Here is a 114755-nt window from a genome sequence, read left to right on the forward strand (position 1 = left end):
TGAACGAGCCTTGTCGTTGATCGAGTAAGGCTCCGAGCGCAGCGAGGCGCCGCATCGAGATCGCTTGCGGCAGGGGTCTCGATGCGCGGCCTCGCATGCTCGGTCGCTTACTCGACCAGCGGAGGGGTGACCGCGCCTTGGCTGAACGAGCCTTGTCGTTGATCGAGTAAGGCTCCGAGCGCAGCGAGGCGCCGCATCGAGATCGCTTGCGGCAGGGGTCTCGATGCGCGGCCTCGCAGGCTCGGTCGCTTACTCGACCAGCGGAGGGGGTGACCGCGCCTTGGCTGAACGAGCCTTGTCGTTGATCGAGTGAGGCTCCGAGCTTGCGAGGCGCCGCATCGAGATCGCTTGTGCGGCAGTGGTCTCGATGCGCGGCCTCGCAGGCTCGGTCGCTTACTCGACCAGCGGTAGGCCCGGTTGATCGGGTGGGCAGTGTTGGCTCGCCACCCCCACGCGCGACCGCGCCCCGGTCGGTGTCGGACCGACCGGGGCGCGGACGTTGGCGCTCAGGTGTTCGCGGTGTGCGGACCGAACTCGGCCGCGACCTCGGTCACCAGGGTGCAGGGGAAGCCCGCGCGGCGTGAGTGTTCCCGCACGGTGGCTTCGTCGCCGGCCTGATGGATGCAGTAGATCTTGTCGCCGGCGGCGTAGCTGGTGACCCACCGGTAGGGGACGCCGAGCGATTCCGCCGCCGCGTTCGAGGTGGTGGCGATCTCGGCCAGCGCGACACCGTCGAGCTTGTTGGCGCCGGGGAATTCGCGTTCGATGACAAAGGTTTTCATGATGTTCTCCTTGTTGGTGTGGGAGTGCTTGCGCTCAATGAGTGTCGCTCCCGGGCCGGTGCGGTCACATCGGGAAAACCTCCCCATGTTCGGTGTCTTGTGCGGTCACCGATGCCGTCCTATCGTCGAGCGGTGGCTCTCATCGAGCGTGACGACGAGTTGGCAACGCTCGTGGCACGGGCCGACCGAGCGCGTGCCGGCGAGGGCAGCGTCGTGATGGTGACCGGCGAGGCCGGTGCCGGCAAGACCGTGTTCGTCGAGGAGTTCGTGCGCCGCTGCCCCGACATGCGGGTCCTGTGGGGTGCGTGCGACCCGTTGTCGACCCCTCGCCCACTGGGGCCACTGTTCGACGTCGTCGATGCCCTGTCGCCGGACGCCCGGAGCGCGCTGCTTCGCGCCGAGTACGCCTACGACATCTTCGACGCGGTGACGGTCGATCTGGCCACCACGCCGACACTGTTGGTCGTCGACGACGTGCACTGGGCCGACCAGGGCACCACCGACTTTCTGCGACATCTTCTGCGACGGATCCAGGGCAGCACGACGCTGGTGGTGATCGCCGCCCGCCGGGACGAGTCCGCCGGACCGGCCGATCCGGTCCAACTCCTCCTCGGCGACGTCGCTCGCTCGACATCGGCCACATCGATTGCGGTGCAACCTCTCTCGATCGAAGCAGTGGCACAGATGGTCGGTGACCGGCCACTCGATCCGGTGTCGCTGCACAAGCTCAGCGGGGGCAACGCATTCTTCGTCACCGAGTTGCTCGACCACGAGGGTGACGACCTGCCGGGAACCGTGCGTGACGCGATCCTGGCCCGCACCGTCGGACTCGACGCGGCGTGCTGGGACGTACTGAACCTGTTGGCCTGCTCGCCCGGTGCGGTGCCCGCGCGGGTGATGGCGGCGCTCGACGCCGACGTCGATGCGCTGGGTCGGCTGGGCCGGGCGCATCTGGTACGCAGGACGTCCCGCGGCATCGCGTTCTGGCATGACCTGTGCCGCTTGGCCATTGCCGAGGTGATACCGCCCGGTGCCGAAGCGGATCTGCATGGCCGGCTCATCCGTGCCTCCGATGCCGTCGGCGAGGTCGATCACGCCACGATCGTCCATCACGCCCAGGGTGCCGGTGACCGCGACCGGGTGCGCGTGGCCGCCGCGGCGGCGGGACGCACAGCCGCCCGATCGGGCGCGCACCGGCAGAGCGCCGACTTCTTCCTGACGGCGCTCGCGGCGCACACCGGCGACAGTGCGGACGATGTGGAGTTACTCGAGCAACTGGCGGCCGAGTTCTATCTCATCGATCGGCTGGATGACGCGATCGATGCGTGCGAGCGGGCATTGGGGCTGCGGCGGACCGCCGGCGACGTGCCGGGCATGAGCGCCGACCACAATGCACTGTCGATCTACGAGTGGTACAACGCCAACCGGCCTGGTGCCGACCACCACGTCGCCGAGTCGATCCAGGTGTTCGACCCCGCCGGGCCGGGCGCCGCGCCATTGGGTCATGGGTATGCGATGCGGGCCTTTCTGGCAATGCAATCGGCGGCCGTCGCCGAGGCCAGGGAGTATCTCGAGTTGGCCCGACGGGTGTCCGACACGATCGACGATCCGGGGCTCCGGGCCCGGATCGACATCGTGCAGGGACTCTGCGACGTCGTGGTCGGTGACGCCGACGGTCGTCGTCGGGTCATGGACGTACTCGCCCACGCGCCAGAGCATCTCGATGAGATCCATTCCAGCGGCTACAGCAACCTCGCCTACTTCGACGTCGAGCACCGACGGCTGGACGCGGCAGCCGATCTGTTGACGACGAGCATCGAGATGACCGTCAACAGCGATCTCCCGGTCTGTCACGTCTGGCAGCTGGCGTCACGGGGGCGACTCGAATTCCTCGGTGGCCGTTGGGATGAGGCGCTTGCGGACAGTGCCGCGGTGCTCGACGGGCCGTCGGCACCGCTGGCGCGTCCGTGGCCACTGCTGGTGCGTGGACTCGTCGCCGTGCGATCGGGCCGCGATCCCGGTGCAGCACTGGAGGATGCGTGGGAGTTGAGTGTCCGGTTCGGGGAACCCTTACGTGTTCTCCCGGCGGCCGCCGCACTGGTTGAGCGGATGTGGTTGACCGGGTCGCCGGACGATCGGGTCGCCGAGTTTCGCCGTCTGGCGGCCCGATCCGGCGACGGGTTGCAGTGGGCGCGAGGTGATCTCGCGGTTTGGCTGAAGCGGGTCGGGGCCGGCGTGGACGTGGCCGACGTAGCGCCGCCGTGCGCTGCCTACCTGGCCGGCGACATCGGGGCGTCGGCGCGGATGCTCGACCAGTTGGGGTTGGCGTTCGACGCCGCGGTGGCGTTCACGGAGACGAATGACCCGACGAACGCGAGCAAGGGACTGATGACCCTCGATCGGCTCGGTGCGCGCGCGACCGCCGACAAGATCCGACGCGATCTCCGGCTGGGCGGAATGACCGCGGTCCCGTCTCGCCGGCGGTCCGCCACCGTGTCCAACCCGGCAGGTCTCACCAAACGACAGGTCGAGGTGCTGGTGCTGATGGCGGAGGGTCTGACCAACGCCGAGTTGGCCGATCGACTCTTTCTCTCCGAGAAGACCGTCGACCACCACGTGTCGGCGATCCTCACGCGCCTGGAAGTGTCGAACCGGCGCGACGCCGTGCGCCGAGGTCGTGAGTTCGGCGTCGTCGACCAGCGGGAGTGACCCGGGTCGGACGCGGCGTCACCGCCGACAGCGGGCACCGCGGCCGATGGTCGACTACGATCCACGAGTTATGCAGGCAGTACCCGACGACCCCGGACGACTGCAGGCGATGATCTTCGTGCACGAATTCGAGGCCATCGCCGACACACTGGTGGCCGAACTCGACGACCGGACAATCGACCCACCGCGCCGGCGCCAGCTCATCGCCGAACTGCACGAGGTACGCCGGCAGGTCGCCGATCTGCAGCGCACCTACCGGCTGGCCCCGAGCCGGCCATCCAGCGTGTAGCGGGGCCCTGGCAGGTCGGGTATCCGGGCGTCGCAAACCGGGCTGATCACCCGCGTCCGCTCCCTATGGTCGACCCATGAGTTCATCGCAGATCCGCACCGTGGTTTCCGGCATGTCGTTCACCGAATGCCCTCGGTGGCACGAGGACCGGCTGTGGTTTGTCGACTTCTACACCCACACCGTGAACTCGGTGAACGAGGATGGCTCCGACCTGCGCACCGAGCTCGAGGTGCCGGCGCAGCCGTCGGGACTCGGGTGGCTACCGGACGGACGTCTGCTGGTCGTCTCGATGAAGGACCGGACGATCCTGCGTGTCGAATCCGACGGCACGGTCGAGGTGCACGCCGACGTCAGCGAGCACGTCACGGGCCACCCGAACGACATGGTCGTCGACGGGCACGGCCGTGCGTGGCTCGGGAACTTCGGGTTCGATCTCATGGCCGGCGCCGACCTCGACACCGCCGACCTGCTGCGGATCGACCCCGACGGGACGGTCACGCCGGTGGCGACCGGGCTGTACTTCCCCAACGGCAGCGTGGTGACACCCGACGGCGACACCCTGTTGGTCGACGAGACCCTGGGCAACCGGATCAGTGCGTTCTCCATCGCCGCGGACGGCTCGCTGAGTGGCCGGCGGGATTGGGCGACGTTCGCGCAACCCCCGGCCACAAGAGCGCTCGGCGACGTGTTGGCCGGGGCCGTGGTCGGACCCGACGGGTGTGGCCTCGACGCCGATGGGTGCCTGTGGGTGGCCGACGCCCTGGGCAATCGGGTGATCCGCGTCCGCGAGGGCGGTGAGATCGTCGACGAGATCGCCGTCGGCACAGGCGCTTTCGCATGCATGCTCGGGGGCGCGGCCGGCACCACGTTGTTCATCTGTCGCGCACCGGATTTCGACGAGCATGCCCGATCGGCCGCACGCGAGGCGACGATCGGGGCCGTCGAGGTCGGGGTGGGTCACGCGGCCTACCGTGATGGAATGCCGCTCTCGACGAGCGCTGTGAGCGCGTCGGTGACCGACCCCCAGCCGTCGAAGAACCCCAACTCCTCATGGTGGTGCCGCGCGGTCGGGTCGGCGTGGCGCACGGTGACCCGATACTCGGTTCCGTCGGGATGATCAGCGAGCACGATCTCGGCTGTCATCGCAACGGGATGTGGTGAGGCCGGGCGCCACCTGCTGTCGACCGCGTTGGTGAACACCAGTCGTCGAGCCGGCTCGACGACGAGGAAGACCGAGTCGGTATGGGGCACAAAGGTTGTGCCGTCGTCGCTCATCTGCGTGACGAATGCGCCGCCCGGGCGGACATCAAGCAGGGTGACACGCGCGATCGTCGGTGCGGGCAGCCACCACTTCTCGAGCGACCGCGGCTCGGTCCATGCACGCCAGATGCGTTCGCGCGGAGCGTGAATCGTTCGTTGCAGGGTGAGGTCGAGCTGGGGGTCGACGGCCGTGGTCATGACTGCTCCTCGGTGCTGGTGACGAACTGTTCGAGACGGTCGGTGCGGGCTTCCCAGATGAGGCGTTCGCCGGCGAGCCAGTCGTCGACGACCGTCAGTCGGTCGCGGATGAGCGTGCAGGTGCGGACCCGGCCCGACTTGTCGGTCCGGATCAGCCCGCTCGATTCCAGGGTGCGGACGTGCTTCATGAACGACGGCAAGGTGATCGAGAACGGTTGGGCGAGTTCGCCGACACTGGCCGGCCCTCGTCCCAGACGCCGGATCACGGCGCGGCGGGTCGGGTCTGCGAGTGCGACGAACACCTCGTCCAATACATCTTGGTTAGCCACAAGGCTAAGTGTTGCAGACCGGAATGGTTAGCGCAAGAGCTAAGTGTCTGGGATGAGGTCCCCCAGCGCTTCCGCACAACGAATTTCTCTGTTAGATCAAGGAATAACTCATACCGGGCTGGAATCCATCCGGTCGGAGGCGTATCCTGAGGTGCGCGCATCAGTCACAGCAAGCCGTGGGCGGCGGAACGATCGCACGCACGGCGTCTGAAAGCAGGCAGATCGAACAGGGAGTCACCATGCCTGAAGCAAGCGCGTCCGTAGTCATCCCCCACCCTGCATCGACCGTATGGGAATACTGCACTGTCGCTGAGAATCTCGCCGCCTTTTCGCCGGGAACGGCGGCGCTGAGATCACTCAGCGATGGCCCGATCGCCGTCGGCAGCATGTGGCAGGGCACAACGAAGATTCTCGGTCGAACGATGGAATGGACCGGGGAGTTCACTCGCGTCGATGTCAACAAGGGCACCGAACTTCGTTCCACGAAAGCACCTTTCGGATTCACCACCTCAACCGAGTTCGAGGAGACCTCCGACGGAACGAAGTACACGTACCACATCGTCGCCGACAGCGGCATGGGCGGAGTCTTCGGCAAGTTGGCCGATGCCGTCGTCGCCCGCATGTACCAGAAGTCGCTCCAAGCCGGCGTCGAGAGCCTGCCCGAACTGATCGACGCCTGGCTGGCCGAGAGGTAGCGCGTCTACTGCGTGAACACCCAGGGCGCCAGGACAACCAGCCAGCCATCGGGGTCTTCGAAGAGCACCGCGTGGTGATCGGTCCAGTACGGATTCGCGGCCGGAACGGGATGGTGTCCGCGCTCGACGAGTCGCCGCGTCGCCGTCTCGACCGCGGCGGGACTGCGGAGGTACAGCACCAATTGGTTTTCCGGACTCGGTTCCGGGATGTGATCGCCGTGCTCGAGGAGCTCCATGTGCACGGGCGCGCCCGGTAAACCGAACACGACGCCGTCGTAGCCGGAGTGATCACGCCACTCGGCGAGCACCGGCAGCCCCAGGTCGTCGCGATAAAAGGCGAGAACCTCGTCGAGATTGGCGGTCGGCCGTGCAAAGCGCACGGCGCCGACGTCGAGGTGCGGAGGCCAGCCGTCCATGCAGCGATGGTGACACCTTCGCACGAGGAAGCTCAACCCGCAGCGAATATGGATGCCGTGTCAGCACGCGTCCGTGTCGACTATTTCTTCGGCCGATCGCTGGCACTGCATCTGTATTCGGCGTCGAGCCGCCGGAGGACGTTTCCGGTCCGGGAGACGGGCCCAGGAGGCCGGGACGTCCCGGGAGACCGGCCGACGCGCTCAACCTGCACCGATGATGCCCGAACTTCCACTACTGTGACCATTCGTGGACGATGCCGGGCACTCCCCCTCCGGCGGCTCGGCCCGCAAGGGGCCCGGGGCGGCGGCGCTCACGCCGGTTCGGATGGTGGCCTTGGTGTTTGCGGTGGGCATCGCCGTCGGCACCGGCCTGCTGATGCTGCCGGAGGCGGCGCAGCCCGGGGTGCACACGAGCGCGCTCGACGCCCTGTTCACCGCGACGTCGGCGATGTGCCTGACGGGGCTCGCCGTCGTCGACACGCAGACACACTGGTCGACCTTCGGCGACGTGGTGATCATCGGTCTCATCCAGATCGGCGGCCTCGGCATCATGACGGTCGCGTCGGTCGCGGGCCTGATCCTGGCCAACCGGATCGGATTGCGTGCGCGGCTCAACGCGGCCGCCGAGGTGCGTGCCTCAGGTCTCGGTGACGTACAGCGTGTCGTGGTGACCGTGGTGCAGATGAGCTTCGCCATCGAATTCGTGGTCGCGGTGTTCTTGACCGCACGGTTCGCTCTCGGCTACCACGAACCGCTGGGACGGGCGATATGGCTCGGCGTCTTCCATTCGATCTCGGCGTTCAACAACGCCGGTTTCGCCCTGTTCAGCAACAACATGGTCGCGTTCGCGGACGATGGCTGGATCTGCGTGCCGCTGATGGTCGCGGTGATCCTGGGTACGTTGGGTTTTCCGGTTCTGGTCGAGGTGGGTCGTCGGATCCGCCGGCAAACCCGACGATGGAGTATTCACGCGCGGATCACACTCGTGATGACCGCGATTCTTCTGGTCGCCGGACCGCTCCTGGTCCTGATCCTGGAGTGGCGACGCACCCTGAGCGGCTTCGACATACCCGGCAAGATCCTTGTCGCATCCTTCCAGGGGGTCATGCCACGCACCGCGGGGTTCAACAGCGTCGACTACGCGCAGATGGACCACGCCACCTGGCTGGTCACCGATGTCCTGATGTTCATCGGCGGCGGAAGCGGCGGTACCGCCGGCGGCATCAAGGTCACCACCTTCGTCCTGTTGCTGTTCGCGATCGTGGCGGAGGCCCGCGGCGACCGCACGGTCACGGTGTTCGATCGGCGGGTCGACGAACGCGTCGTGAGGCAGGCGCTGGCCGTCGCACTGATGGGCGTCGCGCTGGTGGTGGTGCCGACCGTCCTGCTGCTGGCCGGCACCGACTTCGATCTCGACTCGGTGCTGTTCGAAGTGACCTCCGCATTCGCCACCGTCGGACTCTCGACGGGGATCACCGCGTTTCTTCCCGGCTGGTCACAATGGATCCTGATCGTGCTGATGTACCTGGGTCGCATCGGATCGATCACCCTGGTCAGTTCACTCGCGGCGCGTCAGCGTGACCGCCGGTTCTCACTCCCCGAGGAAAGGCCGTTCATTGGCTAGGAGACCGTCGTCGGATGTCGTTGTCGTCCTCGGACTGGGCCGGTTCGGGGAATCCCTTGCGCTGGAACTGATGGCACAGGGAACGGAGGTGCTCGGCATCGATTCCGATGAATCCGTCATCCAGCGGGTCTCGCATCTCATCACGCACGCGGTCGCCGCGGACACCACCGACGAGGATGTGTTGCGTCAGCTGTCGGTCCCCGAATTCGACCGGGCAGTGGTGGGCATCGGCTCCGATCTGGAGGCGAGCCTGCTCACCGCGTCGGCGTTGATCAATCTGTCGGTGCCACATGTGTGGGCGAAGGCGGTCACGAATGCCCACGCACGTATCTTGCGCCAGATCGGGGTGGAGCACATCGTCCGGCCCGAACACGACATGGGCAAGCGTGTCGCGCACCTGGTGCGTGGACGGATGATGGACTACATCGAGTTCGACGACGACTACGCCATGGTCAAGTCGGACGTGCCCACCTCGATCGTCGGGAAGCGATTGGCGGACACGCCGATCCGTGAGAGATACGGGGTGACGGTGGTCGCCTACAAGACGGTGGGCGGCACCTTCACCTACGCCACCGAGGAGACGGTCTTGTCTGCCGACGACACCATCATTGTGTCGGGTGAGGTGCGCAATGCGGAGCGGTTCTGCAATCGGCAGTGAGTAAGTAGCGGTGCAGCCGACGCCAATGCCCCGACGGCGCGGTGTCGCGATAAATTCGACCCGTGCAATTGCACGAGTTCGCTCAGATCGCGGCGATCCTGTCCATCGCGGCGGTCGCCGGTCTGATCGCGACCAAGCTCCGGCAACCGATGATCGTCGCGTTCATCGGCGTCGGCATCCTCGTCGGGCCGACCGGCACCGGGTGGGTCGTCACGAACGACGCGATCGAGTTGCTTGCCCGGCTCGGCATCGCCATCCTGCTGTTCCTCGTCGGTCTGCGGCTCGACATGAATCTCATCCGCACCACGGGGCCGGTCGCTCTCATCACCGGTATGGGCCAGGTGGTGACGACCGCCGCCCTCGGGTTCCTGCTCGCGATCTGGTTCGGTGCCGGCGCGGTCGCCGGCCTCTACATCGCTCTCGCCGTGACCTTCTCGTCGACGATCATCATCGTCAAGTTGCTGTCGGACACCCGCGAGATCGAACAGCTCCACGGCCGGATCGCGGTCGGTCTGTTGATCGTGCAGGACCTGGTCGTGGTCGTCGTGATGATCGCGATCAACGCTTTCGGCCATCCGACAGGCGCGTCGATGGCGGTCGCCGTCACCCTGGTGTTCGTCAAAGGGGCCGCGCTGCTGGTGGGTCTCGGGGGTCTGATGCGGTTCGTCCTGCCGTGGCTGCTGCATCACGTCGCGCGGTCGCAAGAACTGCTCGTGCTGTTCGCCGTGGCCTATGCGATCGCGACCGCCGCGGTGACCGAAAGCCTCGGGTTCAGTTCCGAGGTCGGCGCGTTCCTCGCCGGGATATCACTGGCGGCGACCCCCTACCGCGATGCACTTGGTGCGCGCCTGGTGAGCCTGCGCGACTTCCTGCTGTTGTTCTTCTTCCTCGACCTCGGCGCCGGACTGGACTTCGCGGACGCCTCCGGCCACATCGCCGAGATCGTCGTCTTCTCGCTGTTCGTCCTGATCGCCAAACCGCTGATCATCATGCTCTTGATGACCGTGCAACGCTATCCCCCGCAGGTCTCCTTCATGACCGGCCTGCCACTCGGTCAGATCTCCGAGTTCTCCCTGATCCTCGCGGCCGTGGGGGTTGGGCTCGGCGACATCTCCAGCACCACCTCGAGTCTCATCACGATGGTTGCCCTCATCACCATCGGCGGGTCGGCATATCTCATTCCCTTCTCCCGCCGGCTCTACGTGCGTCTCGAACGGTTCCTGGGCTTCCTCGATCGCACGCCCTCCCGGGCCAAGGCACTGACTGAATCCGAACGCGATGTCGACGCGATCCTCTACGGGCTGGGCCGCTTCGGCCGGCACATCGCCGACCAGTGCAGCTCCGGTGGCCGTCGGATCCTCGCCGTCGACTTCGATCCACACCGCCTGGCGTCCAACAATCGACCCGGGATCAACGCGGTCTACGGCAGCGCGACCGACCTGCACTTCTTGGAGTCATTGCCGCTCGACCACGCCGCATTCGTGATCAGCACGATTCCCGCGGTGGACGCCAATCTGACCCTCCTCCATGCGCTGAAGCACCACGGGTATGAGGGGCACATGGTGGTGACCGCGCATCACCCCCTCGATGCGGAGCGCCTGCGGGCCGCCGGTGCAGACACCGTCCTCGAGCCGTTCTCGCTGGCGGCGGAGGCCACCGTGGAGGTGCTCGACCGACTCATCGGCGATGATCACGACCATGGCCGCGACAACGGGCAGCATCGCTAACGAGGTCCCGTCGCTCAGCGAGCCAAGTGGCGTAGCCGTTTTCGCGCGGACGTCGACTCCGACAGCGGCACCAGGTGAGCGGCGCGACCCAGCCCCGTCGGCGGCATGTTGCCGTAGATCGCCTCGTACTCCCCTGCGCGGACAAGGAATGTCTCATGCCAGACACCGCTGCGCGTACTCTTGCCGACCCGCTTCCAGTACTCGCGCCAGGCGGCGGAGTGCGGATCGTCGGGGTCCTTGGCGAACGCCTCGAGATGGTCGAACGAGCGCCAGTACTGGACGTTGGTGATGCCGAAGTTCTGGTAGCCGAGCATGCCCTTCTCGGGGTGCTCCGTCAGATACTTCAGCATGTACGGCATTCCGCGCTTGCCGCCGAGATCGACGAAGCCGCGCAGCGCACGCCAAGGGGTGTTGAGGCGCGCACCGATGATGAAGACGACGAAGTCGCCCTCGATCTCCGCGGTCCAGCGGCCTGGATTCACCCGCGCCATGGGGCAAATATACTCCTCCAACCCAGTTCAGGTGCCCCCTTGGCCGTGCGGCCTCACGTCAGGTGCCGGGCGAAGAACCGGGCCGCCTCCTCGCCTGCGAACTGCGGGACGCCGGTGTGCCCGCCCATGTTGGCCTGCAGAGTCTTCTCGTTCGAGCCGAAGGCATCGAACAGGTTCAGGGCGGCCTGCCGGTCATTGCCTTCGTCGTCCCACTGCAGCAGGACGTGGAGCGGAATGGTCACCCGTCGGGCCTCCTCGAACGTGGCGGCCGGCACGAAACTTCCCGCGAAGAGTCCCGCGGCCGAGATTCTCGGCTCGACCACGGCCAGCCGCACGCCGATGGCGATGAATCCTCCCGAGTATCCGACGGGCCCGCCGATCTCGGGCAGCGTCAGGAGGGCGTCGAGGGTGGACCGCCATTCCGGCACCACCTGATCCACCAGGGGAAGGATGAGCCGGTCGACGATCTCGTCCACCGGCTCGCCGGCCGCCATCGCCCGGCGCAGGTCTGCCCGCGCCGCCTCGGCGGAGGCGGACGGCGGCCGGTCACCGCTGCCCGGAAGTTCGATCGTGGCCGCGGCAAAGCCATACTGCGCCAGAGTGATTCGGGCGCGGGCCGCCAATCGTGGGTACATGCCGCGCAGTCCGCCCGGGTGGCCGAGGAGGATGAGTGGCGCCGGTGCGGAACCTTCGCGGGTCCACAGGATTCCAGGGATCTCGTCGTGGGTGAACTCGCGTTCGACGAGGTCGTCGTCGAGGCGTCGTCGGGAGGTGAAATGCATGGTCGTTTCTTTCGGAGTGCTCGTGGACGGCGCTCCCGGACGACCTACCGTCCGACCGTGACCCCGGAGGGGAGCACCCTTGTCGCAACGTTCACGGGTACCACCTCCTCGTTCTCTCGCACGGTCCTCGGAACGTAGCAGGTTTCACTCCCGGGCGGAATGGGTCGGCCCCGGTGGCTGCCGCCGCACAGACTGATCTCGAAGTTCGGGATCATTGATGATCAACCGCCAGAACGAGTTCGGTAGCTCGTCGCCCCGCCGCAGCACGATCGCCAGCCCGGTCGCCATGGCGATCCCGAGCAGTCCCAACCACAGCCCGATGAGGGCGATCACCACCAGCGCCACCGTCCGCAACAGCGGCCAGGGATCGAGGAACACCAGCGCCGGCGCGAAGAAGAAGCCGGCTCCGACGTACCAGGCGGACCCGGCCTTGTCGCATCGCATGACCGCGAGCAGCCACGCGGGAGCCGGCTGGGGGTTGTTCGTCGGTCCGGTCATCGCGGCGCTCCTGTTCGGTTGATGTCCTCATTCCATCGCAGCCGGGGTCATTCGAGCGATTACCTCACAGGTCATCGCACCGTCCCGAATCGTCGGATCGGGCCATTGGTCGGAGCCGTCCGAGTATCGTCGACGGCGTTCCGCGACACGAATAGGTGGGCCAAGATGCCGACACCCGACAGATCCCACGCACTGGACAACATCGTCGTCGTGCTGTTCGAGAACCGCTCCCTCGACAACGTGCTCGGGCACCTCTACGGCCCCGGGGACGGTAAGGACTTCGACGGAGTCATCGGCAAGAACCTCAGCAATCCGATACCCGGGTGGGCGGCGGATGGCGCTGAGCGGCAGGTGGTTCCGTATACCGTCGCCACCGACATGGACTCTCCGAATCCGGACTCCGGCGAGGAGTACTACCACACCAACACGCAGCTCTTCAACATCCTCGACGAGCACAACCGGTACAAGATCGGCGATTCCGTGACCGCGCCCTGGAATGCGCCGCCCCCCGGTGCCACACCGACGATGGACGGGTTCGTCACCGATTACATCTCCACCTTCACCGGCGAGATCGGTCGGCAGCCGACCTACGACGAGTACGCGCACATCATGACCGGCTACACACCCGAACAACTTCCGGTCCTCAACGGGATCGCCCGCGATTTCGCGGTCTTCGACCACTGGTTCTGCGAGGTGCCGTCGCAGACCTTCATGAATCGGTCATTCTGGACCGCGGCGACATCCTCGGGGCTCGTGGTCAACAGCCCGACGACGAAGTGGTTCACCGACAACGACGCGGAGACACTCTTCGAACGCCTCGAAGCCCACGGCAAGACGTGGAAAGTGTATGTGCGCGAACCGATGCCACTGTCGTTCACCGGTGTCATCCACTTTCCCCGTCTGAAGGACCGACTTTCGACCCATTTCGTGCCGTTCGCCGAGTTCGAGAGCGATGCGGCGGCCGGCACGCTGCCCAACTTCTCGCTCATCGAACCGAACATGATTGCCGGCCATGGTGATTACCATCCGGCGATGGGCCGCTCGTTTGGCGACGCGGTGACCATCGACGTCGACAGCCCGTCCTCGATGCTGGCCGGTGAGGCCTTTCTGGAGCAGGTGTTCACCGCCTACCGATCGGCGACCTCCGACACCGGCCCCAACGTGTGGAACACACCGTTGCTGATCGGCTGGGACGAGCCGGGAGGCACCTACGACCACGTGCCGCCGGGACCGGTTCCTCCACCGGATCCCTCCGCTCCACCCGGAGAGTGCGGCTTCACCTTCACTCGCTCCGGGTATCGGGTACCGGCGATCATGGTGTCGCCGTGGGTCGAATCGGGTGCGGTGCACAACGAGGAGTACCGGCACACCTCGCTGATCGCGACCCTACGCAAGGTGTGGGGACTCGGCGAGGCATTCACCGGGCGAGACGCGTCGGCGCGCGCGTTCGACCATGTCTTCAGCCGCGACACCCCTCGTGACCCGGATGCGTGGGCGCAGGTGCGGGCCCGTCCGGTGCCGGAGTGGACGATGGATCCGGAGGTGGTCGGCCGGGCGTTGAGCACCCTCGGCAAGGCGGTCGGCCCCGGTCTGCTCGCCCGGGCCAGGGAGATGGGCGTGAATCTTCCCGCCGAACTTCACGATCCGGATGCGGAGCTGACTCCCGACCTCATCGTCCGGTTTCTGCGCGACGTGTCGGGTCACTTCTTTCCGCTGCTGGGCGGGGACGCGCAGGATCGCCCGTGAGCGCGCCGATCTCTTCCAGCCCCCGGCGCACGGTCTCCTCGACGTCGGCCGCGATCTGCCGATGCCGCTGTGCGGCGATGTCGTCGCCCAACAGCTCGGCGAGGTCGGCGAGGACGTAGTCCATCGGGCCGAAGGATACACTGGCGGCGTCGAGACCCATCACGGTGCCCGACCAATCCAGCAGCGACGCATAGAGTTCGGCCGCCTCCTCGACCATGCCGAGCCGGACCAGTGCGCGGGCATGGAAGCCCTGGATGGACGTCCAGTAGTAGTCGCGACTGACCGGCAGGTCGGTGGCCGCGAGCGCGCGGGCCTCGTCGATGCGGCCCGCGTCGACGAGAGCCAGTACATAGGTCCAGGCGACCGCCTGCGGTGAACGCTCGAACATCGGCGTCAGATCGTCGAGGACGTGGCCGATCGAACCGCGGTGCCAGCCGGTACAGAGTTGCTCGATCGCCATGAAATCCTCGCCGGCCGGTATGCCGGCGGCGATGAGATCCCGACTCAACGCCCGGTACTTCTGCTCGGCCGAATCCAGATCGCCACGCAAGATATCGGTCACCGCGGAGAACGCCGAGAACACCACGATGAGCTCACCGACCCGTCCACTGGTGGCGCTCTGCAGCGCCAGCGTCATCTCGGCGACCGCGCCCGGCAGGTCGATCTGCGACATGCGCAGCATGAACAGGTAGAACCGGGCGGCAGCCGTGTACTCCAGGCTGCCCGACGCCTGCGCTGCGGCGAGGAAGTCGTTGGCGAGCCCGGCATATTCGGGTCGGCTGTCCGGTCCGAGAGCGGTGAACGCGCGGGCATTGAGTGCCGCGCACCGCAACTCGAAATCGTCTATCCCGGAGGCGATCTCGACGGCTTCACGCGCGAGGTCGATGGCGAGCTGGTCGTCACTCCCCTCGTACTCCATCACCGCGGTGGTCAACAGCCTCGCCCGCTGAGCACCCGATGCGTTCGGCAGTGCCGATTGCAGGGCCGACACCACCACCTCGTCGAGCACACCCTTGGCGCGCGTGCTCCAGATGAACGGTGTGCGCCAACAGGTCAGCGCCGAAACCACCAGCGCCGAATCGCCGATGGACTCGGCCAGGTGCAGAGCCTGTTCCCGTCGTTCCCGGGCCACGACGGTCTCGCCGCGGTGCGCCAACGCGGTGACGAGCTCGCACAGAGCGCCCACCAGTGCCACCCGCGCCGCCCGATCGGCCGACGGACGGTCGTGTCCCGCGAGCAGATGCAGATCCACCGCGTGCTGCCACAGCGGCGCCGAGTCGGCGGCCAGGTCGCCGTCGATCCGCTGCCCGGCCGCCTGCACCACGATGTCGAGTGCTTGCTCGGCGGTCGACGCGGAGGCCCCCAGCGCGGCGTGAATTGCGAGTTCGGCCGGCACTGGCGCGGTCAGTGTGCGGAGATATTCCATTGTGCGCCAATGCAATCGTCGGCGCCGCAATTCAGGGATGGCGTCGTAGACCGCGTCGCGCATCAACACGTGAGTGAAGCGGACGCGATCCATGTCGATGCCGAGCAGACCCGCCACCACCGCCGTGTCGATGGCATCGAGCACGACATCCTCGGCATCGACGTCGGGCCAGAGCGCGAGCAGCGTGTCCACGTCGGCACTGCGGCCGCACACCGAGAGCAACCGCAACGTGGACACGGTGTCGGGTGGCAGTCGTTCCACCCGTTGCAGCAGCACCTCGCGGACGCCGCTGGGCACGGTCGTCGACGCGTCACGCCTGCCTCGCGAGGCCACGAGCTTGGCGAGTTCGCGCACGAAGAGCGGATTGCCATCGGTACGAGATCGCAACAGGGACAGGGTCTCGTCGTCGACCGGCGTCAGTCCGGCGGCGGTCGCCACGGCACGGATCTCGTCGTCGGTGAGGCCGGCGAGGGCGATGTGGTCGGCGGTGACGGAGATGAGCGATGCGCCGGTGGCCATCAACTCGGTGTCGGCTTCGGACGGGCGGTAGGTTGCCACGATCAGCACGGGCTCTTCGGCCAGCCAGGTCACCGTCTGACGCAGCACCTGCAGAGTGGCACTGTCGGCCCGATGGGCGTCGTCGAGAACGAGGACGGTGCCCGTGTCGACGGGTCCGGACTTGCCGAGGGCGCCGATCTGGCGGGCGATGAGGAACGGGTCGTCGAGCTCGTTGTCGCCGCCGAGTTCGCCGACGACCTCACGCCAGGCCCAGGCCGTCGGCGCGCCTTCGACCTCGGGACAGTGTCCGATCGCGGTCGCCCATCCCGCGGCCCGTTGCCGCGCGGCGAACCGTTGTGCCAGTGTCGATTTCCCGCCCCCGGCCTCGGCGGTGACCCAGACGATCCGCAGACCCGTGCGGCGCACCGACTCGGCGTGTGCCGCGAGTTTCTCCACCTCGGCATCGCGCGCCACGACGTCGGGGATCGACCGGTCGACGGATGAGGTGATTATTCTCGGCCCGGTGTCGGTCGACGTGACGACGGCGCCGATCCCCGCCGACGACGACCCGCGTAGCGCCGGATCCTGCTGCAGGATTGCGGCTTCCAACTCACGAACCGGAGGCGAGGGATCGACGCCGAGTTCGTCGGCGAGATACTCGCGCAGCGTGCGGAGGGTCTCGAGGGCATCCGCCTGCCGGCCGAGTCGGTACTGGGCGAGCGCGGTCAGTCGGAAGAGTTCCTCGCGGGTCGGATTGCTGTCGCAGACGGAGGCCAGCGCGGCAACCACCTCGGCCGGCCGGCCGAGTGCCAGCGCGTCGTCGGCCTGCTGTTCGATCGCGATCAGCCGCAGCTCGTCGAGATGAGTGACCGCGGCGCGTGCCCATTCGTCGGTGGCGTGCGGCCCGAACGGCGTGCCCTGCCAGAGTGTGAGAGCGCGGGTCAGCTGATCGTGGCGTGCGTCTGCGGTACTTCCCTCGGCACGGCCGACGAGGTCGGCGAACCGCCAGAGATCCACCGCCGGGCGCGGCAATCTCAGGGCGTACCCGGGCGGCTCGCTCACCAGGATCCGTGCGGGTGCCCGGGGCGCCCGATGCGGTTCGAGTATCCGCCGCAGATTGGAGATGTGCACCTGGAGCCCGCCCAATGCCTTCGGCGGAGGCTCACCGTTCCACAGATCCTCGATCAGGCGGTCCGTCGACACCACGTGGCCGTCGGCGGCGACGAGGCGAGCCAGCACGGCACGCTCTCGACGGGACTTCACGTCGGCCGGATGTCCCTCGACGTCGACGCGCACGGTCCCGAACATCATCACCGAGACGGGGGTTTCGCTGGCCTCCGCGCGTGCCGACATCACGTTCTCGTTCCTCGCGGCTGCTCGACTGTTGAGGTGAGATTAGCGCCGAATTGCCCGATTGGGGCGGTATCTGTCACTCACGCCCCGCCGGGCCGGCGATCTCGGGACCGCGGTCGAGGGCCGTCAGCAGTTCCGTCGCAACACCTTTCGTTGTGGGCGCCGGCTGTTCGTCGTCCATGGCCCACCACCCTTCCGCGGTGTTTCGCTGATGAGGTCACGGTAGGCGCCGACCGCGGTCGGCGACACGTTTTGCGCCGTTGTCGGCCGACGCTTCCCCACCGCCCGTACTATCTGCGTATGCACGCAGATACCAGTCCCTCGAGTCTGTTGCCGGAGGATCAGGTGCGCCTGGTCGTCGAGGTGTTCCGGATGCTCGCCGAACCCACGCGAGTCCAGGTCCTGTGGGCACTGAGCTCCGACGAGTTGTCGGTCAACGAGCTCGCCGAACGGGTGGGTAAGCCGGCGCCGTCGGTGTCACAGCATCTGGCGAAGCTGCGCATGGCGCGCCTCGTCCGTCCTCGTCGCGCCGGCACCACGATCTTCTACAGCCTGGAGAACGAACACGTCCGGCAGCTCGTCGTCGACGCCGTGTTCAACGCCGAACACGCGGGACCGGGCGTGCCGTCGCACCACCACGGTGACCCGCAGGTGGCGGCTCTGGACACCGACGCGCGCCGTCGACAGGCCGGTGGTTCGCACCCGGATGCGTAGCAAACGACGGTGCAGGGCAACGACTATTGCGACGGGTCGGGCATCTGGCCGAGTGCGGCGAGTCGCGGCAGACCGAGTTCGGCGTGGGCGGCGAGCCGCGACGACGCCGATCCGATCGCGGGACTGTCACGGAGGGCCGGGTCGATGCGGGCCGGATTGAGCGCGCACAAATTGGCCCACGACGCGATGTCGGGTTCCGCACCGAAGGCGCGGGTCGCGGCGATCCCCCGAACCTGCATCTGGATCCAGTCGACGGTGTTGTCGGACAGCCGGTTCGGCGGACACAGCCGGTTGCGTTCACGGTCGTCATCGCGGGTCGCCTCGACGTAGCCGACGAGAGCGGCGTTGAAACAGGGAAAGCCGGCGCGACTCGTCTGGATGCGGATCCGGTCGTCGCCCCAGATCGGCACGACCGGCGGATACCGCAACCCCGACGCCGCGCAATGCACGACCAACGAGTCCGACCCAAGCCGGAGCGCGCCGTCGTCGAGCACGATCTCGTGGCGTGTCACCTGCCGAACATGTCCGAGACGAACGACGTGCTCGATCGTCCGCAGCAGGTCGAGCTCCCATTCGCCGAGGGTGGGCGTCTTGGCCATCGTCGGTGCGACGGTCGGGTCGATACGCATCAGCACACCGGCGGACTCGAGGCGCAGGAACAGGTCGTCGGGGCTCTCGGCATCGGCGGCCGCCGACATGATGTCGGTGGACAGCCCGATCGCGACCATCGGATCGGGCTGGACCACAGCGCGATTCAGCATCCACGGATCGCGCGGGCGGATCCAGGTGATGCGGTCGGGAGCCACCCCGTTGGCCAGCAGCCAGACGATGGCGTCGGTCGCGGTCTTGCCCGATCCGACGATGACGAACGTCCGCGGCACGTCGCCCGGGTCGGCGAGTTCGTTCACCGGGATGACCCGCACGTCGTCGGCGACACCGAACGGCGGTGGGGTCGTCGCCGGAATGGTCGGCGACAGATACGTCGCATCCACCACCCGCTTTCGGACGTCGATGCGCACGGTCTCGCCCGAAACCCGCGAGGTCACCAGATGGTCGTCGCCGTCCCGGCGGTACTCGCCGGCGCCGAGGAACGTGACCCGTCCCGATCCGATGAACCGGCGTCGCAGGATGTCGTCGAAGTACTGCTCGATCTCGGGCTGACGAGCGCGCTCCGACAGTCCCGCCTCGGGTCCGGTCTGCTGTATCGCGCCGGTCCCGAGAACCGTCGACGCGACACCGTAGAACTGCGACGCCTGATGAAGCTGGACGAACGGATACGCGTCGAGCCAATGGCCACCCGCCGAGTGGTTGCGGTCGACGAGGGTCACGTGCACGTCGGCATGGTCGATCAAGGCGTCGGTGAAGGCCATCCCCATCGCACCCGCGCCGACCACCAGGTAGTCGGTGTGCAACGAGCCGCTGGCCATGGTGCCGGTCTCCAGTCGTGAGCGACGACGGTGACTGTCGATTCTATCGGGGTGCGCGCCGGGTACTCCAGCGTCGATTCCGACCGGCCCGGGGCTGTGCGCCGGGATAGACTCGCCGCGACGGGAGGTGACAGTAGTGTCGGTTGCGGCGAGCATCGATCGGTTTCAGCGTCGATACCCCGCCAGCGGCTATCCGCTGGCCGTCGCCTACAAGTTCTTCGACGACCAGGGTGGTTATCTCGCCGCGCTCGTCGCGTACTACGGATTCATCTCGCTGTTCCCGCTGCTGCTGGTGTTCACCTCGGTGCTCGGTTTCTTGCTGCACGACAACCCGGAGCTCCAGGAGCGCATCGTGGATTCGGCGCTCTCGCAGATTCCCGTGATCGGTGCGCAACTCGGTGAGTCGGGTCAGCTGACCGGTAGTGCGGCCGCCGTCACCATCGGTGTCGTGAGTGCCGTCTACGGTGGGCTCGGAGTCTCCGTGGCGATCCAGAACGCGATGAACATCGCGTGGACCGTGCCGCGTAACGAGCGGCCCAACCCGATTCATGTGCGCGTCAAGGGTGCCGTGCTGCTCTCCACGGTGGGTCTCGCGATCATCGGTCTGACCGTCGTCAACGGCGTCTCGGCCGCTTACACGTTCGGCGCCGACGGCAGGTTCCTGGCCATCGCGGCGTCGATCCTGCTCAACGTCGGTGTCCTGCTCGTCGCGTTCCGCTACGGCACCGCCCGCTCGGTGAGCACCCGCGACGTCCTTCCGGGAGTCGTCGTCGCGGCGGTGGGATGGCAGGCGCTGCAGACCTTCGGCAGTGTCTATGTCCAGCGTGTCATCGCCCGTGCCGGCGCCGCCTACGGTGTGTTCGCGGTGGTGCTCGGGTTGCTCGCCTTCCTCTACATCGCCGCCGTGATGATCGTGATCTGCGTCGAGGGCAACGTGGTGCGGGTGGACAAGCTCTATCCCCGGTCGCTGCTGACCCCGTTCACCGACAACGTCATCCTCACCCCCGGCGATGAGGCGGCGTACTCGGCGCAGGCGCAGGCTCAGCGCCACAAGGGATTCCAGGGCATCGAGGTGACGTTCGACAATCCGGCCGAGCATCGGGACGACGGACCGCCCGAGCCGCGATCCGACGACGGCCCGTGACTCCTCGACCAGGGGTTTGCCGGTGCGCCATGGCCTGAACGACCTGATCCGCGACGACACGTGGGCGTACGCCGAGGAAACGAGGCGATTCACCGCGGCGCGGGGTGCACGGAGCGGCCCGGTGAGCTTCGCCGACCTCGAAATCGCCCGCGCGCAACGGAACGCCCAGCCGGTGGCACCTGATCCTGCAGCCCGCGTCCTCGTCGCGCGCGCCGATGGACGTGAGGTGCCCGTCCGCGTCCTCGCGCCGGGATCCGGCTCGGCTCGGGGGATCTACCTCGACATCCACGGTGGCGGCTTCTATATGGACTCCGCGGTACGCTCTGACGCCCGCAACCGCCGGCTTGCCGACTCGCTCGGTGTGGTCGTCGTCAGCGTCGACTACCGGCTCGCACCCGAGAACCCGTGGCCTGCCGCGCCGGACGACTGCGCGACCGCCGCGTTGTGGCTGCTCGACGACGGCGAATCGTGTTTCGGGACGTCGCGGCTCATCGTCGGTGGACAATCCGCCGGCGCCACCCTCGCGACGACGACCCTCCTGCGGCTCCGTGACCGCGGTCTGGCTGGCGGATTCCTCGGCGCAGCACTGCAATTCGGGACCTATGACCTGAGTGCCACCACCCCGGCCGGGCGCCTCATCGGCGATGAGTACTTCCTCACCGCGTACGTCGGTCACGTTTCCGACCGGACGGTTCCCGACATCTCCCCCGTGTTCGGCGATCTGCGCGCTCTGCCGCCGACGCTCCTGGTGGTCGGCAGCGAGGACATCCTCCTCGACGACAACCTGGCCATGGCGGACCGCCTGGCGGCGGCCGGGAACGATGTCGACCTCCGGATCTATCCGGAAGCGCCCCACGGGTTCACCGGTCATCCGACCGCGATGGCCGGTGCCGCGCTGCGCGACATCGAGGAGTGGGCGGCGACACTCTTGGCGTAGTGCCTCAGGCGGCGACGAGATCGTCGATCTGGTTGATGGCGCCGCTGGCCCCTTCGACGATCCCCATCTCGAGGACCTTCTGCAGATCCTCCGCCGACTCGTAGCTGCTGAGGAACGTCGCGACCGTTCGACCGCCTTCCTCGGCGAAGGAGTAGTCGTTACGCGAGACCGGCAGGTTCTCGACCGGGTTGAACTCGGCGTCGGCGAAACCGTCGTGGAAGCTGAACCCCTGCGGTTCGTCGATGGAGTCGATGATCCAGTAACCGGCGAACTTCTCGCCCTCCGGGCTCGTCATGAAGTAGGTGACGCGCCCACCGGGGGTGAAGTCGTGGTCGACGACCGTGGCCGGGTACGTGGGCGGGCCCCAGATCTTCTCGAGCTGCCGCGGGTCGGCGTAGATCTGCCAGATGCGCTCCACGGGGGCGGCGAACTCGGCGGTGATGGTCAGCGTGCGTGCGTCGATGTCGTGGGTGACGTTGGTAACCGGCATGATTCAGTCCTCCTGTGATGGTTCGGCGGTGATGAGTTCGTCGATACGCGCGATACGACCCCGCCAGACCTGTTCGAGGTCCGACAGCATGTCCGACACCGCGCGTACCGCGGTCACCTCACCGCTGGCGAGTTGTTCGCGGCCGTTGCGCCGCTTCGTGATCAGGCCCGCGCGCTCGAGCACCGCGACGTGCTTCTGCACGGCCGCGAAGCTCATGTCGTAGTTCGCCGCCAGGCCGGAGACCGAGTGCTCCCCGGCCAGCACCCGGCGCATGATGTCGCGTCGGGTCCGGTCGGACAGGGCGTGGAACAAGGCGTCCGCCCTGTCCTCGTCTGCCTCGGTCACCCCTCAAACATACAACCAAGTGGTTGTATGTTGTCAAGGGGTCTCGCCCGATCCCTACGATGAGGTCACGTCACGACGATTGGAGACAGGCACCCATGGGTGAACACAGGATTCGGCTCGACATCGACGACGACGGCGTCGCCACCGTGACGCTGGACCGGGGTGAGAAGCACAACGCCTTGGACCGGGCCATGTTCGATGCCATCGTCGAGACCACCGAGACACTGGCCGGCGATCGTCGAGTCCGGGCGGTGGTGTTGCACGGTGCGGGCAAGAGCTTCTGTTCGGGGCTGGATGTGTCGAGCCTCGGCCAGGACGGCAGCGCGGGATCGTTGGTCGATCGCGAGGAGGGTCAGCGAGCGAACCTGGCGCAGCGCGTATCGGTGGACTGGGCCTCCGTCGCGGCGCCGGTCATCGCCGCGATCACCGGCAACTGTTTCGGTGGTGGCCTCCAGATCGCGCTCGGTGCCGACATCCGCTACGCGACACCCGATGCCCGGCTGTCGATCATGGAGGTCAAGTGGGGCCTGGTGCCCGACATGGGGATCACCCAAACGCTGCCCAAGCTGGTCGCCGCCGACGTGGCCAAGGAACTGACCTTCACCGGGCGCGTCCTGTCTGGCACCGAAGCCCACGAGCTCGGCCTGGTCACTCGCGTCGTCGAGGATCCGCTGGCCGCCGCACTCGATCTCGCGCACGAGATCGCGGGCAAATCGCCGCACGCGGTGCGTGCCGCCAAGCAGCTCTATGACGCAACATGGACCGGCACCGACCCGGCAGGTGCGCTGCTCCTGGAGAGCGAACTTCAGGTCGGGCTGCTCGGCTCGCCCAATCAGCTGGAGGCGGTCCACGCCGGGTTCGCCAAGCGTGCACCGAGGTTCACCGATGTCTGACGGTGAGGCCGAGGTCAGGGTGGGGCTGATCGGATATGGGTTCGTGGGCAAGGTTTTCCACGCACCGATGATTGTCGCCACACCGGGGATGGAACTCGTCGCGGTCGCCTCGAGTCGCGCCGCAGACGTCCACTCCGACCATCCGCACGTCGACGTCGTCGACGCGGAGGCCCTGCTCGCCCGCGACGACGTGGACCTCGTGGTGATCGCGTCACCGAACGACACCCACCGTCGGCTGGCCGAAGCCGCACTGGCGGCGGGCCATCACGTCGTCGTCGACAAGCCGTTCGCTCTGTCGCTCGACGACGCACGCGCCGTCGTGGCGGCCGCCGGCCGGCACGATCGCATCGTGTCGGTGTTCCAGAATCGTCGCTGGGACAGTGACTATCTCGGCGTCAAGCAGGTCATCGACGACGGTCTGATCGGTGAGGTCGCGCATTTCGAATCGCACATGGACAGGTTCCGTCCGACACCCCGGGACCGGTGGCGGGAGAACCCGGGTCCTGGTGCGGGGCTGTGGTTCGACCTGGGTCCGCACATGGTCGACCAGGCCCTGCAACTGTTCGGTCTGCCCGACACCGTCACCGCCGATTTCGGGTACCTGCGTCCGGGATCGCAGACCGAGGACTGGGCGCACGTCATCCTCGACTACCCGCACCGCCGGGTGATCCTGCACGGCAGCCTGCTGGTGGCGGGTGCGGCCACCCGCTTCGTGGTCCACGGCACGCAGGGCTCAGTCGTGAAGCGGGCCAGCGATTTACAGGAATCGCGTCTCAAGGAGGGAGTCGCACCCGGGACCGCCGGGTGGGGTGACGATCCGGACGACATGGTGCTCTACGATTCCTCCGGAGCGTCGCGCCCGGTTCCGACGCCGGTCGGCGACCAGCTGACCTATTACCGACTCATACAGCGAGCCATAGCTTTTGGCGAACCGAACCCGGTGCCGCCGTATCAGGCGCTGGGCGTGATGGCCGTGATCGACGCGGCGCTGGCATCGGCGGACACCGGTCGGCGCACATCGCTTCCCCTCTCCCCCGACGAGATCAGTCTGTGGCCGTAGGCGCCTACCGCGGTGAACGGCCCATCGGGTAGAACTCAGGATTCGGCCTGAGGGCGGACAGATGCGCCAGCCTGTTGGACGCGGCGAACAGTGCGGTGATCGACCCGATGTCCCAGATCTCGTCGTCGGTCAACCCCGCGGCACGAGCGGCGTCGATGTGCCCCTGGCCGAACAGTTCGGGCTCGCGGGTGAGCGCGAGCGCGAGGTCCACGATCGAACGGCGACGGTCATCGAGTTCGGCCTGCCACGGGTTGGTGGCGACGCGGTCCGCGAGTTCCGGATCCTTGGCCCGCACACGGAGAATCGCGCCGTGTGCCACCACGCAATAGCCGCAGTGATTGGCGCCGGAGGTGGCCACCACCACCAGCTCCCGCTCGGCCTTGCTCAGCCCGTCTTCGCGCTCCATCAGCGCGTCGTGATAGTCGAGGAATGCGCGTAGTTCGGCCGGCCGGCGGCCGAGCGCTCGGAAGATGTTGGGGACGAACCCGGATTTCTCCGCGATCGGCGCGATCCGCTCGCGAAGATCTTCGGGCAACTCCTCGAGCTCGACGACTCCGAACCGACTGTCCACCATCACGTTCTCCTCACCGCTGCAATTTGTCTCCGGCAACCATCAAAGCCGGTCGCCGATCCGCGCACCACCCCGCCCCGTGCTCCGCAGGCGCCGTTGGGCATCGGGTAGCCACGCACCACTTGTGACGTGCGCGAAGGCGCAGAAACAGGTAGTCGACTACGCGCGGCAGACATCGTTGTGCGCCATACGGTTATCCCCACCGGCACGAACGATTGAGGCACGTGATGTCGAAGAACATTGTGTACTGCTCGGACGGGACATGGAACGGCCCGTCGACGCGGACGAATGTGTCGCGGTTGTACGACTCGCTCGTGGATGATCACGACTCGCAGCGGGCGCTCTACGACCCGGGCGTCGGCAGTAGCGGCGGACTGCTCGGCAAGATGCTCGGTGGTGCGTTCGGCGACGGACTGGTCGAGAACGTCCGCGAGGGATACGCACGGATCGCGGCCTGCTACGAACCCGGCGATCGCATCTTCCTGTTCGGCTTCAGTCGCGGTGCCTACACGGCGCGCAGCCTCGGCGGAATGATCGCCTACTGCGGGCTCCCGGCGCACGGTTCCACCGACCAGCTGGTGGCAACCGCCTACGCCGCGTACCGCGGGAGAGTCAACGGCGTGAGATGGGCGGCACGCCCGGCCGAGCTGATCGACGCCCACGTCGAGATGATCGGTGTGTGGGACACGGTGGGCACCTTGGGAGTTCCCGGCGCGCTGTTCGGCCATCAGGACGCCGAGAAGTACGGTTTCCTCGACACCGCATTGCATCGCGATGTGCGCGCGGGCTATCACGCACTGTCCATCGACGAGAAACGCCGGCAGTTCACGCCGACGCTGTGGGATGCGCCCGCGCCGGGCCAGGTCATCGAGCAGGTCTGGTTCGCGGGTGTGCACTGTGATGTCGGCGGTGGCGGACGGGCGCGGAAGACCAGCCTGTCGGAGATCACGCTGGGGTGGATGATGACCAAAGCCCGCGATCACGGTGTCCAGCTGACCCCGAACGCGGCCTACCCCCACTTGCTCATGCCGCCGCTGTCCGCGGGTGTTCCGATGCGCACGTCCTGGCGACCGTACTGGGGGTGGCCGGTTGAGCGCACGATTCCCGCGCACGCCACGATCGCCAACTCGGTCGCCGCCCGGGTGACCGAAAACCGGCACTATCGTCCCAAACGTCTGATCGATCCGATCACCCGCAGATTGGCGACGACTTTTCCGTTGGCCGCGGTCGTCGACATGGCGTGAGGGATCCGCGATGACCACTTTCGATGACGGGCTCGGCCTGCCGTATCGCGCACAGCAGACCCACACATCGGCGAAACCCTTTCTGCCGATGAGAGTTCAAGCAGTGCTCGGGGCGCTCACCGTGTTGTCGACCGCGGTGTTCGGCCTCCTCACGGCCTTTGAGATCGGGCACTGGACGGCCGCACAGATCACGTTGGTCGGCACCGCATTGGCGGCGTTCTGGGCGTTCGTCACCGCGGTGCTGGCTCACGTGCTGCCGAAGACTCCCCAACAGCCGGTGGCGGTCGCCGGCACCTTCACCGCGTTCGTGACGGCGACGTTGTCGCTCGGGGCCGGGTTCGGTTGGTGGCACGTGACCGAGGCGCAGAATGCGGCGCTCAACGGCATTGTCACGGCGCTCGTGGCGGTCGGCAGTGCATTGTTCGCGAGGACGGTCGTGGTGGCCCTACCGGATCGTCGTCACATCCCCGGAGGTTGATCGACATGTCCACCCTCATCGCTTCCCGCTCGGCGGTAGCTGCCTCGCCGCGGCTCCGGCATGCCGGTGCTGCGGTACTCGCCATCGCGGGGGCCGTCGTCATCGGCATGACCGCGGCGTCGGCGTCCACGAGCAGTGACCCGTCGGCACCGGTGCGCCCGACGCCTCAATCGTCGTCGTCGAGCGTCGTCAACTTCCCGGTGCCGCGCCTGGTGACCACCGGGCTGCAGACACCGGCGCCACCGGACCGCATCCAGACTGACCAGATGCGCGTGTTTCGGCCGTTGCCGTGATCACGCGGGTCCGGGGTTGACCGGCCGTGGGCGTCAGTACGCCGAGTTGACGTTGTCCATCGACCCGTAGGTGTGGGCCGCGTAGTTGCAGGCGGCGACGATGTTGGCGACCGGGTCGTAGACGTCGAACTTGGTGCCGGCGACGTGGTAGGCAGCGAACGTCGGGTCGATCACCTGGAGCAGGCCCTTCGACGGGATGCCGGCGGCGGCGTTCGAGTCGTAGAGGTTGATGGCCTGCGGGTTGCCCGTCGACTCGCGCATGATGTTGCGGTAGATGCCGTCGTAGCTGCCGGGGATGTTGTTCGCCTTCATGATGTCCAGCGACTCCCGGATCCAGCCGTCCAGATTGTTGGCGTACACCGGCTTCGGCGGGGTGGGGATCTGGAATGCCGCGACGTTGATCTTCGGCGCGGGAGTGATGGCCGCGACAGACGGCTTCGCGGCCGCATGCGTGACGGTCTGTTCGGCATGGGCCGGCTCGGACAGGAACAGCGACCCCGTGGTGAGCGCTGCGGCCATCAGGGCTCCAGCGCTTACGGCCAACTTGGCGTGCGGGTGGGACAGGCCGCCGATACGGCGGAGGGACTTCGATGAGCGGGGCATGAACTATTTCCTGAACTGGTCACGGCCGGGTTCGGCCGACAGCGTTCACCGCCCGAGATGCCGGAGCATGTTTCGGTTGCTGGTGTTCAACGCTGGATGGACTTATGACGTGGGGCGCATCGCCCCGGCGCATGACGCAATCGGCTGAGCCGGCCTACCGGTCCCGCGAATCTCGCGCAGACGGCCTCGGCTTACAACGCCGCGATGGCCGCTGCGAGATCGTGGATTGCGCATGCGGTAGATTTCCGCATGGCTGTTCAACTTTCTCGTGCTGCGCAGACCCCGTCGTGGGTGTCTGCCTCGTGGCAGGTAACAGATTGATATACATGCCTGAGAATCTGCTGAGAGAATGGTGTCTGTGGCGGCTCTCGGAGCGGTGATGGATTAGGCCGCAGCATCGAGAAACCGACGATGTCCTGCGCAGACACCCTCAGACCGTCTGCGTGACCCGAATCACAGAAGCCGATCGGCGTCCGTAGCGATTTCGTTGCCTTATCTTGGCCGATTAGATGCATTCCGGCGCCGACTTCCCGCTGTTACCGGACCTATCCTGCAGCGAAAGGGCGGCGTGCGCCGCCGGATGGGTGGATGCCGGTGAAACGAGGGACCGGTCGCCGTATCGCCGCACTGGCCGCGGCCGCCCTCACCGTGCTCGTGGGCGGGGCGTGCGGGCGCACCGAGCCCACGCCGGTTGCCACGTCCTCCCCTGCCTCGGCCGACCGCATACCCGCCGCCTTCGACGTGACGTTCCGCTGGGTCAAGGGCGACACCTTCGATGTGACCGGCCCGGACGGCACCTTCGTCCGCGCGTTCGTCGAGTCTTTCGAACTGGCCAATGCCGCCGGATCCGTGAACTGGGGTTACCGCGGCTTCGTCGATGCGGCGCCGTCGAACATCGCGCAGATGATCGGCGTGTACCCACCCCCGGAGTCGACCGCGAATCCCGGGGTCGGCACCGCGTTCTTCACCGGCCTGCGCCGCGTCGACGATGGCCCGATGACACGAATTGTGCTGTGCCGCTATGGGTATCGGTCGATTCGGAACAGCACGGGCACCTGGGACTCGGTCACCGACGCTCCGCGGCCGGTGGAGATCGACTTCCGACGGGGCACGCGGACGCCGACCACCGACGGCCACGGCACCTCACGGACGCCGACGGGAGACGTGTTCGGCGACTGGTATGTGACCCGCTACGACTTCAGTGCGGTCTATCCGACGCCCACCGACGACGAGCGGGCGTGCGCGTCGTCGGTCCCCGCCGAGGTGCCCGACCGGGAGCCGGTCCGCAGCAAGTCGCCGTGGCCGGCGATGACACCGTCCCCCGGCTGGTCGACGTCGGCGCCGGTGTGAGCAGGCCGGACGTCGACGACCAGGGCCGGCGGAGTCAGTCGGACAGCCCCGCGTCCTTGCTGCCGTAGGATTCCCGCAGCCGCGGCTTGAGGACCTTGCCGCTGGCGTTGCGCGGGAGCTCGTCGACGACGACCAGGTCCTTCGGGTGCTTGAACCGGGCCAGGTTGTCGTTGAGGTAGGGCTCCATCTCGATGAGGGTCAGCTCGCCGACACCCTCGGCGAGGACCACGACGGCGACCGGTACCTCGCCCCACTTCTCATGGGCACGGCCGATGATCGCGGCCTCGATGATCTTGGGATGGCTGAACAGGACGTTCTCCACCTCGGCGCAATAGATGTTCTCGCCGCCGGAGATGATCATGTCCTTGGCGCGGTCGACGACATAGAGGAAGCCCTCCTCGTCCTCGCGGACCAGGTCGCCGGAATGGAACCAGCCGCCGCGGAACGCCTCGGCGGTGCCCTCGGGGTTCTGCCAGTAGCCCTTCATCATGTTGGGCCCGCGGTAGACGATCTCGCCGACCTCGCCGCGCTTGACGTCGTTCATCAACGGGTCGACGATGCGGGCGGTCACGCACGGCACGACCTTGCCGATCGATCCCTTCTTCCGCAGCGCATCCGTGCCCTCGAGGATGCACGTCACCGGCGACATCTCGGTCTGGCCGAACGCCGTCATGTTGAGTGCGTCGGGGAAGTTCTCGTTCATGGCGTTCAGGACGGTGTCCGACGCCGGCGCGGCACCCCAGCTGATGGTGCGGAGTTTCAGGTTGCGGGGCTTGGCCTTTTGCGCCGCGCACACCGCCTGCCATTGGGCGGGCACCATGAACACCGACGTCGTGCCCTCACGTTCGAGGGTGTCGAGCATGTCCTCGGGATCGAAGGCGCCGAGCGGATGAATCACCGCCGCGGTGCCCCGGTAGAACACCGGGGCGAACCCTCCTATCCCGGCGATGTGGAAGATGGGCGGGACCACCGAGGCGACGTCGTCGTCGGAGTGGCCCTGCGTCACACTGATCGTCGTGACCGCCTGCGCCTGGATGTTGGTGTGGGTCAGCATGGCGCCCTTGGGTTTTCCGGTGGTGCCCGAGGTGTACATGATCAGCGCGACGGTGTCCTCGGGGACGTCGATCTCCGGCAGGTCGGAGGAGTCCTCGGCGAGGAGTTCCTCGTAATCGAGATGGGTGTCGTTGTCGCTGCCGCCGACGATGATCAGGGTGTCGATCGCGCCCGTCGCCGCGCTGACGGCATCCCCGAGCGGCGCGAGCAGCGTCTCGGTGACGAAGACCTTTGCGCCGCTGTCGGTGACGAGGAACGCGAGTTCGGCCGGACTGAGGCGGATGTTGACCGGCACCGCGATGGCGCCGATCAGATTGGCGCCGAGCACCGCCTCCACGTACTCGGTCCGGTTGAGCAATGCCATCATGACGCGATCACCGAACGTGACCCCGCGGCGCGACAACGCGGCGGCGAACGCCCGTGACCGCTCATCGAGATCCCGCCACGTCGTCACCTGACCGAGGTACTTCAGCGCGGTGGCGTCCGGTGTCATGAACGCATGCCGACGTATCTGGTTGTTCCAATGGTTGCGGCGCGATCGCATCGGCTCGGTCGTCAGCTCGTTGCTCTGTTCGGCGGCAGTGGTCATCTGGTCTGCGGTCCTTCCGTCACGCGCGTGAATGCCCCTCAAGGGTCTCCCTCGCCCCCACACTAGAGGTCGACGAGTGGTCTGGGTCACGGTTTCGCATACGAGGTGACACGGTTGTCAACTGTCTTTTCCTATCCTCCGGGTCGCGGCGCGCAGTACGGTCGTCGTGAGACCGTGCAACCGGATCTGGAAGGCGGCAAACGTGAATGGCGCGCAATCGCTGATCGAGAGTCTGGTCTCGGCCGGTGTCGATGTCTGCTTCATGAACCCGGGCACCTCGGAAATGCATTTCGTCCATGCGTTGGACGCGGTGCCGACGATGCGCGGAGTCCTCGGCCTGTTCGAGGGTGTGGTCACCGGCGCCGCCGACGGCTATGCCCGAATCTCGGGTAAGCCGGCGGCGGTGCTGCTGCACCTGGGACCGGGGCTGGGCAATGGACTGGCCAACCTGCACAACGCCCGCCGAGCACACACCCCGATGCTGTGCATCGTCGGCGCGCACGCCACCGGGCACGTCCGCTACGACGCGCCGCTGCAATCCGACATCGAGGCGGTGGCCCGCAGCGTTTCCGGCTGGGTGCACACCAGCGGCACCTCGCGGGAGGTCGCCGCCGACGCGATGCGTGCCCTGGCGGCAACCGAATTCGACGGTGGGCAGATCGCCACGCTGGTCCTGCCGGCCGATGTGTCGTGGGACGAGGGCGGCGTGCTCGCATCCCGGAAGCCGGTTCGTGGACCGGCCCCGGTGGCGGCCGACGTCGTCGACGCGGCCGCCGCCGCCGCGCATGCCGGAGCGGCGACGTTGCTGTTCCTCGGCGGTCCCGCCCTCGGTGAGCGGGGGCTGGTGGCGGCCAGTCGCATCGCCAACGCCACCGGTGTGCGCCTGCTCATCGAGACCTTCCCGGCGCGCCTGGAGGCCGGCGCGGGTCTCCCCGCGATCGACGGCCTCGCCTACTTGGCCGAGGCCGCGCAACAACAACTCGCCGGCAGCCAGACCCTCATCCTCGCGGGCGCGAAGTCGCCGGTGTCGTTCTTCGCCTATCCGGACAAGGCCAGCGACCTGGTACCCGACGACTGCACCGTCCTGCCGCTGGCCGGACCCGGCGACGATGTCGTCGGCGCTCTCGAGCAGCTTGCCGCACGCGTGGCCGCCGACGTGGACGCGACGCTCTCGCAGCCGCGGGAAGCGCTACCGATCCCGTCAGAACCGTTGGACGTCAACAACTTCGCCGCCGCGGTCGCCGCAACCCTACCGGCGAACGCGATCATCGCCGACGAAGCCAACACCTCCGGATTCGCGCTACCGAAGGCACTGGCCACCGCACCCCGCCACAGCCGCCTGACGCTGACCGGCGGTGCCATCGGACAGGGACTCCCGACCGCCGTGGGAGCGGCCATCGCCGCACCGGACCGGCCGGTGCTCTGTCTCGAGGCCGACGGCAGCGCCATGTACACCATTCAGTCGCTCTGGACCCAGATGCGCGAAAACCTCGACGTCACAACGGTTGTGCTCAACAACTCGGCCTACGCGATCCTGCGGCTGGAACTCATGCGTACCGGCGCGGGCGCCGCGCAGGAGCGGTCGGGCCCGATGCTCTCCCTGACCGACCCGGATCTGGACTTCGTCGCGCTGGCGACCGGCATGGGTGTGCCGGCCAGTCGGGTGACCACCGCCGACGGGTTGGCCGAGGCCCTGCGCGCGGCGTACGCGGAGCCGGGCCCCCACCTCATCGAAGCGGTGATCCCGCCGATCGTGTAGGTCGGCGGTGGTCAGGAGTCGCCACGACGGGTCAGGGTGTTACGCCGGCGACGTCAACTCTGCCGGTTCCCCCGAATCATCGTCCCGTGCTCTGCGGCGTCCTCGCGGGCAGTGCGTGGACTCCACCGACCCGCGCATGTGTAGTGGCTGGTGTCGGGCGTGGGTGCTCTCGGGTGACGGACGTGCCCAGTGCGGGAGTCGGGTGGTCATCGGGTGCCGCTGATGCCTCCGTCCACGGGCAGGATCGCGCCCGTCAGGTAGGCGCCGGCGCGTGAGGACAAGAAGATCGCGGTCCCGGCGATGTCCTCGAAGCTGCCCACCCGTCCGAGCGGCACACCGCCCTCGACCTGCGCTCGCAGGTCGGGGTCGTCGAGCAGGAACGCGGTCATCTTCGACGGAAACGGTCCTGGCGCAATGGCATTGACCGTGATGTTCTCTGCCGCCAGGGTGCCGGCGAGCTTGCGGGTGAGCATGTGGACCGCGGCTTTCGAGGCGCCGTAGGAGAAGTTCTCGGTGTGTGACACCACCAGGCCGTCGATGGAACCGATGTTGATCACCCGCGCCGGTCCGGCCGCCTCGGCAGCGGCCCGCAATCGGGGAAGCAGCGCCTGGGTCATCTCGAACACCGAGGTCACGTTGAGATTCAGGATCTTGTCGAACCCCGAGCGCGGGAACTCGTCGACCGGTGCACCCCAGGTGGCGCCGGCGTTGTTCACCAGGACGTCGACGCGGTCGAACGTCTCGGCCACGTGACCGGCCAGCGCGGCGATACCCTCGGGAGTCGCCAGATCCGTTGCGAACGCGGAGACCTCGCCGAACTCCGAAAGTTCGGCGTGGGCGGCCCGACAGGCCTCGGCCTTGCGGGAGGAGATGATCACCCGCGCACCGGCCTGCAGGAAGCCGCGCGCGATCATCATCCCGACGCCCCGGGTGCCGCCCGTGACCACCACGCACTTTCCGGTCACGTCGAACAGCGACCCGCTCACGGCGTGAACACCAGACGTCCGACCGTGGTGCCATCGCCGAGCCGGCCGAGTCCGTCGGCGACGTCGGCGAACCTGAGGCGCTCCCCGATCAGCAGCTTGAGCAATCCGGCATCGGCCATCCGGGTCAACTCGGCGTGGCACTCGTCGACGACTGCAGGGTTCTTCTTCTGATAGAGGCCCCAATGCAGGCCGACGATCGAGTAGTTCTTGATCAGGGCGTGGTTGAGGGCCGGCTGCGGAATCGTGCCGCCGGCGAAGCCGATCACGACGATTCGTCCCTCGAAGGCAATACATTTGGTGGACCCGGCGTAGGCGTCGCCCCCGACGGGGTCGAAGACGATGTCGGCGCCGTGTCCGCCCGTCACCTCCTTCACCGTCGCGACGAAATCCTCGCTTCGCCGATCGACGACGACGTCGGCGCCGAGTTCCGCCGCATACCTCGCCTTCTCCGGCCCGCCGACCACGCCGATCACGGTGGCGCCGGCCGACTTGCCCAGTTGCACCGCGGCACTGCCCACACCTCCGGCCGCGGCGTGCACGAGCAGGAAGTCACCCGGCGCGATGGACGTGCGGCGGTGCAGGGCGAACCACGCCGTCTGATAACCGATGGTCAGGGCCGCGGCCTCGGCGTCGTCGAGGGCCGCCGGGGCCGGAAAGACGTTGGCCTGGTCCATCACCGCGTACTCGGCGAATGAGCCACCGGGAAGCACCGGCGTGCCGACCACCCGATCGCCGACGTTCGCGCGGGTCACCCCGCTGCCGATCGCCACGACGTCCCCGCACAACTCGACTCCGGGGGTGAACGGCAACGGCGGTTTGATCTGATACTCGCCCCGGCACAGCAGCACGTCCGGGAAATTGGCGGGCGCGGCCAGGACCCTGACCAGGACCTGCCCATCGCCTGCCGTCGGATCAGGGACCTCCTCGAGACGCAGGACGTCGCGCGCTTCTCCGAGTTCGTGTACACGCCAAGCCTTCATCTGGTCGATCACTCCAATTCTCTTGTTGCCGGGCACTTTCGGAGTCACGGCGGTGCCGTACGCACCGTGGTCCTGCCGGACCACCGTGATCCAGGTCTCAGCAATGTATAGTTGAACTTGCCGTCAACTTCAATAGTGTGGCTCGCCAGAGTTACGACCCGAGGAGAATGCATGGATACGACCACCCTCCCCGTTCGTCCGACATCCGCCGCCGACCTTGCGGAATTGGTCGGCACGGAGTTGGGCCCCACGGACTGGTATGAGGTCGGCCAAGAGCGGGTGAACACCTTCGCTGACGCCACCGACGACCACCAATGGATTCACATCGACACCGCGAAGGCGGCCGCAAGTCCCTTCGGCGGCACGATCGCGCACGGGTTGTTGAGCCTCTCGCTCGGCCCCCACCTGTCGGGGCAGCTGCTGGCATTCGACGGCTTCGCGCACGGACTCAATTACGGCTACAACAAGGTTCGGTTCCCGGCACCCGTGCCGGTCGGTTCGCGCGTCCGGATGCGGGTGACGGTGCTCGCCGCCGACGAGTTGCCGGGCGCCATCCAGATCACGACGCAGCAGGTGCTCGAACGTGAGGGTTCCGACAAGCCGGTCATGGTCGCCGAATCGATCGCCCGCGTGGTCGCCGCGGGCTGAGGTCGACCGTCGGACGCACGGAAATCCGCGACGTTCGACGTCGGCCGAGGGAGTGATCCGCCTACGCGCGCTGAGTGCGCGGTTAGGCGAGGCACCCGGTCGGGACCACCGAATCACGACGCCATGTCAAGGATTGCCGCACCCGCGCGGCCCCACGCAGCAGGTGCTCGAACGTGAGGGTTCTGACAAGCCGGTCATGGTCGCCGAGTCGATCGCCCGCGTGGTTGCCGCGGGCTGAGGTCGACCGTCGGACGCACGGAAATCCGCGGCGTTCGACGTCGGCCGAGGGAGTGGTCCGCCTACGCGCGCTCACAGCGCGATCACGCGACAGTTATTGACGCGTGAACGCGCTGGGTGGGCGGTTAGGCGAGGAACCCGGTCGGGACCACCGAATCACGACGCCATGTCAATGATTGCCGCACCCGCGCGGCCTCACGGGTCGGGTGATCACGCTCGGGTCACGACGCTATGTCAACGACTGCCGCACCCGCGCGGCCTCACGGGTGAGGTGATCACGCTCGGGCACGGTGGTCGCCGCACGTGCCGCGTCCGCGTACAGAGTGGCCGCACGTTCGCTGTCGCCGGCGCGCTCGTGCAGGTATGCGGCGACGGCGGCATGCCGTGGCACATCCGGATCCACGTCGGCGAGCGCCGCCAGACCGGCCGCCGGGCCATCGGCCTCACCGACGGCCACGGCCCGGTTGAGACGGACGACCGGACTGTCGGTGAGGGCGAGGAGTTCGTCATACCACTCCACGATCTGCAGCCAGTCGGTCTCCGCGGTGGTGGGTGCGTCGGCGTGCAGGGCGGCGATCGCCGCCTGCGCCTGATATTCGCCGAGCCGATCGCGGGCCAGCGCGGCCTGCAGGATCTCGATTCCCTCGGCGATCATCGCGGTGTCCCACCGGCCTCGTTCCTGCTCGGCCAGCGGTACCAGCCGTCCACCCGGGCCGGTCCGGGATGCCCGTCGCGCATGGTGCAGCAGCATCAATGCCAGCAGGCCGGCGACCTCGGGCTCGTCGGTGACCGCCGCGAGCTGGCGGCCCAGCCGGATGGCCTCCGCAGCGAGGTCGACATCCCCGGTGTAGCCCTCGTTGAAGACGAGATACAGGACTCGCAGCACCGTCGCCAGATCGCCCGGCCGGTCGAGCGGGAGCCCGGCGAGCTTGCGCTTGGCGCGACTGATCCGCTGTGCCATCGTCGCCTCGGGCACGAGATACGCCGATGCGATCTGCCGGGTCGTCAGACCGCCCACCGCGCGCAGCGTCAACGCCGCCGCCGAGCTCGACGACAGCACCGGATGTGCGCACAGAAAGTACAGCTGCAGCGTGTCGTCGACCGCGGGGGCCGGTCCGGGCGGAGGCTCGGTGTCGGCGGCGAGCTCACGCCCGCGACGGGCCGAGCTAGCCCGCGTGATGTCGATGAATCGATGCCACGCCACGGTGACCAGCCAGGCCTTCGGATCGTTCGGCGCGTCGTCGGGCCAGGTCTGCAACGCCCGGATCAGGGCCTCCTGGACGGCGTCCTCCGCCGACGCGAAGTCGGCGCCGCGGTGGACCAGGACACCGATCACCGACGGCACCAACTCGCGCAGCAGTGCGTCGTTCACTCGCTCTCGCGGGGATGCTCCGACATGAACGGCCGGAGCTCGAGCCACTCGTGGATGGGCTTCCCGCCCGGTCCGGGTGCGGCCGAGAGCTCGCCGGCAAGTTCCAGCGCGCGGTCATGGGTGTCCACGTCGATGACCATCCAGCCGGCGATCAGGTCCTTGGTCTCGGCGAACGGACCGTCGGTCACCGGGGGCCGGCCCTCACCGTCGTAGCGCACGAAGGTGCCCTCCGGGGCCAGTGCCTGGGCGTCGACGAATTCGCCCGACTGCTCCAGTTTCGCCGCGAAGTCGCGCATGTACTGGATGTGGGCGTCGATCTCGTCGGGTGTCCACCGATCCATCGGTTGCATGTCGATGACCGGTGTCGGGCCACCGCGGTAGTGCTTGAGCAGCAGATACTTCATGGCGATCTCCTTTGTCGTCGTGCGGCTCGTTCGGCCGCATCTACCCCTGGGACGGTGCCGACACCCCATTCTCGACATCGGTCACGACATTTCTTCGACAATCCGATTCTGGCCGGACGTGACGTGATCCACACATCACAGACCCCATCTGTGCGCGCTCGGTGACATCAACCGCGATACTGGTAGGGCGAACAGCACGGACCACAAGTCACGTGCCCGACCATGGAGGCAAAAGAGGAACATGACCGCGGAAAAGCCGACCATCATTTACACGCTGACCGACGAGGCGCCGATGCTGGCGACGTACGCCTTCCTTCCGGTGATACGAACGTTCGCCGATGCGGCCGACATCAACGTCGAGACCAGCGACATCTCGGTTGCCGCGCGCGTCCTCGCCGAATTCCCGGACTACCTGACCGACGAGCAGAAGGTTCCCGACAATCTCGGCGAACTGGGCCGTCTCACGCAACTGCCCGACACCAACATCATCAAGCTCCCGAACATCAGTGCGTCGGTGCCGCAGCTGCAGGCGACCATCAAGGAACTCCAGGGCAAGGGCTACGCCATCCCGGACTTCCCCGGCAACCCCAAGACCGACGAAGAGCGCGAAATCCGCGAGCGCTACACCAAGTGTCTCGGTAGTGCGGTCAATCCTGTTCTGCGCGAAGGAAACTCGGACCGCCGTGCGCCCAAGGCGGTGAAGGAATACGCGAAGAAGCATCCGCACAGCATGGGCAAATGGTCGATGGCCTCGCGCACCCACGTGGCACATATGACCGGTGGCGATTTCTACCACGGCGAGAAGTCGATGACCGTCGAGGGTGACCGCGAGATCAAGATGGAGCTGATCCCCCGCGACGGCGGCGAGACCGTCGTCCTCAAGCCGAAGGTGAAGCTGACCGACGGCGACGTCATCGACAGCATGTTCATGAGCAAGAAGGCGCTCGTAGACTTCTACGAGAAGCAGATCGAGGACGCCTACGAGACCGGCGTCATGTTCTCGCTGCACGTGAAGGCCACCATGATGCGGGTCTCGCACCCGATCGTCTTCGGTCACGCGGTCAAGGTCTTCTACAAGGATGCCTTCGCCAAGCACGGCGCACTGTTCGACGAACTCGGCGTGAACGTCAACAACGGGCTGTCGGATCTGTACAGCAAGATCGAGTCGCTGCCGAGCGCCCAGCGCGAAGAGATCGTCGACGACCTGCACAAATGCCACGAGCACCGACCCGAGCTCGCGATGGTCGACTCGGCGCGCGGCATCTCGAACTTCCACTCCCCCAGCGACGTCATCGTCGACGCGTCGATGCCGGCGATGATCCGTGCCGGCGGCAAGATGTACGGCGCGGACGGCCGCCTGAAGGACACCAAGGCGGTGAACCCGGAGTCGACGTTCGCCCGCATCTATCAGGAGATGATCAACTTCTGTAAGACCAACGGTGCGTTCGATCCGACGACCATGGGCACCGTGCCCAACGTCGGTCTGATGGCACAGAAGGCAGAGGAGTACGGCTCGCACGACAAGACCTTCGAGATCGCGCAGGCCGGCACCGCCAACATCACCGACCTCAAGACCGGCGAGGTGCTACTCACCCAGGAGGTGGACGAGGGCGACATCTGGCGTCTGTGCATCGTCAAGGACGCCCCGATCCAGGACTGGGTCAAGCTCGCCGTGACCCGCGCGCGGGACTCCGGGATGCCCGTGGTGTTCTGGCTCGACCCCTACCGTCCGCACGAGAACGAGCTGATCGCCAAGGTGCACAAGTACCTGCCCGATCACGACACCGAGGGCCTCGACATCCAGATCATGTCGCAGGTGCGTGCCATCCGGTACACCATGGAACGGCTGATCCGCGGCATGGACACCATCTCCGCGACCGGCAACATCCTGCGCGACTACCTCACCGACCTGTTCCCGATCCTGGAACTGGGCACCAGCGCGAAGATGCTGTCGATCGTGCCGCTGATGGCCGGTGGCGGGCTCTACGAGACCGGCGCGGGCGGCTCGGCACCCAAGCACGTCAAGCAGCTCGTCGAGGAGAACCACCTCCGTTGGGACTCGCTCGGCGAGTTCCTGGCGCTCGCGGTGAGCCTCGAGGAGCTCGGCAAGAAGTTCGACGACAAGCGCGCCACGATCCTGGCCAAGGCACTCGACGCGGCCACGGGCAAGCTGTTGGAGAACGACAAGGGTCCGTCGCGCAGCACCGGTGAGCTCGACAACCGCGGCAGCCAGTTCTATCTGGCCCTGTACTGGGCGCAGGAGCTGTCCGAGCAGACCGAGGATCCCGAGCTCGCCGAGCGTTTCAAGCCGCTGGCCGAGACGCTCGCCGCCAACGAGGACACCATCGTCGAGGAGCTCAACGCGGCTCAGGGCACCGAGGTCGACCTGGGTGGCTACTACTTCCCGGACCCGGAGAAGACCGCCGACGTGATGCGCCCGAGCAAGACGTTCAACGAGGCGCTGGAGTCCGCGCGCGCCTGAGCCGGCCTGTCGCTCAGCCGCGCGGCGCCCGTCGCGCGCCTGAGCGATCCCGTCGCTCCCTGAGCTTGTCGAAGGGAACGCCCGGGTTCCTACCCGATTCCCACGCTGCAAAGTGGGAAGTTGGGAGGAACCCGGGCGTTTCCCCTTCGACAAGCTCAGGGTGCGGGTGGGACGCTCAGGGAGCGGGTGGGACGCTCAGGGCGGGTCAGCGAGCGGCGACGGCCTCGGGCGTCGGCTCGGGAGCGGCGGCCAGCTCGGCGAAGGTGTCGGCAACCCAGTCGGCGACGAAGCTGCTGACGTAGCCGAAGTTGTCGAGACCGATGTGCTCGGTCGCCCCTTCGTCGGCGGTGAACACCCGCAGTTCCCGCTTGGGACTGTTGACCGCCTGGTCGTAGGAGCGCTGCGCGAGTTCCACCGGGATCTGCCGGTCGCCGGCCCCGTGGGCGACGAGGAACGGCACGGTGATCTGCTCGACGACACCGTCGAGGTTCACGTTGTCGGCCATGTCGAGGAAGGTGTCGAGATCGGTCTCGCCCCAGACCCACAGGACGTGCTCCCAGTAATGCGGCACGGGGCGCTCGCCCTCACGTTCGACGCGACGACGCTGAACCTTGCCCCAGTCGTGGTTGGCGCCCCACGCCACGCACAGTGCGAGCCGCTTTTCGAAGGCCGCGGCGCGGGGTGCGTAGTAGCCGCCGAGTGACCAGCCGACGATGCCGACGCGGCTCGAGTCGATGGCCGGGTCGTTCTCCAGGAAGTCGACGCAGGCGGCCGCCCATTCCTCCGTGTTGATCTGCGCGGTCAGCCCCTGTTTGCGCAACGCCTCGCCGGATCCGGGTGTGTCGACCATGAGGGTGGCGATGCCGCGTGCGGCCAGCTCACGGCTGTGCTCGGACACGTACATGTGCTCTTTGGTGCTGTCGAGGCCGTTCCACTGGATCATCGCCGGCACCGGAGCGCCGTCGGTGGTGATCGGCTTGGTGAAGTAGGCCGGAAGAGTGGTGTCGCGGAACGGGACCTCGACGCGCCGGGTCAGCGGATCGGCCAGCTCGAAGGAGCGTTCCATCAGCTTCAGGCAGCGGTCATAGGTCGCGTCGCGTTCGGGCGTGCCCGCCTTCTGCATACGTTCGGCGGTGATCAGGTAGTTGGCGGCACGGGCATAGGTCTGGCCTGCCGTCCGCAGGTGTCCCTTGGTCACGTTCTCCTCGGCCTGCTCCTCGAGTTGGTCGACGAGCGCGGTCCAGGTGCGCAGGAAATCCTCGGTGCCGACGTCCTCGTTGGTGGAGGCGACGTCGCGCAGCGGGCGGCAGGCGCGGTCGATCTCGTCGATACGGCCGCCGCTGTTCAGCGCGCCGGCGATCGCGAAGTTCCATACGTATTTGTTGCCTTGGAAATATTCGAACATGGTTCCTCCAGAATGGAATTGGTCGGTTTCTCACGCTTCATGGCTCGCGCCTCGGGGAGCGGAAGGGGCGGAAGGTGGCTGCGAGCGGATGCTCAGCGGATCGCGATCGGATTGATCGGGGATCCGACGGCGCCCGTGATGGGTAGCGGCGGTGCGACGAGCATGAACTCGTATCGACCGTCGGCAGCGCAGGCGGAGGCGAGCGCGTCGAGGTGCCACATCTCGCCGATGTAGAGCCCGATGTGCGGGATCGCCACCTGATGCAGTGGCTGGAAGGCGACGTCGAACTCGTTCGGCCGTACCTCGAATCCCCAGGTGTCGGTGGCGATTCCGGCGATCTCCCGGTCGTGGAGCCAGTCGGCCGTGGTGAACGACAGGCCCGGCGCGGGCCCGCCGGCGTAGTCGCCCCACCCGTCGCGCAGTGCACGGGTGAGTTGTCCGGTCCGCACGCACACGAAGTCGGCGCGTCCGACGGCCGACGACACACCCTGCTCGGAGATCGTCTGGTCCAGGTGGTCGGCCGTGATCGCGAAGCCGTCGGGCAGTTCGCCGTGGTCGCCGATCACCCGGCCCACGTCGAGCAGCACACCGCGCCCCACCATCCGGTCGGCGGCGGTCTCGATGCCGGTCACCTGGTCCCCCGCCGCGGTGACGACCTGTCCGGAGCGTCGACCGTTCCAGGCCCGCCCGTGATCGAAGATGTGCCCCAGACCGTCCCACTGCGTCGAGCACTGCAGTGGCATCGCGATCACGTCGTCGGCGCCGCCGAGTCCGTGCGGGAACCCCTGGATCCCGGCTTCGGCGTCGACGCCGGTGTCGAGCATGGTGTGCACCGGATTGGTGCGTCGCCGCCAGCCCTTCTGCGGTCCGTCCATGTCGAACGGCAGTGACAGGCTGAGGGTTTCGCCGGTGCGCACGAGACCGGCCGCGCGGATGCGATCACCGGGGGTCAGGTGATTGAGCGTGCCGTGGACGTCGTCGTCGCCCCATCGGCCCCAGTTGGAGCAGCGTGCGACGGCAGCGGCGATGGCTCCTTCGGGGTCGGTGCGATCGAGGGCGGTCGGCGACGAAGCGCTGGTGTCAGTGCTCATGGCTGCTCCCGGGGGTGCTGGACGCCAGGTCGCGGGAGCGGTGCTCGTCGCGGCGGCGTTGCTGATCGGTCATGCGCGGCGCGGGCATCGGTTCCGGAGCCGGCCAGGGTGCGCCGATCGTGTTGCGCAGGGTTCCGATGCCCTCGACCGTCAGCTCCACGACATCGCCTTCGGTCAGCGGAGCCGGATCGAGAGTGCCTCGGCGGCCCCATAATTCGGCGAGGCAGCCGCCGTTGCCGGCCGTCCCGGAGCCGAGGACGTCGCCCGGCTTGACGACGCTGTTGCGGGATGCGAAGGCGATCATGGCGGCGAAGGACCAGCCCATGTTGGTGGTGACGTCGTGCCCGATCTCCTCCCCGTTGACGCGGACCGTGCAGGTCAGGTCGAGGAAGCCGTCGGGGTCGACACGGTCGGCGAACTCGTCGGCGGTCACGATGACCGGACCGAGCGAATTGTTGAAGTCCTTTCCCTTCGCCGGGCCGAGCCCGATCTGCATCTCGCGGCCCTGGAGGTCACGCGCCGACCAGTCGTTGAGAATGGTGTAGCCGAAGATGAGGTCACCGGCGTCAGCGACGGGAACATCCGTGCCCGTTCCGCCGACCACGACGGCGACCTCGAGCTCGAAGTCGAGCTTCTCCGAGCCACCGGGAGCCCGGACCACGGTGTCGGGGCCGGTGATGGTGTGCGGATTGGTGAAGTAGAAATGCGGTGCGTCGCACCATGCTTCGGGCACACCGGACTGTTGCTGGATGGACGCCCGGACACCTTCGACATGCTCGGCGAAGGTGACGAAGTCGCGGATCGTGGGCGGTTGCAGCGGCGCGATCACCTCGACGTCGTCGAGCGATCGGGTCTTGCCGGACTCGACGGCCCGACCCCCTTCGACAAGCGCCGCCTCGAGCCCGGTCGAGATGACATCGAGCATGGTGCGATCGGGTTCGAGGAGATGCGCGCCGCGCTCGGTGATCACCGCGGCTCGCGGCTGACCGTCGGCCATGATGGTGGCGAACTTCATCGGGCGAACCTTTCTGGGTGGCAGATGGATTCCGGCATCGAGATCAGACCGGCGGGGCCACGAACAGGCCCTTGTCCGGATCGTTGAACGACCGCGATGCCACGAACTCGTTCATCGCGTTGGCCGTGCCCCACTGGTCGGTGACGTCCGGGTTGGAGAAGTCGTACAGGTGCGGATGCCACGTGTCCTCGTCGAGCACTTCGAGCTCGGTGGTGTACTCCATGGTGTTGCCGTTCGGGTCCAGGAAGTACGAGAAGGTGTTGTTGCCGGCCATGTGTCGGCCCGGGCCCCAGATCTTTTCGGCACCCACCCGCAGCAGGCGCCCGGTGCCACGCATGTATTCGTCCAACCCGCGCAACTCGAACGACGCGTGATGCAGCGCGGTGTGCGGCCCCCGCGCGATCGCCAGCGAATGATGTGCGGTGTTGGTGCGCATGAACCACATCATCCGACCCATCCTCGGGTGCATGAGAATGTCGGACACGCGGAACCCGAAGTGGCGCTCGTAGAACGCCACGGTCTTCTCCGGCTCGGGGCTGTTGATGACGACGTGGGACAACTTGACCGGAATCGACTCGCCCTCTTCGATCTTGCGATGTTCGCGCACGTCGACGTCGGCAGAGACCTCGAACGTGCGTCCCTCGCCGTCGAAGAACCGGAAGCCGTACCCGGCGCCGGGTGTCTGCCGAGTCCCGGGTTCGTCGATCAGGGTCACCCCGGAGCGGCCCAGGCGGAGAGCGAGATCGTCGACGGCCTGGCGGTCGGCGGCGCCGAAGGAGATCAGGTCGAGTCGTTTGTCGGTCGACCGGCGGACGCGCACCACGTACTTCTCCGGTGAACCCTCGGCGGCGAGATAGGTCACGTCGCCGTCGGAACCGACGTCGGTGAGTCCCCAGTTGCTGGTGTAGAAGTCGATCTGCTTCTGGTAATCGGGCACCGCGATCGCGACGTGGCGCAGATGGGTGAATGCGTAGTCGGACTGCTGGTCGGCCGCGGCGTCATGAACGGTGTCGGTGGTCATCGGTGGCTCCAAAATGGTTGTGGTGGAAGGGTGATCAGGCGGGAGTGGTGAGCATGGTCGCGATCCGGCCCATCAGGCCGGGCACGTCGCCCTGTTCGTGGTCGAGCATCCAGCGACCGAGCTGAACCGACGCGTCGACCACTGCCTTGGCCCGTGCGAACCGTCGTTCGGCGAACTCGGTCCACATGGCGTCGTCGATGGTGGTGTGGCGGCGCAGGACATCGGCGAGGACCGACGCATCCTCGAGTGCCTGTGCGGCGCCCTGGGCCAGCGTGGGCGGGCAGCTGTGGGCGGCATCGCCGATGAGGACGACCCGGCCACGATGCCACGGACCGTCGATGACATGGGTTTCGAAGCGCGTGTAGTTGATGCGCGACGCGTCGGTGAGGCCGGCGCGGATCTCATCCCACGGGCCGTGGTACTCCGCGGCCAGGGTCCGCATCGTCTCGAGCGCCTCCTCCGGGGTCAGTCCGCCACGGTCCTGCGAGTCCTCGACGAGGTAGGCATAGAGGGTGTCCTCGCCGGTCGGGCAGTAGCCCGCGATGTAGCAGACGCCACCGTAGGTCAGGTCGGTGCGGGTCACCGACACCGGGCGAGGTGCGAACACTCGCCAGATGCCCATACCCGTCGGCTGCGGTTCGACGTGGATGCCGATCTCTCGTCGCGTCCACGAGCGCAGCCCGTCGGCACCGACGACGAGGTCGTAACGGCCGGTGGTCTCGTCGGCAAATGTGGCGGTCACGCCGTCGGTGTCCTGGGTGAGAGCGGTGACAGTGGTGCCGAAGCGTGCTTTGACGCCGGCATCGGCCGCCCGGTCGACCAGGATCCGGGCCAGCGTGGGCCGGTACATGCCCATGGTCGCGGGAAGGTCGTCGCCGCCGGTGCGGGCATCGGGCAGTTCGGCGACCAGTGCCCCGTCGGGGGTGCGAATCCCCAAGGTGTCGAACGAGTATCCGTGCTGTGCGACCTCGTCCCAGACGCCGAGTTCGCGCAGGACACGCAGGGCATTGCCCTGCAGGGTGATCCCGGATCCCAGTGCCGAGACATCGGGCTTGATGTCGACGAGGTCGACCTCGGCTCCCTGCTCGGCGAGCAGAATCGCGGTCGCGGTGCCGGCGACTCCCGCGCCGATGACGAGTGCGTTCAGTGATGGCATCGTGGTGACTCCTAAGCTGTGGTCCCAACCACAATGCGGCCGCCATCACTATTTGGGAAGCGCTGGTTGTGGATAGTCGGTATAGCTACGATCGATAATGTGGCTTCCTCGACGACCGCGCGACAGTTGCGCAACCTCGACCTCAACCTGCTGGTCGCGCTCGATGCCCTGCTGGACGAACGCAACGTGTCGAGGGCAGCCGAGCGTCTGGGCGTGGCGCAGCCGAGCGCCAGCGCGGCGCTGGCTCGCCTGCGACGGCATTTCAATGATCCGTTGCTGCGGCGCAACGGCAATCGCTACGAGCTGACGCCGCTGGCGGCCAATCTGCGGACGCTCACCGCCACCGCGATCGAGACCGTGCGGCGGGTGTTCGATGCGGCGCCGACGTTTGATCCCGCGACGGCCGACCGCATCTTCACCATCGTCGTGAGCGACTACGGCGCGCTGCGGGTCGGCGAGCCGCTCGCGCGAGCGCTGCATGACCGAGCTCCGGGGGTGCAGCTGCGTCTCGAGCAGAACACGCCGTATCTCGTCGATCACGCCGAGGACACCCTGCGGGCCGTCGACGGCGTCGTGATCCCGTACGGCTTCATCTCCGGGGCGTCGCCCATCGATTTTCCGACCGATGACTGGGTATGCGTCTGCTCCGCCGACAATCCCGACATCGGCGACGAGATCACTCTCGCCGACCTTCAACGCTCCCCCTGGGTGGTGACCTTTCACGGCCCGACGGCGTTCACCCCGGCGCTGCGTCAGCTGCAGACGCTCGGTGTCGAGCCGCAGATCGAGGTCGTCGTCGAGTCGTTCCTGGCGGTGCCGTTCATCGTCAGTGGAACCCGGCGGGTGGCGCTACTACAACGCTCATTGGCCGAGCGGGTGCAGGGTGTCGCCGATCTCCGGGTCATGCCCTGTCCGGGTGATGTCGCACCGCTGCGGGACGCGTTCTGGTGGCATTCGGTTCACGCCGCGGACCCCGGACACACGTGGCTGCGCGAGGTGATCGGCGAGGTGGCCGCCGGGTCGCTGTAACCCGGGATCGGGTTCGGATCAGGTTCGCCGGGCGTATAGCCCGCGCCTATGTCGCCTATCGGTGATTCGGCGGTTCCGCTTCCGCTCCTTCGATGGTCACCCTTGGTGACGATTCCCGAGGAGGTGTGTCGATGACGGGTGTGACCGGCAAGAGAGTTGTGGTGACCGGCGCCGGAGGCGGTATCGGTGCGGCCATCGTGCACCGGCTCGTCGGCGCGGGCGCCCGGGTCGTCGGACTCGATCGTGTCGGCGCCGATCGGGTCCGCGCGTTCGACGTGACCGCCGCCGGCCAGTGGGCGGCGCTCGCCGATGAGCTTTCCGAGGGCGGACTCGACGGGTTGGTGAACTGCGCCGGGATCACCCGGCGTGCGCGGATCGACACGGTGACGGGCGACGACATGGCCGAGGCGTACGCGGTCAACGTCATCGGACCCACCCTCGCGATTCAGGCGCTGTCGCCCTTGATGCCGCCGGGCGGGTCGATCGTCAACATCGGCTCGATCGCCGCGCTCACCGCCCACTACCCCGTCGCCTACACCACCAGCAAATGGGCGTTGCGTGGACTGACCCACACGGCGGCGCTCGCATTGGGCGACAGAGGAATTCGAGTCAACATCGTTCATCCGGGATTCATCGACACGCCGATGACGGCGTCCGCGCCGTCGGTGTTCCGGGACGCGTCGATCGCCGAAACCGCTCTCGGCCGGGCGGGTACGCCCGACGAGGTCGCCGGGACCGTGGAATACCTGCTCGGCGACGCGTCCACCTACACCACCGGGGCGGAGATCACGGTCGACGGCGGTGCGACATCGCATGGTGGTGTTAAGTCGATCTCAGAGGCGTTGTCGGGCGTGGGGGTGCCGCGGTGACGGGTCGTTTGGCGGGCAAGGTCGCCGTCATCACCGGGACCGCGAGCGGGCAGGGACGCACGGCCGCAGTTCGGTTCGCCGGCGAGGGCGCAACCGTCTACGGCTGCGACATCGATCCCGTTCGCAACGCCGAGACGGTCGAACTGGTCGCCGCGGCCGGTGGCACCATGATCGGTGCCGATCCAGTCGACCTCACCGACGAAGATGCTGTCGGCCAATGGATTTCCGACGTCGCCACGGATGCCGGGCGGATCGACGTCCTGTATGCCAACGCAGGTCTGACCACCTTCGCGCCGGTCGACGAGATCACCTACGACGACTGGCATTTCGTCATGTCCCATGAGGTCGACCTGGTGTTCCTGCCGATCAAGCATGCGTGGAAACACCTCGCCGCCAACGATTCCGCGTCGATCATCCTGGTCGGCTCCACCGCGGGTGTCACCGGATCGGTCACCAACACCCGCCTCGCCCATACGGCGACCAAGGGTGCGGTGATCGCGATGACCAAGCAGTTGGCGGCCGAGGGCGCGGCGCACGGAATCCGCGCCAACTGCATCAGTCCCGGCATGATCCGCACCCCACAAACGGAGGCGACGCTGCTCGACGACAACCATCCGATGCGCCGTATCGCAGAGGCCATCCCGCTCGGCCGTGTCGGCACACCCGACGACGTGGTCAACTACGCAGTGTTTCTGGCGTCGGATGAATCGGGTTATGTCACCGGCACCAACCTCATGATCGACGGTGGCTGGTCGGCCGTCCTCCCCCACTGACGGGCGGGCTACCGCGTGAACGGCAGCACCAGCCGCGAGGGGTGTGCGGCGTCGCGATAGACCTTGTGGGTCACCGCCCGTCCCACCGGCAGGTGGAAGGCATCGGGCGGCAGCAGTGAATTGTGTTCGTCCACCAGTGGTTCGTCGTTGGACAGCTCCACCACCAGGCGGTGGCCGGGCAGGAACGTCGCGGCGAACGGGTAGACGCGGAGCACGTATTCCTCGATGGCCCCGGGCTGCACCGGCACCGCCCGCGTGTGTGGGTGATACGGGTTGCCCTCGGTGGTCCGGTCGTCGAGCTCGCGATGCGACGCCTTGAGGTAAGCGGTCGTGATCAGCTGCCGGTTGCCGCCCGGTGCCTGATCCCAGAGGCGGAGGATGAGATTGGTGTCGGGCTGGTCGATCTCGACGAACAGGTGTGCGGCGCCGGTGCCGATGATCTCGGTGGGCTCCTCGAAGGGCGCGGTGCTCCAGTTGAGCATCTCCACGGTGTCGGTGACGGTCAGCGGAGCCTGGTAGAAGCCCTCCGGCGCAGCATATTCCGCGCTCATCGGTTCGGGTTCCGGCGAGAGCTTGCCCCGCGGGCGCAAATACAGCGATCGGTAGCCGACCGGCTTGGGCGGCCACTGCTCCCCGGTGACGAGTTCCCTCGATCCCTCGACGAACACGGTGACCGGCTCCTCGTCCATCACGCCGTTGTCGATGCCCTTGATCCAGTAGTCGTACCAACGGAACATCTTGTCGTACTCTTCGACCCACGGGCGCGACTGCATGGGCGGGTAGGCACCGATGTCGAGCTTCTTGGGACCTTTGAGCTCGTTGAAGACCTCGATGGTGCCGTCGATGGTCCAGCCGCGGCCCTGGTCGATCTGCAGCCATACCGGGATATCGATGTTGGGCGCCAACGTGATCGGGTTGCGCTCCTCGTACCACGGGCCGTCGACCTCATTCGTGATGATGTCGAACCATGCCTCGTGATGGGTCGGGTAATGCAAGGTGTGCACCAGATTGGGCCATGCCGCGACGTCCGGGTCGGCGAGGCGTTTGGCCACCCGATCGGCGATCTCTTCGTCGGAGTAGGTCTCCAGCATCCGGGATTTGATCCGGTCGGTGAACGCCCAACCCGAATCTCCCCCGCGTCCCTCACGGGCGGCGCGCGGCATGAACCACATGATGCCGCCGTGATAGGTGGTCTCGTAGAAGTCGTAGTGACCGCCGCTGATGAAGATCGCCTTGAGGTGTGGTGGGCGTTCGGCGGCCGCGAGCAGCTGCATCGAACCGAAGTAGGAGATGCCGATCATGCCGACATTGCCATCGCACCAGGGCTGTTCGGCGACCCACTCGATGAGGTCGTAGGCATCCTGGCCCAGCGACACCCCACCGGCGTTGTAGTTGCCGATGTGATCGCCCTCGGAGCCGCCGGAGCCGCGGAGGTCGCCGATGACGTGGACGTAGCCTTCGGACACCACGCGTGCGATGTCGCCGGCCTCGATGCACCCGTCCCACATCGGGCTGGGTCGCCGTTGGGGTGGCATCGTCAAGGAAAGGGCTTGGAGCTCTTTGCCGTAGGGGCTGAGTGCGACGAGCGCGGGATGCGGGATGTCGTCGGTGCCGGCGTACGCGTCGGCCACGAGTGCGACGCCGTCGCGCATCGGGATGCGCAGATCCTTGCGGACGGTGATCTTCTCCCCGCCGCCCTCGAGTGTTCTGGTGTCGGTCATGGTGTGGGTCCTGTTCTGTGGCTTGAGGATTGGTGGGGTCTCGATGCGCCTCCGGCTCGCTGCGCTCGCTCGTGGCTTACTCGACCAGCGAGAGGAGCGGTGGGGTCTCGATGCGGTCGTCGCAAGCTCCTCCCTTACTCGACCAGCGAAGAGGTGGCTACCTCCACCGCGACAATGGAGCCGAGCGCCCCTCCGCTGGTCGAGTAAGCCCGGCGACGAAGGAGCCGAGCGCCCCTCCGCTGGTTGAGTAAGCCCGGCGACGAAGGAGCCGAGCGCATCGAAACCCCCGCAACCGATCATCGGGAATCGTGCTCGAACTGCTCGCGATACCCGTGCATCGAGGTGAAGAACGGCGACGGCTCGAGCGTGGGATCGCCTTCGTAGTCGAGCTTCTCGGCCACCGGGGCAAACGGCGAGTAGACCGACTCGGTCTCGGTCAGCCCGTGGCACAGACAGTGCTGGGCGGCCTCGTCGACGCGGGATTCGACCTCCAGACTCTGCTCGAGTGCCTCGCGCGCTTCCGTCGCATCGAGTTCGACACCGTAGGGTCTGCCGTCGATCCGGCGATACGGATGCCCGAGATACAGGTGACGCGGGCACACCTCGTCGAGGAGATACCGGGCGCTGGCTCGGTAGGCCACCGGATCCACGTAGCCGGGGAATCCGTTGGCCGCGCCGTGGACCTGTACCGCGTCTCCCACGAACACGTCGTCCTGGCCGTCGATGATGTAGGCGACGGATCCGGCGGTGTGGCCGGGGATCGACCGCACCGACACCGTGACGTCACCTCCGAGCGAGAGGGTCTCTCCGCCGGTGACGAGTATCGTCGGCTCCATCTCGCCCGAGATCACCGTGTCGGTGACGGCGATCTGCTTCGCCTCACCTTCCGGGTCGTGGAGATAACGGCCACGGGCACCGAGGTATTCGTCGACGTGAGCGCGCCGCGAACGCAGGAATGGCGCGTCGGCGGCCCCGATCACCACCTGCGCCCGGCGGCCGGTCATCTCCCACAGGGCGTACGCACCACCCATGTGGTCGATGTGACCGTGGGTCAACAGGATCCAGCGAACGTCGGCGATGTCACGGCCGAGTTCCGCCAGCGCCGGCTTCATCCCCTCGGCGGGCGACGACGCGATTCCGGTGTCGACGATCGCCGGCTCCGGCGCGCCGATGAAGAAGCTGTAGAGACCGAACCGGCCCCATGGCGAGACAAGCGGGGTCACCGCCACTTCGGAACTCATGCCTGTGTCTCCTTTCGGTCGAGGAAGGCGGCGGTCTCCTCGTAGACCCGGTGATATTCCGGAATCCACGAGAAGTGCTGTACGAAGCCGTGTCCGGCGCCGTCGTAGCGGCTGACCGCGGTGTCGACCCCGGCCGCCCTGAGCCTCTCGCCGTAGAGTTCGCCCTCGTCGCGTAGCGGGTCGTATTGGCCCGTGACGATCAGTGCCGGCGGCAGTCCGGTCAGATCTGACCGCTTGATCGGCGAGACCAGCGGGTCCGCCGGGTCGGCGCCGCTGTCGATGTAGAAGGCGTTGAACGGCTTCAGCCCCGCCGTCTCCAGTCCGTAGCCCTCGGCGTTGTCCCGCAACGACTCATAGCGGTCGACGTCGGAATCGAGGTCGAGGGACGGATAGAACATCACCTGGTGTGTGATGGCCCGGAAGCCCGCGTCGTGTGCCATGGCGGCGACTGCGGCGACAAACGTGCCGCCGGAGCTGTCGCCGGCGATCGCGAGCGTGATGCCGTCCCAGGCGAGGCGCTCGGGGTTCTCGGCCGCCCACCGCACCACCGCATAGCAGTCCTGTAGGCCGGCGGGGAACGCCGCTTCGGGTGCGCGGCGGTAGCCCACGGAGATGACCTTGCAGCCGGTCACCTTCGCCAGCGACCGCGCGACGTGATCATGAGTGTCGAGGCTGCCGAGGAAGAACGCACCGCCGTGGAAATAGACGACCAGCCCGTACGAGTCGGCCTCGGCCGGGGTGTGGATCCGTACCGGCACGTCGCCGGTCGACGTGCGTGCGACGGTGTCCTCGACGTCGAACAGCGCCAACCGCTCCTCGAGCGGGGGCACGTCGGCCTCCTCAGCGGCACGCATCGCCGTCGGATTCAGTGGTCCCTCGGGGGGTCCCGGGAGTGAGGCCAGGACCTTCGCGATCTCGGGGTGCAGCGGCATCGCTCAGGCCTCTATCGGTGCCGTGTGCGCCGGCTTCTGGCCGGGGAACACGTCATTGAGTTCGTCCTCGCTCCATCCGGAACGCGAGATCCGTTGCAGCTCATCGGTGATCGGCTTGCGCACGGCCTGATACTGCGCGAGCGCCGCGGGCACGGAATCGGCGTCGCGCAACGCGTCGGCGAGCTCGCCGGCATCGAGGATCGCGGAGTTCGCGCCCTGGCCCTGATGGTGAAGCATCGAATGGGCCGCATCACCCAGCAGCGCAACACAATCCGAGTGCCAATTGTCCACCGGATCGATGTCGTACACGGCGCGGATATTCACCGTGTCCATGTCGAGGTTGCGGGTGATGGTCACGAGACGTTCGTCGAATCCGGCGACGGTGTCGACCATTTCCTCCTTGGATACCACCGGCGACCAGGTCGGATCCGGGCACAACGCGGTGATGTCGAAGGACACGCCGTTGCGGTGGCGCAGCGGCAGCAGGTAGAGCTTGGTGCCCTTGCCGATGTACATCCGCAGGTTGTCGTCGACGACCATGCCCTCTGCACCGTCGGTCGAGATGACCGCGCGGTAGGCCCGCTCACCGGAGAATCGCGGCTCTTTGGCGCTGAAGAGCTGCGTGCGGACAACCGATTTGATGCCGTCGGCGCCGATCACCAGGTCGGCGGTGGCGGTTTCGCCGTTGGCGAAGGCGAGTTCGGCGTGGTCGCCCTTGTCGACGATCGTCTCGAGCTTGTGGCCGAGTTCGACCATGCCGTCGGGCAGGACGCCGATCAGCGCGTCGATGAAGTCGCCACGATGGATCAGGTAGGTGTTGGTGAGTCCGTTGTGCTCGGGCCAGGTGTCCTTGGCGATTGGTTCTCCAGTGGCGGTGAGGATTTCAAAGTAGTCGCTCGGCGAGCTGACCGCGGCGATCGCGTCGAAGGTCCCCCACTGACGGAATCGGTCCATGCTGCTCGGGCGCAACCCGATGCCGGCACCGACCTCGCGAATCTGCCCGGCCTGTTCGTAGACGGTGACGTTCGCGCCGAGCACGCTCAACGCCTTTGCCGCGGACGCGCCGCCATAGCCGCCGCCGATGATGGCGACGGTCAGGTCCTTCAGTTCGTTGGGCTGCATGGGTTTCTGCTTTCTGGAGGGGGTGGGGTTTTGGGGCGGGTGGCTCGATGCGGCGCCTCGCTTCGCTCGGTGCCTTACTCCTTGGATCGAGTAAGTAACCTGGGCCGCCGCAGGCGGCCAGCGTGGGCTGGGAAGAGTCGCAGCCCTTTTCGCTGATCGAGTAAGCCCGCGAGCTTGCGAGCGAGCGCATCGAGATCAACGGTGAACGAGATCTCGATGCGGCGCCTCACAAGCTCGGGGCCTTACTCGATCAGCGGGGTGTGGCGACTCTTCGGATCAGGGAGGAGCTTGCGACGACCGCATCGAGATCTCGTCAGTTCTGGATGGACAGGAACTCGGCCGGGCTCTCGACGAAGAGCTTGGTGATGGTCGCGTCGTCGACGCCGGCGTCACGGAGATCGGGGATGAGGTCTTCGAAGAGGTAATTGACGGTGTGGCCCTTCACCCCTGGCCACCCGAGGGGGCTGCAGTTGGCATCGATGCCGGCCAGAACCTGGTCGAGGTAACCGGCCTCGATGAAGCCGAGGAAATGAGCGAGCCGTTCTTTGCGGGGCCGGGCCCAGAACGGTGGATCCGGCAGTTCGGTCTCGTAGCCGAACGTGTCGAAGCCGACCCGCCCGCCCTGCGACGCGATCCACCGGTCGCGGGTCTGCGACGCGTTGACGCCGTCGTCGGCATGCCCGAAGAGCACCCGATCCAGCGGCAGCCCCTCCTCCGTGAAGATGGCGATGGCGTTCTCCGCGTCGATCGCGAGGTGGGTCAGGATCGGTACGCCGGTTTGCCTGGCTGCGCGCGCCGCGGCACGGTAGATCTTCTTGTCGAGGTCGGTCATCCGGCCCCCGCGGCTGACACCCACCTTGATGACACCGGCCCTACTACCGGTGTCACCGATGCCGACGGTGATCTCGTGCACGAAGTGCTCGGTCAGGTATTCGACAGTGGCCGCAGCGAAGAACGGCAGGGCGGTGTCCCCGCCGACGAACCCGGTGCAGGCGACGATGTGCACCCCGGTCTTGGCCGACAACGACTTGTAGTAGTCGACGTCGCGCCCGTTGCAGATACCGGTCACGTCGACAAACGTGCCGCCGCCGTACTCGTGGAACTTGCGCAACTTGGGCACGGTCTCGGAGTACCGCTGCTCGGGGGTCTTCCACCACTGGGTGTCCAGTTCGGATCCGGGCATGCCGTACCCGATGTGCTCGTGGATGGCCACGATCCCCAGCATCTCGGCCGGGACGGGGCCCAAAACGGTGTTCACTCTCGACACAACATTCACCTTCTGACGTCGAAACATATTGATGGTCTTGGAGAATCCGGTGCTCAGCACACCGTGAGCAGCGCGCGTGGGTTGTCGACGAGGATGCGGTGCACGTCAGCGTCCCCGACACCGGCGAGGGTCAGCATGTCGACGAAGTCCGTCAGGATGTAACTGAACGGCAGATCGCGCTCGGATAGGCCCTTGGCCACACCGATGGCATTGCTGGACAGCAGAATACGGTCTCCGTACCCTGCCTCGACCAACTCGGCCACCAGCGCCGCCCGGTCGGCGTCGGTGAGGTGGTCATCGTCGTCGAATCCGATGTGGTCGATGCCGACGAAGGCACCTCGAGCCGCAACGGCGGTCGGTGCCCCGGCGGCCGCCGCGTCGGTGCGGTCGAGTCCACCGACCACGACGCGTTCGGCGGGCAGTGACTCCTTGAGGACCACCTCGAGGTCTCCGACGGCATCGGTTCCGAAGCGAATCGACACCGGCACACCGGTATTGGCGGCTGCGCGGGCCGCGCCCCGGAACAGGCTCTCCTCGGTGGCGGTCATGCCCTCACGAGCTGCCGCGGTGGTCACGAGGCCGGCCGCGCCACGACGCTCGACCCGCGGCACCACCATGCCCTCGGTGATCTCCTTGGTGAACAGGTCGGCAAACTTCTCCGCCGGCCACGGCGTGGGCGGATTCGTCTGCGGCGTCAGGAAATAGCCGCCAAGCATCGCTTCGGGGCCGAGCCCGGTGGAGGCGACGATGTGCACGCCGGTCGTGCGGGACAGCGCCTCGAGCAGGGTGACGTCGCGGCCGTGGAACATGCCGGTGGAGTCGACGATCGTCTTGCCGCCGTGGTCGGCGAAGTCGGACAGCTTGGCGGCCAAGACGTTGAAGATCTCCGAGCGGTCGATGGTGATGTCGAAGGCGTACTGCGCTCCGGGCAACACCGACAGCAGCGCCTCGTGCACCAGGACGACTCCGAGGTCGTCGGCGGGAACGGGACCGAGGACCGTGAACACGGTGTTCTCAGTGGTGGCGGCACCCGTCATGGGCACTTCCTTTCGTGGGTCCATCTTCGGTATGCGGGCTCCGGGGCCCGGGGTATGCGGTTGGTGACCGGCATGGACACGGCCGCTGGGGTGTGCTCTCTGTCACGACCCGACACGTGAACAGTGTCATATCAGTTGACAGGCTGTCAAGTGACATAACTGAACATCCGCCCCCGCGCAGGTCGGCGTTGTGCGACATGGTCGCCCGTCACCGGCATGCCATACCAAATGAACAGTCACTTGACAGCCCGACTAGCGAGTGGCAATCTCGCTGCATCGCCATCGGTTGTGATGGCGTTCACAGCCCATTTGCCGCTGCACCGGCGGCTGATCACCTTCACCCGGAGGACACCGTGACCGAGACCGTCAGTACCTCGACCACCGATGTCGGCGTCGCCGAACTCGACCTTTTCGGCGACGACATACTCGTCGACCCCTACCCCACCTACACGATGCTGCGCGAGCTGAACGGGGCCGTGTACCTGCCCGTCAACGATGTCTACGTGCTCACCCGCTACGACATCATCCGCGGTGCGCTCGGCGATCCGGGTACGTTCTCGTCGCGGTCCATCGGGTTCAACCCGATGGTCAACGAGGCACTGCAGGGGACGTCGCTGGCATCGGATCCGCCCGTCCACACGCCGTTGCGCGCCGCGCTCACGGAGAACCTCTCGCCGCGTGCCCTGCGCACCATGAAGGACGGTATCGAGGCCAAGGCCGATGCACTCATCGCCGATCTCGTCGAGCAGGGTTCGTTCGAGGCGATCGACGCCGTGGCACGCGCCTTCCCGCTCGCCGTGGTGGCTGATCTCATCGGGTTCACCGGTGAGGCGCGCGCCAACATGCTGCGGTGGGGTCAGGCCGCCATGGAGGTCATCGGGCCGATGAACCAGCGCACGCAGGAGAGCTTCCCGATCGCCGGCGAACTCTACGCCTGGTGCTCGCAGGTGCGTGCCGAGGACCTCACACCCGGATCGGTGGGTCACGGCATCTTCGAGGCGCAGGCGCGTGGCGCGATCCCGCCGGACACTGCCGGTCACATCATTCACCAGTACCTGGGTGCCGGTGTGGACACGACGATCGCGTCGATCGGCAACATCATCGCCCTGTTCGGTCGTCATCCCGACCAGCTCGCGCTGGTCCGCGAGAACCCCGCACTGGTGCCGGCGGCGTTCGCCGAGGTCCTCCGGTTCTGGCCGCCGGTGCACGCCTGGGGTCGGTACGTCACGAAGGACACCGAGATCGACGGTGTCCTGCTCCCCGAAGGCGCGCAGGCCGCGATCCTGTTCGGCGCCGGTAACCACGACCCGCGGCATTTCGACGACCCGGACGCCTTCCTGATCGAACGAAATCCCGTCGACCACCTCAGCTTCGGCTACGGACCGCACGGCTGTGCCGGTCAGGGTCTTGCCCGGCTGGAGGCGCACGCGATCATCGGCGCCCTGGCCCGCCGCGTGAAGCGCATCGACATCGGCGACGCACATCGCAAGCCCGCCAACGTCACCCGCAGTTTCGACTCCCTCTCCGTTCAGGTGGTACCCGCATGAAGATCATCCTCGACCGTCCTCGATGCGAAGGTCACGGACTCTGCGAAGAGGCCGCGCCGGACCTGATGCACCTCGACGATGACGGTGACCTCGTCATCGATCGGGACGAACTGACCGACGACGACATCGCCGAGGCGACCGCCGCCGTCCGGGTGTGCCCGGTCGCCGCACTCCGCCTCGAACAAGCCGTCACGGCGTCGTGAGCGCCGCCACCATGAAGCGAATCGTGATCGTGGGCAACGGGATTGCGGGGCTGACCGCAGCGGACTCGCTGCGCGCCGGCGGCTTCGACGGCGACCTCACGCTGATCGGTGGCGAGCGGCATCAGGCCTACAGCCGCCCCGCGTTGTCGAAGGCTCTTCTGCGCGACCACGACGACGACACCTCCCACGAGTTGGCGCCGGCCGCGCACGGCGCCACCGAGCTTCTGGGCGTCGGTGTCAGCAGTCTTGACACCGAACGTCGGACGGTCGGCCTGACGAACGGAGGTGAAGTCCCCTACGACGGTCTGGTGATCACCACCGGATGCCGCGCACGCCGACTCGGTCCGGCCGACAGTGGTGAGGTCACGCTACGAACCCTCGACGATGCCCTGTTGTTGCGCAGTCGGATTGCCGGTCGCCCGACGGTGATCGTGGTCGGGGGCGGTCCGCTGGGCATGGAGATCGCGTCGGGGTGTGTGGCCGGCGGCTGTGAGGTCACGCTGGTGTCGAACGGCGCCCCGCTGCGGACGCAGCTCGGCGACCACCTGTCACGTGTGTTCTGCGAGGCCGCGGTGCGCCAGGGACTGAAGATCGTGACGGGCAGCGTGTCCACGGTCTGGCGCGGCGAGGACGGCTCGACCGTCGTCGGGCTTCGCGACGGGTCCCGGTTCACCGCCGAACTTGTCGTGACGGCCGCCGGCGATGTGCCCAACGTCGAATGGCTGCGGCCGAGCGGTCTCGTCCGCGGAGATGTGATCGAGGTCGACGAACGATGCCGGGTGCGGCCGGGTATCGTCGCGGCCGGTGACGTGGCGGCCGTGCCGACAACGACCGGAGTGCGTCGGATTCCGCTGTGGAACAGTGCTATTGATCAGGCCAAGGTCGCCGCGTCCGCCCTACTGGATGGCGACGATGCGCCAGTGCTCAATCACCGCCCGTACTTCTGGACCGAGCAGTTCGGCCTGTCGCTCAAGGCGATTGGAGATCTGCCGCTCGCCGGCGAGCCGGCGCTCGTGGATGGTGATCCCAGCACAGATTCACTTCTGCTGCGCTGGGACGGGACTGACGGTTCGGGTGCCGCGGCAGCCGTCAACTATCGGATCCCGATCCCTCGCCTGCGCAAATTGTGCATGCAGCCAGCGTGATTGGTGTGCGGTGTTCCAACCGAGCGGCCCTTCGACACGCTCGGCTCCTCCGTCGCCGGGCTGCTCAGGGAGCGGGGGTAGCGCCGGGCTGCTCAGGGGGCGGGGGTAGCGCCGGGCTGCTCAGGCGGCGGGGGTAGCGCCCTGCGACACGCTCGGCTCCTCCGTCGCCGGGCTGCTCAGGGGACGGGGGTAGCGCCGGGCTGCTCAGGGGCGGGGGTAGCGCCGGGCTGCTCAGGGGGCCGGTGTGGTCACACCGGCAGGCGGCTCCCGCTGGATCGTCGGAGGTCGGAGAACGCCTGGATCGACGTCGACATCGCCGTGGCGGTCGGTCGTGCGTCGGCCCGGGACTCCGACTTCGACACCATGATCACATTGTCGATGTACGGCTGGATCGTGCTGGTGTTCTGCACGGTCGCCACGATGATCAGCTGGAAGCCGAACTTGCGGAACGCGGCGAGCGCCTGCTGCGCGAACTGCGGATCCGATTTGCTGAAAGCCTCGTCGAGCATCAGCTGGGCGAAGATCGGCCGGTTGTCGGTGCCGTGCGGGCTCGCGAGGTTGAAGCTCAGCGCGCCGGCGAGGCAGAACGCCATGAGTTTCTCCTGCTCGCCGCCCGAGTTGTCGCCGGCGTTGCTGTAGGTGCGGATGATCTCACCGGACTCGGCGTCGTGCTCCTCGCAGTAGAAGTCGAACCGGTTGCGCACATCGAGCGCGTCGCGGGTCCACTGACGGTCCTCCGGGGTGTTGCCCGCCAACCGTTCTCGCAGCAGCAGGATGTCCGAGTACTGCTCCAGAATGGCCTGTTCGTCGCCGAAGCTCACCGCGGTGGTGCGCTGCGAGATCAACCGTGCCTTCTCGGTCAGTTCGGTGACCGCGGAGAGCGTCTTACGACCCGGTTGCAGCCGCAGCCGGGTACCGCTGTTGAACGCCACCGACCCCAGACCGGTGTTGACTCGTTCGATCTGTTCGACGATGCGCCGCTCCTCGGCGTCGGCGGCCATGTGCAGGCTCAGGATCGCCCCCGGCGCCTGCTCGGTGATCAGCCGACGCATCCGCTCGTAGGCGGCCGGGAGTTCGCGTTCGTCGATGCGGCGGCACAGCGCCACGTAATCGTGGATGCGCTCGTCGAAGTCGTCGCTGTCGTTCGGTATGGCGTCGGGGAACTCCTCGTCGTAAGTGTCGAGGATGCGGGCGATCTCATCCCGGGAGCGGCGCGCGTCGGCGCGCATCCGGTCACGGTCCTTGGCGACCGCCTTCACCAGCTCCTGCCGATACGACTCCGGGGACAGTACGTCCAGAACGGCCGCGGACTCCTCCCGGAAGCCGTCGAGCGTGGTCTCTGCCTGCGGCGCAACGTCTTCGGACTTGAGTCGATCCAACAGGTCGAGCAGCTGGGTCCGGCGTTGATCGTGCGTCGCGATCTTGTCACGCACCAGCGCGGCCTGCGAGATGGCGCTGCGGACCTGCTCCCAGATGTCCTCGGCCTTGCGTTGCAGCGCCTCGATGTCGGGGTGCTCGGCCATCAGCAACTCGTGCTGCTCGGTGAGGGCGTCGACCCGGTCGTCGGCGGCGTCGGTGTCGATCTGGCTCCACTGGGTGAACTGCTCGCACACCCGTCGAAAAGCGTCACGGCGGTGCTGCTTGTCCGTACGATCGGCGTCCAGTGCGGCGCTGGCCGCGCGTGCCGCGTCGTAGGCGCGCTGTTCGTGCTCGAGTTCGTCCTGCAGCGCGGCGACCTTGGCCTCCCCGTTGCCGACGAACACGTACTGCGACGGGCGCAGCGTCTGCCGGTCGTCCTTGACGGCGAGTTTCGCCGAATCCTTGCGCAGCCCTTGGTCGGTCACCGCCTTGTAATGGTCGGCAAAGTCGGTCGGCGAATCGACGCACACGTAATTGCCCAGTCGCGAGATCACCGTCAGCGCCTCGGCTGTGCACGGATGATCGGGGTCGACGGCTCGCAGCTTGGCGCCCAGTGTCCCCTCCTCCGGCGCGGGTGTGGGCCGGGTCTCGGCGTGGTGCAGCGCAATCCGCCCGCGCATGTCGTGGCTGTTGACGTAGCGCAGTGCTGCCCGGAAGTGCTTGTCGGGCACCAGCAGTCGCAGACCCACACCGCGCAGGACCTTCTCGGTGGCCAGCCGCCACCGCTCCTCGTCGGGGTGCAGTTCGACCAGTTCGGCCACATAGCGCAACTCGGACTCGTCGATCTGCAAGCCGCCCGCGAGAACGCGCCGCATCTCGTGCTCGGTGCGCGGCAGCGCCGAACCGGCCTGTTGGACACGCTGAAGTTCGTCGCGCGCGGCATCGCGCTGGGTGCGCGCCGCGACCTCCCGGGCCAACGCCTCGGCGAAATGCCCCTTGCCTGCATCGAGTTGGCCGTCGATGCGGGTCGCCTCCTCCATGAGGGACTCTCGCAGCGACCAGAAGTCCTCGGCGTCGTCGGGTGCCGAGAAGCCCAGGGCGGAGATCTTGTCCTCGTAGCTGTCCCGGCGTGCCGACACCTCCGTGCTGACCTTCTGCGCGGCGGCGAGTTGCTCCTGCAGCGGCGCGAGGTCGGTGGTGGATGTGGCGATCCGCGACAACAGATGGCTGTGGTCCGAACGCAGCTGATCGTGTTGCGCGGTCAGCGCGGCGAGGTCGCCGTCGAGGCGGGCGATCTGATCGTCGAGATCGGCGACCTCCGGTTCGGCGTTGCGGCGCCGCAGATTGCTGACATAGGCGCGCACCGTGTCGGTGTCGATGGTGTCGAGGACCGTGAACGTCGCGGACTCGGTCGCGTAGCGTTCCTGCAGGGTCTCGATGTTCCCGAGGATGGTGCGTTTGCGGCGCGACACGTCGAGCAGCTCACGCGCCTCCACCAGCGGGTCGATCTGTTCGAGAGCATCGGAGATCCCGACGATGCTCGTCGGTTCGTCGAGCATGAACTCGCGGACGAACTGCCCCAGTCCGCCGACACTCTTGAGCGATTTCGCCTTGCCGAGAAGTTGTTGCGCCGCTTCGGATCCGCGGATACCGATCAGCGAGTACAAGGTGGCGAGATACTTTCCTTCGCCGGGTCCCCCGCGCCAGCCCTGCTCCCGGAGGGCCGACGTGTTGTAGCTGCTGCGTGCCCACTCGTTGCAGACGTCGACGATGTCGGCGTCGCCGTCGTGGATGAAGTACGAACTGTGGGCGTCGGTCATCTTGCCCGCCGCCAGCCATTTCAGGACCAGACCGGTGATCGAGGTGCCCGACGACGACGTGTAGGTGACCGCGATCGCCGCCCACGCCGGTCCGGTGCCGCGCAGATACATGATCTCGCGGGCGGCACCCGTGCCCTCGCGACGCTCGCCCCAGGCGCCGCGCACATACTTGCCGACGGTGCGTTTGCCGCTCGAGGACCCGGCCGCGGTGGCGTCACCCGACGCGTTGAAGTTGCGGCGGTGATCGGGCAGGAAGGCCAGTGAAATCGCGTCCAGCAGTGACGATTTACCGCTACCGGACGAGCCGGTGATCAATGCGCCGCCGTCGCTGAACGGTATCGAGTGATAGCCGTCGAAGACGCCCCAGTTGATCAGCTGCAGCCGAGACAGTCGGTACTGGTCGACGGGTGCGCTCACCAGTCGTCTCCTTCGTCGTCGAAGTCGTCGTCGGGAGCAGCGGTGGTGGGTGCGACGGTGTCGCCGGTCGCGTCCTCGTCACCGGCCCCGATGAACTGGTCGAACTGTCGCTGCAGATCGGTGATCACCGACGCGGTCATCACCGCCGAGATGACCGGACTGACCGTGAACGTGTCGGGGTCGTCGCGGTGTTTGCGCAGCAGCTCGAGTTCGTCGAGTTTGTCGATGGCGCGTTCGATGCGCTTGTCGAAGGCCGCCATGTCGCGGTCGATGGTGTTGGTGACGCCGGCGAACAGTTCGTGGATGTCCTCCCGGGTGATGAGTACCGGTTCGTCGCGTGACGCGCGCACGTACTTGGCCAGGTGCAGCGCGAGGATGGCGTCGTAGGTGTTGACCGTCTCGCGCTTGAGAAGTCTTCTGCCCCAACGTGAGTCGTAGCCGCACTGTTCGGCGAACGCGACCTGCATCTCGTCGACGATCCGCAACCGCAGGTCCAGTTCGGAGAGCCGGATGCGCAGCACGTCCTGATATTGCGCCACCCACGCCCAGAGCTGTGGGTGGCGGTCGCCGCTGATGTAGCGCCGCGTCAGCAGGTTCTGCAGCGCCCAGCAGGCGCGGTCGGGCATCTCGCTGACGTCGCCGTCGAACCGGGGTGCGCCGGGGCCGGTGTCGGCGGCGGTCAGCGGGACCGCGGGCAGATCGTCGTAGCCGGCGAACTCGTCGGGGACGCGTGGATCGCCCGATCCGTCCGATGTCTCGATGTCAGTGGTCATAGGGCGTCGACCTCCGCAGTCGGGATGGGTTCGGTGAACATCAGTGCGGGAACCTCGATGACGTGGTCCTCCCCTTCGAGCGAGCGGAATCGGACCGGCGTCGGGCCGGGCGGTGTCGGACCGGCGGTGGGAGGCTGCTTGAGCGCCCACGACCACAGGACGATAACGTGGGCGAGATACGGTTCGTCGAGCCGGTCGATCGCTTCCGACAGCGGGATCGGCCCCGATTCCATCGCCGCGTTCACGGTCTCGGTGAGTTCGACGGTGTCGACCTGGCCGGCCAGCGACGCGAACGACATCGGATCGGCACCGGCGCCGGCGGGCAGTGCCAGGGCCGGCGGCGCCGGATCCCGGATCTCGAAGCCGACTCTCCCGATCGAGGTGAGCGTGGGTGTGGCCAAAGGCAATTCGTACCCCAGACGGCGATCGGTGAGAGAGGTCCGGAGCAGTTCGTTGGCGGTGGTCAGGGCGTCGTTGAGTTGCCGGGCGATGCCGCGGCTCTGTTCCAGAGTGCCCGACGCGACGAACCGCCGGATGCGGCGGGCGCACCGCTGCCGGGTGCGCCCGACCTCCCCCATCTGCTCGGTGACCAGCCCGAAGAAGTTGTCCATCACCGATCGCAGTCCGTGGTCGATGCCGGGCAGTTGCTCGGTGACGGTGGCGATGTCGGCGACGAGCTTCGCGCGCTGGATCGGATCCTGGATCATCCGGCTGAACGCGTGATACGACGCGCTCTGCGACGACTCGAGCAGCGCCTCGTAGTCGTCGAACATCTGCCGTTGCCGGTCGCGGTAGGCAAGGTCGGAGTCGTTCGGGTCGTCGATCAATGCGGTGGTGATGCGGTCGAGCATCGACCCGTACTGTCCGATGTCGGTGATCACCTGCTCCATCTGATACGCGATGCTGCGGGCCTCGTCCTCGGCGGTGCGCAGATCCGGTTCCGGCCGCACCCCGGCGTCCAGGTCGGCGAGCTCGGCGTCGAGCTCGGAGATCTGATGCTCGATCTCCTCGCGGATGTGATCGGGGTCGGCGGCGACCTGACCGGCGACGCGGCGTAGACCGGCGGCGATCTGATTGATCGAGCCGCCGGTGGCGACGGTGTCCTCGCGACGGAGACGGCGCATGTAGTCCAGGACCGACCTGGTTTCGGCGGTCAGGTGGCAGACGTTGGGGGCACCCGGGCCGGACGCATCGGTGACGCGGTGCAGCCAGCCCTGCTTGGCCCACAGTTTGACCAAATCGAGTCCCGAGGGCTGGTCGGCGACGCCGAGCTCTGCCATGTCGCGGTCGAGCCGGATGGCGAGGTCGGTCTCCGACAGGCGGACACCGTAGTCGAGGTGGCGTTCCATCAACGTCACGTACAGCGCCGAGTTCGTCGCCGCGAACAGCCGCACGGCCGCCGACTTGTGGATCGACTGGTTGGCTTCGAGTTCTGCGGCGAGGGTCGGCGGCTCGGCCGTCTTGGTCGCCTGCGGACCGTTTCGGTGTGCTGCGGGCAGCGTCGGTTGCTGTGCGCTTTCCATCGCCGCCTCACGGTGTCGGGTTGCTTGTTGAAGGACCGGGGTAGTCTCCCATGCCCGTCGGACAGCAGTGCGGTCACGTCGGCGCTCCCCCAACGCATCGCTGCGACGCACCCATGGCCGCGAGGAATGTACGGCCAATTACGTGCATATCTTCCCGGAGGTTGGCAGTATCCCGCGGCCGGAGGTTGACACCTGCAGCTCGCTGGGCCAATAATGGCCGTACAAATTCGAAATGATCCGTACATATAGCGGGTCGTCGCCACCAAGACGATGGGAATCCGATGAGCACCTTGAACGACGAAGAGGCCTTCCTGGTCAAGACGGTCCGGGAGTTCATCGATCGTGATGTCAAGCCGACCGTGCAAGAGGTCGAGCACGCCAACGAGTACCCCGAGAAGTGGATCGAGCAGATGAAGCAGATCGGCATCTACGGACTCGCGGTCCCCGAGCAGTACGGCGGCATGCCCGTCTCGATGCCCTGCTACGCACAGGTCACGCAGGAACTTGCCCGCGGCTGGATGAGCCTGGCCGGCGCCATGGGCGGACACACCGTCGTCGCCAAACTCCTCGTACTGTTCGGCACCGAGGAACAGAAGCAGAGGTATCTGCCCAAGCTCGCCACCGGCGAGATGCGCGCGACCATGGCCCTGACCGAGCCCGGCGGTGGCTCCGATCTGCAGAACATGGGTACCGTCGCCAAGGAAGACGGCGAGGACCTGGTGATCAGCGGCTCCAAGACCTGGATCTCCAACGCCCGGCGGTCGGGGCTGATCGCGCTTCTCTGCAAGACCGATCCGAAAGCCGAACCGCGGCACAAGGGCATCTCCATCGTGTTGTGCGAACACGGTCCGGGCCTCACGGTGTCGCGCGATCTGCCGAAGCTCGGCTACAAGGGCGTCGAAACCTGCGAGTTGTCGTTCGACGGGTACCGCGTACCCAAGTCGGCCATCCTCGGCACCGAACCCGGCAAGGGGTTCGGGCAGATGATGAAGGGCCTCGAGACCGGCCGCATCCAGGTCGCGTGTCGTGCACTCGGTGTCGCGACAGCGGCGCTCGAGGACTCGCTGAAGTACGCCCAGGAACGCGAATCGTTCGGCCAGCCGATCTGGAAGCACCAGTCCATCGGCAACTACCTGGCCGACATGGCCACCAAGCTGACCGCCGCCCGCCAGCTGACCTGGCACGCCGCCGAGCAGTACGACAAGGGCGAGCGATGTGACATGGAGGCGGGTATGGCCAAGCTCTACGCCTCCGAGGTCGCGATGGACATCGCACTGAACGCGGTGCGCATCCACGGCGGATACGGCTACTCCACCGAGTTCGACGTCGAACGATACTTCCGCGACGCCCCGCTGATGATCGTCGGCGAGGGCACCAACGAGATCCAGCGCAACGTCATCGCGGCACAGCTCGTCAAGCGCGGCGGAATCTGAACGCAAACCCGTACAACAGGTTTGGAGGCTTCGTGCTCCCGTTGAGCGGAGTGACCGTGCTGTCACTCGAACATGCCGTCGCCGCGCCGTTCGCCACCCGCCAGCTCGCCGACCTCGGTGCCCGCGTGATCAAGGTGGAACGCCCCGGTTCGGGGGATTTCGCCCGCGCCTACGACGAATCGGTCAACGGTCTGGCGAGCTACTTCGTATGGCTGAACAGGTCGAAGGAGTCGATCGCGCTCGATGTCAAAAGCGAAGACGGGAAACGGATTCTGCACGAGTTGGCCGACAGCGCCGACGTGATCGTACAGAACCTCGGACCCGGCGCGGCAGCACGTCTGGGCCTCGGCGCCGAGGAGATCCGCGCGAAGGACCCGCACAAGATCGTGCTGTCCATCACGGGTTGGGGTTCCACCGGCCCGTGGGCCGACCGCAAAGCGTATGACCTTCTCGTGCAATGCGAATCAGGCCTGGTATCGCTGACCGGGACGCCGGACGAGGTCGCCAAGGCGGGGGTGTCGGTCGCCGACATCGCCGCCGGCATGTACGGCTTCTCCGGTGTTTTGGCCGCGCTGTATCAGCGTCAGGTCACCGGCGAGGGAGCCACCCTGGAGGTGTCGCTGTTCGAGGCGCTCGCCGAATGGATGGGCCAGCCAATGCATTTCACCGCCGGCGCGGGACGGCAGCCGGGACGTTTCGGGGCGCAGCATGCCACCATCGCCCCGTACGGTCCGTTCACCGCCTCCGACGATCACGTCGTACTGCTCGCCATCCAGAACGAGCCCGAGTGGCAACGGCTGTGCGACATCGTCTTTGACGATCCGGATCTCGCCGTCGATCCGCGGTTCACGTCCAACACCCTGCGGGTGGAGAACCGTGGGGCGCTCAACGAACGCGTCTCGGCTCACGTCGGGCGGCTGAGCACCGGGGAACTCACCGAGCGCCTCACCCGTGCCCGTATCGCCTTCGCCGGCGTCAACACGGTCAGCGAGTTTCTCGAGCATCCCGTGCTGGCCGAACGCGACCGCTGGCGCACCGTCGACACCGAACGCGGGATGATCCGTGCACTGCTGCCGCCGATCCAACTCGGTGCCGAGCCTCGTATGGATGCAGTGCCCGCGCTCGGTGCGCACAGCGCGACCATCGCCGCCGAACTCGGGCTTGACGACGGCGCGATCGAAAAGCTGATGACCGCCGGAGTGTTGCAGGGCGTGCCCGAGCAGGCCGACGTGCCCGCGAAGTAGGCTCTGCCGCAAGCAAATCCCCGGCGTCGACAACGGAGTCGACGCCGGGGATTCGTGGTGTCGGCGCTCGTCTACTCGCCCGCGGGGCCGTAGCGCGCTACCCGATCAGATCCTCGTACCGGAACTCGGTGGCGATCGGGGTGCTTGCCCCGTGCGCGACGTCTTCGCGCTGCTTGAGCTCGACGCGACGGATCTTGCCGGAGATCGTCTTGGGCAGTTCGAAGAACTCGATCCGACGCACCTTGAGATAAGGCGCGAGGTGATCGCGGGAGTATTCGAGGATCGCACGGGCGGTGTCCGCGTCGGGTTCCCAGCCGTCGGCGAGCGCGATGTAGGCCTTGGGGACCGCGAGGCGGGTGTCGTCGGGCTGCGGCACGACCGCGGCCTCGACCACCGCCGGATGCTCGATGAGCACGCTCTCCAGCTCGAACGGCGACACCTTGTAGTCCGACGACTTGAACACGTCGTCGGTGCGTCCGATGTAGGTGATGTAGCCGTGCGCATCGCGCTGGGCGACGTCGCCGGTGTGATAGTGACCGCCGGCCATGACCTGCTCGTTGCGTTCCGGGTCGCCGAGGTAGCCGGTCATCAGGTTCACCGGGTGTCCGCTCAGATCGAGGCAGATCTCGCCTTCATCGGATTCGAGGCCGGTGACCGGGTCGACCAGCACCACCGGGACCCCGGGCATCGGGCGGCCCATCGATCCGGCCTTGACCGGTTGCCCCGGGGTGTTCCCGATCTGCAGCGTCGTCTCGGTCTGTCCGAACCCGTCGCGGATGGTCAGGCCCCACGCCTCTTCCACCTGCCGGATCACGTCGGGGTTCAGCGGTTCGCCGGCGCCGAGCAGCTCGCGCAGCCCTGCCGGCTTCGTGCCCAGGTCGGCCTGAATGAGCATGCGCCACACCGTCGGAGGAGCGCAGAACGTGTTGACCCCCGCGCGTCGCAGCTGGTCCATCAACGCCGCGGCGTCGAATCGTGAGTAGTTGTAGACGAAGATCGTCGCCTCGGCGATCCACGGCGCGAAGAAACAACTCCACGCGTGCTTCGCCCAGCCGGGCGAGCTGATCGCCAGGTGTACATCGCCGGGCTGCAGGCCGATCCACGCCATCGTGGTGAAATGCCCTACCGCATAACTGGTTTGGGAGTGCTCGACGAGCTTCGGGCGACTGGTGGTGCCGGAGGTGAAGTAGATGAGCATGGGGTCGTCGACGTCGGTCTCGGTCGGGAACGGCCCCGCAGATTCGACATCCGCCGCGGCCGAGTACGAATGCCATCCCTCGGCGTTGCCGCCGACGACGATGCGCAGATAATCGCCGTCCAACGTCTCGAACTTGCTCGTGTCACCGACGTTGGTGATCACGCACCTCGCCGCGCCGCGGTCGATACGGTCACGGAGGTCCTCGGGACCCAATGCGCCGGTGGTCGGCATGACGATCGCGCCGAGCTTGAGCACCGCGAGCATCGCCTCCCACAGCTCCACCTGGTTGCCGAGCATCAGGATGACCCGGTCGCCCTTGCCGATGCCCAACTCCTGCAGCCAGGTCGCGACCCGATCGGAGCGCGTCGCCATCTCGTCGAAGGTGACCCGCAGTTCGCTGCCGTCCTGTTCGGTGATCCACAGCGCGATGCCGTCGTTGCCGCGGGCGAATGAATCGAACCAGTCGATGGCCCAGTTGAAGCGGCCGGAGAGCTCGGGCCAGCGGAACTCACGAACGGCTTTGTCGTAGTCGCCGATCAGGGCGATCATCTGGTCACGACTGCTGCGGTAGAGATCGGTGTTGGTGCTCATCTGGATATGATGCGCGTCACAGAGTCGAGAGAACACCCCCTGAAGAGGGGGCCGAAATGCTCTGGCCGATCGGCGCGCGTCCACTAGCCTGGAACCCGTTCTGGCCAAAGGAGGCAACGGTGAGTGACTACGAAGTCAAGATGATCGTCCTGTCGACGGACAACCTGGACGAGTCCATCGCGTTCTACAGCGAGACCCTGGGGCTGCCGCTGAAATTCCGCGACGGCGCCCATTTCGCGGCGCTCGACGGTGGCGCGGTCACCCTCGCACTCGCCACCAAGGTCGACCACCCCATTCACGGACAGATCGTCGTCGGGATCAAGACCGCCGACGTCGACGCCGCAGCCAAGGCGATCGAGGAGAGCGGCGGCGGCATCGTCGCGGCGCCCTACGACGATGCCCACGAACGGCGTGCGGTCGTCTACGACAACAAGGGCAACGGCCTGGTGTTCTACAGCCCGCTCAAGAAGTGAGAACTGCAGCGCCGCATGCCTTCTGCTGAGGGAACCCTGGACTGGCGGCCGCTGCTCGACGCTCTGCACCTGGTTGCCGCGCCGGTCGCCGACGCGGCACGGTCGGGTGGCCTGCCGAGTGCGCGAGTCGCGCCGATCGACGCGACCCTCGCCGACACCGAGGCGTTCTGTGCCGCCTACGATGTCGCGCTCGCGGCGTCGGCGAACTGCATCGTCGTGCAAGCCCGCCGCGGAGAGACGACGACGCTCGCCGCCGTGATGGTGCTGGCCACCGATCGCGCCGACATCAACAAGACGGTGCGCAAGCACCTCGGCGCGCGAAAGATCAGCTTCGCGGCGCACGAGGACACCGAAGCGGCCACCGGCATGGAATCCGGCGGAATCACCCCGGTCGGACTGCCCGACGACTGGCCGATCATCGTCGATCAGCGCGTGGTCGACGCCGGACCGGTGGTCATCGGCGGGGGTGTGCGGAGTTCGAAGATCCTGGTGCCGGGGGCAGAACTCGCGGCGCTGCCGGGCGCGGCGACCCTCGCACTGACGCTGGGCTGATCAGTCGGGTCAGGTCAGTCCCCTTTCGACAGGCTCAGGGGGCGGGTCGCAGCGCCCACGCCGGCACCCAGTGGGTCACTTTCTCCTGCCGGTCCTTCGCGGTGATCGTGTAGGTGACCTTGCCGTACCAGGCGCCCCATTCGTCACGTCCCCATTCGGTGAGAACACCGAGATGAATGGATCGGATCTGCAGTCCGTCGGGTTGGTACTCGCCGTTGTAGTGGGGCGCGTTCGGGTAGAGGGCATTCAGGTCGATGAGCACGGCCTTGTGCCCGACCCGCACGAACGCCGGTCGGCGTGGCTGACCGCTGTCGCCGCCAATCCACTTCATGCCCACCCTGAAAGTCTCGCACACACGTTCGAATCCGGGCCAGCCCGCGATGCCCGGCGATGAGTTCGTGCGGTGCGAGGAGTCAGTCACGGCATGAGTACCCGCACGATCACCGCGACCGAATTCGTCACCCTGGACGGTGTCATCCAGGGTCTCGGGCGACCCGACGAGGACACCCGCGGCGGCTTCACCCAGGGTGGGTGGGGACCGCCCTACAACGACGACGTGATGGGCCGCGAACTCGGCAAAGGCATGGCGCGCGAGGGCGACCTGTTGCTCGGTCGCCGGACGTGGGACGACTTCGCCGTGCAATGGGGACAGGCGACCGACGACAACCCGTTCAGCGCGCTCATGAACGCCGCCACCAAGTACGTCGTCTCGCGCACGCTGACCGACGCCGCCGCCTGGCAGAACTCGGTGCTCCTCCGGGGCGACGCCGCCGAGACGGTCGCCGGACTGAAGGCCACCCCGGGACCCGACCTGTCGATCCTCGGCAGCGCGGCGATGGTGCGCGCGTTGCACGCGGCCGAACTCATCGATCGCTACACCCTCCTGATCCATCCGCTCACCCTCGGCGCCGGCGCCCGCCTGTTCGACGGACCGGCACCGAGGGTCGACTTCGAGCTGATCGAGACGGTCACCACGACCAAGGGTGTGATCATCGCCCACTACGGGCGGTGCTGAGGCTTCGACTCGCGCCGGGGTCGCTCCGCTCCCTCGGCGCGGCTCAGCCGGCGCACGGCCGTGACCTCCTGGTGACCCACGGTGTCGACTGGGTCGCGATCCGGGGCGGGGCACCGCGCGCCGCCGCTGCGCGCTCCTACCGTCGAACTCATCGCTTTACGGCAAGGAGGTTGACCGATGGCTACACAGAAGGATCCGCTCTGGCTGTTCGGCGACCAGCTGGGACCGCATGTCTGGTCGAACGCCCATCACGAGGACCGCGACATCGTCCTGGTCGAGTCGCGTGCAGCGTTCACCCGCCGCGCCGGTCATCGCCAGAAGGCACACCTCCTGCTGTCCGGTATGCGGCATCTCGCCGACGAACTCGGCGACCGCGCGCAGTATCGGAAGGCGGCCGGTTACCGAGATGCGCTCCGCGACCTCGGACGTCCGGTGGTTGTCCACGAACCGACGTCGTGGGCGGCCTCTCGGTTCGTACACCGGCTCGCCGACGAGGGCTTGGTGTCCGAGGTCTTGGAGAATCCGTCGTTCGCGTTGCCCCGCAAAGACTTCGAGGAATGGGCGGGTGACCGCGAACGCTTTCGGCTGGAGGACTTCTATCGCGCTCAACGTCGGCGCTTCGATGTGTTGATGGACGGCGACGCACCTGCGGGTGGGCAGTGGAACCACGACCACGACAACCGGGAACCACCGCCCAAGCGTTCGACGCTCGGCATCGACGACCCCTGGTGGCCCACCGAGGACGACATCGACGCGCAGGTGCGCGCCGACCTCGACGCGATGGACGTCGACTTCTCCGGCGCGGACGGGCCGCGACTGTTCGCCGTCACCCACGAGGAGGCGCAGTCCGCGCTGTCCACATTCATCGACCACCGGCTCGCCACCTTCGGCCGGTGGGAGGACGCGATGCTCGGCAAGGACTGGACCATGGCGCACTCGCTGTTGTCGGTGCCGCTCAACCTGTCCCTCCTCGACCCGCTCGACGCCGTCCGGGCCGCCGAGTGCGCAGCCCGCGACGGATCGGTCAGCATGGCGTCGGCCGAAGGTTTCATCCGGCAGATCCTGGGCTGGCGCGAGTTCGTCTGGCACCTCTATTGGCATTTCGGGCCGGACTACCTGAGCCACAACGAGTTCGACGCCCACACACCACTCCCCGACTGGTTCGCCAACCTCGACGCAGACGCGGTGACCGCGCACTGTCTGTCCGACGCCTTGGCCGGTGTCCGCGATCACGGCTGGATACATCACATTCCGCGTCTGATGGTCCTGGGAAGCCATGCGCTGCAACAGGGTTACGATCCGACAGCGCTCACCGAATGGTTCCGGGCAAACTTCGTCGACGGATACGACTGGGTGATGCCGGTCAACGTCATCGGCATGAGCCAGCACGCGGACGGCGGACTGATGGCCACCAAACCGTACACGTCGGGCGGCGCCTACATCACCAAGATGTCGGACTACTGCCGCGACTGCGCTTACGATCCGCGCACGCGGCTCGGTGAGAACGCCTGCCCGTTCACCGCCGGATATTGGACGTTCACGCATCGAAACAGCAAGAAACTGCGCGCCAACCAGCGCACGGCGCGATCGGTGGCCTCGATGACGCGCCTCGACGATATCGACGCGGTGGTGGAGCAGGAAGCCCACCGAACCCGGTTCTGACGGCGACTCGCCATTAGACTGGCCCCCATGGTGATGGCAGATCGGCCGGAGGTGCGAACCGCTTCGGCGCCGCTGACCGCGTTGACCGTCTTCGGCTTGGGCGAGAGCCTGCTGAACGGGCTTGCCCGCGTGCCGTTTCGGCGTCCGTGGCAGGGACCGGGCGGTTTGCTCGACAATCTGGGACAGTCGGTCACCCGGCAGGTGATTCGCTCGTTCATGGGCTTCTCGCTGAGCCTGCCGATCGAAGAATTCCGGTCCATGGAGAAGATCCTCGACGACATCTGCAAGATGGTCATGCCGCCGTTCGTCGGTTTCGTCGACGGCGTCGAGATCACCAGCGACACCATCGGCGGCGTGCCCGGTCTGTGGTGCCGCGCCAAGGCGAGTTCGGATGCCTACGTCGACGACGAAGAGGACAAGCAGAGCATTCGCGCGACCATGCTCTACCTGCACGGCGGCGGCTACATCGGAACCTCACCGATCATGTACTCCGCGTTCGCCGCAACGCTGGTCCGCGCCACCGGATATGAGGTCTTCATCGCGGACTACCGCATGGCACCCGAGTTTCCTTTTCCCGCAGGTGTTCTCGATGCCGCAGACGTCTACCGCGGTCTGCTCGAACGTGGCGTCGCATCGCAGCACATCGTGGTGGCCGGCGATTCGGGCGGCGGCGGGCTCGCGACCTCACTGATCTCCTACCTGCACGCCAACGACATGCCGTCGCCGGCGGCCGTCGCACTGTTCTCCCCGGAGGTCGATCTCGATCTCGACCGGCCGTCGGTCACCGAGAACGCCGAGACCGACATCCTGCCGTGGAGCATCCCGGTCACGCCGTACCTGCAGGGCGTGCAGCCCAATGACCAACGCGTGTCGGCGGTCTACGCCGATCCGAACCCGGAGTGGTTCCCGCCGACATTCGTCTGCTGGGGCTCCGCCGAGATCTTCCGCGACGGAATCCGCGAGTTCGCGCTGCGCCTGGAGAAGTCCGGAGTGCGCACGTACGCCATGGAAGAACACGGCATGTTCCACGTGTTCCCTATCCTCATGCCCTGGGCCGAGTCGTCGAAACGGGTGTTCCGGGAACTCCACGCATTGGCCACCGAGCACGTGACCCCGGACATGGACGCCGAGCAGACGCACTGAGGTCAGCCGACTGTTGGCTTGGTGCTCACCGTCCCGTCAGCCGTCATTCACCCGCGCCCCCGACGATGCCAGGGAGTCCATTGGACCGGACACTTCGACGCGGACGAGGGGAAGACGGGTGCGGAATCTTCGGGGGCGGTATGTGGTGGCCGCGGCGGCGGTATGCGCAACGGCGTTGGCAAGCGCATGCGGCAGTGATGACGACACGAGTTCGTCGTCGTTGCCGACCTTGGAACCTGTTGCCAGCGGCGATATCTCGACGCACGGTGGTGCTACCCGCGCCGGTGACGACCGCAGTTCGCTGATCGCCGACTCGATCCGCAACAGCGGCGCGAAGAACGTGATCCTGCTGATCGGTGACGGCATGGGTGACTCGGAGATCACCGTCGCGCGCGACTACGCCCAGGGTGCGGGCGGCGCGTTCCCCGGACTCGACGCACTGCCGCTGACCGGGCAGTACACGCACTACTCGATCGACAAGGACGGCCAGCCGACCTACGTCACCGACTCCGCCGCAAGTGGTTCCGCGTGGGCGACCGGCACCAAGACCTACAACGGCGCCATCTCGGTGGACATCCACGGGAAGGACCAGACCACCCTGCTGCAACTCGCGAAGGAGGCGGGCAAGGCCACCGGCGACGTGACGACCGCCGAAATCCAGGACGCCACACCGGCCGTGCAGGCGGCGCATGTGACCGGCCGCAAATGCTACGGACCGGACGAGACCACCAAGACCTGTCCCACCAATGCTCTCGAGAACGGCGGCGAAGGCTCGATTACCGAACAGTTCCTCACCACCCGACCGGACCTGGTGTTGGGCGGTGGAGCTGAGACGTTCTCCGAGCTCGCGAAAGCCGGTGAATACCAGGGCAAGACACTCGAGGTCCAGGCCAAGGAACGCGGATTCCAGATCGCCCGGACTGCGGACGAGCTATCGGCGGTGACCGTCGCCAACCAGGACACGCCGCTGATCGGGGTGTTCGCCGACGGCAACATGCCGGTCCGCTGGACCGGGCCGGTCGCCACCAAGGGGGGTTACCTCGAACCCGCCGCCACCTGCACCGACAACCCGGACCGGACCGCGTCGATACCCCGCCTGTCCGCCATGACGAGCAAATCCATCGATCTGCTCAAGGACAACGACAAGGGCTTTTTCCTCCAGGTGGAGGGGGCGTCGATCGACAAGCAGGACCATGCCGCCAACCCGTGCGGGCAGATCGGCGAGACCGTCGACCTCGACGAGGCGACCAAGGTCGCCCTCGACTTCGCTGAGGAGAACAAGGACACGCTCGTCATCGTCACCGCCGACCACGCGCACAGCAGCCAGATCGTCGAGACCATGACCACCGCCGACGTGCAGGAAGCGGCCGACGACGCGAAACTGCCGTTCCCCGTGGTGAAGAACTCGATCTATCCGGGTCTGACCCGGGTGCTGCGCACCAAGGACGGCCAGGAGCTGACGGTGTCCTACGGCACGTCGGACAACCTCGACGCGATGGACGAGGGCCACACGGGCGCGCAACTGCGGATCGCGGCCTACGGTCCGGGCGCGGCCAATGTCGTCGGGCTGACCGACCAGACGGATCTGTTCTTCACGATCTCGCGGGCGTTGGGGCTCACCGAGTCGTGACCTCTGCCGCGGCCGTTCCGACGCGGTAGACCTGCCGCCCCAGCACGATGAGGACGGCAGCCGGCACCAAGATCCAGACGAGGTTCGGCAGCACGGCGACCATCAGAAACCCGCCGATGTTGCCGTCGTCGAGAGACTGCTTGGTCATCGCCAGTCCGCTTGCCGCTTCGACGAGGAAGTAGATCACCGTCTTCCAGAACGTGGCGACTGTGACGATCAGACCGACGACGACCGCGGACCATCGTTCGCGGTGGAACAGCACCCAGATCAGGACGATCACCTCCACCAGGTTCGCCCAGCTCTGGGCGCTGCCAAAGGCGTCGAAACCGGCGTAGCGATGGTCGAAGGAGGAGTAGAAGACGTGGCCCGGCCACAGAAATGCCATCGATCCGCCCTTGTGCGAGATCGACCCGAGCAGGACGTAACAGGCGTCGTAGGTCTGGATGGCGGCAGTGATGACGAACCAGACGATCACCCATCGGGGTAGCTGCAGATCGCGGGGGTCGACCGCGACCGGAGTGTGGGTCTGTGCGCTCATACGCCGAGAGTAGATCCGACGCTGTTGATGTCAGCGCTGTTCGTCGAAAACCTTCTGCGCCACCGTCATGGCCGACATGCCGGCCGGTGCGCCGACATAGCCGACAGCGTGGATGATGGTCTCGGTGATCTCGTCGATGCTCGCGCCGTTGTTGAGTGCGCCGCGGACGTGTCCGGCGAGTTCGCCGTGGGCGCGCAGCGCGGTCAACAGTGCGACGGTCAGCAGACTGCGGGTCTTGCGGTCGAGGCCGGGACGACACCACACGCCTCCCCAGACGAGTTCGGTCACCGCTTCTTGAATGCGGGCCGACTCCGTACCGGCGGTGCGGTCCAGTGCTGCGTCGACGTACTCGTCGCCCATCGTCGATCGGCGGATACTCATCCCGGTGTCGTAACGGTCGCTGGTGTCCATCAGCACTCCTCGGTGGTCGTCGGCCGGTTCCCGGTAGGGTCGCGGGATGCGGTACGGCATCTGCATTCTCCCCGATCAATCCTGGCGCCGGTCACGGCCGCTGTGGCAACGCGCCGAGGAGATGGGTTTCCAGCACGCGTGGACCTTCGATCACCTCGTCTGGGGTGGCCTGCCAGACTCGCAGTGGTTCTCCTGCATCCCGACGCTCACGGCCGCCGCCGGTGTCACGACGACCATCCAGCTCGGCGCCTTCGTCATCTCACCCAATTTCCGTCATCCGGCATCGCTCGCCCGGGAGATCCAGACCCTGGTCGACATCAGCGGGGATCGTCTGCTCGTCGGTCTGGGTGTGGGTGGCAGCCCGGACGACGGCATCCTCGGTCAGCCGGTACTGACCGTGCGGGAGCGGGTCGACCGCTTCCAGGAGTTCACCCGGTTGCTCGACCGGACGCTCTCCGACGATCACGTGGACTTCGACGGGGACTACTACCGAACCCGGAACATGCGCCTGGTGGGCGGGTCGGTGCGATCCCGGGTTCCGCTTCTCGTCGCTGGAAACGGCCCTCGCTCAGTGCGATTCGCTGCACGCACCGGCGATGGATGGGTCACCACCGGGGTGCCGTCGTCGCCGACCGTCGATGAGTGGTTCGGTGGCATCGCGCGCAACGTCGCGATCGTGGACGACGTGTGTGCCGCCGAAGGGCGACGCGTCGATCGGTATCTCAACATCGATGCCGGGCCACGTAACTCGCTGGAAAGCGTGGAACTGTTCGATGATCTCGTGGGACGGGCCGAGGAACTCGGGTTCACCGATGTGATCACGCACTGGCCGCGGGACAGCGAACCATATCGGGCATCGCTCAACGTTCTCGAGGCCGTGGTGGAGCGGCGGCTGAACTAGTCAATTTGTCACGTTCGGGTGGCAGAATCGTGCACGGTCTGCGCAAGAAAGCCACCTCATCCTGAACGTGTTGACGTCATCCGCCTGGCGCTGTTGCCTGGCTCACACGTAGCCGAGCGAGAGGAACAGCGATGACACTCACCACCGGAATCACCGACCCGGCCCTGCATCTCGACGAGCCCATGCGTCACACCGCGGGCGAAGCACTGGTCGACGGCCTTCTCGACCACGGTGTGGACACCGTATTCGGCATCCCCGGTGTGCAGACGTACGAACTGTTCGAGGCGCTCGGTCGCGCATCCGACCGGATCGAACTGATCGGTGCCCGGCATGAGCAGGCGTGTGCCTACATGGCACTCGGGTATGCACAATCGACCGGCCTGCTCGGCGTGTGCACCGTCGTTCCGGGACCCGGGGTGCTCAACGCGTCGTCGGGATTGCTGACCGCCCGCGGGACCAGCACCCCGCTGCTGTGTCTCACCAGTGAAATCCCCACCGAGTACATGGGCAAGGACTTCGGCCATCTCCACGAGATGCCGGACCAGCTCGCCACGCTGGCAACCTTCGTCAAGTCCGCGACCAACGTCATTGCTCCCGCCGATGCGAAACCTGCTCTGGCACAGGCTATCCACGATGCATTCGCGGGGCGACCGGGCCCGGTTGCGGTGGCGACGCCGTGGGATGTGCTCACCCAGGACTCGCCGGTGACCCCGGTCGTGCCGATTCCGGTCCGACGGCCCGACGTGGACTTCGCGGCCGTCGACGACGCTTTGGAACTGATTCGCGCAGCGCGCAATCCGATGATCCTCGTAGGTGGTGGCGCCCGGCATGCCGCCACCGAGATCCGCACGCTGGCCGCTGCGATGCAGGCGCCGGTCATCGCCAACCGCAGCGGCAAGGGCATCGTCGGCGAGGACTCCCCCTTCGGCTTCAACAGCGCCGACGGCTACGAGATGTGGGGCCACACCGACCTCGTCATCACCGTCGGCACCCGCGCCGAACTCCTCTGGTTCCGCTGGCCCGCCAACCGCGCCCACGTTCCGTCGGTGAGTATCGACATCGACCCGAGCGCACATTCGCGACTGTCGTCGACGGTGTCGATCACCGCCGACAGCCGCGACGCGGTGGGCGTGCTGGTGTCGCGACTGTCCGCCGAGCCGATCGAGAGTGTCAGCCGGACAGAGGAATTCGAGCGGATCAAAGCGGCCAAGCGTCGGGAAATGGATGCCTGGCTCCAACCGCACCGCGACCATCTCGCCGCGATCCGCCGGGCTCTGCCACGCGACGGGTTCTTCGTCGACGAGGTGTCGCAGGTCGGCTTTTCGTCGTACTTCTCCTTCCCGGTCGACGCACCGCGGCAGTTCATCACCTGCGGCCACCAGGGCAACCTCGGGTACGGCTTCCCCACTGCGCTGGGTGTCAAAGCGGCGCATCGGGATTCGGCAGTCGTCTCGGTCACCGGTGACGGCGGATTCCAGTTCGGCATCCAGGAGTTGGCAACTGCCGTGCAGCACCGACTCGGTGTTGTCGTCGTGGTGTTCGACAACTCGGCCTACGGCAATGTCAAGGCGGACCAGACCCGCATTTACGACAACGCCGTCGGATCAACGCTGCACAACCCCGATTTCGTTGCGCTTGCGCGCGCGTACGGGGCGCATGGCGAGACGGTGACGACGTCGGATGGGCTCGAACGCGCGGTCCGCGACGGGATCGCCCGTGATCTGCCGACCGTGGTCGTCGTGCCCATGCCGCTGAGCACCGAGGTGTCGCCGTGGCGGTACCTGACCCCGGGTGCCGGCCGCTGACCTGGACGTCGGTACGCAGTCTTGCCAGATCACCGTCGACCGAGTGTGATCTGTGTACACAATGTCGGTGATCTGCTGGCCACACTGCCTAGAGAGGTGATCCGACGATGGACACGGTGAAGTTGGACGCCATCGACTTCGCGCTGCTCGAATCCCTGCACCGGGATCCGCAGATCGGCGTGCTCGAGACCTCCCGTCGGATTCGAGTGGCCCGGGCGACCGTTCAGGCACGACTCAAGAAGCTGGAATCGGCGGGCGTCATCGTCGGCTACCACCCGCATATCGATTTGGCCGCAGCGGGTTTCGATGTGCAATGCTTTGTGCAGCTCGAGACCGCGCAGGGTGAGCTGAAGCGCGTGGCCGAAGCGCTGGCCGCGATTCCCGGTGTGCTGGAGGCCTTTGCGACCACCGGGGCCAGCGACGTGCTGTGCCGGGTGGCGGCCGCATCTCATCAGGATCTACAAGCGACCCTGGTGGAGATCGGTCGAAATCCGTTGATCACCAGATCGATCAGCATCGTGGTGCTGTCTGAGATCGTGAAGTTCCGCGCCATGCCGTTGCTGCGGACGCTGGACACCGACGATCGGGCGGTGAGGTCGCCGGAGTATCGGTGAGAAGGTCGAGTAGACGACCGAACTTGCCTCGCTGCGCTCGGTGCCGGATCGACAGAGTCGCCCCCGCCACTGATCGAGTAAGCGAGCGAGCTTGCGAGCCCGCGCATCGAGATCGCGTGCGCGGTGGTCTCGATGCGGCGCCTCGCTGCGCTCGGAGCCTTACTCGACCGGCGAATCGAGACCACTTCCGTTGGACGGCAGGTGATCTCGATACGGCGCCGGTTTGAGTGAGCGAGGAACGAGCGCATCGAAGGGCGCAAGCTCGGTTACTCAACCAGCGGCTGGCCCCGGCACCGGGCAATCCCCCCGCTGGTCGAGTAAGTAAGCCCGGCGACGCAGGAGCCGAGCGCATCGAGACCAACTGAGCTATACAAACTGTGCAGCCGTACTCCGTTCGCGGATGCCGTTCACACACATTCTGTTCGAAATCCTGGTCAAGTGTTGTCCAGGTCACGTTCATGCCGCAGGATGATCGTGTTCACACCAGTTCGCCGCGGGTAATCACCTGCCGCTCATCACGATTGGGAAATCACACATGAAGCAACTGCTGAACCGTTTCGAGTCGAAGACCCCCGAGGTGGTATTCGAGTGGCACGACAGCGAAACCTCCGCCCGCGGCTGGACGGTGATCAACTCCCTGCGCGGCGGCGCGGCCGGCGGAGGCACCCGGATGCGTTCGGGTCTGGATCGGCGGGAAGTCGAATCCCTGGCCAAGACAATGGAAGTCAAGTTCACTGTGGCCGGCCCGGCGATCGGTGGCGCCAAGTCAGGGATCGATTTCGACCCGGCCGACCCACGCAAAGACGAGGTGCTGAGCCGATGGTTCAAGGCGGTCACCCCGCTCCTCAAGACCTACTACGGCACCGGCGGCGACCTGAACGTCGACCAGGCCTCCGAGGTGCTGCCGATGACCGCCGATCACGGCGTCGACCATCCGATGATGGGGGTTGTCAACGGGCACTACACCTCCGGAGACAGCGACAACGCCCAGCGCGTCGACCAGCTGCGTCACGGCGTCGTCAAGACTGTCGACGACCCGCGGTTCGCGCCGGCCGGTACCACGCGCTACAGCGTCTCCGATCTGATCACCGGATGGGGTGTGGCCGAGTCGGTTCAGCACTACTACCGGGTGTACGGCGGCGACGTCGCGGGCAAGCGGGTCATCGTGCAGGGCTGGGGCAACGTCGGCGCTGCGGCCGCCTACTACCTGGCTGCGGCCGGCGCGCGCATCGTCGGCATCCTCGACCGTGACGGCGGACTCCTGTCCACCGACGGCCTGACCGCCGACGAGGTCACCGATCTGTTCCTGAACAAGGACGGCAACCAGTTGTCCACGCCGGCCAAGCAACCGTTCGACGCCGTCAACGAGCAGATCTGGTCGATCGGCGCGGAGGTCTTCCTTCCCTGTGCCGCTTCCCGATTGGTGACCCGGGCTCAGGTCGACGCGATGATCGCCGGTGGGCTGGAAGTCGTCGGCAGTGGCGCCAATGTGCCCTTCGCCGATCCAGAGATCTTCTACGGTCCGATCTACGAGCATGCCGACCAGCACGTCGCGGTCATCCCCGACTTCATCGCCAACTGCGGCATGGCACGGGCTTTCGCGATCCTGATGGACGACGACGTCGAGATCACCGACGAGGCCATCTTCGGTGACGTTTCCCGTACCATCGGCGATGCCCTCGAGCGCTGCCATGCGCGGTCGGCGCAGCCGACGCTGGTCGCCGCCACCGCATTCGAGATCGCCCTCGCTCAGCTGGTGTGAGGGAACCATGACACTCACAACAGAAACGACCACGTCGACCGACGTGACGTCGCTGCGGCAATCGATGAAACCGCGCCAGCTCGTGATGCTCAGCCTCGGCGGTGCCATCGGAACCGGGCTGTTCGTCGGCTCCGGAGCCGCCGTGGGCGTGGCCGGACCCGCGATCGCGATCTCCTTTCTGCTCGCCGGACTGATCGTCGTCCTCGTCATGCGGATGATGGGTGAACTTGTCGCTGCCAACCCGTCCAGCGGCGCGTTCTCGGTGCACGCCGAGCACGCCATCGGACCGGTCGCCGGCCGGACGATCGGCTGGCTGTACTGGGTGCAGGTGGTGGCCGTCGTCGCCGCGGAGGCCACCGCGGCCGCGGCGATCACCAGCTCGGCCTTCACCTGGATCCCGCAGTGGGCTGCAGCGCTCGGCTTCATGACCTTGTTCACCGTCGTCAACCTCGCCGGAGTCGCGCGGTTCGGTGCATTCGAATACTGGTTCGCAGCAGTGAAGATCGCCGCAGTGGTGGCCTTCCTCGCGATCGGACTGGCACTGCTGATGGGCTGGTTACCCGGTGTGCGGTCCCCCGGCTTCGAAAACCTCACCATGCATGGTGGTTTCGCACCCGCCGGGATCACCGGTATCGCTGCCGGACTGTTGATCGTCATCTTCGCGTTCGGCGGCACCGAGGTCGTCGCGATCGCGGCCGCCGAGACCAGCGATCCGGAACGCAACGTGGCCCGTGCGGTCCGTACCATCGTCTGGCGGATCCTGGTGTTCTACGTGGGCGCGGTGATGATCATCGTGTCGATCGTGCCGTGGCAGACCCCAGCCCTTGCCACCGGCCCGTTCGTCGAGGTGCTCAGTGTTGCACGGATTCCGGGTGCGGCGGCGTTGATGGGTCTGGTCATCGTGATCGCATTGCTGTCGTCGCTCAACGCGATGCTGTTCAGCGCGTCACGCATGATCTTCTCCCTGTCCGAGCGCGGTGCCGCTCCGAAGATGTTCTCGGTCCTCGGCCGCGACTCGGTGCCCCGCAATGCGGTACTCGCCTCGGTCGCTTTCGGTTTCGTCACCGTGCTGATCAACTTCGTCGCCCCCGACAAGGTGCTGCCGATCCTGTTGAACGTGGTGGGCTCGACGATCCTGGTGCTCTGGTTCTTCGTCGCGGTCTCCCAGATCCGGCTGCGTTTCCGCGCGCGCCGTGAGGGTACGGAAGACCAACTGCCGCTGAAGATGTGGTGCTTTCCGTACCTGTCGTACCTGGCGGTGGCGTTGCTGTCCGGCATCGTGGTGTTGGCGATGTTCGACACCGCCGCCCGCAATCAGCTGCTGGCGACCATCGGGTTGACCTCGGTGATCGCGCTACTCAGCTGGATGGGTCTGCGCCGCGGGGAGGTTGCGTCGACCGCGAGCTGACCGTCGCTACCAGTGACTGGCCATCGCCGCCGGCTGCTCATCGCCGCGGGCTGCCGGAAATCACACCCAGGCCCGGGTACCGGAAACCTCCGATACCCGGGCTCTCGCGTGTGCGCCAAGCATTCAGGACGGATTCCCTCCTGACTCCATCGATACCCAATGGGCATTTTCCGGCTCGCCCGACATCGGGCGTTTGAACAACTTACGGAATTCCATCGGCGCTCCTGACGTCGACAACTCACGAGCTGCCACTGTGATGTGCGAACCTGGAGGTCGAACCGCACGGGAGGCGCTGACCAGCATGGACGATTCCGAAGCTACAGCCGACGCCATCTTCGAGCGCGCGCTTGCGCTCGCGATCCGGGCCCCGTCGGCCCACAACACCCAACCGTGGCTGTGGCGACAGTCCGGGACCGTGGCGGATCTCTTCGTCGACACCGAGCTTGTCCTGAGGCGCTCTGACCCCGATGGGCGGAATTCACTGCTGAGCGTCGGCGCGGCGCTGCACCACCTGCAGGTCGGCCTCGCGGCCGAAGGCAGGCGTGCGGAAATCGACCGCTTTCCCAGGGCCTTCGACCGGACGCATGTCGCGCGGATCGAATTCGCCTCGCCACACACGCCGACGGATGACGATAGGCGTCTGGCCGAGGCGATCGGCCGGCGACGTTCCGACCGACGCGGGTACGACACTCAATCCGTCTCGTCTGACCTCATGAGTGATCTGCTGTCACACGCCTCGCGACACGACGTGATCGCGGTGAACGTGAACGACGAGACCAGGAGATCCTGCTTGGTTCGCGCTGCACGCGCTGCCGCCGCCGTCCACGCAGAGGACCTGGACTATCAGCTCGAGCTCGCCTCGTGGAGCGGTACGCGCGTCTCCGACGAGGGTGTGTCAGCGTCCAACGTGGTGCGTTCGCGGCCGGACGCAGAACTCCCGGCCCGCGTCTACGCGACACGCGGTCCCGACACGGACGTCGACAGCGGAGCCGTCGGCGAACTGATCTTGATCGCGTCCGAGCTCGACGACCGGACCGCACAGCTGCGGGCGGGCGAAGCGCTGAGCGAGTTGTTGCTCGCCGCAACCAGATCGGGATTGGCCGTCTGTCCCGTAACCGAGCCGTTGGAGATCGCCCCGCTTCGGCGCGAGATCATGGTGGAGGTGCTCGACGACAAGGCCTATCCGCAAGTCGGGGTACGTGTCGGGTGGCCAATACCCGGCTCGACGGAGCTGCCGCCGACGCGTCGGCGGCCAACTGACGATGTCCTCGTCCATGACGGTGCATAGGACGGCACCCAGTTTTCCGCCGACAGGAGCCGGTTTCATGCCGACGGCAACCATCGGATTGGTGTGATCGCACGACGTTTCGACTCGGCCTCCGCTATCGCTCCGGCCGGCTCAACGGGCGGGGTGGGGCGGCTCAACGGGCGGATTGGGGTCGGCTCAACGGGCAGATGTGGTCCGCACGCTCGTTGAGCGCGACGTGCGAGCGAAGCGAGCCCGACGCTGGTCGAAACGAGGCACGACAAAGGGCGCCGAGCACGTCGTTGTGCTCGGCGCCCTTGGCGCGAGAGGTGACTCAGCCGTTGATGATCTGCGGAGCCGAAACGTGCTTGAGGCCTTCGACACCGAACTCCAGACCGTAACCGGACTGCTTGACGCCACCGAACGGGATCATCGGGTGCACCCCGCCGTGCGCGTTGATCCACACGGTGCCGGCCTCCAGGCGGGCGGCAACTTCTCGGGCCTTGTCGCGGTCGCTGCTCCACACCGAGGCTCCCAGGCCGACGTCGAGACCGTTCGCCAGCTTCACGACGTCGTCGAGGTCGGTGTAGCGGATGATCGGCAGGGCCGGGCCGAACTGCTCCTCGGCGACGAGCGGGTTGTCGTTGTCGATGTCGGCGACCAGCGTCGTCGGGTAGAAGTTGCCCGGCGCGTTGACGTCCGGGTCACCGCCGGTCAGGATCTTGGCGCCGGATTCCTTCGCCGCCTCGACGAGGCGCGCGACGATGTCGAACTGCTGCTTGTTCTGCAGGGGTCCGAGGACGTTCTGCTCCTCGAGGCCGCGACCCATCGGCATGTTCCCGGCGACCTCGAGCAACGCGTCGCAGACCTGATCGTAGACATCGGTGTGCACATAGAGCCGCTTCATCGCCGCACAGGTCTGGCCGGTGTTGATGAACGCACCCCAGAACAGGTCCTGGGCAATGGCTTTCGGGTCGACGTCGGGAAGCACGATGCCGGCGTCGTTGCCGCCGAGTTCCAGGGTGAGCCGTTTGATGGTGTCGGCGGAGCTCTTGATGATCGCCTGCCCGGTTCTGGTGGAGCCGGTGAACATCACCTTGTCGATGTCGGGGTGGCTCGACAGGCGCGCGCCGACCTCGCGGTCACCGGCGACGGGGATCAGCACATCGGCGGGCAGGACGCCGTTCATCACGTCGATCAGGGCGAGCACGGAAAGCGGCGTGAACTCCGACGGCTTGACCACGACGGTATTGCCCATCCGCAAGGAGGGGGCGACCTGCCAGATGGTGATCATCATCGGCCAGTTCCACGGTCCGATCGCGCCGACCACACCCAGCGGGCGGTAGTGCAGCTCGGCATGCGTCTCGTCGTCGTGGTAGACCGCCTCGCCGCCGGGCAGCGGGGTGGCCGCGGTGGCCCGCATCCACGCCGTGCAGCCACCGAGTTCGAACCGGGCGTTGGGACCGTTGAGCGGCTTGCCCTGCTCGCGCGAGAGCAGCTCGGCCAGCGGCTCGGCCGCGGCGTCGATGGCGTCGGCCGCCTTCATCAGCAGGTCGACCCGCTCGGCGTCGGTGCGCGCGGCCCACGCCGGCTGCGCAGCACGGGCCCGGGCGACGGCGTCGTCGAGCTCCTCGACGGACTGGAAACGGACCTTGCCGACGACCTCGTCGGTGGCCGGATCGGTGATCTCCCGACCGTCGGGGTCGGTGATGTCGGCGAGGAGGGAGTCGTAGGTGACGCTCATGATGGGATTCCTTCGATATCGGTCCGGCCACATTGCCGGAAACGTGTTGGGGGTTTCAGTAACTGCTGCGGTCGGCGCCGGGCCGGTCGGTGACGAATCGTGCGGTGAGTGCCTCGGAGCCACGGGCGAGCAGCGCGACGTCGGCGCCGACGAGCAGGAAGGTGGCGCCGGCCGCGGCGTAACTGTCGGCCTGTTCGGGGACGAACGCGTTGACACCCACCGGTTTTCCGGCGGCCAGCACGCCGGCGAAGGCCTTCTCCACGCCGGCGACGACGTCGGGGTGTGTCTGTTGTCCGAGGAGACCCATGGACGCCGCAAGGTCGCTGGGGCCGACGAAGACGCCGTCGATGCCGGGTGTCTCGGCGATCGCTCGGGCATTGTCGACGCCCTGGGCGGTTTCGATCTGGACGAACACCGAGACGTGGTCGGCGGCGTTCTGCAGGTACTCGTCGACGCGGTTCCACCGGGCCGATCGGGCCAGCGCGCTGCCGACGCCCCGTTTGCCGACGGGCGGGTACTGGGCGGCCGCGGCGACGGCCCGGGCTTCGTCCGGGGTCGAGATCATCGGCACCAGAATGGTCTGAGCACCGAGGTCGAGGACCTGTTTGATGATCACGGAGTCCCCGACCGGCACTCGCACCACCGGCACCGAGTCATACCCCGAGATCGCATAGAGCTGCGCCAGAACGGATTCCAGACCGTTCGGCGCGTGCTCCATGTCGATGAGCACCCAGTCGAGTCCGGCGCCGGCCATGATCTCGGCGGATACCGGAGACCCGAGACAACTCCACCCGCCGAACAGCGGCCGATCGGAGGCGGCCAGCGCGTCTCGCAGAGTCGGTTTCAGACGAAGCGACATGACACCGTTCCCATCGGTCCGTAGTCGGCGAGAACGGTATCACCCTGCTGCACCCACATGGGGCGGGTGAACGATCCGGCGAGGATGATCTCCCCCGCCTCGAGCCGATCACCATGCTGGGCCAGCTTGTTCGCCAACCAGGCGACACCGGTGGCCGGATGGTTGAGCACGGCGGCGGCGACCCCGGACTCCTCGATGGTCTCGTTGCGGTACAGCAACGCAGACACCCATCGCAGGTCGATGTCGGAGGGCGCGGTCGGGTTGCCGCCGTACACCATTCCGCCCATCGCCGCGTTGTCGCTGATGGTGTCGACAATGGTGCGCCCGGCCATCTCGATGCGGGAACTGAGAATCTCCAGCGCCGGTACGACGTACTCGGTGGCCCGCAGAGCGTCGAAGACCGTCGCGTTGGGACCTTCGAGCGCCGACCCGAGGACGAACGCCAACTCCACCTCGATGCGCACATTCGAGTACTGACCGTGGTCGATGATCGATCCGTTGTCGAAGACCATGTCGTCGAAGATGGCGCCGTAGTCGGGCTCCGTGATACCGGTCGCGGCCTGCATCACCTTGCTCGTGAGCCCGATCTTGCGGCCGACCGGCCGCCGACCGGATTCGATTCCGCGGCGGCGCCATTCGTTCTGCACCGCATAGGAGTCCTCGACGGTCATGTCGGGATACCGTGCCGTCAGCAACGGCACCATGCTGCGGTCCCGTTCGGCGGCCGCGAGTTCGTCGGCGATCGCGGTGATCGTCTCTGCGGGGAGCAATTGTCCTCCTATACGTCGGTGTACCTGGATGTGTGGAGCGAGGGTCTCGATGCGCTCGGCTCCTGCGTCGCCGCGCTTACTCGACCAGCGAACGGAACGTCATCCGCCGGTCGAGTAAGGCTCCGAGCGAAGCGAGGCGCCGCATCGAGACCGATGCTCGAGGGTGATCTCGATGCGCTCGCTCGCTGCGCTCGCGGGCTTACTCGATCAGCGGAGGGAGCGACTCGACCAGCGGGGGTGGCGGCGGGTCTCGATCAGCGGGGGTGGCAGCGGGTTGCTACAGCTGCGCGCCCAGCTTGTATTCGCCCTTCTTCCAGTCGGGCATCTCCTCGTCGTCGTTCTTGCGAGTGTAGGAGAAGCCGTCGGCGCCGATGGTGACGGCCATCTCGGAGTCGTCGGTGCGGGCCACCACGGGCTGCGGGTTGCCGTCGAGGTCGAGCACGAGCGACGCCTCGGTGTACCAGCTCGGGACGACGGGGTTGCCCCACCAGTCGCGGCGCTGGTTGTCGTGCACGTCCCAGGTGACGACCGGGTTGTCGGGGTCGCCGGTGTAATAGTCCTGGGTGTAGATCTCGACGCGGTGGCCGTCCGGGTCGCGCAGGTACAGGTAGAAGGCGTTGGAGACGCCGTGGCGGCCGGGGCCGCGCTCGATGGCGTCGGACCGGCGCAGCGCGCCGAGCTTGTCGCAGATGGCGAGAATGTTGTGCTTCTCGTGGGTGGCGAACGCGACGTGGTGCATGCGCGGTCCGTCGCCGCCGGTGGTGGCGGTGTCGTGCACGGTGGGCTTGCGACGCATCCAAGCTGCGTAGACGGTGCCGTGCTCGTCCTGGATGTCCTCGGTCACCCGGAAGCCGAGGTCTTGGTAGTGGCGTACGGCGCGCGGGACGTCCGGGGTGACCTGATTGAAGTGGTCCAGTCGCACCAGCTCGCCCGGGGTGTGCAGGTCGTAGCGCCACGACAGCCGCTCGACGTGGTCGGTCTGGTAGAAGAACTCGTACGGGAAGCCGAGCGGATCCTCCACGCGCACCGAGTCGCCGATGCCCTTGACGAAGCCCTCCGCGCGACGCTCCACGCGGCAACCGATCTCGGTGTAGAAGGCGACCGCCTTGTCGAGGTCCTCGGGGCTGCGCACGCGGTAGGAGAATGCGGCGACCGCGGCGACCGGACCCTTGCGCAGCACCAGGTTGTGGTGGATGAACTCCTCGGTGGAGCGCAGGTAGATCGCCTCGTCGTCCTCTTCGGTCACGTACAGGCCGAGCACGTCGACGTAGAACTCACGCGACGCCGCGAGGTCGGTGACGACGATCTCCATGTAGGCACAGCGCAGGATGTCCGGCGGCGAGGACTGCGGCGTGGAGACCGGGTTGTCGGAATGGATGGGGGCTTCCTGCGAGACGTAGTAGCCCGATGAGGTCAGGGTCATCTCTTCGCGGTTGGTCATGTCAACGTCCTTGGTGATGAAAGTGGTTATGGGATGGAGGTTCTGGACTACTGCTTGCCGAAGGTCGGGTTGTGGACCTTGCCGAGGGTGATGTGCACGGCCTGCTGATCGGTGTAGAAGTCGATCGAGCGGTAGCCGCCCTCGTGTCCGAGACCCGAGGCCTTCACGCCGCCGAACGGGGTGCGCAGATCGCGGACGTTGTTCGAGTTGAGCCACACCATGCCGGCCTCGACGGCCTGCGAGAAGTTGTGGGCCCGCTTGAGGTCGTTGGTCCAGATGTAGGCGGCCAGACCATATTTCACGCCGTTGGCGAGTTCGAGGGCTTCTTGTTCGGTGTCGAACGGGGTGATCGCGACGACGGGGCCGAAGATCTCCTCCTGGAAGATCCGGGCGTCCGGCTTGACGTCGGCGAACACCGTTGGTGCGACGAAGTTTCCGGTCTCGAAACCCTCGGGACGCCCACCGCCGGCGACGAGGCGTGCCTCGCCCTTGCCGATCTCGACGTAGCTCATGACCTTGTCGTAGTGCTCGGGGTGCACCAGTGCACCGACCTCGGTGGCCGGATCGTGGGGGAAGCCGACCTTCACCCGCTTGGCCTGTGCCGCATAGCGTTCGACGAACTCGTCGTAGACGGGCCGTTCGACGAGGATGCGGCTACCGGCGGTGCAGCGCTCACCGTTGAGGGAGAACACACCGAAGATGGTGGCGTCGATCGCGGCGTCGAGGTCGGCGTCGGCGAACACCACGGCCGGGCTCTTGCCGCCGAGTTCCATCGACAGACCCTTGAGGAACGGCGCCGCGTTGCCGAAGATGAGCTGGCCGGTGCTGGACTCGCCGGTGAACGAGATGAGTGGCACGTCAGGGTGTTTCACCAGCGCGTCGCCGGCGTCCTCACCGAGTCCGTTGACAAGGTTGAACACGCCCTCGGGCAGGCCGGCTTCCTCGAAGATGCCCGCCCACAACGACGCTGAGAGCGGGGTGAACTCGGCGGGCTTGAGCACCACCGTGTTACCGGTCGCCAGCGCGGGGCCCAGCTTCCACGACTCCAGCATGAACGGGGTGTTCCACGGGGTGATGAGGCCGGCGACGCCGATCGGCTTGCGGTTGACGTAGTTGACCTGACGGCCGGGCACCTTGTAGGTGTCGTCGGCCTGCGCGACGATCAGGTCGGCGAAGAACCGGAAGTTCTCGGCGGCGCGGCGCGCCTGTCCGAGTGCCTGGGTGATGGGCAGGCCCGAGTCGAACGATTCCAGCTCGGCGAGGCGGGTATCGCGGGATTCGACGATGTCGGCGATGCGGTGCAAGATGCGGGAGCGTTCGCGCGGCAGCATCCTCGGCCACGGGCCCTCGGCGAAGGCCTTCTGGGCGGCCGCGACCGCGAGGTCGATGTCGGCCTTCTTGCCGGCCGCGGCCTGCACGTAGGTCTCGTTGGAGACCGGGTCGAGCACGTCGAAGGTGTCGCCGTCGATCGAGTCGACGAACTTGCCGCCGATGTAGTGCTGGATGCGGGTGGGCAGATCCTCCGGAACCTGCTGTGCTGCTGGGGTACTCACCGTGTTGGTCATGCTTGCTCCAGTTCTGGACGGGGTCGGGGTTCGGGTCAGTAGGCCGGGAGGCCCAGGGTTTCGTCGGGGTGTTCGTGCACCATGTAGGCGTCGAGGGTGGCGGCGCGGTGACGGCGGGCGACCTTCTCGATCTCGCCGAGCGGTGCGCCGATCTCGATGAGCCGCACGATGTTCTCGTGCTCGCGCACCGACTCCTTCGCCCGTCCGGGGACGAAGGAGAAGGTCGACGACCGCAAGTGGCCGAGGCGCGCCCATTCGGCCTCCACCAGGGTCACCATGCGCGGGTTGACGCATTTCGTGAAGAGCGCGGCATGGAACTCTTGGTTGAGCGCGGTGAACAGGCCCGGGTCGAAGTGGTCCAGCGACTCGATCATCCGCTCGTTGACCGCCCGGGCGTGCCGCAGGTCCTCCTCGGTGAGGCGACGGGCCGCCAAGGCGGTCGCCGCACCCTCCAAGATGCTCAGCGCCTGCATGCTGTGGCGGTACTGGGAGTCGTCGACCATCGACACCTGGGCGCCGATGTTGCGTTCGAAGGTGACCAGGCCCTCGGCCTCGAGCTGGCGGATCGCCTCACGGACCGGCACCACGCTCATGTCGAGCTCCTTGGCCAGCGAACTCAGCACCAGGCGGTAGCCGGGGGTGAAGTCCTGGCGGGCGATGCGTTCCTTGATCCAGTGGTAGGCCACCTGCGACTTGCTCTGTGCCGGTACAGACTTCATCGCTGCCGGTTTCACTGCGTCTTGCGCCATTGCGCGTACCTCGCCTTCCACTCGGCGTTCGGGGGGAACAGTCCGTCGACCGGATGGCCGGCGGCTACCTGCTCGGCCACCCACGCGTCCTGCTGCTCCTGGGCCAGTGCGGCATCGGCGACCTCCTCGGCGATGCCGGGCGGAATGACGACCACACCGTCGCCGTCGCCGACGATGATGTCGCCGGGCTGCACGGTGGCACCGCCGCAGGCGATGGTCAGATCCGAGTCCCACGGCACGTGCTTGCGGCCGAGGACCGCGGGATGCGGTCCGGCGGTGAACACCGGCACACCGATCTCGGCGACGGCGTCGTAGTCGCGTACTCCGCCGTCGGTGACGATGCCGGCGGCGCCGCGAGCTTTGGCACGGATGGCGAGGATGTCGCCGAGGGTGCCCGAGCCGGTCTCCCCGCGTGCCTCGATCACGATGACCTCGCCCGGTCCGACGGCGTCGAACACCTGCTTCTGGGCGTTGAATCCGCCGCCGTGGGACTCGAAGAGGTCTTCACGGTTGGGGACGAAGCGCAGGGTGCGGGCGGTGCCGACGAGCTTGGTGCCGGGTACCTGGGCGCGGACGCCGTCGATGGAGACGTTATTGAGGCCCCGCTTGCGGAGTTGCCCGGAGATCGCCGCGACGGGGATCTGTGAAAGCTTTTCGCGCAGTGCGTCACTCAGGCCGGTCGGTGTGGGTTCGGCAAGACCCGCGGCTTCCCGCGAGCCCCAGGCCTCGGCGCGCTGGGTGTCGTCGACGGCGGGCAGCGAGCCGAGGGCGGCGTCGAAGCCGTGGCTGCCGGCGACCACGGTGGTGGTCAGCCGGCCCGAGGTCGGGGTGCCGGGCGCACTCGGTGCATCGACCTCCACCTCGACGACGTCGCCGGGCACGACCACCGAGGATCCGGCCGGGGTGCCGGTGAGGATGACGTCCCCGGTCTCCAGGGTGAAGTGCTGGGAGAGGTCGGCGACGAGCTGGGTCAGCGGGAAGATCATCCCGCCCGTCGTATCGTCCTGCGCCAGAACACCATTGACCCAGGTGCGCAGGCGCAGGTCAGTGGGATCGACGGCACGGGCGTCGATCAGGTCGGGGCCCAGCGGGGTGAATCCGTCGCCGCCCTTGGATCGGACATTGGAGCCCTTGTCGTTGGCACGCAGGTCGTAGAGTCCGAAATCGTTGGCGGCGGTCACCGAGGCGACGTGGTCCCAGGCCGACGTCTGCGATACCCGACGGGCGGGTGTGCCGATGACCAGCGCGACCTCACCTTCGAACGCCAGCAGTTCGGTGCCCTCCGGGCGCTCGATGACTCCCCCGCTGTCGGCGACCGAACTCGACGGCTTGAAGAAGTACGACGGATGATCCGGGCGACGTCCGCGCTGGTCGGCGCGGGAGGCGTAGCTGAGATGAATGGCGACGATCTTGCCGGGCCTGCCGGTCGTGAGCGTTGACCTCACTGCGGCTGTCGGTTCGGACTCGGTCGTCATGGCCGGCCTCCTTGGCTCAAGTCGTATACGAAAACGTATCTTGCAACGGGTATACGAGATCGTATATGTTTGGTCCCACGGATGGCAAGTGACCCACATCGCAGAGTTTTCACGACGTGGTCCGCACCACCACCCAGCCCGACACATGCCGCTCACGACGGCAGGCCGGCACCGAACAAGGAGTTCTCCCGCCATGACCGCATCTCCCCCGCAACCGTCGGACAGTCACCTCACCCCCACCGAAACCGACCGTCGCCGAGTCGTTTTCGCCACCATCGTCGGCACGACCGTCGAGTGGTACGACTTCTTCGTCTACGCCGCCGCAGCCGGCCTGGTCTTCGGCGAATTGTTCTTCAAGCCCGCCGGTGAGGGCATCGCGACGATCCTGTCGTTCCTCACCGTCGGCATCAGCTTCCTGTTCCGACCGCTCGGCGCGTTTCTCGCCGGACATTTCGGGGATAAGTACGGTCGCCGCGTCATCCTGATGGTCACACTGGTGACCATGGGTGTGGCCACCACGCTCGTCGGCGTATTGCCGACCTATGAAGCGATCGGGATCGCCGCGCCGATCCTGCTCATCACCCTGCGCATCCTGCAGGGCATTTCCGCCGGCGGCGAATGGGGCGGCGCCGTGCTGATGGCCGTCGAACACGCACCCGATCACAAACGCGGCATCTTCGGCGCATCACCGCAGATCGGTGTGCCACTCGGCCTGTTGCTGGCCTCCGGGATGATGGCCCTGATGACGGTCATCGCCCCCGGTGATGCGTTCCTGAGTTGGGGCTGGCGTGTGCCGTTCCTGTTCTCGATCGTGCTGATCCTCGTCGGCCACTACATCCGCCGTCGCGTCGAAGAGAGCCCGGTGTTCCTCGAGATCGCCGAACGCAAGGAGCAGACCAAGACACCCATCGTCGAACTGTTTCGCCGCCACGGGGTGCTCGTGCTGATCGCGGCACTGATGTTCGCCGGCAACAGCGCCGTCGGCTATATGACGACCGGTGGATACATCCAGAGCTACGCCACCGCCGCCGCCGGGCCCGTCGGATTGGCGCGCGGCCCCGTGCTGTGGGCGGTCGCCGGATCCGCGGTGACCTGGCTGATCTTCACCGCCCTCGGCGCCGCGATCAGCGACCGCATCGGCCGGCGCACCACCTACCTCATCGGATGGCTCCTGCTGCTCGCCGGGCTGCTGCCGCTGTTCCCGCTGGTCAACACCGGAAACGTCTGGCTGTTGTTCGTCGGGCTGGCGCTGCTGACCATCGGCCTCGGGTTCACCTACGGCCCGCAGGCGGCGCTCTACTCGGAACTGTTCCCGGCGTCGATCCGGTTCTCCGGCGTCTCCATCTCCTACGCCATCGGCGCCATCCTCGGTGGCGCGTTCGCCCCGATGATTGCCGCGGCGCTCGTCCGCGCCACCGGCACCCCCGCCTCCGTCGTGCTCTACCTCGGCGGTGTGGTGCTCATCAGTCTCATCGCGACCCTGGCGCTGCGCGACCGCAGCGGGATCGCGTTGGGCCCCGACCACGAAGCAGAACAAGCAGTTAGTCCGATCAGAGGAATGACGAGGGTCTGAACAATGCAGTTTCATCACCACGGTTACGTCTCCGGCGACCCACGGGTCCAGCCGGCCGCGGGGGTCGGCGTCAGCCGTCCCGACGAGTTGCCCGATGAGGTCGACGTGCTCATCGTCGGCACCGGTCCGGCGGGGATCGTCACCGCCGCGCAACTCTCCCAGTTCCCCAATGTCACCACCCGCATCGTCGAACGCCGTCCCGGTCGACTCGCGATCGGGCAGGCCGACGGTATCCAGGCCCGCAGCGTGGAAACCTTCCAGGCCTTCGGGTTCGCCGAGCGGATCATCGCCGAGGCCTACCGGATCACCGAAATGGCGTTCTGGAAGCCGGACCCCAACGACTCGTCGAAGATCGTCCGGGCCGCGCGCACCGAGGACGACCCCACCGGCATCAGCGAGTTCCCGCACCTCATCGTGAACCAGGCCCGGGTGCTCGACTACTTCGCCGAGTTCATGGCCAACTCCCCCACCCGCATGCGTCCCGACTTCGGCTACATGTTCAAGACGCTCGAGGTCGGAGACGGCGAATACCCGGTTACGGTGACCTTGGAGCACACGGCCGGACCGAACGAGGGCGCCACCCGCACGGTGCGCGCCAAGTACGTGGTCGGCGCCGACGGCGCACACAGCCGCGTTCGCGACTCGATAGGATGTACTCCGCACGGCGACAAGGCAAATCACGCGTGGGGCGTGATGGACGTGCTGGCCAACACCGACTTCCCGGACATCCGCACCAAGTGCGCGATCCAATCCGGTTCCGGTGGCAGCATTCTGCTGATCCCCCGTGAGGGCGGGTTCCTGTTCCGGATGTACGTCGATCTCGGTGTGGTGCCGGAGAACGACAACGGCAGCATCCGCAAGACCGGCATCGAGGACATCATCAAGCAGGCGAACGAGATCCTGCATCCCTACACCCTCGATGTGAAGAACGTTGCCTGGCACAGTGTCTACGAGGTCGGCCACCGCGTCACCGACCGCTTCGACGACGTCCCCGTGGAGGCCATCGGCACGCGGACCCCGCGGGTGTTCATCACCGGCGACGCCTGCCACACCCACAGCGCCAAGGCCGGCCAGGGCATGAACGTGTCCATGCAGGACGGCTTCAACATCGGCTGGAAGCTCGGACACGTGCTCGAAGGCCGGGCACCCGAGTCGCTGCTGGCCACGTATTCGGCTGAGCGACAGGTGATCGCGCAGAACCTCATCGACTTCGACCGGGAATGGTCGACGATGATGGCCAAGCGGCCCGAGGAGTTCGACTCCCCGTCGGAACTCGAGGACTTCTACGTCAAGACCGCCGAATTCCCCGCCGGTTTCATGACGCAGTACCAGCAGTCGATGATCGTCGGCGACTCCTCGCACCAGAGTCTGGCCACCGGTTTCCCCATCGGCAAGCGGTTCAAGTCCGCGCCGGCCGTGCGGGTGTGCGACGCCAATCCGGTGCAGCTCGGCCATCACCATCGGGCCGACGGTCGTTGGCGTGTCTATGTTTTCGCCCCCGACGCCGCCGCCGCGGTGAACAGTGCGGCCATCGATGTCTCGACGCTCGACGACTTCGCCAACTGGCTGGCCACGTCGCCGGAGTCCCCGGTCGTGCGCCACACGCCCAGGGGCGCCGATATCGACTCGATCATCGACGTGAAGGTCGTGTATCAGGGTGACCACACCCAGGTCGACCTGGGCACCGTACCGGCGATCTTCCTGCCGAAGGTCGGACCGTTCGGTGTCACCGACTACGAGAAGGTCTACGCCACCGACCCGCAGGTCGACATCTTCGCCGAACGCGGCATCGACCGCCGCGGCGCCGTCGTCGTGGTCCGGCCGGATCAGTACGTGGCTCAGGTGCTGCCGCTGTCGGCGACCGCCGAACTGGGCGCGTTCTTCGCGCAGAACCTGTTGCCGCAGAACATCCCCGCTCGTGCCAAGGAGACCGTCTGACCATCGCCCCCGGTGGGCGCAGATCAGTTCTTCCGCCCGCACCTGGTTCGTCCTCCCCGTGCTCGGGGAGGACGAACCTGCAAGCGGCGGAGGAACTCTCACGGCAGAAGGCTGACCAACTGCAGGGCTGACAACACCTTGGCGTGCAGGATTCTGGGCCGCATCGAGTCGGCCCAGATCCATCGGACAACATTCGGGCCCGTCGCGCGAATCGCGTCCTCGCGGAGTTTCTCGGCAAAGACAACGTCCTCGGGCAATTGATCACTGAACGGATTGGATCGGTGATACTTGACCCGCCCGTCGAATTCCCCGATCAGTCGGAGGGTGCCCGATTCGTCACGCCACCCGAAGTCGCCGTACACATGTTTGCCCCCGTCGAGGTCGATCCAGATCGGGACCTGGAGTTCGGGCTCTGGGATGAGTGGATTGTCGGCGAGCACCAGCCTGCTCACCGTTTCGCCGACGCTCTCGGCGCGACCGTCGGCGAGTGCGAGCGCCGCACGCAGGGTCGGTGCACCGTGATGGCGGCGCAGTCGTCGAGCCTGTTCGTCGATCTCATCCCGTGTCACTCCGAGATGCAGACCCGAGTCGAGGACGCACACCGCCTGTTCCACGCTTCCGAGCCGGGCCGCATCGCACACGGTGCGCGCCGGCGAGGTGGCCGGCAGGCCGTCGAGGAATAGGATCTCGGAGTCCTTGAGTGTCGCCTGATGCGTGATCCCGTGTGCCGATCGTTTGCCGGTCGTGGCTGCGGTGAAATGCACGATCGACAGGTCGGGCCGCAGCATCGGAATACCATGCAGCACAGCGGCCGACGTATGACTGACGATCCGGCCGGGCCCACCGTTGCGCGATGCCGCGACGACCATGGCGTGATGTCGCTCGAGTTCTTGACGGTAGCGAGACGCCACTACACCGGGTACGGACGTGTCGCTCGCGAGGTAGGCGCCACGCCACACGCGGATCTTGCGTCGGTCGCGCACATCTGCCCTCAACGCCTCGTCGGTGACGCCCTGCTTGATCGCGTCGGATCGGAACAGAAGATGCTCGGCGCCGATCGGAAGGTGTTTCATGGTGGGTGATCTTGCCGTCGATTCGGCCACCTGCCCGAAACTCATCCACAGGTCCCCGCCGCCACCCTCGAGTCATCCACAGCCGCCGCGGTCGTCCGTTGTCGCCCACAAAGTTCGTCCCCCGCGTGTCCGTTCGTCCTCGCTGTGCAGGGGGCGGACGAACCAGACGAGGGGGGACGAACCGACAGACGCGGACTGTGCACCCTAGGGTGAGGCCTTCCGGGCCTGGTCGAGCAGGGTGCGCAGGTGAGCCAGCGACCGCTTCGTCTGTGCCGCACTGCCGTGGGTGATCTGGTTGAACACCAACCCCTCGGCGGCGACGTAGACGAGGTGGGTGAAGTCTCGATCCGGGGTCAGTCCCGCCAGGACGAGTTCCGAGTGGATCGCGTCGATGTAGGCCTCGTAGATGTCCTCGACGTGATGCTGCAGTTCGGGGCGACGGCGCGATTCCAGGATGACCTCGAATTGAAACGCCTCGCCGGCGGCCTTGGCCGTGGCCAGTTCTGCCAAACCCTCGAAGAGTGCGTCGAGATCACCGGAGCCCGGGCGGCTGCTGACGGACTCGACACTCAACGTCAACGAGCGTTTCAGCGCGGCCTCGATGAGCGCATCAATGGAACCGAAATGGTGCGCAACGAGCGTGTGCCCGACGCCCGCTTCCTTCGCCACCGCACGATATGTCAAGCGCCGCAATCCAATATCAGCGACGACACGGACCGCGGCGTCGAGCAATGCGTCACGTCCCTCGCCATACCGCCGACGCGCCACTTGATCAGTCGACGTTGACATGCGCGGTCTCCTCACCAGTTACTTCTGATCTCGGCAACATTACCGATCCCCACACACTGTTCCATGCCTTGACTAATTTGACCATTTGGTTCATTCTTGTGCCAGCGGTCACAATCGACCAACTGTTCAATTTCCGGCGATGTCGTCACGTGACCGCGGCGACGGAACAACCACGAAGGATCTCCATGACCACCGCTGCTCCCACATTCAGCTGGAACAAGAAGGATTGGGCATCCCTGACCGACATGGCCGACGGCTTCGATGAGTACCGGCCGGCTCACAGCACCGGGCTGTCGGGGCAGACCATCGTCGTCGACGCCGTGTTCGACGACACCGACGACGCGGTCACGATCATCCACTCGTTCACCGACACCACCGTCGCGTGGTCCTTCACCACCGCTGACTGCGAGTTGACGGGTGACGGCGACACCCATGAACTGTTCGAGATGCAGCCAGGGTTGTACTACCTGCACTATCGGCGCAACTCGGCGGATCATCCGGTCGTGGTGAGCGCGGCCATCGACACGACAAGTGGTCTGGTCACCGGTGCGATCGGCGAGCTCGGGATCGAGCCCGATCCCCATCTCGCGCGACAGCGGTGGTTCCGTGGCCGCGTCCGTGGTGGCGCAGCGCAGCCCGGCACCGCAATGCATCAGCGCACCGATGAATTGATCGGTCGTCGCATCCGCTACGCGTACAGCAGCGACGACGTCTACGACCACATCTACCTCAACACGAACCTGTTCACCTGGTTGTGCCTGGGCGGCGCCGAACTCGGGGTCGGCGACACCGACGCGTGCACGTACTGGAAGCTGCGCGAGAACACCTACCTGTTCTCCTGGCTGGAGAAGAACGTCGGCGTGGAGGGCATGGTGCTCATCGACCTCAATGCGCATCGCACCGTCGGCATCCAGTTCGGTCTCGATCAGCAGAGCGGCGAGCTGGTCAACATCACCATGGGGTCGTATGCACATGAGTTCGGTCGTGCCGGCGGGGTCGACGAAGTGCGACCCGGACCCGCCGTCAACTGAACGCGTCAGTTCAGCGCCTCAGACGTCAACCCTTCTTGGAGTTCCCATGTCCAACTCACCCACCCACTCACCCGGTGCTCCGCAGAAGTCGACGGCACATGAGTCCGACCGCGGCGGGCTGCGCCCAGGCCGCCTCGGCGCCATCGCCATCGTCTTCTTCGTCGTGGCCGCGGTCGCACCCATGGCGGCCATTGTCGGTGCATCACCAATCGTGTTCTCCGCCAACGGAGTCACCGCACCTCTCGTGTATCTCCTTGCCGCACTGCTGTTCGCGGTGTTCTCGGTCGGCTACGTCGCCATGAGCCGTCACATCACCAACGCCGGCGGATTTGTCGCCTACATCGCGCGCGGACTCGGCGTACGGACGGCGACGGCCGCCGCCGGACTCGCCATCCTCGCCTACACCGCCCTGCAGGCCGCTCTGTGGTCACAGTTCTCGGTGTTCGCGCAACAACTACTCGCCGACAAACTCGGCATCGATGTCCCGCGTTGGATTCTCCTGTTCGGCTGCCTCGCCCTTGTCACCGCCTTGACCGTGATCGGAGTGGATGTCAGCCTTCGCGTTCTGGGCGCGCTGGTCGCTCTGGAAATCGCGGCCTTCGTCATCCTCGACGCCGCGATTATCTTCGGTGGCGGCGGAGCCGACGGCAACTCGCTCGCCGGATTCAATCCCACCCACCTGGCCGGTCCGGGCCTGGGCGTCGCGTTCCTCTTCTGCATCACGTGCTTCACCGGTTTCGAAGCGACCGTGGTCTTCTCCGAGGAGGCCAGGAACCCACGGCGCACCATCCCGCGTGCCGTGTATGGCTCGATAGCCTTCATCGGCATCTTCTATTCGCTGACCACGTGGGCGTTGGGTAACTCCGTCGGTGCCGACAATGTGCAGTCCGCCGCGACCAACGATCCCGCCGGGTTCGTGTTCGCCATCGCCACAACAGAAGTCGGGCCGTGGCTGACGACCACCATGCAGGTCTTGGTGGTGACGAGCTTTCTTGCCATGCTCATCGGATTCCAGAACATGTTCGCGCGCTATCTCTTTGCGCTGGGTCGTGCCGGTGTCCTGCCGCGCCAACTCGGTCACGCTCATCCTGTCCGGGCAACACCTGCCGTCGCCGCGGCGTCGATCGGCATGGCGTTGGCGGTCATCCTTGCCGTGTTCGAACTCGCCGGCGCCGACCCGATCACGGTGACATTCAGCTGGCTGCTGTCGTTGGGCACCGTCAGTCTGATCGTGATCCTGATCCTCACGTCGATCTCCATCATCGCCTTCTTCGCCCGCACCAAGCTCGAAACCAACACGTGGACAACCCTTATCGCTCCATCCATCGCCACTCTCGGATTCGCATTGGTCATCTACCTCGCGCTCACCAACTACGACGCGCTTCTGGGCGGAGATGGCGGCACCGCCGAGTGGTTGCTCCTGCTGATCCCCACCTTCGCGATGGTGGGTTTCGCGTGGCCCAGCGTGCGACGATCCATCGACTATCAAGCGCAGCTCGTCTGAGAAGGAACCCGGGTCATGTCCGCACGTTGCGAACGCCCACTCCGTCGGGGACTCTCCAGAGTGCAGTGGAGATCTGCTGGAATACTCGTCGGTATGAAGTGGCTGATTCTTGCCGGTGCCATCGTGAGCGAAGTCGCCGCGTCGCTGTCGCTGAAGGGCTCTGAGAACCACCCCTGGCTCTATGTGGTCGTTGCCGTCGGCTACCTTGCCGCATTCGGCTGCCTGGCGTGGGTACTCAAGCTGGGCATGCCGCTCGGTGCGGCGTATGGCATCTGGGGTGCGATGGGCGTCGCGTTGACGGCGGTCTTCTCCGCCCTGCTGTTCGGGGAGGCGTTCACTCCGCTCATGGGTATCGGCCTCGTCCTCATCATCGGCGGCGTGCTTCTCGTGGAAACCGACTCCCATAGTCGTCAATTGCCAACTGGGGCAACCAAATATGACGAGACCGCGGTGCGCCGATGATGTACGTCTTCTTGGTCGGCGCGATCCTCTGCGAGGTCGTGGGCACGCTCTCGCTACGTCTCGCCGTGACCTCCGGTCGCTGGTGGTACCTGGTGGTGGCCGCCGGCTACCTGGCCGCTTTCGGTTTCCTGCTGTTGACGTTGCGCGCCGACATGCCGCTCGGTGTCGCCTACGGGGTGTGGGCGGCCTCTGGGGTCGCACTCACCGCGATCGCGTCCAAGTATCTCTTCGGCGAGGCGCTCAATCGACGGATGCTCAGCGGGATCGTGCTCATCATCGTGGACGTGCTGTTCGTGGAATTGGGTGCGGCGCATTGAGCTAATCGGTTGTGTGGCAGACCCTTCGAGACGCCCGCTCCTTCGTCGCGGGCTCCTCAGGGAGCGAAGGAAGACGCCCCCTCGGCTATTGCCTCGCGGCTATTCTCGCTGATCGAGTAAGCCCGCGAGCTTGCGAGCGAACCGCATCGAGATCGACGGTGAACATGATCTCGATGCGGTTCCTCGCAAGCTCGGAGCCTTACTCGATCAGCGGCGAGAGCGATCAGCGGCGAGGGCGACCACCGGCGAGGGGGATCAGCGGCGAGGGGGATCAGCGGCGAGGGGGATCAGCGAGAAGGGGCAGGCGGGGTGTGCAACCCGGCCAGGAAGTTCTCGAGTAGCTCGTCCTGGCGCGCCGACGGCAGCAGATCGGGCGTCAGGACGGCCATGATCTGCATGCCCATCATCGACGTGAGCAGCGAATCGGCAGCGAGAACGGTGTCCGTCGGCTGGATCTCGCCGTCGGCGACGGCGTCGTCGAGAAAGCCGGCGATCTCGTCGCGCCAGGTCTGCATTGCTTCGACGTTGGTGCGGTTGATGACCGGGTCGTACATGGCGCGGTCCCACAGCGTTGTGGCGATCCGCGCCTCCAGTAGGGCTTCGGGTGTGCGGGGCATGACCTCGCCGCAGAAGATCCTCAGGGCGGCCAGACCGCGGGCGTCACCGATGAGTCCGGCGATACGGTTGTTGGTCGCGGTGTAGACGTAGTCGTACGCCTGCCGGATGACGTCGTCCTTGTTGGCGAAGTAGTACGAGAGCACGCCGTTGGCGTAACCGGCCTCTTCGGCGATGGTCCGCATGCTCATCGCCTCGATCCCGCGGGTGGCGACCAACCGCCAGACGACCTCGATGATCTCGCGGCGCCGCTCATCGTGGTCGACGATCTTCGGCACGACGTCACCACCTCCCGGGGATGTCCCCCTCGTACAACTGACCATTTTCCCGGGATCCGGGCAAGTTACACAGTACGTAACACAGCCCGCACACACCGGAAACAGTCCTTCGTCACTATTTCCTACACATGTAGGAAAAAGAGTGCTACTGTGTTCCACACCACTTGAAACGGAGAGTCCAATGGCGATCACACCCGACACGGTTGACCATCCCCTGTCCATGCCTGTTGCAGGCGAGATCGACGACGTCCGCGCGATCCTGACCGAGGCCGAGCTGGCCTCCCCGACTTCGCGGTTCGTCTACGTCGGCCTCGTCGAGCCGGAGAAATCGGTCCTCTACGGCACCAGCGAGCTGCCGACGGATCGTCGTTTCCGCGTGATGCTCCTCGACCCCACCAAGCCGGAGTCGATCGACGCGGTCGTGTCGGTGACCGACCGAAAGGTGGTGTCGCACCGCGTGCTCGACACCGCCACCGACGGCCAGGTTCCCGTCCTCGACGAGGAGTTCGGCCTGGTCGAGGAGGTCTTGGCGAAGGACGACCGGTGGCTGGCCGCGCTCGCCGCCCGCGACCTGGACGTCGCGCAGGTCCGGGTCGCCCCCCTTTCGGCCGGCGTCTTCGACTACCCCGGCGAAGAGGGCCGCCGCATCCTGCGCGGCCTCGCGTTCCTGCAGCCCGAACCCACCGACCACCCGTGGGCCCATCCCATCGACGGTCTCGTGGCCTTCGTCGACGTCACCGCCCGCGAGGTCCTGCAGGTGCTCGACCTCGGGCCCGTCCCGATCCCGCAGGAATCCGGCAACTTCAACGACCCGGCAATCGCCGGGCCGACCCGCACCACGCAGAAGCCGATCGAGATCACCCAGCCCGAGGGTCCCAGCTTCACCGTCACCGGCAACCTCGTCGAATGGGAGAAGTGGAGCCTGCGCGTCGGGTTCGACGCCCGCGAGGGACTCGTCCTGCACCAGATCGGCTTCGACGACGGCGGCCGTACCCGCCCGGTCATCCACCGCGCCTCGATCGCCGAGATGGTCGTGCCCTACGGTGACCCCTCCCCGGTCCGCTCGTGGCAGAACTACTTCGACACCGGCGAGTACCTCGTGGGCCGCTACGCGAACGCCCTGGAACTCGGGTGCGACTGCGTCGGCGACATCACCTACTTCGACGCCGTCGTGGCCGACGAGCAGGGGGCGCCGCACACCTTGCGCAACGCCATCTGCATGCACGAAGAGGACTTCGGCATCCTGTGGAAGCACACCGACCTGTGGGCCGGCTCGCACGAAACCCGCCGGCAGCGGCGCCTGGTGATCTCCTTCTTCACCACCATCGGCAACTACGACTACGGCTTCTTCTGGTACCTGTACCTCGACGGCACCATCGAATTCGAGGTCAAGGCAACGGGAATCGTCTTCACGTCGGCCTACCCGGGCAACGACTACGCCTACGCGTCGGAGATCGCCCCCGGCCTCGGCGCGCCCTACCACCAGCACCTGTTCAGCGCCCGCCTCGACATGATGATCGACGGCGCACGCAACAGCGTCGAGGAGGTCGACAGCGTGCGGGTGCCGATGGGCGAGGGCAACCGGCACGGAAACGCGTTCACGCTCTCGAAGACGGTGTTGCGCACCGAGTCCGAAGCCCAGCGCGACGCCGACAACGCCGTCGGCCGTGTCTGGCACATCACCAACCCGAACGTGACCAACCGTCTCGGGCACCCGGTCGCCTACGGTCTGTTCCCCGAGGGCAAGCAGACCTTGCTGGCCGACCCGCAGTCGTCGGTGGCCAAGCGCGCCGCGTTCGCCACCAAGCACCTCTGGGTCACCCAGCATGCCGAGGACGAGCTCTATGCGGCGGGCGATTTCGTGAACCAGCATCCCGGTGACGCCGGACTGCCCGCGTTTGTCGCCGGCAACCGCAGCGTCGACAACGAGGACATCGTCGTCTGGCACACCTTCGGGCTCACCCATTACCCCCGGCCGGAGGACTGGCCGATCATGCCGGTCGACTACACCGGCTTCACCCTCAAGCCGGTCGGGTTCTTCGACCGCAACCCTACGCTCGACGTCCCGGGCACCGTCGCCCACGGCGAGTCCGCCTGCCACTGCTGACCTCTCCCCTCCCCCTTCCAGCTCGGAGCATTCGTATGACCACCGATCCCGTAGCGCCGGCCACCAATCAGTCGGCGCGCCAGGAACACTCGTTACGCCGAGGCACCCTCGGCACCCTGGGTGTCACGTTCTTCGTGATCTCCGCTGCCGCACCCCTGACCGCCATGGCCGGCGGCGCACCCGTTGCCATGTTGCTCGGCAACGGGCCGGGCGTTCCCGCCGCCTACGTCGTCACCATGATCACCCTGCTGGTGTTCTCCGTCGGCTACACCGCCATGTCGCGCTTCCACACCAGCACCGGAGCCTTCTACTCCTACATCACCCGCGGATTGCGACAACAATCCGGTGGCGCCGCAGCATATCTCGCGTTGCTCAGTTACAACGCCATGCAGATCGGCCTGTGGGGTCTATTCGGTGCGGCCGCCGCGGCCTTCGTCACCGATGAGTTCGGCGTCTCGGTCGACTGGTGGGTGTTCGCACTCATCGGGATCGCCGCGGTCGCCGTGCTCGGCTACCGGCAGATCGACATGTCGGTCAAGGTGCTCTCGATCCTCGTCGGGTTGGAGTTCCTCGTCGTTCTCATCCTGGCCGTCGTCATCACCGTCAAGGGCGGTGACTTCGGAACGACATCGCTGAGCATCACCCCGCTGACACCCCACGCGCTGACGTCGGGGTCGCTGCCGATCGGCCTGCTGTTCTGTTTCGCCTCATTCGTGGGCTTCGAGGCAACGGCGATCTACAGCGAAGAGGCGAAAGACCCGAAACGTACCGTCGCTCGTGCGACGTTCGTGTCAGTGACCACCATCGGCGTCGTCTACACGGTGGTGACCTTCCTGATGGTCAACGGTGCCGGCGTCGGCAACATACCCGATTACATCGCCAAGCTCGCCGACCCGACGACGTTCCTGTTCGAGCTGTCGAACGGTTACATCGGCCCGTGGTACACGACGATCATGCGAATCCTGTTCATCACCAGTGTCTTTGCCGCAGTGCTGGCCTTCCACAACGCCGTCGCCCGCTACACCTACGCTCTCGGTCGCGAAGGTCTGCTGCCCGAACACGCCGGTCGCACCCACTCCCTGCACCAGAGTCCCCACGTCGGATCGGTCGCCCAGTCGACGTTGGCACTCGTGGTCGTCGCCGTGTTCGCACTGACACGCCAAGATCCGGTGCTGGCCCTGTTCACCTGGCTGTGCAACCTCGGCACCCTCGGAGTGATCGCTCTCATGGCCGCGTCGTCGTTCGCGGTGGTGGCGTTCTTCGCACGACACGGAGATCTCGATCCGAACCGGTTGCGCACCCTGGTGGCTCCGCTGGTCGCGGGCATCGCGCTGATCGCCGTCCTGATCGTCGGGGTCGCCAACTTCAACCTGCTGATCGGCAGCGGTGGCGTCCTGGTGTGGCTGCTGCCGTCGCTCCTGCTCGTCGCCGCCGTTCTCGGGGTGATCGCCGCACTCATCTTGCGCTCCCCGCTCGCCCGAGCGGTACGCCGAGATGGGTCGGCACCGCGAATGATGATGAGTCGCATCGCCTTTCCACGCGTGGCCGGTTTTGTCGCCGCGACTCTGGCTCTGCTGTCGGGCGCGCTGCACGTCGCCGGTCTGGGACATCTCGGCCCGGTGCCGGCAGCGATGTCGCTGGCGATGGCGGTCGGATGCATCGCCTGCGGGATCCACCTGGTGCGGTCGCCATCGCCGCGTGGCTGGGCGATGCTGGTGGGGATGTCGGCGGCGATGATCGCCCTCCACCTGTTGTCGATGACCATGCCCCCCTCGCACCACACGATGTCGATGGCCGGGGAACCGGTCGCTGCGGTGCCGATGTCCGGTCTTTCGACGGCGATGCTGGCAGTCGCCGGCGTCGAAGTGGTGTTCGCGACCCTCGTGTTGTGGCTCAGCACCACCCGAACGCGTCTTCCCGCAACCCTTTCACTCTCCTGATGCCTTGTGAGGTCCTCTTATGAACACCACCATCGACTTCCGCTACCTCTCCGAGCCCGACATGATCGCCGCCGGCGTCACCGACATGGCCGGCTGCGTCGACGCCATGCAGGAGACCTTTGTGTTGCTGCACAAGGGCGATTACCGGATGGCCGGACCGAACAGTGACTCGCATGGCGCGATGATCACCTTCCCGGAGCAGTCCCCGTTCCCCGGCATGCCGCACAACACCGCCGACCGTCGCTTCATGGCGATGCCGGCCTACCTCGGCGGCGGTTTCGGAACGACCGGCGTGAAGTGGTACGGGTCGAATATCGCCAACCGCGACAAGGGATTACCGCGCTCGATCCTCATGTTCATGCTGAGCGACACCGACACCGGGGCGCCGCTGGCGCTGATGTCGGCCAACCTGCTCTCGGCCTACCGCACCGGCGCGGTGCCGGGCGTGGGCGCACGGTTCCTCGCCCGCGAGGACGCGACGACGGTCGGTATCGTCGGGCCGGGCGTGATGGCACGAACCTCGTTGGCTGCCTTCGTCGTCGCCCGTCCGGGCATCGACACCGTCAAGGTCAAGGGCCGCGGACGCGCCAGCATGGACGCGTTCACCGCGTGGGTGGCCGCCGAGTACCCGCAGATCTCGGTGATCGAGGTGGACACGATCGAGGACGCGGTGCGCGACTCCGACATCGTGACCTTCTGCACCACCGGCGTGCCCGGCGACCCGGCGACCTATCCGACCCTGACCCGCGACATCATCAAACCCGGTGCATTCCTGAGCATGCCGGCGATGTGCAACATGGACTCCTCGATGCAGGGCCCCGATGTCCGCAAGGTCGTCGACAACGTCCGCCTCTATGAGGCCTGGTCCGAGGAGACGGGGTATCCGTCGCATCAGACCATCCCGATCATCGGCTGCAAGTTCATGGACATGATCCACGACGGCGAGATGGATGCCGCCGACGTCGTCGACCTCGGGGCCGTTGCCGCCGGCGACGCGATCGGGCGGCGCTCGGACGACGAGATCATCGTCTTCTCTGTCGGCGGCATGCCCGTCGAGGACGTCGCGTGGGGAACCGTGCTGTACCGCAACGCGATCGCCAAGGGCATCGGTACCACGCTGAACCTCTGGCAGTCGCCGGAACTCGCATGACCCGGGAGGGATCGACAACAATGGATACCGATGTCGTCGTCATCGGGCTCGGCAGTTCCGGGTCGATGGCCTTGTGGCAGTTGGCGAAACGCGGGGTGCGGGTCGTCGGGATCGAACAGTTCGGCATCGGGCACACGCGCGGTTCGTATGCGGGAGACTCACGCCTGTTCCGGTCCGCGGTCCATGAAGGACCGCGCTTCGTGCCGATGCTCGCCCGGTCCCGCGAACTGTGGCGCGAGCTCGAGAAGGACAGCGGCCGCCGACTGTACGACGAGTGCGGCGCCCTGCAGATCGGGGACACCGGCTCGGGTCCGCTGCTGAAGTCGATCGAGTCGGCCGAACAGTTCGATCTGCCGCACGAGATCCTCGACGCCGCCGCGTTGCGGGCTCGGTATCCACAGCATCGGGTCGACGACGACTCCACGATGGCCGTTCTCGATCACCGAGCGGGCAGCCTCTTCCCCGAGGCGAGTGTGCTCGCCTCGGTGGAGACCGCCAAAGCCTTTGGCGCACAGGTGCTGACGAACACCGAGGTGGTGGACTTCGACGAGCACGGCGGACGGCTCGAGATCGTCACCGTCGACCAGCGGATCACGTGCGACAAGGTGGTCGTGGCGACCGGTTCCTGGTCGCTGAAGCTGCGCCCGGATCTCAAGGGCTTCCTGTCGATCATCCCGCTGTCGCTGACCTGGTTCATGCCGCGGCAGCCGGAGATGTTCGGCCCGGACCGGTTCCCGGCGTTCATCCGAGACGAGGACGGCGTGCACCTCTACGGCACACCGAGCCACGACTCCTACAGCGTCAAGGTGGCCACCGAACCGCTGTGGAGCGCGATCTCCTCACCCGATGAGGTGCCGTCGTTCAGCCGCGAGGATCTCCGCAAGATCAGCAGCTGGGCAAGCGATTTCATCCCGGATCTCAATCCGGAGCCGGTCCGGTTCTCCATGCATCACGAATTGTGCACGCCGAGCGGGCTTCCGCTGATCGATCTGGATTCCGACACCGGAATGCTTCTGCTGACGGCACTTTCGGGCCGCGGGTTCAAGTTCGCGCCCGTGTACGGCGAACTGGCCGCCGACCTGATCACCGGTAAACCGAACGCGCACTACACCCCCGAGTTCTCCCTCGGCGCGCAGCACCGGTAGCCGTCCGGTCAGTCCGGCACACCCACGCTCACCTCGGACGCCTTGATGAGCGCGACCACCCGTTTGCCCTCGGCGAGTTCGAGTTCCTCGGCCGCTTCCTTGGTGATCGACGACGTGATGATCTGGTCGCCGCCGTCGACGCGGATCTTCACGGTGGCGTTCACCGCGCCGAGGGTCACGGACACGACCTCCCCGGCGAGCTGGTTACGGATGGAAAGCTTCATCGATCGTCCCTTCGAGCCGACATGTGTGTCCGTCCATCCATAGCCATTTCCGGGGCGCCGCGCAAGGTTCTCGTGAAACGCGGGTCTGCAGCGCCCCGGATGTGCCGAGCTGTGGGCTGGTCAGTCGAGGAGGTCGGGCTGCGCTGCCACGATCTTCTGGAACAGCGGCTGGAACTGGAACCAGCCGGCGTACTCGAGCCCGACCTGATCGTAGGTCAGTTTGGCGGTGGCGGCGTCGATCGGGTGCGGGGTGCCGGCGGCCATGGCGATCATCTGGGCCTGGCACGAACGCTCCATCGTGATGAACCACCAGGCGGCGGAATCCACGGTCTGCCCGACGGTCAGCAGCCCGTGATTGGCCAGCACCGCCGCCTTGTTGGTGCCGAGTGCGGCCGCGATACGGCGTCCCTCGTCGAACTCGTTGACGACGCCGGTGAAGTCGTCGAAGACGGCGTGGTCGTCGTAGAACGCGCACGCGTCCTGGGTCAGGGGCTCGAGACCGATCCGCAGACTCGACAGGGCCTTGCCGTAGAGCGAGTGTGCGTGCGCGGCGGCGACGGCGTCGGGCCGGGCTGCGTGCACCTGTGAATGGATGACGAACGCGGCGCGGTTGACGGGCCGGTTTCCTTCCACGATCTCGCCCTCGTGGTTGATCAAGATGAGGTCGCTGGCGCGGATCCGACTGAAGTGCATCCCGAACGGGTTGACCCAGAAATGGTCGGTGCGCTCCGGGTCCCGGGCGGTGATGTGGCCGGCGACGCCCTCGTCGAAGCCGCATTGGGAGAACAACCGGAACGCAGCGGCGAGGCGCTGCTTGCGGTGCAGACGCTCCTGCTCGACGGAATCGAAGGTCGGCGGCATCGGCATCTCGACACCCGGCTGGGTCTGCGCAACGTCGGCGGTCATGAACGCTCCTTTGTGGAAATGGCGGGACCACCTAATTGTCGACGGTCATCCGCCAGAAATCATCGGGATCCGGGGCAAAGAATTCTCCATCGGTTCGGGAATTTCACGAAGATCGATTGCTGCCGTCGATCGGACCAGGCCGTCGACGGTGTGCAGGTCCCATCCGGTCAACTGCTGCCAGCGCTCCAGCCGGTAGGCCAGCGAATTCGCGTGCAGATGAAGCTCGCGCGCCGCGGCACTGGCGGAGAACCCGTTGCGCGTGAACGCCACGACCGCCTCGGCCAGATGCGGATTCGAGGCGGCGACCTCTGCTCCCACGGCCAGAATCGGCTCGAGCTCACCGCGATGCTCGGCCAGGATCGCCGACATCCACGCATCGCGGAAGTCGCAGACCCGACCGCCGGCACGCAACAGCGCCATGGCCCGCCGCGCATCACGCATGCTGGTCGTGGCGCCGGCCAGGCGCGGGCGCACCAGTCCCAGACCCACGGCCGCATCCGGGTGCACACGCCGGATCACCTCGACGACGACCTCGCTCGACACCGACTGGAAGATCGTCACGACCGCATCGTCGCGACGGCTGCACAACGCCCGGGCGGGACCCGCGTCAAGCGCGTGCTGCAGATCCTGCAACCGAATCTCCGACCAGTCCTCGGCCGGGGTGCACGCCACCTGGAAGCCGGCATCCGGATCGAAGTTCAGCGCGGCCGCCAACCTGCGGGTCTCCTCGCTGATCCGGCCCTGCTCGAGGTGGCCGAACAGAACCGACCGCCGGCTCGCCCGCACCGCCGCCACCGTCCGCGTCGCCTCGCTGTGGCCGGTTGCCACCGCCGTCGTCGCGGCATGGACGAGGTCCCACAGCTCGCCGGCAGCATCGAGCAGTTCCGGTGTGGGCCCCGGGGACGTCTCGACGAGCGCGCGCCACAGTTCGCGGGATCCGATGTGGAACGACTCGATCACGTCCGACAACGACATCCCCTGCAGGGCCCGCTGTCGCCCGAGCTCCCGAACGAGATCGATGTCCAACGCATCGTGCCCATGCGCCATGTACTCGAGCCAATGCAGCAACTGCTGCTTGATCGACTCCCGGTGCTCGACGACGGGCACGGACGCGTACGACGGTAAACGTGCCCGGATCTGATCCACGACTACGATGGTCACCGGATCGATGTCGGCGACCACCTTCTGACACATGGTGGCGATCGAATCGTCGTCGCGCGATCTGGTCATCTCTGCCTCCCGGGCCCACTGACACCTTGCCAGACCGGAAGTCCGTCGGGACGCGGACCGCTCAGTCCCGCATCAGCACCGATTCGGACGGATGGTCGGAGGCGAAGTGTGAAGGCAGGTCGGCGATGAACACGTTCTCCGTGCGGGTGCGGGTGATGAGCCACCGTCCGCGTTCCTTGCGGAAGGCGTTGTTGAGCCGGCTCGAGCGCAGCAGACTGCGGCCGTCGGAGAACAGCCACGGCTGCATGTGAATCCACTGGCCGGTCGCGGTGTCACCGGTGACGTGGATCTGCTCGGACGTGAGGTAGTGAGCGTTCAACAACAGTGCGGGGTCCCGCTTTTCGCCCCAGAAGTTCTGGAAGTGCTTGCGGATCGCGTCTTTTCCCTCGGCGCGACCGAACTGGCCGGTGTAGTACTCCCCCACGCCCTCCCACACCGCGTCGTCGGTGTAGAGGTCGAGGATCGCCTCGATGCGGTGCGCGTCGTCGGCAATCCCGAACTCGGGGCAGGGCGTGTCGCAGAGGAACATGTAGCGCGCCTGGATCCGGCGGATGTCGGCCTCGGCCTCGAGGACGTCGATCCGGGCGGTGAGTGTCGCGATCGCCTCTGCGGTCGCCGCGTCGGTGGCGGTCGGGTTCATTCGGCATCCACCTCGGCGGCAGCAGGTGCGGTGTTCTCGAGCGCGGATACCACGGTCCGTGCCTGTCGAATCCATTCGTGGATTCGAGATCCGGTGACGTTCTGCGGGAGTTGCGCGAGCCGCAGGGTCATCGAGTAGCCGCCGTTCGGGTCGCGGATCGGCAGGACCAGCGAGCCGATGTCGTAGGTCTGGTCGTCGTCGAGTTCACGCACGCGATAGTCGACCGCACAGTTGGCGATCGATTCGCGGATGCTGCGTTCGTCGGCGGGGGTGAGTCTGCCGTTCTCGAAGCGCTTCGTGGCATCGCGCATGACGCCGTATGCGGCGTCGCCCTCGGGCGGCAGGAACGACATTGCGAAACCGTTGTCGCGCATGAACGTCAGCCGATCCCGATGGATCTGTTTGACGGTGTCGTCGGCGTGGCGGAGCTTGTTGATCCACCGCTCCTGGGTTTCCACGGGCTGATCGAAGACGTAGCTGTCGCCGATCGGCGGCACGATCGGTACCCGACGGGCCAGTCCGTGTTCACGGTCGACGTCGTCGCCGGTGGCCGACAGGGCCACGGCCATCTCGTCGCAACTGACCGCGGTGAGGACCGACACCTCGCATCCGATCGTCGAGGCCAGCGCCTCGACCTGAGGGCGTGCGCCATGTGCGGCGTGGATGGCCGGGAGGATCTCGTGATCCATCCGCGCCATCAACGACGTGCACACGAAGCTGCCGTATCCGCCCTGGAAGAAGATCAACGGCGACACCGGGTTGGTGACCGCCATGTCGACGACCTCGCACAACGCGATCCAGTGGTCGCCCGCGTCGACGGTGTTCCACATGCGGGTGTCGATCCAGGCCACCGAGTCGGCGAGAATCGGGTCGCCGGAGGGTGATTCGAACCAGTCGACGCCGTCGAGCTTGTTCTCCCAGCGTCGGGCGATGGTCATCACGACGTCTTCCTGCTCGCCGCCGACGATGTTGATGCACAACGAATCACACTGCTGCATCTGCTCGAAGGTGCGGGAGGTCTTCATCGGCATGAACGACACCAGGGCCGGTTCGAGCGAGACGGAGCTGAAGGTGCCGACCACCATGGCGAGGATGCCGCCCTCGGTGTCGCGGCCGGTCACCACGACAACACCGGTGGGATAGTGGCCCAACACTTCTCGGAAGAGCTGCGGGTCGACCGGGGTAGAGGTCTGGGTGGACATGGATGCTCCTAAGAAGCCTTGACGAATCGTTGCTGGAGGGTGCGGCCGAGCCGTTCGGGGCGCAGGAACGCGATACACAGGGTGCCGCCGACGAGCAGGACGAGGCCGGTGATGGTGAAGGCCTGGTGCACACCGACAGCCATGCGGTCGGCCATTTCCGGAGTCGGCTTGACTCCCTTGGGCGGCGACACATAGCCGGCATGAGACATCAACCAGCCCACCAGGATCGGCGAGATCACCGCACCGAACGACGCGACGCCGCCGAGGGTCGCCATCATGATCGGTCGTTGCCGGGCGCCGACGGCGTACCCGATCGCGGCCGCGGTCATCGGGTAGGCCAGGCTGCATCCCGCCGCGACACACAGGAGCGCCACGGCAACGGCGCCCGAGGTCGCCTGGATCGCCACGAAACAGATGCCGGCGACGACGGCCGCGCAGCCGAACGGGACGGCGATTGCGCGGTGTGCGGTGTATCCACGTTTGAGGAGGCGATGTCCGAGTGCGCCGAGGGCGAGCAGGACGAGCGCGCCGATGACCCACGGGACGGTGGTGACCGAGCCGACCGTGGTGCGTGACAGGCCGGCCACGGTGCCCAGATACTGCGGCAGCCAGGTGGTGAGGAAGCCCTGCACGAAGAAGTTGGAGGCGCCACCGATGACCGCGGCGAGGAATGTCAGGCTGAGCAGTGCGCGCCAGATTTCGACCGGCTTCTGTGCGTCGACCGCGGAGGTCGCGATCTCGTCGGCCGCGGTGTCGACCGTGGTTACCTCGTCGACAGTGGTTGCGGCGTCGTCGGTGGCTGTCTCCCGACGGGCGCGGAACGGTCCGTCGCCGCCGAGCAGGAACCAGGCCGTCGTCCAGATGAGACCGACGATGCCCAGCGCGCCGAATGCCCAGCGCCATCCCCATTCCCCGATCACCCAGACCAGCACCGGTGCGGCGATGACGGGTCCGAGGGCGGAGCCGGCCGCGATCAGGTTCGACGGCAGTGCACGGCGAACGGGCGAGAACCAGGTATGCGCCGATGTCAGCGACATGGCGGTGGCCGGTCCCTCGGCGCCGCCGAGCAGGATGCGGGTGAGCAGCAGGATCGCGGCCCCGCCGCCGAGCAGCATCGGGAACTGCAGCACCGCCCAGGTGATACTCATCGTGAACAGGATCCATTTGACGGAGAACTTCGATGCGAGCACCCCGGTGATGACCGAGACGATGGCGTAGAGGAAGAAGAACGCGCTGCCGATGAACCCGAACTCGACTGTCGTCAAGCCGAGTTCGGGAATGGCGTCGGCCGACACGAGACCGAGCACGGCCTTGTCGGCGAACGCCACGATCTGGAACAGGACCAGCAGTCCGGTGACCAGCCACGCACGTCGTGACATCCGGCCCAGATCGAATCTGCGCGGGGTGGGTGGACTTTCGGTGTGCTGATCAGTTGTGGTGGTGGACATCGGTTCTTCCTCCGTCGGGGGCTGGAGATCGTCGGATGCCAGTGAAACTATGACCGGATCCGGTTACAGCGGTAGGAGGGATTTCTTTACTGTTGCCGACGGCGACAACCAGGCAGACTGATGACATCGGAAGAAGGAGGAACGGTGAGCTCGGCTTACTGGAACCAGCCCGTCAGTGACCAGGTAACCGCTGTCCACGAAGGCGCAGTGACCGCGGAAACACTTGTCGCACAAACCCGAGCCGAGATCGAGCGTGCCGAGACGGACCTCGCGGCCTGGGTGCAGTTGTCCGACCGCATCGTCGACGATGCGCGGAACGAAGACGCGACGGGTGGCCGTCGACCCCTGCGCGGGATCTCGATCGGGATCAAGGATCTGATCGACGTGGCCGGGCTGCCGACCCGTGCCGGATCAGCGGTCACCTCACCGGACCCCGCGAGCACAGACGCCGCCTGCGTCGCACGGTTCCGCGAGTTGGGTGCGGTGGTGCAGGGCAAGACCGTGACCACGGAATTCGGCTACTTCTCCCCCGGCCCCACCCGCAACCCGGCCGCGTCCGATCACACGCCGGGCGGATCGTCGAGCGGGTCCGCGGCGGCGGTGGGTGCCGGCGTCATCCCCATCGCCCTGGGCACGCAGACCGCGGGATCGCTGACCCGGCCGGCGTCGTATTGCGGTGCGGTGGGCATGGTTCTGGCTCAGGGAACGACCAGTCTGGCCGGTGTGACCGGGCTGAGTGAATCGTTGGATTCGCTCGGCATTCTGACCCGTACCGTCGACGACTTGGCATATGTGTATTCGGCGTTCGCCGGACGAGCGCGCCGCAGCCCGGATTCACGACATGCCTCGTCGGCGCTGGTGTGGCGCGGTAGTTCCCTCGACGTCGTGGAACCGTCGATGCAGCGTCTGCTGGACCTGCTTCCCGGTCTTCTCAGCGACGCCGGACTC

General features: G+C 66.6%; 102 protein-coding genes and 1 pseudogene (1 of these 103 running past the window's edge). 51 read left to right on the plus strand and 52 right to left on the minus strand.

The genetic code is table 11. The annotated features are described in order from the left end of the window. Nucleotides 1–506: 506 nt before the first annotated feature. On the minus strand, nt 507–782 hold the full coding sequence (locus ACWDTI_RS19065) for a DUF4242 domain-containing protein (protein ID WP_449739680.1): 276 nt from the start codon (nt 780–782) through the stop codon (nt 507–509). A 132-nt stretch (nt 783–914) separates the two neighbouring features. Here ACWDTI_RS19065 and ACWDTI_RS19070 point away from each other — a divergent pair, with 132 nt between their 5' ends. The 3 genes and pseudogenes from ACWDTI_RS19070 to ACWDTI_RS19080 all read left to right on the plus strand — a co-directional run. Continuing rightward, nucleotides 915–3491 carry an ATP-binding protein gene (locus ACWDTI_RS19070; RefSeq protein WP_449739681.1) on the plus strand — a complete coding sequence of 859 codons (2577 nt, stop codon included), beginning with the start codon at nt 915–917 and terminating at the stop codon, nt 3489–3491. A gap of 70 nt (nt 3492–3561) precedes the next feature. Continuing rightward, nucleotides 3562–3780, plus strand: a complete 219-nt coding sequence (locus ACWDTI_RS19075) for a hypothetical protein (RefSeq protein WP_449739682.1) — start codon at nt 3562–3564, stop codon at nt 3778–3780. Between the two features lie 112 nt (nt 3781–3892). Then, nucleotides 3893–4648, plus strand: a pseudogene (locus ACWDTI_RS19080) (SMP-30/gluconolactonase/LRE family protein); the annotation flags it as partial. Nucleotides 4649–4746: 98 nt separating this feature from the next. Here ACWDTI_RS19080 and ACWDTI_RS19085 read toward each other — a convergent pair. Beyond that, a complete protein-coding gene (locus ACWDTI_RS19085) occupies nt 4747–5238 on the minus strand; it encodes an SRPBCC domain-containing protein (protein WP_449739683.1) in 492 nt (163 codons plus the stop codon). Continuing rightward, entirely contained in the window at nt 5235–5567 is a 333-nt protein-coding gene (locus ACWDTI_RS19090) for an ArsR/SmtB family transcription factor (protein WP_449739684.1), read from the minus strand. Before ACWDTI_RS19090 ends, ACWDTI_RS19085 begins: the two co-directional genes overlap by 4 nt. 176 nt (nt 5568–5743) lie before the next feature. Between ACWDTI_RS19090 and ACWDTI_RS19095 the strand changes: the two genes are divergently transcribed. Then, entirely contained in the window at nt 5744–6262 is a 519-nt protein-coding gene (locus tag ACWDTI_RS19095) for an SRPBCC family protein (RefSeq protein ID WP_449739685.1), read from the plus strand. Nucleotides 6263–6267: 5 nt separating this feature from the next. Here the strand turns inward: ACWDTI_RS19095 and ACWDTI_RS19100 are convergent, their stop codons facing one another. Continuing rightward, nucleotides 6268–6678: a VOC family protein gene (locus ACWDTI_RS19100; RefSeq protein ID WP_449739686.1), complete on the minus strand. Its 411-nt coding sequence runs from the start codon at nt 6676–6678 to the stop codon at nt 6268–6270. A 325-nt stretch (nt 6679–7003) separates the two neighbouring features. On the opposite strand from ACWDTI_RS19100, the gene ACWDTI_RS19105 reads away from it, so the two are divergent. The 3 genes from ACWDTI_RS19105 (at nt 7004) to ACWDTI_RS19115 (ending at nt 10687) form a co-directional block, all read left to right on the plus strand. Then, nucleotides 7004–8302 carry a TrkH family potassium uptake protein gene (locus ACWDTI_RS19105; protein ID WP_449739786.1) on the plus strand — a complete coding sequence of 433 codons (1299 nt, stop codon included), beginning with the start codon at nt 7004–7006 and terminating at the stop codon, nt 8300–8302. Beyond that, entirely contained in the window at nt 8295–8960 is a 666-nt protein-coding gene (locus ACWDTI_RS19110) for a potassium channel family protein (protein ID WP_449739687.1), read from the plus strand. The genes ACWDTI_RS19105 and ACWDTI_RS19110 overlap by 8 nt, the downstream gene beginning before the upstream one ends. Before the next feature lie 62 nt (nt 8961–9022). Further along, the gene (locus ACWDTI_RS19115; protein WP_449739688.1) at nt 9023–10687 is read left to right on the plus strand and encodes a cation:proton antiporter; all 1665 of its coding nucleotides are present in this window, start codon (nt 9023–9025) and stop codon (nt 10685–10687) included. A gap of 14 nt (nt 10688–10701) precedes the next feature. On the opposite strand, the gene ACWDTI_RS19120 is transcribed toward ACWDTI_RS19115, so the two are convergent. The 3 genes from ACWDTI_RS19120 to ACWDTI_RS19130 form a co-directional block, all read right to left on the minus strand. Further along, nucleotides 10702–11178, minus strand: coding sequence for a DUF4188 domain-containing protein (locus tag ACWDTI_RS19120; RefSeq protein ID WP_449739689.1), 477 nt, complete (start codon nt 11176–11178; stop codon nt 10702–10704). A 53-nt stretch (nt 11179–11231) separates the two neighbouring features. Then, nucleotides 11232–11960, minus strand: coding sequence for a dienelactone hydrolase family protein (locus tag ACWDTI_RS19125; protein ID WP_449739690.1), 729 nt, complete (start codon nt 11958–11960; stop codon nt 11232–11234). Between the two features lie 144 nt (nt 11961–12104). Next, on the minus strand, nt 12105–12458 hold the full coding sequence (locus ACWDTI_RS19130) for a hypothetical protein (RefSeq protein WP_449739691.1): 354 nt from the start codon (nt 12456–12458) through the stop codon (nt 12105–12107). Nucleotides 12459–12623: 165 nt separating this feature from the next. Between ACWDTI_RS19130 and ACWDTI_RS19135 the strand changes: the two genes are divergently transcribed. Further along, nucleotides 12624–14204, plus strand: a complete 1581-nt coding sequence (locus ACWDTI_RS19135; protein WP_449739692.1) for an alkaline phosphatase family protein — start codon at nt 12624–12626, stop codon at nt 14202–14204. Here the strand turns inward: ACWDTI_RS19135 and ACWDTI_RS19140 are convergent. After that, nucleotides 14128–17481, minus strand: coding sequence for a BTAD domain-containing putative transcriptional regulator (locus ACWDTI_RS19140; RefSeq protein ID WP_449739693.1), 3354 nt, complete (start codon nt 17479–17481; stop codon nt 14128–14130). The genes ACWDTI_RS19135 and ACWDTI_RS19140 overlap by 77 nt on opposite strands. A gap of 300 nt (nt 17482–17781) precedes the next feature. Here ACWDTI_RS19140 and ACWDTI_RS19145 point away from each other — a divergent pair, with 300 nt between their 5' ends. Then, nucleotides 17782–18195: an ArsR/SmtB family transcription factor gene (locus ACWDTI_RS19145; RefSeq protein ID WP_449739694.1), complete on the plus strand. Its 414-nt coding sequence runs from the start codon at nt 17782–17784 to the stop codon at nt 18193–18195. Nucleotides 18196–18218: 23 nt separating this feature from the next. Here the strand turns inward: ACWDTI_RS19145 and ACWDTI_RS19150 are convergent, their stop codons facing one another. Continuing rightward, nucleotides 18219–19622: an NAD(P)-binding protein gene (locus ACWDTI_RS19150; RefSeq protein WP_449739695.1), complete on the minus strand. Its 1404-nt coding sequence runs from the start codon at nt 19620–19622 to the stop codon at nt 18219–18221. Nucleotides 19623–19758: 136 nt separating this feature from the next. On the opposite strand from ACWDTI_RS19150, the gene ACWDTI_RS19155 reads away from it, so the two are divergent. Together ACWDTI_RS19155 and ACWDTI_RS19160 are read left to right on the plus strand one after the other, a co-directional pair. Then, entirely contained in the window at nt 19759–20766 is a 1008-nt protein-coding gene (locus ACWDTI_RS19155) for a YihY/virulence factor BrkB family protein (protein ID WP_449739696.1), read from the plus strand. Between the two features lie 22 nt (nt 20767–20788). Further along, a complete protein-coding gene (locus ACWDTI_RS19160; RefSeq protein WP_449739697.1) occupies nt 20789–21703 on the plus strand; it encodes an alpha/beta hydrolase fold domain-containing protein in 915 nt (304 codons plus the stop codon). 4 nt (nt 21704–21707) lie between these two features. On the opposite strand, the gene ACWDTI_RS19165 is transcribed toward ACWDTI_RS19160, so the two are convergent. Both ACWDTI_RS19165 and ACWDTI_RS19170 read right to left on the minus strand, forming a co-directional pair. Next, a complete protein-coding gene (locus ACWDTI_RS19165) occupies nt 21708–22193 on the minus strand; it encodes an SRPBCC family protein (protein WP_449739698.1) in 486 nt (161 codons plus the stop codon). A gap of 3 nt (nt 22194–22196) precedes the next feature. Continuing rightward, the gene (locus tag ACWDTI_RS19170) at nt 22197–22538 is read right to left on the minus strand and encodes an ArsR/SmtB family transcription factor (RefSeq protein WP_449739699.1); all 342 of its coding nucleotides are present in this window, start codon (nt 22536–22538) and stop codon (nt 22197–22199) included. 95 nt (nt 22539–22633) lie between these two features. Between ACWDTI_RS19170 and ACWDTI_RS19175 the strand changes: the two genes are divergently transcribed. Both ACWDTI_RS19175 and ACWDTI_RS19180 read left to right on the plus strand, forming a co-directional pair. Continuing rightward, nucleotides 22634–23431 (plus strand): crotonase/enoyl-CoA hydratase family protein, encoded by a 798-nt coding sequence (locus tag ACWDTI_RS19175; RefSeq protein ID WP_449739700.1) that lies wholly within the window; start codon nt 22634–22636, stop codon nt 23429–23431. Next, nucleotides 23424–24491: an oxidoreductase gene (locus ACWDTI_RS19180; RefSeq protein WP_449739701.1), complete on the plus strand. Its 1068-nt coding sequence runs from the start codon at nt 23424–23426 to the stop codon at nt 24489–24491. The genes ACWDTI_RS19175 and ACWDTI_RS19180 overlap by 8 nt, the downstream gene beginning before the upstream one ends. Nucleotides 24492–24495: 4 nt before the next feature. Here the strand turns inward: ACWDTI_RS19180 and ACWDTI_RS19185 are convergent, their stop codons facing one another. Then, on the minus strand, nt 24496–25065 hold the full coding sequence (locus ACWDTI_RS19185) for a peroxidase-related enzyme (protein ID WP_449739702.1): 570 nt from the start codon (nt 25063–25065) through the stop codon (nt 24496–24498). A 224-nt stretch (nt 25066–25289) separates the two neighbouring features. On the opposite strand from ACWDTI_RS19185, the gene ACWDTI_RS19190 reads away from it, so the two are divergent. Genes ACWDTI_RS19190 through ACWDTI_RS19200 form a run of 3 tightly spaced genes read left to right on the plus strand, consistent with a single transcriptional unit; the run spans nt 25290 to nt 27077 of the window. Beyond that, a complete protein-coding gene (locus ACWDTI_RS19190) occupies nt 25290–26306 on the plus strand; it encodes a DUF2235 domain-containing protein (RefSeq protein WP_449739703.1) in 1017 nt (338 codons plus the stop codon). A gap of 10 nt (nt 26307–26316) precedes the next feature. After that, nucleotides 26317–26784 carry a hypothetical protein gene (locus tag ACWDTI_RS19195; protein WP_449739704.1) on the plus strand — a complete coding sequence of 156 codons (468 nt, stop codon included), beginning with the start codon at nt 26317–26319 and terminating at the stop codon, nt 26782–26784. 5 nt (nt 26785–26789) lie between these two features. Then, entirely contained in the window at nt 26790–27077 is a 288-nt protein-coding gene (locus tag ACWDTI_RS19200) for a hypothetical protein (RefSeq protein ID WP_449739705.1), read from the plus strand. Nucleotides 27078–27110: 33 nt separating this feature from the next. Here the strand turns inward: ACWDTI_RS19200 and ACWDTI_RS19205 are convergent, their stop codons facing one another. Then, the gene (locus ACWDTI_RS19205; protein ID WP_449739706.1) at nt 27111–27596 is read right to left on the minus strand and encodes a transglycosylase SLT domain-containing protein; all 486 of its coding nucleotides are present in this window, start codon (nt 27594–27596) and stop codon (nt 27111–27113) included. Nucleotides 27597–28268: 672 nt separating this feature from the next. Between ACWDTI_RS19205 and ACWDTI_RS19210 the strand changes: the two genes are divergently transcribed. Beyond that, nucleotides 28269–29030 (plus strand): hypothetical protein, encoded by a 762-nt coding sequence (locus ACWDTI_RS19210; protein ID WP_449739707.1) that lies wholly within the window; start codon nt 28269–28271, stop codon nt 29028–29030. Nucleotides 29031–29064: 34 nt separating this feature from the next. Here the strand turns inward: ACWDTI_RS19210 and fadD5 are convergent, their stop codons facing one another. After that, on the minus strand, nt 29065–30672 hold the full coding sequence (fadD5, locus tag ACWDTI_RS19215) for a fatty-acid--CoA ligase FadD5 (RefSeq protein ID WP_449739708.1): 1608 nt from the start codon (nt 30670–30672) through the stop codon (nt 29065–29067). Nucleotides 30673–30874: 202 nt separating this feature from the next. On the opposite strand from fadD5, the gene ACWDTI_RS19220 reads away from it, so the two are divergent. Beyond that, nucleotides 30875–32431 carry an acetolactate synthase large subunit gene (locus ACWDTI_RS19220; protein WP_449739709.1) on the plus strand — a complete coding sequence of 519 codons (1557 nt, stop codon included), beginning with the start codon at nt 30875–30877 and terminating at the stop codon, nt 32429–32431. Between the two features lie 206 nt (nt 32432–32637). Here ACWDTI_RS19220 and ACWDTI_RS19225 read toward each other — a convergent pair whose 3' ends face one another. Next, nucleotides 32638–33417, minus strand: coding sequence for an SDR family oxidoreductase (locus ACWDTI_RS19225; RefSeq protein ID WP_449739710.1), 780 nt, complete (start codon nt 33415–33417; stop codon nt 32638–32640). Further along, on the minus strand, nt 33414–34397 hold the full coding sequence (locus ACWDTI_RS19230; protein WP_449739711.1) for an NADPH:quinone oxidoreductase family protein: 984 nt from the start codon (nt 34395–34397) through the stop codon (nt 33414–33416). The genes ACWDTI_RS19225 and ACWDTI_RS19230 overlap by 4 nt, the downstream gene beginning before the upstream one ends. Before the next feature lie 171 nt (nt 34398–34568). On the opposite strand from ACWDTI_RS19230, the gene ACWDTI_RS19235 reads away from it, so the two are divergent. After that, complete coding sequence (locus ACWDTI_RS19235; RefSeq protein WP_449739712.1) at nt 34569–35045, plus strand: MaoC family dehydratase; 477 nt, start codon at nt 34569–34571, stop codon at nt 35043–35045. A 466-nt stretch (nt 35046–35511) separates the two neighbouring features. Here the strand turns inward: ACWDTI_RS19235 and ACWDTI_RS19240 are convergent, their stop codons facing one another. Beyond that, a complete protein-coding gene (locus tag ACWDTI_RS19240; RefSeq protein ID WP_449739713.1) occupies nt 35512–36654 on the minus strand; it encodes an RNA polymerase sigma factor in 1143 nt (380 codons plus the stop codon). Continuing rightward, on the minus strand, nt 36651–37058 hold the full coding sequence (locus ACWDTI_RS19245; RefSeq protein ID WP_449739714.1) for a YciI family protein: 408 nt from the start codon (nt 37056–37058) through the stop codon (nt 36651–36653). The genes ACWDTI_RS19240 and ACWDTI_RS19245 overlap by 4 nt, the downstream gene beginning before the upstream one ends. Nucleotides 37059–37299: 241 nt before the next feature. On the opposite strand from ACWDTI_RS19245, the gene ACWDTI_RS19250 reads away from it, so the two are divergent. Then, on the plus strand, nt 37300–39540 hold the full coding sequence (locus ACWDTI_RS19250; protein ID WP_449739715.1) for an NADP-dependent isocitrate dehydrogenase: 2241 nt from the start codon (nt 37300–37302) through the stop codon (nt 39538–39540). Between the two features lie 205 nt (nt 39541–39745). On the opposite strand, the gene ACWDTI_RS19255 is transcribed toward ACWDTI_RS19250, so the two are convergent. From ACWDTI_RS19255 to ACWDTI_RS19275, 5 genes are all read right to left on the minus strand, one after another. Beyond that, nucleotides 39746–40945 carry an alpha/beta hydrolase family protein gene (locus ACWDTI_RS19255; RefSeq protein WP_449739716.1) on the minus strand — a complete coding sequence of 400 codons (1200 nt, stop codon included), beginning with the start codon at nt 40943–40945 and terminating at the stop codon, nt 39746–39748. 92 nt (nt 40946–41037) lie between these two features. Further along, a complete protein-coding gene (locus ACWDTI_RS19260) occupies nt 41038–42036 on the minus strand; it encodes a cyclase family protein (RefSeq protein WP_449739717.1) in 999 nt (332 codons plus the stop codon). Next, the gene (locus ACWDTI_RS19265) at nt 42026–43051 is read right to left on the minus strand and encodes a fumarylacetoacetate hydrolase family protein (RefSeq protein ID WP_449739718.1); all 1026 of its coding nucleotides are present in this window, start codon (nt 43049–43051) and stop codon (nt 42026–42028) included. The genes ACWDTI_RS19260 and ACWDTI_RS19265 overlap by 11 nt, the downstream gene beginning before the upstream one ends. Nucleotides 43052–43094: 43 nt before the next feature. Then, nucleotides 43095–44072 (minus strand): VOC family protein, encoded by a 978-nt coding sequence (locus tag ACWDTI_RS19270; RefSeq protein ID WP_449739719.1) that lies wholly within the window; start codon nt 44070–44072, stop codon nt 43095–43097. Between the two features lie 34 nt (nt 44073–44106). Further along, complete coding sequence (locus tag ACWDTI_RS19275; RefSeq protein WP_449739720.1) at nt 44107–45228, minus strand: FAD-dependent oxidoreductase; 1122 nt, start codon at nt 45226–45228, stop codon at nt 44107–44109. Between the two features lie 99 nt (nt 45229–45327). On the opposite strand from ACWDTI_RS19275, the gene ACWDTI_RS19280 reads away from it, so the two are divergent. The 3 genes from ACWDTI_RS19280 (at nt 45328) to ACWDTI_RS19290 (ending at nt 47899) form a co-directional block, all read left to right on the plus strand. Further along, nucleotides 45328–46257 (plus strand): LysR family transcriptional regulator, encoded by a 930-nt coding sequence (locus tag ACWDTI_RS19280; RefSeq protein ID WP_449739721.1) that lies wholly within the window; start codon nt 45328–45330, stop codon nt 46255–46257. Between the two features lie 131 nt (nt 46258–46388). Beyond that, a complete protein-coding gene (locus tag ACWDTI_RS19285) occupies nt 46389–47126 on the plus strand; it encodes an SDR family NAD(P)-dependent oxidoreductase (RefSeq protein WP_449739722.1) in 738 nt (245 codons plus the stop codon). Continuing rightward, nucleotides 47123–47899: an SDR family NAD(P)-dependent oxidoreductase gene (locus tag ACWDTI_RS19290; RefSeq protein ID WP_449739723.1), complete on the plus strand. Its 777-nt coding sequence runs from the start codon at nt 47123–47125 to the stop codon at nt 47897–47899. The genes ACWDTI_RS19285 and ACWDTI_RS19290 overlap by 4 nt, the downstream gene beginning before the upstream one ends. A gap of 8 nt (nt 47900–47907) precedes the next feature. Here the strand turns inward: ACWDTI_RS19290 and ACWDTI_RS19295 are convergent, their stop codons facing one another. From ACWDTI_RS19295 to ACWDTI_RS19320, 6 genes are all read right to left on the minus strand, one after another. Continuing rightward, nucleotides 47908–49620, minus strand: coding sequence for a CocE/NonD family hydrolase (locus ACWDTI_RS19295; protein ID WP_449739724.1), 1713 nt, complete (start codon nt 49618–49620; stop codon nt 47908–47910). A gap of 296 nt (nt 49621–49916) precedes the next feature. Beyond that, nucleotides 49917–50861 carry an MBL fold metallo-hydrolase gene (locus tag ACWDTI_RS19300; protein WP_449739725.1) on the minus strand — a complete coding sequence of 315 codons (945 nt, stop codon included), beginning with the start codon at nt 50859–50861 and terminating at the stop codon, nt 49917–49919. After that, nucleotides 50858–51793, minus strand: a complete 936-nt coding sequence (locus tag ACWDTI_RS19305; protein WP_449739726.1) for an alpha/beta hydrolase — start codon at nt 51791–51793, stop codon at nt 50858–50860. The genes ACWDTI_RS19300 and ACWDTI_RS19305 overlap by 4 nt, the downstream gene beginning before the upstream one ends. Before the next feature lie 3 nt (nt 51794–51796). Continuing rightward, nucleotides 51797–52915 (minus strand): FAD-dependent oxidoreductase, encoded by a 1119-nt coding sequence (locus ACWDTI_RS19310; RefSeq protein WP_449739727.1) that lies wholly within the window; start codon nt 52913–52915, stop codon nt 51797–51799. 313 nt (nt 52916–53228) lie between these two features. Beyond that, nucleotides 53229–54182 carry a phosphotriesterase family protein gene (locus ACWDTI_RS19315; RefSeq protein ID WP_449739728.1) on the minus strand — a complete coding sequence of 318 codons (954 nt, stop codon included), beginning with the start codon at nt 54180–54182 and terminating at the stop codon, nt 53229–53231. Nucleotides 54183–54235: 53 nt separating this feature from the next. Continuing rightward, complete coding sequence (locus tag ACWDTI_RS19320) at nt 54236–55219, minus strand: phosphotriesterase family protein (protein ID WP_449739729.1); 984 nt, start codon at nt 55217–55219, stop codon at nt 54236–54238. Nucleotides 55220–55572: 353 nt separating this feature from the next. On the opposite strand from ACWDTI_RS19320, the gene ACWDTI_RS19325 reads away from it, so the two are divergent. The 3 genes from ACWDTI_RS19325 to ACWDTI_RS19335 are packed head-to-tail and all read left to right on the plus strand — an operon-like array spanning nt 55573 to nt 58114. Beyond that, the gene (locus ACWDTI_RS19325) at nt 55573–56766 is read left to right on the plus strand and encodes a cytochrome P450 (protein WP_449739730.1); all 1194 of its coding nucleotides are present in this window, start codon (nt 55573–55575) and stop codon (nt 56764–56766) included. Next, nucleotides 56763–56969 (plus strand): ferredoxin, encoded by a 207-nt coding sequence (locus ACWDTI_RS19330; RefSeq protein ID WP_449739731.1) that lies wholly within the window; start codon nt 56763–56765, stop codon nt 56967–56969. Before ACWDTI_RS19325 ends, ACWDTI_RS19330 begins: the two co-directional genes overlap by 4 nt. After that, nucleotides 56966–58114, plus strand: coding sequence for an NAD(P)/FAD-dependent oxidoreductase (locus tag ACWDTI_RS19335; RefSeq protein ID WP_449739732.1), 1149 nt, complete (start codon nt 56966–56968; stop codon nt 58112–58114). The genes ACWDTI_RS19330 and ACWDTI_RS19335 overlap by 4 nt, the downstream gene beginning before the upstream one ends. 248 nt (nt 58115–58362) lie before the next feature. Here ACWDTI_RS19335 and ACWDTI_RS19340 read toward each other — a convergent pair whose 3' ends face one another. Genes ACWDTI_RS19340 through ACWDTI_RS19350 form a run of 3 tightly spaced genes read right to left on the minus strand, consistent with a single transcriptional unit; the run spans nt 58363 to nt 64006 of the window. After that, nucleotides 58363–61710: an ATP-binding protein gene (locus tag ACWDTI_RS19340; RefSeq protein WP_449739733.1), complete on the minus strand. Its 3348-nt coding sequence runs from the start codon at nt 61708–61710 to the stop codon at nt 58363–58365. Continuing rightward, nucleotides 61707–62483, minus strand: coding sequence for a DUF4194 domain-containing protein (locus tag ACWDTI_RS19345; protein ID WP_449739734.1), 777 nt, complete (start codon nt 62481–62483; stop codon nt 61707–61709). The genes ACWDTI_RS19340 and ACWDTI_RS19345 overlap by 4 nt, the downstream gene beginning before the upstream one ends. Continuing rightward, nucleotides 62480–64006 carry a DUF3375 domain-containing protein gene (locus ACWDTI_RS19350; RefSeq protein WP_449739735.1) on the minus strand — a complete coding sequence of 509 codons (1527 nt, stop codon included), beginning with the start codon at nt 64004–64006 and terminating at the stop codon, nt 62480–62482. Before ACWDTI_RS19350 ends, ACWDTI_RS19345 begins: the two co-directional genes overlap by 4 nt. Nucleotides 64007–64287: 281 nt before the next feature. On the opposite strand from ACWDTI_RS19350, the gene ACWDTI_RS19355 reads away from it, so the two are divergent. Beyond that, complete coding sequence (locus ACWDTI_RS19355; protein WP_449739736.1) at nt 64288–65439, plus strand: acyl-CoA dehydrogenase family protein; 1152 nt, start codon at nt 64288–64290, stop codon at nt 65437–65439. A gap of 32 nt (nt 65440–65471) precedes the next feature. Continuing rightward, entirely contained in the window at nt 65472–66683 is a 1212-nt protein-coding gene (locus ACWDTI_RS19360; RefSeq protein ID WP_449739737.1) for a CaiB/BaiF CoA transferase family protein, read from the plus strand. A gap of 97 nt (nt 66684–66780) precedes the next feature. Here ACWDTI_RS19360 and ACWDTI_RS19365 read toward each other — a convergent pair whose 3' ends face one another. Further along, complete coding sequence (locus tag ACWDTI_RS19365) at nt 66781–68472, minus strand: AMP-binding protein (RefSeq protein ID WP_449739738.1); 1692 nt, start codon at nt 68470–68472, stop codon at nt 66781–66783. A 119-nt stretch (nt 68473–68591) separates the two neighbouring features. Between ACWDTI_RS19365 and ACWDTI_RS19370 the strand changes: the two genes are divergently transcribed. After that, on the plus strand, nt 68592–68945 hold the full coding sequence (locus tag ACWDTI_RS19370; RefSeq protein WP_449739739.1) for a VOC family protein: 354 nt from the start codon (nt 68592–68594) through the stop codon (nt 68943–68945). Between the two features lie 15 nt (nt 68946–68960). Then, a complete protein-coding gene (locus tag ACWDTI_RS19375; RefSeq protein ID WP_449739740.1) occupies nt 68961–69497 on the plus strand; it encodes a YbaK/EbsC family protein in 537 nt (178 codons plus the stop codon). A gap of 34 nt (nt 69498–69531) precedes the next feature. On the opposite strand, the gene ACWDTI_RS19380 is transcribed toward ACWDTI_RS19375, so the two are convergent. Further along, nucleotides 69532–69828: a hypothetical protein gene (locus ACWDTI_RS19380; protein ID WP_449739741.1), complete on the minus strand. Its 297-nt coding sequence runs from the start codon at nt 69826–69828 to the stop codon at nt 69532–69534. Between the two features lie 93 nt (nt 69829–69921). Between ACWDTI_RS19380 and ACWDTI_RS19385 the strand changes: the two genes are divergently transcribed. The 4 genes from ACWDTI_RS19385 (at nt 69922) to phoA (ending at nt 74947) form a co-directional block, all read left to right on the plus strand. Beyond that, the gene (locus tag ACWDTI_RS19385; protein ID WP_449739742.1) at nt 69922–70512 is read left to right on the plus strand and encodes a dihydrofolate reductase family protein; all 591 of its coding nucleotides are present in this window, start codon (nt 69922–69924) and stop codon (nt 70510–70512) included. 177 nt (nt 70513–70689) lie between these two features. Next, the gene (locus ACWDTI_RS19390; protein WP_449739743.1) at nt 70690–72174 is read left to right on the plus strand and encodes a cryptochrome/photolyase family protein; all 1485 of its coding nucleotides are present in this window, start codon (nt 70690–70692) and stop codon (nt 72172–72174) included. 27 nt (nt 72175–72201) lie between these two features. Continuing rightward, a complete protein-coding gene (locus ACWDTI_RS19395) occupies nt 72202–73317 on the plus strand; it encodes an alpha/beta hydrolase (protein WP_449739744.1) in 1116 nt (371 codons plus the stop codon). Nucleotides 73318–73435: 118 nt separating this feature from the next. Further along, on the plus strand, nt 73436–74947 hold the full coding sequence (gene phoA / locus ACWDTI_RS19400; RefSeq protein ID WP_449739745.1) for an alkaline phosphatase: 1512 nt from the start codon (nt 73436–73438) through the stop codon (nt 74945–74947). On the opposite strand, the gene ACWDTI_RS19405 is transcribed toward phoA, so the two are convergent. Continuing rightward, nucleotides 74934–75485, minus strand: coding sequence for a hypothetical protein (locus ACWDTI_RS19405; RefSeq protein WP_449739746.1), 552 nt, complete (start codon nt 75483–75485; stop codon nt 74934–74936). The genes phoA and ACWDTI_RS19405 overlap by 14 nt on opposite strands. Before the next feature lie 30 nt (nt 75486–75515). After that, nucleotides 75516–75896, minus strand: coding sequence for a carboxymuconolactone decarboxylase family protein (locus ACWDTI_RS19410; RefSeq protein ID WP_449739787.1), 381 nt, complete (start codon nt 75894–75896; stop codon nt 75516–75518). 46 nt (nt 75897–75942) lie between these two features. Between ACWDTI_RS19410 and ACWDTI_RS19415 the strand changes: the two genes are divergently transcribed. The 6 genes from ACWDTI_RS19415 (at nt 75943) to ACWDTI_RS19440 (ending at nt 83674) form a co-directional block, all read left to right on the plus strand. After that, a complete protein-coding gene (locus ACWDTI_RS19415) occupies nt 75943–76797 on the plus strand; it encodes an LLM class flavin-dependent oxidoreductase (protein WP_449739747.1) in 855 nt (284 codons plus the stop codon). A 131-nt stretch (nt 76798–76928) separates the two neighbouring features. After that, on the plus strand, nt 76929–78602 hold the full coding sequence (locus ACWDTI_RS19420) for a thiamine pyrophosphate-dependent enzyme (RefSeq protein ID WP_449739748.1): 1674 nt from the start codon (nt 76929–76931) through the stop codon (nt 78600–78602). A 107-nt stretch (nt 78603–78709) separates the two neighbouring features. Further along, complete coding sequence (locus tag ACWDTI_RS19425) at nt 78710–79216, plus strand: Lrp/AsnC family transcriptional regulator (protein ID WP_449739749.1); 507 nt, start codon at nt 78710–78712, stop codon at nt 79214–79216. Nucleotides 79217–79751: 535 nt separating this feature from the next. Continuing rightward, nucleotides 79752–80978 carry a Glu/Leu/Phe/Val dehydrogenase dimerization domain-containing protein gene (locus ACWDTI_RS19430; RefSeq protein ID WP_449739750.1) on the plus strand — a complete coding sequence of 409 codons (1227 nt, stop codon included), beginning with the start codon at nt 79752–79754 and terminating at the stop codon, nt 80976–80978. A 7-nt stretch (nt 80979–80985) separates the two neighbouring features. After that, a complete protein-coding gene (locus tag ACWDTI_RS19435; RefSeq protein ID WP_449739751.1) occupies nt 80986–82386 on the plus strand; it encodes an amino acid permease in 1401 nt (466 codons plus the stop codon). A gap of 301 nt (nt 82387–82687) precedes the next feature. Then, nucleotides 82688–83674 carry an Acg family FMN-binding oxidoreductase gene (locus ACWDTI_RS19440; RefSeq protein WP_449739752.1) on the plus strand — a complete coding sequence of 329 codons (987 nt, stop codon included), beginning with the start codon at nt 82688–82690 and terminating at the stop codon, nt 83672–83674. Between the two features lie 292 nt (nt 83675–83966). On the opposite strand, the gene ACWDTI_RS19445 is transcribed toward ACWDTI_RS19440, so the two are convergent. From ACWDTI_RS19445 to ACWDTI_RS19475, 7 genes are all read right to left on the minus strand, one after another. Further along, nucleotides 83967–85376 carry an aldehyde dehydrogenase family protein gene (locus ACWDTI_RS19445; protein ID WP_449739753.1) on the minus strand — a complete coding sequence of 470 codons (1410 nt, stop codon included), beginning with the start codon at nt 85374–85376 and terminating at the stop codon, nt 83967–83969. Nucleotides 85377–85431: 55 nt separating this feature from the next. Then, entirely contained in the window at nt 85432–86235 is an 804-nt protein-coding gene (locus ACWDTI_RS19450) for an HpcH/HpaI aldolase family protein (protein ID WP_449739754.1), read from the minus strand. Continuing rightward, nucleotides 86220–87005 (minus strand): 2-oxo-hept-4-ene-1,7-dioate hydratase, encoded by a 786-nt coding sequence (gene hpaH / locus ACWDTI_RS19455; protein ID WP_449739755.1) that lies wholly within the window; start codon nt 87003–87005, stop codon nt 86220–86222. Before hpaH ends, ACWDTI_RS19450 begins: the two co-directional genes overlap by 16 nt. A gap of 277 nt (nt 87006–87282) precedes the next feature. Beyond that, a complete protein-coding gene (gene hpaD, locus ACWDTI_RS19460) occupies nt 87283–88446 on the minus strand; it encodes a 3,4-dihydroxyphenylacetate 2,3-dioxygenase (RefSeq protein WP_449739756.1) in 1164 nt (387 codons plus the stop codon). Between the two features lie 47 nt (nt 88447–88493). After that, a complete protein-coding gene (gene hpaE / locus ACWDTI_RS19465) occupies nt 88494–90011 on the minus strand; it encodes a 5-carboxymethyl-2-hydroxymuconate semialdehyde dehydrogenase (RefSeq protein ID WP_449739757.1) in 1518 nt (505 codons plus the stop codon). 35 nt (nt 90012–90046) lie between these two features. Beyond that, on the minus strand, nt 90047–90760 hold the full coding sequence (locus ACWDTI_RS19470) for a GntR family transcriptional regulator (RefSeq protein WP_449739758.1): 714 nt from the start codon (nt 90758–90760) through the stop codon (nt 90047–90049). Then, on the minus strand, nt 90742–92235 hold the full coding sequence (locus tag ACWDTI_RS19475) for a fumarylacetoacetate hydrolase family protein (RefSeq protein WP_449739759.1): 1494 nt from the start codon (nt 92233–92235) through the stop codon (nt 90742–90744). The genes ACWDTI_RS19470 and ACWDTI_RS19475 overlap by 19 nt, the downstream gene beginning before the upstream one ends. 193 nt (nt 92236–92428) lie before the next feature. Between ACWDTI_RS19475 and ACWDTI_RS19480 the strand changes: the two genes are divergently transcribed. Together ACWDTI_RS19480 and ACWDTI_RS19485 are read left to right on the plus strand one after the other, a co-directional pair. Continuing rightward, entirely contained in the window at nt 92429–93808 is a 1380-nt protein-coding gene (locus tag ACWDTI_RS19480; RefSeq protein ID WP_449739760.1) for an MFS transporter, read from the plus strand. 3 nt (nt 93809–93811) lie between these two features. Further along, a complete protein-coding gene (locus ACWDTI_RS19485; RefSeq protein WP_449739761.1) occupies nt 93812–95746 on the plus strand; it encodes an FAD-binding monooxygenase in 1935 nt (644 codons plus the stop codon). Nucleotides 95747–95844: 98 nt separating this feature from the next. Here ACWDTI_RS19485 and ACWDTI_RS19490 read toward each other — a convergent pair whose 3' ends face one another. After that, nucleotides 95845–96819, minus strand: coding sequence for a hypothetical protein (locus ACWDTI_RS19490; protein WP_449739762.1), 975 nt, complete (start codon nt 96817–96819; stop codon nt 95845–95847). A 204-nt stretch (nt 96820–97023) separates the two neighbouring features. Then, complete coding sequence (locus tag ACWDTI_RS19495; RefSeq protein WP_449739763.1) at nt 97024–97608, minus strand: TetR/AcrR family transcriptional regulator; 585 nt, start codon at nt 97606–97608, stop codon at nt 97024–97026. A 185-nt stretch (nt 97609–97793) separates the two neighbouring features. On the opposite strand from ACWDTI_RS19495, the gene ACWDTI_RS19500 reads away from it, so the two are divergent. The 4 genes from ACWDTI_RS19500 (at nt 97794) to ACWDTI_RS19515 (ending at nt 100922) form a co-directional block, all read left to right on the plus strand. Continuing rightward, nucleotides 97794–98639, plus strand: coding sequence for a MoaF C-terminal domain-containing protein (locus ACWDTI_RS19500; protein WP_449739764.1), 846 nt, complete (start codon nt 97794–97796; stop codon nt 98637–98639). A 46-nt stretch (nt 98640–98685) separates the two neighbouring features. Further along, a complete protein-coding gene (locus ACWDTI_RS19505; protein WP_449739765.1) occupies nt 98686–100143 on the plus strand; it encodes an APC family permease in 1458 nt (485 codons plus the stop codon). 93 nt (nt 100144–100236) lie between these two features. Next, nucleotides 100237–100605: a DMT family transporter gene (locus ACWDTI_RS19510; protein WP_449739766.1), complete on the plus strand. Its 369-nt coding sequence runs from the start codon at nt 100237–100239 to the stop codon at nt 100603–100605. Further along, complete coding sequence (locus ACWDTI_RS19515) at nt 100602–100922, plus strand: DMT family transporter (protein ID WP_449739767.1); 321 nt, start codon at nt 100602–100604, stop codon at nt 100920–100922. The genes ACWDTI_RS19510 and ACWDTI_RS19515 overlap by 4 nt, the downstream gene beginning before the upstream one ends. Before the next feature lie 287 nt (nt 100923–101209). Here ACWDTI_RS19515 and ACWDTI_RS19520 read toward each other — a convergent pair whose 3' ends face one another. Continuing rightward, complete coding sequence (locus ACWDTI_RS19520) at nt 101210–101815, minus strand: TetR/AcrR family transcriptional regulator (RefSeq protein WP_449739768.1); 606 nt, start codon at nt 101813–101815, stop codon at nt 101210–101212. Between the two features lie 181 nt (nt 101816–101996). Here ACWDTI_RS19520 and ACWDTI_RS19525 point away from each other — a divergent pair, with 181 nt between their 5' ends. From ACWDTI_RS19525 to solA, 4 genes are read left to right on the plus strand one after another with little or no spacing between them, the layout of a single operon-like run. Next, on the plus strand, nt 101997–103922 hold the full coding sequence (locus ACWDTI_RS19525) for a primary-amine oxidase (protein WP_449739769.1): 1926 nt from the start codon (nt 101997–101999) through the stop codon (nt 103920–103922). A 35-nt stretch (nt 103923–103957) separates the two neighbouring features. Next, on the plus strand, nt 103958–105862 hold the full coding sequence (locus tag ACWDTI_RS19530; RefSeq protein ID WP_449739770.1) for an APC family permease: 1905 nt from the start codon (nt 103958–103960) through the stop codon (nt 105860–105862). 19 nt (nt 105863–105881) lie between these two features. Continuing rightward, nucleotides 105882–107012, plus strand: a complete 1131-nt coding sequence (locus ACWDTI_RS19535; protein WP_449739771.1) for a tyramine oxidase subunit B — start codon at nt 105882–105884, stop codon at nt 107010–107012. A 20-nt stretch (nt 107013–107032) separates the two neighbouring features. Further along, nucleotides 107033–108157 (plus strand): N-methyl-L-tryptophan oxidase, encoded by a 1125-nt coding sequence (gene solA / locus ACWDTI_RS19540; RefSeq protein WP_449739772.1) that lies wholly within the window; start codon nt 107033–107035, stop codon nt 108155–108157. Nucleotides 108158–108165: 8 nt separating this feature from the next. On the opposite strand, the gene ACWDTI_RS19545 is transcribed toward solA, so the two are convergent. The 6 genes from ACWDTI_RS19545 to ACWDTI_RS19570 form a co-directional block, all read right to left on the minus strand. Further along, a complete protein-coding gene (locus ACWDTI_RS19545) occupies nt 108166–108381 on the minus strand; it encodes a TOBE domain-containing protein (protein WP_449739773.1) in 216 nt (71 codons plus the stop codon). A gap of 120 nt (nt 108382–108501) precedes the next feature. Next, entirely contained in the window at nt 108502–109287 is a 786-nt protein-coding gene (locus tag ACWDTI_RS19550; RefSeq protein WP_449739774.1) for a class II aldolase/adducin family protein, read from the minus strand. 45 nt (nt 109288–109332) lie between these two features. Further along, nucleotides 109333–110517, minus strand: coding sequence for a PucR family transcriptional regulator (locus ACWDTI_RS19555; protein WP_449739775.1), 1185 nt, complete (start codon nt 110515–110517; stop codon nt 109333–109335). Nucleotides 110518–110578: 61 nt separating this feature from the next. Further along, a complete protein-coding gene (locus ACWDTI_RS19560) occupies nt 110579–111157 on the minus strand; it encodes a nuclear transport factor 2 family protein (RefSeq protein WP_449739776.1) in 579 nt (192 codons plus the stop codon). Further along, nucleotides 111154–112359 (minus strand): flavin reductase family protein, encoded by a 1206-nt coding sequence (locus ACWDTI_RS19565; protein ID WP_449739777.1) that lies wholly within the window; start codon nt 112357–112359, stop codon nt 111154–111156. The genes ACWDTI_RS19560 and ACWDTI_RS19565 overlap by 4 nt, the downstream gene beginning before the upstream one ends. An 8-nt stretch (nt 112360–112367) precedes the next feature. Continuing rightward, nucleotides 112368–113807, minus strand: a complete 1440-nt coding sequence (locus tag ACWDTI_RS19570) for an MFS transporter (protein WP_449739778.1) — start codon at nt 113805–113807, stop codon at nt 112368–112370. A gap of 144 nt (nt 113808–113951) precedes the next feature. Between ACWDTI_RS19570 and ACWDTI_RS19575 the strand changes: the two genes are divergently transcribed. After that, on the plus strand, nt 113952–114755 hold the 5' portion of the coding sequence (locus ACWDTI_RS19575) for an amidase (protein ID WP_449739779.1). Its footprint extends 492 nt past the window's final position; only the first 804 of its 1296 coding nucleotides appear in the window; the start codon lies at nt 113952–113954; its stop codon lies off the right edge, out of view.

Source organism: Gordonia sp. NPDC003424, assembly GCF_053588655.1.

Coding starts and splice junctions, on each gene's coding strand:
- ACWDTI_RS19410 (WP_449739787.1), bottom strand. CDS start 75,896: ATGGACACCAGCGACCGTTACGACACCGGGATGAGTATCCGCCGATCG.
- ACWDTI_RS19515 (WP_449739767.1), top strand. CDS start 100,602: ATGATGTACGTCTTCTTGGTCGGCGCGATCCTCTGCGAGGTCGTGGGC.
- ACWDTI_RS19525 (WP_449739769.1), top strand. CDS start 101,997: ATGGCGATCACACCCGACACGGTTGACCATCCCCTGTCCATGCCTGTT.
- ACWDTI_RS19175 (WP_449739700.1), top strand. CDS start 22,634: ATGGGTGAACACAGGATTCGGCTCGACATCGACGACGACGGCGTCGCC.
- ACWDTI_RS19265 (WP_449739718.1), bottom strand. CDS start 43,051: ATGAAGTTCGCCACCATCATGGCCGACGGTCAGCCGCGAGCCGCGGTG.
- ACWDTI_RS19445 (WP_449739753.1), bottom strand. CDS start 85,376: ATGAGCGTCACCTACGACTCCCTCCTCGCCGACATCACCGACCCCGAC.
- ACWDTI_RS19440 (WP_449739752.1), top strand. CDS start 82,688: ATGGACGATTCCGAAGCTACAGCCGACGCCATCTTCGAGCGCGCGCTT.
- ACWDTI_RS19120 (WP_449739689.1), bottom strand. CDS start 11,178: ATGGCGCGGGTGAATCCAGGCCGCTGGACCGCGGAGATCGAGGGCGAC.
- ACWDTI_RS19395 (WP_449739744.1), top strand. CDS start 72,202: ATGGTGATGGCAGATCGGCCGGAGGTGCGAACCGCTTCGGCGCCGCTG.
- hpaD (WP_449739756.1), bottom strand. CDS start 88,446: ATGACCAACCGCGAAGAGATGACCCTGACCTCATCGGGCTACTACGTC.
- ACWDTI_RS19135 (WP_449739692.1), top strand. CDS start 12,624: ATGCCGACACCCGACAGATCCCACGCACTGGACAACATCGTCGTCGTG.
- ACWDTI_RS19195 (WP_449739704.1), top strand. CDS start 26,317: ATGACCACTTTCGATGACGGGCTCGGCCTGCCGTATCGCGCACAGCAG.
- ACWDTI_RS19230 (WP_449739711.1), bottom strand. CDS start 34,397: ATGAAGGCTTGGCGTGTACACGAACTCGGAGAAGCGCGCGACGTCCTG.
- ACWDTI_RS19275 (WP_449739720.1), bottom strand. CDS start 45,228: ATGCCATCACTGAACGCACTCGTCATCGGCGCGGGAGTCGCCGGCACC.
- ACWDTI_RS19380 (WP_449739741.1), bottom strand. CDS start 69,828: ATGAAGTGGATTGGCGGCGACAGCGGTCAGCCACGCCGACCGGCGTTC.
- hpaE (WP_449739757.1), bottom strand. CDS start 90,011: ATGACCAACACGGTGAGTACCCCAGCAGCACAGCAGGTTCCGGAGGAT.
- ACWDTI_RS19565 (WP_449739777.1), bottom strand. CDS start 112,359: ATGTCCACCCAGACCTCTACCCCGGTCGACCCGCAGCTCTTCCGAGAA.
- ACWDTI_RS19350 (WP_449739735.1), bottom strand. CDS start 64,006: ATGGAAAGCGCACAGCAACCGACGCTGCCCGCAGCACACCGAAACGGT.
- solA (WP_449739772.1), top strand. CDS start 107,033: ATGGATACCGATGTCGTCGTCATCGGGCTCGGCAGTTCCGGGTCGATG.
- ACWDTI_RS19385 (WP_449739742.1), top strand. CDS start 69,922: ATGAGTACCCGCACGATCACCGCGACCGAATTCGTCACCCTGGACGGT.
- ACWDTI_RS19250 (WP_449739715.1), top strand. CDS start 37,300: ATGACCGCGGAAAAGCCGACCATCATTTACACGCTGACCGACGAGGCG.
- ACWDTI_RS19300 (WP_449739725.1), bottom strand. CDS start 50,861: ATGAGTTCCGAAGTGGCGGTGACCCCGCTTGTCTCGCCATGGGGCCGG.
- ACWDTI_RS19425 (WP_449739749.1), top strand. CDS start 78,710: ATGGACACGGTGAAGTTGGACGCCATCGACTTCGCGCTGCTCGAATCC.
- ACWDTI_RS19065 (WP_449739680.1), bottom strand. CDS start 782: ATGAAAACCTTTGTCATCGAACGCGAATTCCCCGGCGCCAACAAGCTC.
- ACWDTI_RS19100 (WP_449739686.1), bottom strand. CDS start 6,678: ATGGACGGCTGGCCTCCGCACCTCGACGTCGGCGCCGTGCGCTTTGCA.
- ACWDTI_RS19105 (WP_449739786.1), top strand. CDS start 7,004: ATGGTGGCCTTGGTGTTTGCGGTGGGCATCGCCGTCGGCACCGGCCTG.
- ACWDTI_RS19210 (WP_449739707.1), top strand. CDS start 28,269: ATGCCGGTGAAACGAGGGACCGGTCGCCGTATCGCCGCACTGGCCGCG.
- ACWDTI_RS19485 (WP_449739761.1), top strand. CDS start 93,812: ATGCAGTTTCATCACCACGGTTACGTCTCCGGCGACCCACGGGTCCAG.
- ACWDTI_RS19130 (WP_449739691.1), bottom strand. CDS start 12,458: ATGACCGGACCGACGAACAACCCCCAGCCGGCTCCCGCGTGGCTGCTC.
- ACWDTI_RS19255 (WP_449739716.1), bottom strand. CDS start 40,945: ATGTTCGAATATTTCCAAGGCAACAAATACGTATGGAACTTCGCGATC.
- ACWDTI_RS19355 (WP_449739736.1), top strand. CDS start 64,288: ATGAGCACCTTGAACGACGAAGAGGCCTTCCTGGTCAAGACGGTCCGG.
- ACWDTI_RS19420 (WP_449739748.1), top strand. CDS start 76,929: ATGACACTCACCACCGGAATCACCGACCCGGCCCTGCATCTCGACGAG.
- ACWDTI_RS19310 (WP_449739727.1), bottom strand. CDS start 52,915: ATGCAGCCCAACGAACTGAAGGACCTGACCGTCGCCATCATCGGCGGC.
- ACWDTI_RS19205 (WP_449739706.1), bottom strand. CDS start 27,596: ATGGCCGCAGCGCTCACCACGGGGTCGCTGTTCCTGTCCGAGCCGGCC.
- ACWDTI_RS19555 (WP_449739775.1), bottom strand. CDS start 110,517: ATGACCAGATCGCGCGACGACGATTCGATCGCCACCATGTGTCAGAAG.
- ACWDTI_RS19535 (WP_449739771.1), top strand. CDS start 105,882: ATGAACACCACCATCGACTTCCGCTACCTCTCCGAGCCCGACATGATC.
- ACWDTI_RS19235 (WP_449739712.1), top strand. CDS start 34,569: ATGGATACGACCACCCTCCCCGTTCGTCCGACATCCGCCGCCGACCTT.
- ACWDTI_RS19495 (WP_449739763.1), bottom strand. CDS start 97,608: ATGTCAACGTCGACTGATCAAGTGGCGCGTCGGCGGTATGGCGAGGGA.
- ACWDTI_RS19295 (WP_449739724.1), bottom strand. CDS start 49,620: ATGACCGACACCAGAACACTCGAGGGCGGCGGGGAGAAGATCACCGTC.
- ACWDTI_RS19165 (WP_449739698.1), bottom strand. CDS start 22,193: ATGCCGGTTACCAACGTCACCCACGACATCGACGCACGCACGCTGACC.
- ACWDTI_RS19430 (WP_449739750.1), top strand. CDS start 79,752: ATGAAGCAACTGCTGAACCGTTTCGAGTCGAAGACCCCCGAGGTGGTA.
- ACWDTI_RS19510 (WP_449739766.1), top strand. CDS start 100,237: ATGAAGTGGCTGATTCTTGCCGGTGCCATCGTGAGCGAAGTCGCCGCG.
- ACWDTI_RS19490 (WP_449739762.1), bottom strand. CDS start 96,819: ATGAAACACCTTCCGATCGGCGCCGAGCATCTTCTGTTCCGATCCGAC.
- ACWDTI_RS19450 (WP_449739754.1), bottom strand. CDS start 86,235: ATGTCGCTTCGTCTGAAACCGACTCTGCGAGACGCGCTGGCCGCCTCC.
- ACWDTI_RS19345 (WP_449739734.1), bottom strand. CDS start 62,483: ATGACCACTGACATCGAGACATCGGACGGATCGGGCGATCCACGCGTC.
- ACWDTI_RS19570 (WP_449739778.1), bottom strand. CDS start 113,807: ATGTCCACCACCACAACTGATCAGCACACCGAAAGTCCACCCACCCCG.
- ACWDTI_RS19500 (WP_449739764.1), top strand. CDS start 97,794: ATGACCACCGCTGCTCCCACATTCAGCTGGAACAAGAAGGATTGGGCA.
- ACWDTI_RS19190 (WP_449739703.1), top strand. CDS start 25,290: ATGTCGAAGAACATTGTGTACTGCTCGGACGGGACATGGAACGGCCCG.
- ACWDTI_RS19245 (WP_449739714.1), bottom strand. CDS start 37,058: ATGAAGTATCTGCTGCTCAAGCACTACCGCGGTGGCCCGACACCGGTC.
- ACWDTI_RS19505 (WP_449739765.1), top strand. CDS start 98,686: ATGTCCAACTCACCCACCCACTCACCCGGTGCTCCGCAGAAGTCGACG.
- ACWDTI_RS19405 (WP_449739746.1), bottom strand. CDS start 75,485: ATGAGCGCACAGACCCACACTCCGGTCGCGGTCGACCCCCGCGATCTG.
- ACWDTI_RS19145 (WP_449739694.1), top strand. CDS start 17,782: ATGCACGCAGATACCAGTCCCTCGAGTCTGTTGCCGGAGGATCAGGTG.
- ACWDTI_RS19530 (WP_449739770.1), top strand. CDS start 103,958: ATGACCACCGATCCCGTAGCGCCGGCCACCAATCAGTCGGCGCGCCAG.
- ACWDTI_RS19435 (WP_449739751.1), top strand. CDS start 80,986: ATGACACTCACAACAGAAACGACCACGTCGACCGACGTGACGTCGCTG.
- ACWDTI_RS19415 (WP_449739747.1), top strand. CDS start 75,943: ATGCGGTACGGCATCTGCATTCTCCCCGATCAATCCTGGCGCCGGTCA.
- ACWDTI_RS19365 (WP_449739738.1), bottom strand. CDS start 68,472: ATGAGCACCAACACCGATCTCTACCGCAGCAGTCGTGACCAGATGATC.
- ACWDTI_RS19270 (WP_449739719.1), bottom strand. CDS start 44,072: ATGACCACCGACACCGTTCATGACGCCGCGGCCGACCAGCAGTCCGAC.
- ACWDTI_RS19480 (WP_449739760.1), top strand. CDS start 92,429: ATGACCGCATCTCCCCCGCAACCGTCGGACAGTCACCTCACCCCCACC.
- ACWDTI_RS19200 (WP_449739705.1), top strand. CDS start 26,790: ATGTCCACCCTCATCGCTTCCCGCTCGGCGGTAGCTGCCTCGCCGCGG.
- ACWDTI_RS19545 (WP_449739773.1), bottom strand. CDS start 108,381: ATGAAGCTTTCCATCCGTAACCAGCTCGCCGGGGAGGTCGTGTCCGTG.
- ACWDTI_RS19550 (WP_449739774.1), bottom strand. CDS start 109,287: ATGACCGCCGACGTTGCGCAGACCCAGCCGGGTGTCGAGATGCCGATG.
- ACWDTI_RS19390 (WP_449739743.1), top strand. CDS start 70,690: ATGGCTACACAGAAGGATCCGCTCTGGCTGTTCGGCGACCAGCTGGGA.
- ACWDTI_RS19085 (WP_449739683.1), bottom strand. CDS start 5,238: ATGACCACGGCCGTCGACCCCCAGCTCGACCTCACCCTGCAACGAACG.
- ACWDTI_RS19125 (WP_449739690.1), bottom strand. CDS start 11,960: ATGCATTTCACCTCCCGACGACGCCTCGACGACGACCTCGTCGAACGC.
- ACWDTI_RS19260 (WP_449739717.1), bottom strand. CDS start 42,036: ATGAGCACTGACACCAGCGCTTCGTCGCCGACCGCCCTCGATCGCACC.
- ACWDTI_RS19150 (WP_449739695.1), bottom strand. CDS start 19,622: ATGGCCAGCGGCTCGTTGCACACCGACTACCTGGTGGTCGGCGCGGGT.
- ACWDTI_RS19305 (WP_449739726.1), bottom strand. CDS start 51,793: ATGCCGCTGCACCCCGAGATCGCGAAGGTCCTGGCCTCACTCCCGGGA.
- ACWDTI_RS19075 (WP_449739682.1), top strand. CDS start 3,562: ATGCAGGCAGTACCCGACGACCCCGGACGACTGCAGGCGATGATCTTC.
- ACWDTI_RS19320 (WP_449739729.1), bottom strand. CDS start 55,219: ATGACGGGTGCCGCCACCACTGAGAACACCGTGTTCACGGTCCTCGGT.
- ACWDTI_RS19140 (WP_449739693.1), bottom strand. CDS start 17,481: ATGTCGGCACGCGCGGAGGCCAGCGAAACCCCCGTCTCGGTGATGATG.
- ACWDTI_RS19475 (WP_449739759.1), bottom strand. CDS start 92,235: ATGACGACCGAGTCCGAACCGACAGCCGCAGTGAGGTCAACGCTCACG.
- ACWDTI_RS19560 (WP_449739776.1), bottom strand. CDS start 111,157: ATGAACCCGACCGCCACCGACGCGGCGACCGCAGAGGCGATCGCGACA.
- fadD5 (WP_449739708.1), bottom strand. CDS start 30,672: ATGACCACTGCCGCCGAACAGAGCAACGAGCTGACGACCGAGCCGATG.
- ACWDTI_RS19285 (WP_449739722.1), top strand. CDS start 46,389: ATGACGGGTGTGACCGGCAAGAGAGTTGTGGTGACCGGCGCCGGAGGC.
- ACWDTI_RS19375 (WP_449739740.1), top strand. CDS start 68,961: ATGCCTTCTGCTGAGGGAACCCTGGACTGGCGGCCGCTGCTCGACGCT.
- ACWDTI_RS19180 (WP_449739701.1), top strand. CDS start 23,424: ATGTCTGACGGTGAGGCCGAGGTCAGGGTGGGGCTGATCGGATATGGG.
- ACWDTI_RS19470 (WP_449739758.1), bottom strand. CDS start 90,760: ATGGCGCAAGACGCAGTGAAACCGGCAGCGATGAAGTCTGTACCGGCA.
- ACWDTI_RS19330 (WP_449739731.1), top strand. CDS start 56,763: ATGAAGATCATCCTCGACCGTCCTCGATGCGAAGGTCACGGACTCTGC.
- ACWDTI_RS19185 (WP_449739702.1), bottom strand. CDS start 25,065: ATGGTGGACAGTCGGTTCGGAGTCGTCGAGCTCGAGGAGTTGCCCGAA.